The sequence below is a fragment of the Microbacterium terregens genome (assembly GCF_039534975.1).
GTDB classification, from domain to species: domain Bacteria; phylum Actinomycetota; class Actinomycetes; order Actinomycetales; family Microbacteriaceae; genus Microbacterium; species Microbacterium terregens.
This window is the reverse complement of sequence record NZ_BAAAWH010000001.1, coordinates 969,717-1,085,059: the sequence shown is the minus strand read 5'-3', so window position 1 is coordinate 1,085,059 and position 115,343 is coordinate 969,717. Positions and strand designations below refer to the sequence as shown.

Sequence of the window (115,343 nt, the reverse complement as noted above, 5' to 3'; positions counted from 1 at the left end):
GACGTCGTCGATCTGGACCACCGCCGGAGGCTCCGACTCACGTTTGCGTGGTATCCAAACTTGCCCACATTTTGCCCACACTTTCGCGAAAACGACCCCCAATCGACGTGATCGAGGAGCATCGACGAAGCACCGTGGGCCGCGGAATTACGCGTTTTTTGCTCGTTTTGGTCGGTCGTCGTTAACGCCCCGCTTCAGTTCGACTCCCGCCGTCGCGTCCACTTCCGAAGGGCCGCGATCCCAGTATTCACAGGGGATCGCGGATGCTGTTGCCCGGCCGTGTGCTGAAGATCCGTCGGTGAACATCGACGACGACCCGGTGAGGGTTGCATCCCGGTTCACCCCGTCTTGGACCGGCTTGCGGACGAACAAGGTCCGGCTTCCGCCGGCGACGTATGTTGGTGGGATGCGCGGCATTCCCATAGATGAACGTGACTCAGCGTGGGAACGCGACGACGCCCGATACCGCTTGTACATCTTTGAAGGTCCTGGCAACGCCGTGACCACGATCGACATCGTTGAGGCGACGGTGGAGCAGGCGTTGGAGTCCGCGCTGGCGATGTCCAATGGTGATGAGCACCTGTGGTCGCTCGCTCTCGTCGAAACCGACGCCCGAGGCCTGCGCGGACTGATCTGGTTGTCGGGCATGGACTACAACGACCCGCCCACCACACCATGGGAGTGGCAGCGGCGGCGGCAGATGCAGGACCGGTATCTCATTGCGAAGAGTCGGCGCGACGTGGCAACCGTCCTTCCGAACGGGTTGCGCCTCATCCGGGTGTTCCCTGAGTGGGTCAGCGGGTGGCCGTTGTGGGAGAACTTCACCGCCGAGTACCGGCTCACCGGGCCGAGCCTCGGATTGACACCCGAGCTCAGCGATGCACTGTTCAACTGGAATGAGGCGTGGCTGGCGCGACAAGAAGATGACCCGCTCCCCGCCGGATGGGAAGACGAGGGACATCGCCTCGTCGTCCGACTCCGCAGCGCGTTGGACGGAATCGCTGAGGTGCGTCCAGAGTTCCTCCGGTAACCCGGGGACGCCCCTCGATGGCTCTCGATCGATTCGTAGGAACGGCATGCGGGCTCGCCTGACCGCACACGAAGCGCTCATGCGGGATGACCCGGAAGAGTCTGATGACGCAGGACGTGGAGGTCATGCGTTCGAGCCCCGCCGAATACGGGGCGGTCGCGGCCACTTCCGAAAAGCCGTGATCCCCCGTGGAGTCAGCGGCCGGGATGGCCGTTCCCACCGCGTTGTCGCCCCTGTACCCTGAATCCCCGCAGGGGCAGCCGTTCGCGCGTGCTCCGCTTCCAGCGAGTGAGAAGGTTCACGATGGCAAAGACCACGAAGTCGGCAAGGGCGGCCGCAGCCGCGGTGGACGCAGCCGCCGCCGCCGCCAAGGATGCCAAACGACTGAGCAAGACGCTTCCGAAGAAGGATGCGAAGAAGCTGCGATCCGTGGCCGATGAGGCGAAGGAAGCCTCTCAGGCATCGAAGAAGAAGATCGCGCGTCATCCTCGCAAGGTCGAGAAGAAGGCCATCGCCGCGATCGACCGTGTCGAGAAAGCCGCGGGCAAGGCCGAACGAAGGCTGGCCGGAGCGAAGATGTCGGCAGGCAAGAAGGCCGGCGCGACGACGAAGACGGGCACCGAGAAGCCGAAGGGCACGGTGATCGCCCAGGACGAATCGCTGTACGCGGTCATCGAGACAAGCCCCCGTGAGCCCGCCGCCATGGACTCCCTCCCCGCGCCGACCACGAGCACGGGCGCAACGGAGGAGCTCTCTTCGCTGACTGTGCTGGAATTGCGCGGTCGTGCCCGTGACGCCGGACACGCCGGCTTCTCTCGGTACACCAAGGCGCAGCTGCTGGCGCTGCTGTCATCCTGATCCCGTCGATGCAGGAGTATCTCGATCGGTCGTCCGCGGCGCCCGCGCCGCGAACGCTGATCGACATCCTGCGCGAGACGAGCGCTCGGTATCCGCAGTCATCGGCGCTGGAGGACGCAGACGGCGCGCTGAGCTACGCCGAGCTCGTTGCTCTCGTGGGGCGAACAGCTGAGCGGTTGCACGCGCAGGGCGTGCGCCGCGGTGACCGCGTCGGCGTGCAGATGCCCTCCGGCGGCCGGCAGCTCTATGTGGCGATCCTCGCGATCATGACCGCGGGGGCGGCATACGTGCCGGTTGACGCCGATGACCCCTACGAGCGTGCGGAGCTGGTGTTCGGCGAGGCTGAGGTGCGGGGCATCATCCGTGGTTCCGGGGTCTTTCAGGCAGCTGATCCTCGAGCGGCACCCCGCGCTTCGAAGGACCTGTTCATCGGAGACGACCCCCATCCGAGTTCGCGCGCGATCCCCAGTGTTCTCCGGCCCACGGTGAACGACGACGCGTGGGTCATCTTCACCTCCGGGTCGACCGGCGTTCCCAAGGGGGTCGCCGTCACCCACCGGTCGGCCGCTGCTTTCGTCGACGCCGAAGCGCGTCTGTTCCTGCAGGCCGGACCGCTCGGGCCGGGTGATCGCGTCCTTGCCGGCCTGTCCGTGGCCTTCGATGCGTCCTGCGAGGAGATGTGGCTCGCGTGGAGGCACGGCGCATGTCTGGTTCCCGCCCCGCGCGCGCTCGTGCGATCAGGCGAGGATCTCGGTCCGTGGCTCGTCGGACACGGCATCACCGTGGTCTCGACCGTCCCCACGCTCGCCGCGCTCTGGCCCCAGGACGCGATCGAGAACGTCCGCCTGCTGATCTTCGGGGGCGAGGCGTGCCCGCCCGAACTGGTCACCCGCCTCGTCGCGGACGGTCGCGAGGTGTGGAACACCTACGGGCCCACCGAAGCGACCGTCGTCGCGTGCGCCGCCCTGCTGGACGGGCGGGGCCCGGTGCGGATCGGACTGCCGCTGGACGGCTGGGCGCTCGCGGTCGTCGATTCGACCGGCACTCCGGTTCAGGATGGCGAGGTGGGGGAACTCATCATCGGCGGCGTGGGCCTGGCGCGCTATCTCGACCCCGTGAAGGATGCCGAGAAGTACGCGGCGATGCCGAGCATCGGGTGGGACCGCGCGTATCGCTCCGGCGACCTGGTGCGCCTGGAGCGCGCCGGCCTGATCTTCCACGGCCGCGTCGATGACCAGGTCAAGGTCGGCGGCCGGCGCATCGAACTCGGCGAAGTCGAGTCCGCCCTGCAGGCTCTCGCGGCCGTCTCGGCGGCGACCGTGGTCGTTCAGCGGTCGGAAGGAGGCGTGCCCCTCCTGGTCGGCTACGTGGTTCCGGCCGACGGGTTCGACAGGCAGACCGCTCGTGCGGAGCTGGCGCACACGCTGCCTGCGCCGCTCATCCCCCTTCTGGCCGTGGTCGACGACCTGCCTGTCCGCACATCGGGCAAGGTGGACAAGGCCGCCCTGCCGTGGCCGTTGACGGACACCGATACCGCGGACTCGTCACTCTCGGGCACCACCGCGTGGCTGGCCGAGCAGTGGCTGGCGGTGCTCGGCATCCGTCCTGCAGATGAGGATGCCGACTTCTTCCAGCTCGGCGGAGGCTCACTCGCCGCGGCGCAGCTCGTCTCGCGCATCCGCACGCGGGCCCCCGAATTCACGATGACCGACGTTTACGACCTCCCGCGACTGCGGCGCATGGCGGACGCCGTCGAAGCGGAAGCGTCGGAGCTCGATGACGTGCCGAACACGTTCAGCGTCGCGCGTCCGACCCCGCGGATCATGCAGTGGGTGCAGACCCTGGCGAGCGTGCCGCTGTTCATCCTCGCCGGATTGCGGTGGACCGCGTGGCTGCTCACCGCGAGCTGGATCCTGCGGCTGTTCCCCGGGTTCGACTTCCTCCCCGCGGCACCGCTGTGGCTCATTCTGCTCGGGCTCATCCTGTTCGTCACCCCGTTCGGGCGCATGGCGATGTCTGCCGCGCTCGCCCGGCTGCTGCTGGGCGGAGTGAAGCCCGGCGACTATCCGCGGGGCGGTGGGGTGCATCTGCGACTGTGGCTGGCCGAGCAGGTCGCGCATCAGGTCGACCCGGTCGGGCTTGCCGGAGCCCCGTGGGTGAGCTACTACGCCCGCGCACTCGGCGCAAAGCTCGGCACGAATGTGGACCTGCACTCGCTGCCCCCGGTCACCGGCATGCTCGAGATATCCGAGGGTGCCGCGATCGAACCGGAGGTCGACCTGTCGGGCTATTGGATCGACGGCGACACCGTCCGGATCGGCGGCATCAGCATCGGCGCGGGCGCGACGATCGGCACCCGCAGCACGCTCGCACCGGGAACGAGGATCGGTCGCGGCGCTGAGATCGCCCCCGGCTCCGCCGTGTTCGGCCGGGTGCGCGCCGGTCAGCGTTGGGCCGGCTCCCCCGCTGTCCGGATCGGCGGAACCTCCAGCCCACTCGCCCCCGAGCGCCCGCCGGCACCCAAGCGCTGGCTGTGGGCGTACGGCGCCTCCTCCGCCGTGCTCGGGCTGCTTCCGTTCCTTGCGATCGCGGCCGGCGGCGCACTCCTGGCCTCGGGAATCCGAGGCCAGGAGTCGATCACGGATGCCGTTCCGCCTGCGCTGCTCTGGCTGGTCCCCTCGACGATCGTCGTGGGCGTGACGTTCGCCGCGTCGGTCGTCCTGCTCGTGCGCCTGCTGTCGATCGGTCTGGTCGAGGGAGTGCATCCGGTGCGCGGCCGGATCGCCTGGCAGGCGTGGACGACGGAGCGACTGCTCGACTCGGCACGGACGATCCTGTTCCCGATCTACTCGAGTCTGTTCACGCCGGTCTGGCTGCGCATGCTCGGCGCGGAGGTCGGACGCGATGTCGAGGCATCCACCGTCCTTCTCATTCCCTCGCTCACCACGATCGACGACGGCGCCTTCCTCGCCGACGACACGATGGTCGCCACGTACGAACTGAAGGGCGGTTGGATGCAGCTCGGACCAGCCCGGATCGGAAAACGCGCCTTTCTCGGTAACTCCGGAATGGCGGGCGCCGGTCACAGAGTCCCCCGCGATGGTCTGGTGGCGGTGCTGTCCGTGGCCCCGGAGAAGTCGAAGCCGGGCTCGTCCTGGCTCGGGTCGCCCGCCGTGCGGCTTCGGCGTGTTGTGAACGAGGCCGACCTCGAACGCACGTACCGGCCGCGCCGGTCCTTGCGGTTCGCCCGTGCGCTGTGGGAGATCTGCCGGGTGATCCCGGTGTTCATCACGTGCGCAATCGCGCTCGCGGTCTTGTTCGCGCTCGGGTGGATGATCCAGGCGTGGAGCCTCGCGGGCGCCATCCTCACATCCGGCGTCGTGCTCCTGGCGGCCGGAGCGATCGCGGCGCTGATCACGACAGCGGCGAAGTGGCTCTTCGTCGGTCCGATCCGCGCGGGCGAGCACCCGCTGTGGTCGAGCTTCGTCTGGAGGACGGAGGTGGCCGACACGTTCACCGAGATGGTCGCGGCGCCGTGGTTCGCGAACGCGGCCGCCGGGACTCCGGCGCTGGCGATGTGGCTGCGCTCGCTCGGCGCGAAAGTCGGTCGCGGCGTCTGGACCGACAGCTATTGGCTGCCCGAGCCCGACCTGGTCACGCTGGGCGACGGCGCAACGGTGAATCGAGGATGCGTGGTTCAGACGCATCTGTTCCATGATCGAGTGATGAGCATCGACACCGTCACCCTGGAAGCCGGCGCGACGCTCGGTCCGCACAGCGTGATCCTTCCCGCCGCACGCATCGGCGCGAACGCGACCGTCGGTCCCGCGTCGCTGGTCATGCGAGGTGAATCCGTTCCGGTCGGCAGCAGATGGAGCGGCAATCCGATCGGTCCCTGGCGTGCGGTGAAAGTGCGGGCGTACCAGGCTGCGGACGCATGAGGACCGACCCGTACATTCCGCAGAGCGGTGATCCCGGCATCCAGGTGGATCACTACGCGCTCACGTTGGACTACCGGGTCAGCACGAACCGCATGAGCGGAACCGCGGTGATCCGGGGCCGTGCGGTCAGTGCGACCAAGACCCTGTCCTTCGACCTGATCGGTCTCCGCGCGTCCAAAGTCACCGGGATCGGATCGCGCGTCGCCTCCTTTCGCCAGAGCGATCGGAAGCTCCGCATCACGCTCGCCGCGCCGCTGGCTGCCGGGGGCGGGTTCGAAGTCGCGGTCGCATACGCGGGCTCCCCGCGACCGCGCCGCTCTCGGTGGGGAACGATCGGCTGGGAGGAGCTCGAGGACGGGGTCATCGTCGCGTCGCAGCCCACGGGTGCGCCGAGCTGGTTTCCGTGCAACGACGTGCCCTCCGACAAGGCGACCTCGCATGTGTCGCTGACCGTCGAACAGCCGTACACGGTTGTCGCGAGCGGGCTGCGCACCGGGCGCAGTTCCCGCGGCGGAAAGACGACGTGGGTCTTCGAGCAGGCCGTCCCCACCCCGACCTATCTGATGACCGTGCACGTCGGACGCTGTGTCGAGGAGACGATTTCGCTGGGCGGAACCGTCGGGCGATTGTTCTTCCCCGCTCCGCTGGCCGCACGTGTTCATGCGGACTTCGCCGACCTGCCGCGCATGCTCGAGCTGTTCGTCGAGCTCTACGGCCCGTATCCCCTCGACGAGTACGCGGTCCTCGTCACCGCCGACGATTTGGAGATCCCCCTCGAGGCGCAGGGCATCGGCGTCTTCGGCGCGAACCACATCGACGGTTCGAGCTCGCTCGAGCGTCTGGTCGCGCACGAACTCGCACACCAGTGGTTCGGCAACAGCGTGGGCGTCTCGAAGTGGCGGGACATCTGGCTGAACGAGGGATTCGCCTGCTATTCCGAGTGGCTCTGGTCCGAGCATTCGGGCGGAGTCACGGCCCACCAGAAGGCGCTGACACACCACGCGCGTCTGGCGGCACTGGAGCAGGATCTCATCCTGAGCGATCCGGGTCCCGACCTCATGTTCGATGACCGTGTGTACAAGCGCGGCGCACTCACCCTCCACGCGCTGCGCCTCACCGTCGGCGATGCCCCGTTCTTCCGGCTCCTGAAGTCGTGGTGCCGGATGTACCGCGCGTCCACCGCGACCACGGCGGATTTCGTCGCGCTGGCCGAGGACGTCTGTCACGTGCCCGTCGCGCGCCTCATGCACGCGTGGCTCGACCTCGCGCCCCTCCCCGACCTTCCCCGGACCGACGCGCGGGGCGGGTTCAGGACGAGCGTCCCGCCGCCGGAATCATCGCTGCGCTGAGGACGAACCCACGGGGTCCGGCAACGACGGCGGCTTCGACGCTCTCGGCGCGGCCCGGGATCCAGACGGGGCGCGAGGCAGGCAGTCGACCGGTCCCGCTGACACCGACCCGGATTTCGGCGAGGTCGACCGCGAGGCCACGGCCGTCCGCCTTGAGGGCGGCTTCGAGGAGGGTCCACTCCGTCACGTCGGGGGCGGGAGCCGGTGCGAACAGCGCCCCGAGATCGTGCAGGCGCGCTCCCGCCCCGTCGCTCGGCTCTCGTTCGATGTCGACTCCGACCTCGGCGGCGTCGCTGTGCGGCGCCGCGGCCACCGCCACGACGCTGCCCGCGTAGCTGAGGCTCACGGCGATGGGGGCACTCTCCAACCGCGGCCGTGCGTGGTCCGCTCCGCATCGTTCGCACGTCGTGGTGAATCCCAGGTCGGCGACGTCGGTCATCTCGTCGATCAAGTGGAGGAGGAGCCAACGCCCACCAAGAAATCGCTGCGCCGCCGTGCCGCGCAATCGTTCGTAGCGGCGCATCTGTGGCGCGCCGAGCCGGTCGAGCACTCCGGGACAGGGCAGCACGCCCGCGGCCGTGTCCAGCCACACGATGCGTACCGGACCCGCGTCCGCTCGCCCCCCTGCCATTGCCCCACGATACGTGGGATCCGGGATGGCCACCCCCGTCGCGCCCGCGAGCCGGATGTCAGCTGCGGGCCGGCGGAACAGTCCTGCGCATCACGGTCTTGCTCTTGCCGATGTGACGCTCGAACGTGAATCCCGCCTTCTCGAACATGGCCCGCGTCCCGTTGTGCAGAAAAGACGACGACGTCCGCTTTCCCGGCGCGAGTTCGTTGGGGAACGAGACCACCTCGCCCCCGCCGGCCTGCGCGATCAGCTCGAGCGCGCCATCCAGAGCCTCGCGTGCCACCCCCGATCGCCGGTGGTCGCGGTCCACGAAGAAGCACGTGATGCGCCACGGCGCCGGATTGGTCTCGCCCGCGTCGTACTGCTTGCGATGGTAGATACCGGGCAGTTCGGCCGGACTGCCGTATTCGCACCACGCGATCGCGTCGTCACCGTCGAAGACCAATGCCGCATGCGCAACGCCCTCCGCCACGAGTCGCTGCTTGAACGTCGGCCCGTCGTACTCGCTCTTGACCGTCTGCTCGGTGTCCCCGTGGAAATACGAGCAGTAGCACCCGCCCCAGACCCCGTTGTGCTTCTGCGCGAGCGCCAGCCACGCCGGGAAGGTCTCGGGAGTGAGCGGCCTGATCACGTGCGCCGTCGCGACGCTCACATCGGCCATGGCAGACTCCTCCGATCAGTGCCACCAGTCTGCCCACTGGCTTGGAGTCTCGACAAGGCGTCGCCCGGCCACGCGTGCGGATGCCGTCGCCCAGGGAGCGGCGCAGACCAGGCGCGCTTCAGCCGAGGTCAGAGGGCGTGGTGCACCGGGTGGCGACGCTCCAGCGCTGAGCCCTCGACGTCCACATTGGGGATGACGCGGCTCAGCCATTTCGGCAGCCACCAGGCCGATTCGCCGAGCAGGTGCATGAGTGCCGGGATCAGCAGCATCCGCACGATGAACGCGTCGAACAGCACACCGAGGGCGAGACCCAGACCCATCGATTTGATGATCACCGACTCCGACGTGATGAAGCCGGAGAAGACCGCGATCATGATGAGCGCTGCGGCGACGACGACCGTGCGGCCGGCGCGGTAACCCTGCGCGACGGCAAGCCTCGCGGGTGCGCCGTGGGCCCATGCCTCCCGCATCCCGGTGGTCAGGAACAGCTGATAGTCCATGGCCAGGCCGAACAGGATGCCCACCAGGATCACCGGCAGGAAGCTCAGGATCGGGCCGGGGTTGTGCACGCCCAGCAGATCGCCGAGCCAGCCCCACTGGAAGACGGCGGTGATCGCACCATAGGTCGCCAGCAGCGACAGGACGAACCCGGCTGTGGCGATCAGCGGCACCAGCAGCGAGCGGAAGACCATGACCATGATGAGGAACGAGAGGCCGACCACGACGAGCAGGTAGAGCGGCAGCACGTCCGCGAGCCCCTCGGAGATGTCGATGTTGATGGCAGCCTGGCCCGCCACGCCGAGCGTGATGTCATCGGCGACGGGCGGCAATTCGCGAAGTTCCCGAACCAGCGTTTCGGTCGAGGTGCTGTTCGGGCCCTCGGCGGGGACGATCTGGAACGCGGCGAGGCTGTTGTCGTCTGAGACGGCGATCGGCGCGACGGCGACGACGTCATCCATGCCGGCCAGTTCGCGGGCGACCAGAAGCTGATCGTGAAGCACCTCATCGTCGTCGAGTCCCTCCGGAAGGGAGGCGGTGATCAGCAGGGGCCCGTTGACTCCGGCGCCGAACGAGTCCTCGGTGAGCGTGAACGCCTGGTAGGCGGTGGAGTCGGCGGACTCGGAGCCGCCGTCGGGGAGCCCGAGGCGCATCGACATCGCGGGCACCGCGACGACCAGCAGCGCGACGATCGCGACGATGACGGTGAGGATGGCGCGCAGCGTAGACATCGGCGCGATCGCGCGGCTGCGCACCCGCGGAGTCGCGGAATCGCTCATCGCGGCCGCGGTGGCCGCGCGAGCGCGGGCGCGCTTGCCGAGCACGCGACTCTTCGCGAGCCCGAGCAGCGCAGGCGTCAGCGAGACCGCGATCAGCACGGCGACGGCCACGCTGATGGCGCCTGCTGTTCCCATGAGCCCCAGGAACGGGATGCCGGTGATGTTGAGGGCGAGCAGCGCAACGATCACCGTCGTCCCGGCGAACACCACGGCATTGCCGGCGGTGCCGTTGGCCAGGCCGATGGATTCGACCACGTCGGCGCCCTGCAGGAGCTGCTTGCGGTGCCGGTAGAGCACGAAGAGCGAGTAGTCAATGCCGACGGCCAGGCCCAGCATCACACCGAGGATCGGCGTGACCGAGGCCATCTGCACGACGCCCGAGAACGCGAGCGTGGCCATGGCGCCGATGGCGACGCCGACCAGCGCCGTGATGATCGGGAACGCGGCCGCCAGCAGAGAGCCGAGCACGACGATCAGCACGACCGCCGCCAGGGCGACACCGATCACCTCCCCGACTCCGAGGATCTGAGGGACGCCCTGCGAGATGTCGCTGGAGAAGGCGACTCCGACGCCGTCGACCGGTTTCGCCTCGAAATGCTCGATGACCGCATCCTTCGAAGCCTGAGGCAGTTCAAGGCGCGGCTCGGTGAACTGGACGTTGACGATGGCGGTGGCGCCATCCTCGGACACCACCCGGATGCCGTCGGCGAACGAGATCAGCTCGGCGCCCTGTTCGAGCGTGGCTTCGTTCTCCTCGATCGTCGCCACACCGTCCGCGAGCGTCTGCTGCTGGGTGTCCAACTCAGTTCGCTGAGCGTCCAGGATCGCGCGCTGCGCGTCCAGCTCGGTCGTCGGGAAACCCGCGGCCTCAGCCTGCGCGCGCCCCTGATCCAGCTGCGTCTGCGCGGCATCCAGCTGGGCGGTCCCGGCATCCAGCTGAGCCTGCCCGGTCTCCGCCTGCGTGCGGGCGTCGGCGATCTTCGTGCGGCCGTCCTCGATCTGCTGACGCTGATCGGCCAGCTGCTGCTGCGTCACGAACGGGTCGATCACGTCGGCGACGTCGGGCAGATCGCGTCCCGATTCGGCGAGCGCGGTGATCTCGGCCTGCTGCTCGGCGCTGAGCGCCGAGCCGTCGGTGGTGTGGAAGACGACTGTTCCGGACGCACCGCTGAAGTCGGGCAGCTCGTCCTGGAGTTCGGCGATGACGTCGCCGGAGGCGGTGCCCGGGATGTCGAAGCTCGAGCTCAGTCCCTTGAATCCGATCAGGAATCCGCCGACCGTGATCCCGAGGATCACGACCCACGCGATGATGACCGCCCACGCGCGGCGTGCCGCGAACGTCCCCAACCGGTGCAGCAGCTCGGCCACGACTCTCCCTCAGCTCGGCGAGGGTGCACCCCGATGACGAGGAGCCCCTCGTCATCGACAAGCGTGGCTAAGATAACACGCACCGTCTCGTCTTATCTGAAGGGATGCCCGGCCGATGTCGTTGCCCCGAAGTGGACCTGTCCGCAGTGAACTCGCGCGGCTGGCGATCCTGCGCGCGACCGTCGCTCTGCTCACCGAACGCGGCTACGACCATCTGAGCATCGAGGGCATCGCGGCGCGTGCCGGAGTGGGCAAACAGACCATCTACCGATGGTGGCCGTCCAAGGGCGCTGTGATCGCCGAATGCCTGCTCGAGGGGATGCTGCTCACCGAACGGTTGCGTCCTCCGGACACCGGCGACATCCGCCAGGACCTGACCACCTGGCTCGACCGCGTCTTCGCACTGCTGGGCAGCGCCGAGGGTGAGGGCATGCTGCGTTCGCTGATCGCCGCAGCCGCCGAGCACGCCGAGGTCGGTCTCCGGTTGCGTGACAGCCTGTCGGGATCGGACTCGATCTCAGGCCGCCTGAAGCGGGCGGTCGGCACGGTGCCCAACCTTCCCGAAGGCGCTCCCGTCGACGAGGTCGCCGACGCCCTCATCGGCGCCGTGATACTGCGCGCGCTCAGTCGCACCGCCATCGAGCCCGGAGACGTGGACCGACTGCTCGAGGCCGTGCTCGGTCGCTGACGACACGCTCGGCGGCCGGCGCGGCAGCCCGTTGGCCGACCGTCACCCGAACCACTCGGCGTCGCTGTCGATCCAGTGGTGCGGAAGGCCGACCGCGGGCCGGGTGCGGCCGTCGCGGCGGTCGGCAGCCGTCGTCGGGTCGTAACTGAGCGTGACACCGCTCGCCCGGACCTCACCCGCATCGAAGGGGTCCGCGACGACGAACCTCATGGTGATCGTGGCCGGTGTGCCGGGGTCGGGGCCGGCCAGCGTACAGACACGGTCCACCAGAGCGCAGCCCGCGGGCGGGCCGACGGGGACGAGCCCTGCCGGCCAGTTCAGCTCCAGTCCCAGCGTCAAGGAACCCTCCGTGTACGCCGTGACCTCACCCGTGGGCTCGACCGCGGTGACGTCGATGGTCGCGGTCACGGTCTCGTCCTGCCCGGGATCCTCGTCCGAATCCAGCCTGACGTCGACATCGAACATGCGCTCGCTGACCAGCAGTCCTTCGGCGCCTCGAATCCACCGGTCCACCTCGTTGGCAGGCACATCCGTGAGGGAAGATCCCTCGACACTCAACGGGCCGACACCACGAGCATCGTGGGGGTCGAACCATACGTCGATCTGCCGTGTGGTGTTCCGCTCCTCGTCGGCGTCGGTACCGAAGTAGACGACGCAGTTCGTGTCCTCGCGTTCGTCGCAGACGTCGGTATCGAGGATCCCGGCGACGAACGCCGGCGGGACGATCTGAAAGGCCATGGTCACCTCCTGATCGGTCCCGTCGCCTCGCAGGGCGTGGTGGATGATCACCGTGGCATCGGGACCGCCGTCGGACGGCTCGAGATCGATCACCTCCATCCAGAACGGGTAGGGCGGGAGCGTGATGTCGGCCGCCGCCGCAGTGCCGAAATCTGCATCGGGCCCCGTCTCGAGCGTCGTCGCCTCGCCGCTTGCGAGGGTGACGAGCCGGTTCGCCCGGGCGGTCACCTCGCCCACGAATCCTGCCGGTGGTGTCGCGAAGGTGAGCTCGGCGTCACGGCGACCACCGGCGAGCTCGATGACGCATTCGTCGCCGGATCGCGGGCGGCCCTCCAGCACGAGATCGGTGTCGGGTTCGACCCAGGCCTCGCATTCGTCGTCGGCGAGCACGAGCCCCTCCGGCCACTCGACCTCCATGGCGAGCAGGGAGTTCGCGGGCGCTTCCTCGATCACAGGTTCGAGGCTGACCGCGACCGGGTCCCCGGCCCTGACCTCGTCGGTGGTGGCGACGACGACCATGCGCACGTCCGGCTCGGGCTGCGGCGTCTCACTCGTCGCGGAGGGTGTCGCCGAAGGCGTCGAGGCACTGCCGGGCACGCCGCCGAGTGCGACCGCACCGAGCCACACCACCAGCGCGACGACCGCCACTGCTCCCGCCGAGATCGCCGCCCCGAGCGCCCACCGGGCGAGGATGGGCAGTTGCGTGAAGGTACCGTCCAGCGAAATGGCCTGCCCCCCTTCCGGGGCGACGGTCACCACGAACGGATGCTGTGTCGGCTCGCCGCGCCACCGCAGTGACCTGGCGCGCACGCTGAGCTTGACGCTCTCGGTGCTGTGTGCGGGCAGGGCTGCGCGCGACTGGTCGACGAACAACGCGAGCTCCCCCGCCGAGACGGAGACTTCGGCATTCGTGTGCGCGTTGCCGGCGTTGGCGATCGTCACCTCCGCGACGCCGCTGCGGCGACCCTCGAGATCCGGGGGCGAGAGCATTGCGGACACATCACTGAACGACTGGACCATCGCGATGGCCTCGACGACCAGGAACGCGTCGGGCTGGCCGGCCGGGACGATGTGGAACCGCACGATCAGGTCGCCCAGCCGCCACCGGCCGGTGTCATCGAGCGTCAGCGTCGCCGCGGCCCTCACGGTCTCGCCCGGGCGCACGAGGATCGTGTCGGGTTCGATCACGACGTAGGCGGCCGCATCGTCGACCGCGGTCAGGTGGAAGGCCTCGACGTCAGCTCCGTCGTTGCGGACCGTCAGCGTGAGCACTTCCGGCTCGCCGGGCGTGACCGCGAGTGAGGCGGGCTCGATGTCGACCGTGGCCATCCTTCGACGCTACGCAACGACTCACGGACGGCGATCGGCCCTCCGACCCGCCATCGGGGCAGATGTCCTGCCCCTTGGGCCCCCTTGCACGGGGCAATCGCCGCTGCCGGTCAGCCCCCGATGATCACCGTGGGCGCGCCCGGTCCCGGCGCGATCGGTGCGCCGTGCATCGTGAGGTCGCCGACGCGAGCCGCAGGGAAGTTGCCGATCAGCACGGTCAGGCTGCCCTGGGCGATGCCGTTCGGCGCGGGCGACACGCACACGATGCCGCCGGGCGCGAGGTTCGCCACGGCCGCCGGCATCCCCCCGATCATCACCGTGGGCACTCCGGCGGCCGGCGTCACCGGCCCGCCGACGTGGGGCTTGACCCCGTCGACGAGTGCGCACAGCGCGACGTCTCCGACGCGAAGGGCAGGGCCGGTGGGCATGAGGTCACGCTACGCAGCGCCGTGACGCGAAACGAGCACGGAGGCGCGGCCGCCCGCGCACCCGCATGTGCCCGTTGAGAGCGCGTTGAGTGCGCGATGAGTGCGCTCGGGCAGACTCGCCGCATTCGCCGCCGGCGAGACCGGCGGCTCCCGTCGGCACCGGAGGATCCCATGACTCGAACCACCGTTCGCGTGTACGCGCGCGACCCCATCTCCGAAGCCGGCGTCTCGAGCGCCCTACGGCCGCGCCCGGAAGTGCGGGTCGTCACACCCGACGAGAGCGAGCCGCCCGACGTCGTGCTCGTCATCGTGGACGCCGTCGATGACGAGGCGCTGAACACGCTGCGATTCGTCCGACGCAATGGCGAGGCCCGGGTCATCCTGATCGCGTCTCACCTCGACGACCAAGACCTCGTGCGCGCCGTCGAATGCGGAGTCGTCGGCCTCATCAGACGGTCGGATGCGACGACCGATCACCTGCTTTCGGTGATCTCGTCCGCCGCAGTCGGCGAAGGCACCGTGCCGCCCGACCTGCTCGGACGCCTCCTCGACCAGGTCGGCCGTCTGCAGCGCACCGTGCTCGACCCCCGGGGGATCACGTTCACCGGCCTCGCCTCCCGCGAGATCGAGGTGTTGAAGCTCGTCGCCGAGGGCTGGGACACCGCCCAGATCGCGACCAAGCTCTCATACTCGGAGCGCACGGTGAAGAACGTGCTCCACGACGTGACGACGCGCCTGCAGTTGCGCAACCGCTCGCACGCGGTGGCGTACGCGATGCGCGAAGGTCTGATCTGAGCGGATGCCGCGGCTGACTGCCCGAGGAGGAATCCAGTGCTGCCCCCACGGGTGCCCCGCGCACGGGGCGCATTCGCTGCGCGGCATCCGACACTGAGGGCATGATCGGCGAGATCGACGACGCGATCCGCGCGCTCGTCAAGGCGTCGGACGGCATCGCCGCCGACATCGACGTCGCGCTCGATGCTCCGACGAAGGACTGGGCTGCCCGGCGCAACGCGCCCACCGTCGACCTGTTCCTCTACGACATCCGCGAGGACACGAAGCGACGCGAGTACGGCTTCTCGGAGCGACGCGACGATCGCGGCCTCGTCACGCAGCGCACGCCGGCGCCACGATACTTCAAGCTCTCGTACCTGGTCACGGCGTGGACGCAGCGCCCCGACGACGAGCACCGGCTGCTGGACGCGCTGCTGCGCTGCTTCCTGCGGTACGACGCCATCCCCGACGCCTTCGTCGTCGAGACCCTCGCCGCGACCGGTCTGCCGTGCTCGCTCAGTGTCGCCCAGCCCCCGCCCGAGGACCGCGCATTCGCGGATGTCTGGTCCTCGCTCGGAGGCGAGCTGAAGCCGTCGCTCGACCTGGTGATCACCGCGCCCGTCGCCCGGGGTTTCAGCTACCCGGTCGGTCCGCCCGTCACCGCGGGCGTGGAGGCGCAGTTCAGCGCGCCGGCCTTCGGCATCGACGAGAGCGCCGCGCACGCGGCATCCGCTCCGCCGTCGGGGAGCTGAGATGATCGACGACCCGAGCATCGCCCACCTGCTGGGCCGGGTCGGGGCGATCGAGGATCGCATCCGCCGGCTCGTGGCGGCGCGACGGGCGGTCGACCCGCAGCCCGACGATCCGTTCCGCGGGCTCTATCTCAGCGACGAGATGGTCGACCGGCTGCTGTCCGGCGTCCCCGGTGTGCCGGATTGGTCGGATGCCTCCGCCCGGCTCGCTGAGACCGAGCAGAACGCCGATCTGGCCGAGGCCGCCGGGCATTCCCTTCGCCTGCGTCGGCTGGCCACCGCATTCGCACTCAGCCCGATCGACGTGGACCTGCTCGTGATCGCACTGGCCGCCGACCTCGACCCGCGCTTCGAGCGGTTCTTCGGATACCTCAACGACGACGTGGGCCGTCGCCGGCCGTCGGTTGCCGTGGCCCTGGAGCTCTGCGGCGTGCCGCTCACCTCTGCAGCGGATCGGGCGCGCCTCATCTCCGGACCCCTGGTCTCGGGCGAGCTCGTCATCGTCGAGGACGAGGACCGCCCGCTGCCCGGTCGCGCGGTGCGGGTGCCCGACCGTGTCGTCGGGCACCTGCTCGGCGATGACACGCCGGATCGAGCGCTCGACGGCGTGCTGCGGGAACCGTCGACGGTGGAGTGGGGCGATGCGAGCCGGGTCGCGCAGGCGCTGGCCGCCGGCATCCGTCTCGTGTACCTGCGGGAGTCCGCGAGCGGGTCAGGGACGGCGGTGGCCGTTCGCGGCCTCCGTTCCCGAGGGCTCGGGGTCGTGCAGCTGGACCTTTCCCGGCTCGGCGGCGATCGTGACGCCTTCGCTCTCGCCCGGCTCGCGACCCGTGAGGCCCGCTTGCGGGGCTTCGGTCTGATCGCCGCGCCGGTCACGATCGAGATCGGCGCGGCCCTGGTCGAGACGCTGGCCGACTCGCCCCAGCCCACCGTGTTCATCGGCGACTCGACCTGGGATCCGCGATGGTGCCGCGAGCTGCCGGCGATGGCAGACGTCGAGCCGACCACGACGCAGGAGCGCTCTCAGCTGTGGCGCACCGCGCTCGGGCCTGCGGCCGACGGTCTGGATATCGCCGAGGCGACCGGCCCGTTCCGCCTGCGGCCCGAACAGGTGCAGCGCGCCGCGGCCACCGCGCGCACGCAGGCGACGCTCTCGAAGTCGGGCGTGGTGACCGCCGAGCATCTGGCGGCGGGCGCACGCGCCGAGAACGCATCGGCGCTCGACCGGCTCGCCCGCCGGGTGACGCCATCGGTCGGCTGGGACGACCTCGTACTGCCCGCCGGGCCGTTGAACGCGCTGCGCGAGATCGAACTGCGGGCCCGGCACCGCGAGCAGGTGCTCGGCGACTGGGACATGCGGCCGGGTGGCGGTCGCGGGCACGGCGTCGTCGCCCTGTTCGCCGGCGATTCCGGCACCGGCAAGACGATGTCGGCCGAGGTCGTGGCCGGCGGGCTGGGCCTGGACCTGTACGTCGTGGACCTCTCCACGGTCGTCGACAAGTACATCGGCGAAACCGAGAAGAACCTGGAGCGCATCTTCCAGGCGGCGGCGGGAACGAACGCCGTGCTCCTCTTCGACGAGGCTGACGCCGTGTTCGGAAAGCGGTCGGACGTGAAGGACTCGCACGACCGGTACGCGAACGTCGAGAGCGCCTACCTGCTGCAGCGCATGGAGACCTTCGACGGCCTCGCCGTCCTCGCGACGAACCTGCGGGCGAACATCGACGAGGCGTTCACGCGCCGACTCGATGTCATCGTCGACTTCCCGATGCCGGATGCCGCGCAACGTGCGCGCCTCTGGGACCGCAGCCTCGGCTCGCACGTGCGCCGTGCCGGCGACATCGACCTGCAGTTCCTCGGCCGGTCGTTCGAACTCGCAGGAGGCGGCATCCGCTCGGCCGCCGTGACCGCGGCGTACCTGGCCGCCGCCGATCGCGGCACGGTCCTCATGAAGCACTGCATCGTCGCCGTCCACCGCGAGTACCGCAAGCTCGGCCGGCTCGTCGTCGAGAGTGAGTTCGGTGCCTTCTGGCCCGAGGTGGTGGGCGGATGACCCGCGGTGTCGTGCGAATGACTCGGGGTGCCCGCTCGCGCAGGAGTCACTGCCCGAACGGGCAGATCGCCGCCGCGCCCCACCGGCCCGCGGTGCAATGGAGGAGGTCGATCATGGAGGTGCGCCATGCACGCACATGAGTGGGACGGCGCCGACGTCGAGAGCGGCCGCCGCAGCGCCGACAATGCCCGCGAGCAGGCCGTCGCGGTGCCCGGGCTCGCCGAGCGAAGACCCGACGTCCTCGGCAGCGCCGCGATGCTGCGCCTGCAGCGTGAGGCCGGCAACGGTGCGGTGAGCGACCTCGTCGAGGAGCAGCGTTCGCCGGTGCACGACGTCATCTCGTCAGGCGGGTCGCCGCTGGAACCGGGAGTGCGGACAGACATGGAATCGCGGCTCGGCCACGACTTCGGGGATGTGAAGGTGCACACGGATGCCGCGGCGCACGACTCCGCGAAGTCGGTCGGCGCGCACGCCTATACCGTCGGCAGCAACGTGGTCTTCCAGCGCGAGGCGTACGACCCGTCGTCGCAGGCCGGACGCACGACGCTCGCGCACGAGCTGACCCACGTCGTGCAGCAGCGCTCCGGTCCGGTCGACGGCACGCCGTCGGGTGGCGGCATAAGCGTGAGCGACCCCGGCGACAGGTTCGAACGCGCCGCGACCGACAATGCGGCCCGGGTCATGAGCGACCCGGCCCCGGTGCAGCGGCAGGACGAGCCGGAGGAAGAGGAACCCGTCCAGGGCATGTTCGTGCAGCGCCAGGGCGAAGAGGAAGAGGAGGAGGCGGCCGGCTGAGCCGCGACCGATCGTGGCACTGCGGCACGCCGAGCTGAGTCATCGCGGCGCGCGAGCGGCGATCACGCCAGAGCGCGTGGCAGCAGACGCCGCCCGGAACCCGGCCGCCCGAATGGTGCTCCACCTGCAGGCGACCGCCGGGAACGCGGCCGTTGCGACGCTGATCTCGTCCGCCGAGACCGCTCCGCGCGTGCAGCGCCTGAAGCGCGGCGTCATCCCGCCGCCGCCGGTTCCACCTCGGCCGCCGAACCCCGCGGCGCACCCGGGACTTCGCGCCGCCAAAGGGTCACTCCGATCGGCGACGCACGCGATGGCGAAGCATCCGCCGCCCGCTGCGAAAGCCGCGGAGGCGGCCAAGGCCGCGGCCCCGCCGGCCGGAGACCGTGACGCGCAGGCCAAAGAGGCCAAGGCGGCGGCCATGGGAGCCACGCCGCCGGGCGCATTCGACAAGGCCGGGTTCGTCGCCGCCGTGAAAGCAGCGATCGACCGCCAATCGCCCAAGACGCTGGAGGACGCCGACGAGTTCGGCAAGTCGGGCAAGTCGGACGCGATCGCGGCCGACGTGAAAGGCCGGGTCGCGCAGGGCAAGGACGGGGCGGCGAAGCCGATTGCGGAGGCATCCGCGAAGCCGCCCGACCCGTCGCGAGCGGTCGAGAAGGAAGTCGTCCCGATCCCGCCCGAGCCGCCGGTCGCCACACCGAAGATCGATGCGGGGCAGGCCGCGCCGGCACGCGCACCCCCCGAGCAGACCGATCTACGGAACGGCCCAGCGGAGACCGACCACAAGATGGCGGACGCGGGTGTCTCCGAAGCACAGCTCCGGAACTCGAATGAGCCGGAGTTCACAGGTGCGCTCACCGCGAAGCAGGAGGCCGAACAGCACTCGGCGACGGCGGCCGTCCCGGTCCGCGAACGCGAGGCGGCGACCATCGCGGCAGCGAAGCAGGGTGCGGGCTCTGCGGGAGCGCAGACCGCGACGGCGTTGCTCGGCGCGCGCAGCTCCGGCCAGGCCGGGGTCGCGGTGAAGCAGCAGCAGGCGCGCTCGAAGGACGAGCAGGAGCGCGCCGACGTCACCACGCACGTGACAGGGATCTTCGATGCGACGAAGAACGACGTCGATAACATCCTGAAGGGCATCGACCCGCAGGTCGACCAGGCGTTCACGGACGGCGAGGCCGCCGCGAAGAAGGCTTTCACTGACCAGCACACGGCCGAGATGAAGGCCTTCCGCGACAAGCGATACTCCTATGACATGATCGGCGCCGCCAAATGGGCCGCTGATCTTCTGCTCGGCCCGGAACCCGAGGTCAACCGGATCTTCCAGCGGGCGCGAGCGCGGTACGAATCCGAGATGACCAGGGTCATCAACACCATCGCCGACCTCGTGGGCCGCGAGCTCACCCGTGCGAAGGAGCGCGTCGCCAAGGGCCGGGCCGACATCGACACATACGTCAAGGGACTCAAGCCCGCGTTGCAGAAGGTCGGCGCGGATGCCGCGAAGGACGTCGGCGGTCGATTCGACGATCTCGTGGGCACGATCGATGAGAAGGGCCAGGCGCTGGCCGAAGACCTCGCGAACAAATATGTCGAGGCCCGCACCGCGGTCGACGACGAGATCACCAAGATGCAGGAGGAGAACAAGGGGCTCGTCGACAAGGCGAAGGACGCCGTCGGCGGCGCGATCGAGACGATCCTCAAGCTGAAGGACATGCTCCTGGGTGTGCTCGCCCGGGCTGCAGCGGCGGTCGAGAAGATCATCAAGGACCCGATCGCCTTCCTCGGCAACCTGGTCAACGCGGTCAAGGGCGGCATCGTGCAGTTCGGGAACAACATCCTGACGCACCTCAAGACCGGCCTCCAATCGTGGCTGTTCGGGGCGCTGTCGGACGCGGGCATCGAGTTGCCGGAGAAGTTCGACCTCAAGGGCGTCCTGAAGCTCGTGCTCTCGATCCTCGGCCTGACCTGGGAATCGATCCGCGCGAAGATCGCGGCGAAGCTTCCCCCGGGCGCGATCGAGTTCGTCGAGCAGGGATTCACCATCGTCCAGATCCTCATCAAGGAGGGTGTCGGCGGACTGTGGAAGGTCATCCTCGAGAAGGTCGGAGACATCAAGGAGATGGTGCTGACGCAGGTGAAGGAGATGGTCTCGATCGAGATCATCAAGGCGGGCATCGTGTGGCTGATCTCGCTGCTGAACCCGGCGTCAGCCTTCGTCAAGGCGTGCAAGATGATCTACGACGTCGTCATGTTCTTCGTCGAGAAGGCCGACCAGATCAAGGCGTTCGTCGACTCCATTCTCGACTCGGTCGAGTCGATCGCCGCGGGAGGCGTCGGCGCCGTCGCCGGCTACATCGAGAAGACCCTCGGCCGGATGGTGCCGGTGCTGATCGGCTTCCTCGCCTCGCTGCTCGGTCTCGGTGGCATCTCCGGGAAGATCAAGAAGATCCTCGAGACGATCCAGAAGCCCGTGAACAAGGCCATCGACTGGGTGATCGGCAAGGCGGTGGCGTTCGGCAAGAAGGCGCTCGCCCTCGGCAAGAAGCTCTGGAACAAGGCCAAGGAGAAGGGCAAGGCCGCCTTCGGAAAGCTGAAGAAGAAGCTCGGGATCAAGGAGAAGACCCCGGAGCAGATCGAGAAGGAGAAGCAGGCACGTCTGGACAAGGGCGTGGCGGCAGGCCTCAAGATCGTGGAGAGATTCGCGAAGCGCCCCCTGCTGAAGGCTGTCGTTGCTCCCCTGATGACCGCGGTACGGCTTCGCTACCGGATGACATCGCTCGAGCTGATCGTCCAGGACGGTGTCTGGGCAGTCTCGGGCGCGGTGAACCCCGCAAGAGTCGCCAAGTCGTCAGTCAAGCCCGGCGAGCAGGACAAGCACGTCGGCAAGGTCGCGCCGCACGGTTCCCAGCCCTCGCCACGACCACAGCTCTGGTCGGAGCATGTGATTCCGCGCGGCTACGTGAATGCCGTTCTGTCAGTCGGCGGCGTGTCGATTCTGTCGAAGGCGGAGTACGACAGCCTGCATACCGTCTTGACCTACCGGACAGCGCGCAGGGACAAGGACTTCGGCCCGAATCGCGACCTCAGCCTGATCAGCGGATTCTATGGCGGCGCCAAGGCGGTGAAGGCGGGAAAGGATACGGAGCGTGCCGAACTCTCCACCAAGAACATCGCAAACGCCAAGAAGGCTTTCTCGATGCTCTCGAACGGAGCGGTCAACCGGACCATCGACGCCGTCGCCAAGGATTGGAACGCCCACAAGTCATCGCGAGTCGACCCGGATGGGGCTCCCTATGCACTGAAGCCCGACGCTGGTGCGGTTTCGAGCGCCGCGGCGACGGAGCGCCAGGAGATCGAGGCGATCTTCGCCGCGCGTGGCATCTGAGTGCCGTCGCGAGCCGATGAGTGCCCGATCGCGCACTCACCGCTACCCACCCGCACGCACCGAAAGACTGCCGGCCGCGGCATCCACTCGCCGACCCTGGAGTGACACAAGCCAGCGAAGGAGTCCGGGATGCCCACCTACCTTTCACCCGGTGTGTACGTGCAGGAGATCGACGCCGCGACGCGGCCGATCGAGGGCGTCGGCACCGCGGTCGCCGCGTTCATCGGCTTCGCGCCGAGGGGGCCCGAGAACACACCCACGCTCGTGTCGAACTGGACCCAGTACGTCGACACGTTCGGGGGCCTGTACGAGGGCGCGTACCTCGCCTATGCGGTCTACGGCTACTTCCTGAACGGTGGCGGCAACTGCTATGTCGTGCGCATCGGAACGGCGGCGGCCTCCAGCGGCGGCAAGGCCGGGAAGCGCGAGCCGAAGCAGCTCGCGGCCGGCCCGCAAACCGCGCGGATCGGCGCCTACGAATTCGTCGCGAAGAATGCCTCCCCGAACGCCAAACCGATCAAGGTCGAGGTTGCCGACCCCGAGGGAGAGTCACCGGAAGAGGGCAGCTTCAAGGTCGTGGTGACCGCCGAGGGTCGCGCGCCCGAGGTGTACGACGCGGTGTCGGCCAAGCCCGACAGCCCGGCATTCCTCGTCACGAAGCTCGCCGAGTCGAAGCTCGTCACGGTCGAGGAGGTCGACCCGGCCTCCGCCGGCGTGCGGCTGCGCAACGGCACGTTCGACCTCGTCGTTCCCGAGCCCGAGGGGCAGCCCATTGTGCTCGACGACATCGGCGCGGCCGACTACATCGGCGACGCCGCCGATCGCACCGGGTTCAGCGGGCTCGAGCAGGTCGAAGAGGTGACGATGGTCGCCGTGCCCGACCTCATGGCCGCCTACGAGCAGGGATCCGTCGACCTCGAGACGGTCAAGGCCGTGCAGCTCGCCGTCATCGCGCACTGCGAGCTCATGGGCGACCGCATGGCCATCCTCGACCCGCCGCCGCAGCTCTCGGCGCAGGACGCGGTGAAGTGGCGGCGGATCGAGGCGGGATACGACTCGAAGTTCGCGGTGCTCTACTACCCATGGATCAAGGTGCTCGACCCCGTGTCGGGTTCGAACCGGTTCATCCCGCCGTCCGGCCACCTCGCCGGCGTGTGGGCGCGCAACGACAACGAGCGCGGAGTGCACAAGGCGCCGGCGAACGAGGTCGTGCGCGGGGCCGTCGAACTGCAGACGCAGCTGACGCGCACCGAGCAGGAGCTGCTCAACCCGATCGGCGTGAACGCCATCCGCAGCTTCCCCGGTCGGGGTGTGCGCGTGTGGGGCGCCCGCACGCTCTCCAGCGATCCGGCGTGGCGGTACGTCAACGTGCGCCGCCTGTTCAACTACCTCGAGAAGTCGATCTTGACGGCGACGCAGTTCGCGGTGTTCGAGCCCAACGACCCGGCGTTGTGGGGCAAGCTCACCCGATCCATCTCGGGCTTCCTGATCGGCGAATGGCGAAAGGGCGCGCTGTTCGGTCGGTCCGCCGACGAAGCGTTCTTCGTGAAGTGCGACGACGAGACGAACCCGGCCGATGTCATCGACGCGGGCCAGGTCATCTGTCAGATCGGCGTCGCGCCGGTGAAGCCCGCGGAGTTCGTGGTGTTCCAACTCTCGCAGTTCTCGGGCGGCACCAGCCTGGTCACCGAGTGACGACGATCGCAACCATTAGGAGCTTGACATGGCACTTGCAGATTCCTTCGATTCCTCACCCGCCTATGCCTTCAAGGTCACGATCGACGGCATCGAGATCCCGAAGGTCACCGAGGTGTCGGGCCTGAAGAACGAGGTCGACAAGATCGAGCTGAAGCAGCAGCTGGCCGACGGCAAGTACGTCGCCCGGCAGCTGATCGGCCGAGCCAAGACCGGAGAGTTCACGGTCACGCGCGGTCTCACCGATTCCAAGACGATCTCGGACTGGCTCAAGGTCGTGATGAAGGGCGACGTCGCCGGCGCCCGCAAGAACGCGTCCGTCGAGCTGCTCGACTACGAGGGCGGCACCCTCAAGAAGTACGAGTTCCGCAACTGCTGGGTGCGGGTCGTGGAGATCAATTCGCTCAAGGCCGGTGCGACCGAGCAGGCCACCGAGAAGTTCACGGTCTGCTTCGACGAGTCCGAGGTGACCTGATGCAGCGGGTGCTGGCGACGCGGTCGGGCGCACCCGAGTTCGAGAGCCCCTCCGGCGTGCCCGGTTCGGACGCATCCGTCACCGACGACGGGGCTATGCGCACCGAGTTCGCGTTCGAGTTGCCCCGCGGCTTCGTGAGCGCCGACGGCACGGTGCACCGCCGGGGCGTCATGCGGCTGGCAACCGCACGCGACGAGCTGCTCCCCCTCTACGACGCCCGCGTACAGGAGAATCCCGCGTTCACGACGGTCGTGCTGCTCGGCCGGGTGATCACTTCGCTCGGCTCACTGGGCACGATCGACGGTTCGGTGATCGAGAACATGTTCGCGTCGGATGTCGCGTTCCTGCAGGACTTCTACCGCCGGATCAACGCCGAGGGCCACACGCGCATCGCGGTGACGTGCCCGGAGTGCTCGCACCGGTTCACGGCCGATCTCGCGGGCGGTCGCCTGGGGGAATCATGACGTACTCGGCCGACCGCATCCATGAGGAGGTCGCGTACGTCGCCTACCACTTCCACTGGTCGCTGGACGACATCCTCGACATGGAGCACGCTCAGCGCCTGCGCTACGTGCACGAGATCGCAGCGATCAACACGCGGTTGAGCGAAGGCGGTTGAGGCGTGCGATGGCCGTGGCAGCGATCCGAGGAGCGGAAGACGGATGCCGCGCCGCACGATGCCGTGTCATCGGGCGCTGCGGCACCCGGCCCTGAGCGCGCTGTGCCGCCCGCGGGCTGGGCCTTCCTGCCACCGCTGCAACGGCAGATCTCGGATGCCGCACCGGCCACCCTGCGGCCGGCGTTCGTGGCCTCGCTGCCGACTCGGACCGTGCCGGCGTCGCTCGGAACGATGGGTCATCTCGTAGACGCGGCCGCACCGTCGGGCACGATCTCCGTCGACGGTCGGGCCCTCGCTGCTCCCGTGCAACGCGCGGTCAGCGCCGAGCTGAGCCTGCGGCATCCGCCCGCCCGAGCCTCGACGGCCGCAGCGCGGCAGACAGGCGCCGATACCGCGGGCGCCGGCCCGACGGCTCAGCGCGACGTGCCGGCGGTGACGGATGCCGCGGACACGGTGTCGCCCGTTCGGCCGGCCGATACCGGTGCCGCGCCGGGCGAGTCGGCGTCGCCGACCCCGGATGAGACCGGGGAGCCGCCGGAGATCCCGGTGGCGCCGGGTGCGACGACGGGCGACGGCATCTCGTCCGAGTCCGTGCCGTCTGTCCCGACGCTCGAACGCCGGACGCCGGCGCTCAGCCGCGCGGAGTCGACCGCTCAGGGGGTTCCGTCGCCCATCGGCGCGCGGCCTCCTGCCGCGTCCATCCAGCGTCGAGCTGCCGCGGAATCTCCTCCGTCCGCGGGACAACGGTCGGCCGCACCGGTCCAGCGGGCGGTATCCGTGGGACCGCCGGACGCCGGGCCGATCCAGCGTGGTGCCGACCTGGGCGCCCCACTCGCCTCCAACGCGGCCGGCGAACGGCCAGCGGCGACCCCGGTCCAGCGCCGACCCGGGCTCGGGGCACCCCTCGCGCCACCCCCGCCGCCGGCTCGCGAGTCGCGGATCGCCGAGCCCCTCGGCTCGGCTGCGCCGGGTGAAGGAACGCAGGAGAATCCGCGTGTTGAGCCTCCGGGAGAGTCCGAAACGCGAATTCTGCCCCGTTCTCGCACGGCAGGCGAGCCGGCGGGGACGGCCGACGCTCCGGTGCGCGTCGCCGACGCCCCGACGGGGACCGCCGACGTGCCGGTGAGCGCGGAGGCCCCGGTCATCCAGCGAGACCTGATCGCCGACCCGACGTTCGGCCCGGGCGATGTCGGACCCGATGCCCCGACGTCACCCGAGATCGCACCAAGCGCGTCCCTCGCGCCGGGTGCGGTGTTCGGCCGTCTCGGTGCCCACCCCGGGCAGCCGGCGAGCACCTTTCCGTTGCGCACCGTGCCGACCGTTGCCGCGCGAACGATCGACTCCGCGATCAGTTCCCGTCCGCTCGGCGCGGCGATCCAGACCGGCCGGGCCACCCGAGTTGTGGCGGCGCGCGTGATCGCCCCGGGGGTGTCCGTCAGCCACGCACCAGCCCCGGGCACAGAATCGGGAACCAGCACAGAATCGGCCGCGGAGTCCCCACCGGCACCGGCACCGGCACCCAGCCTGGGATCCGCAGCGCACGGTTCCATCATCGAGGCACGGCCGGTCGGCGCCGAACCCTCCGCGAGCCCGACGACGCCCCTTCCGGCACCGCGGCCCGCGCCGGTCCAGCGTGCCGTGAACGATGCCCGGACGATCGAGGCCCCCGCGCCGTCGGCATCACCGACCCCGACGGCCGCTTCCGCGCTCAGCCCACCCGCGGCACCGTGGGAGGCGACAACGGAACCAATTCCGGCGGCGGCGCCAGCGGTAGCGACGCGGGCAGGATGGACCGTGGCCCGCTCGACAGCCGCACCCCCGCCGACAGCATCGAAAGTCACCCGCCCGCCAGCCGCTGCACCCCCGACAGGGCGATCTTCCACGCTGGCGCCCGCGCCGGCGACGTCCACGGGAGCAGCCACGTGGGTGCCGGACTGGACGGAGACCCGTTCTGCGCCTTCGACCATCTCCGCACCCGCTTCCGTGCAGCGTGCGTTCGGCCTTCCGAGCTCACTGCCCTCACTGCCGTCACGACCGTCGGCGCCCGACCCGTCGTCCCTCGCCCCCTCCCCTCCCTCCATGCCATCGACGCCAGACCTGTCGTCGCTGGCGTCCCGCGTCCCCGATCTGCCGTCCACCGACGAGCTCCGGGCCCGCGCGGCCGACGCCCTGCCCGAGGCGGCCGACGCAGCGCGTTCGGCGTCCGACACGCTGACGCAGGCCGGGCGCGCCCTGTCCCCCGCTGCGGCCGGAGCCGCCGCCGCGCCGACCGAGAACGTCGAGCAGCTCGTGCGAAAGCTGTACGGCCCGCTCGTCCGCCGGATCAAGGCCGAGCTGCTGCTCGATCGCGAGCGTCGCGGCATCCGGATAGATGGAATCTAGAACCCGCTGAAAGGGGGCGCCCATGCTCACCGACACCGAGATCGCCGTCGGCGTGCACTACCTCGTGCACCTCGACGAGCAGGACCTCGGCGACTTCTCGAGCTGCGAGGGCCTCGGAGTCGAGGTTGTGCTCGAGTCGCGCGAGGAGGGCGGCAACAACGGGTTCGTCTGGCAGTTCCCGACGCGGCTGAAGTATCCGAACATCAAGCTCACCCGGCCGGTGAGCAAGCAGTCGGCCGACAAGATCGTGAACTGGGTGCTGGCCGCCGTCTCGGGGTTCTCGCGAGGCACGGGTCACATCGAGGCCAAGACCGCCGACGGCCAGACCGTCGCGACCTACGATCTCAACGACGTGATTCCCGTGCGCTGGACCGGACCGAGCCTGAACGCCGACTCGCCGAAGGTGCTCACCGAGACACTCGAGATCGCCCACAACGGCTTCGCGAACACCGGCTCGAAGTATTGAGGCGCCCCATGCCCATCACCAACACGGCCTCCGACACGAGCAGCCTCGTCCACGCCGCAATCGACGTGCACGAGCCGGGGCAGACTCCGGGAAAGGTCGGTGCGCTGCTCACCACGATCGAATTCCAGCTGAACCCGAAAGAGGTGACGATCGCGAAGTCGGCGAAGTGGGAGAGCAAGAACCAGAAGAAGGCGGCGTCGGCCCCACCCGCCACCTACCAGGGCCCCGACCCGCAGAAGATGAGCGTCGAGATGTACTTCGACGAGACGCGCCAGCGCGACGGCAGTGTCGTGAAGAACGTCGAAGCGCTGTTCGAGGCGTGCACTCCGACCAGCGCCTCGAAGGACGGGAACAAGCCGTCGGCGCCGTGGGTGAAGTTCAAGTGGGGAGTGCTGACGGGGTTCGTCGGCTACATCAAGAGCGTCTCGGCGAAGTACACGCTGTTCTCGCCCGACGGCAAGCCGCTTCGGGCAGTGTGCACGGTGGCGCTCGAGGAGCTCGCCAACGAACCCAAGAAGCAGAACCCGACGTCCGGCGGCCTCCAGCCGCGTCACGCGCACACCCTCCGCGAGGGCGACTCGCTGGCGGCCATCGCCTACCGCGAGTACGGCGATCCGTCCCACTGGCGCACGCTCGCAGAGGTCAACGGCATCGACGACCCGCTGCGCCTGCGTCCGGGCCACATCGTCCTCATTCCGACGCTCGAGGAGCTTTCGCAGACCGACGGTCGCGAGACCGTCCGGCGGGAGGTCGTCCGTGCCCGCCTCCACTGAGACCTACACGAGCCTGCTGCTCGTCTCCGTCGGTGGGAGCCCTCTACCGCCGGCCATTGCGAGCCTGCTCGAGCGGAGTCGGATCACGGATGCCGCGAACCTCCCCGACTCGTTCGAACTCGAGTTCGTCGACGCCGCCGGGATCGTGCTCGAGCAGGGCGGCTTCACGATCGGGGCACCGGTCACGCTTGCCGTCTCGCAGAACGGCGGCGACGGTCCGCAGAAGCTGCTCGACGCCGAGGTCACCGCCCTGGACCGCGAAGACGTCGGCGGTGAGCTGCGCACCCGGGTGCGCGGCCTCGACCCGTCGCACCGGCTCTTCCGTGGTCGACGCGTCGCTGCCTACGTCGACATGTCCACCGCCGACATCGTGCAGAAGGTGGCGCAGCGCGCGGGCGTCAAGGTCGGCTCGGTCAGCGGGCCGGCCACGATCATGCCGCACACGACGCAGGACAACATCAGCGACTGGGTGTTCCTGAAACGACTCGCGGATGCCGCGGGGTGCGTGTTCTCGGTCATCGACAAGCAGCTGCAGTTCGGCCCGCCCACGAGCGCGTCGACGGCAGGATCGGGGGCGGCGAACGCGAACGACGACCCGGTCGTCGTCGAGCATGGACGTAACACGACCTACCTGCATGCCACCATCACCAGCGCCGAGCAGGTCTCGGAGGTCGAGGTGCGGGGATGGGATGTCGGCGCGAAGAGCAAGGTCGTCTCCACCGCGCCGGCCAAGACCAAGACGACCGAGCTGCCGACGATCGACCCGGCGAAGGTCGCCGACGTGTTCTCGAGTCCCCGCTACGTCAGCGGGGACGGCGTCGGGGCGCAGCAGCCGCAGGACAAGCTCGCCCAGGCGATCGCCGCGCGCATCGCCGGCGGCTTCGCCGAGGTGGAGGCCCAGATCCTCGGCAACCCGCGCATCCGCTCGGGTGTCGCCGTGCGGCTTCGCGGATTCGGCGTGCCGTTCGACGGCCGCTACACGGTCACCGAGTCCCGGCACGAGTTCAGCTCCGAGCAGGGGTACACCACGACGCTCACCATCAGTGACGCCTCCGACCGGTCGCTGCTCGGAGTGGGCTCCGGTCCCGAGCTCGCGGCGGCGGGGCACACCGTTCCCGGCGTCGTCAGCGCGCTCGTCAGCGACATCTCCGGCAGCGACACCCAGCACGACGGGCGGGTGCGACTGACGTTCCCGTCCCTCTCCGACGACTACGTGAGCGGCTGGGCGCGCGTCGCGCAGTCCGGCGCGGGTGCGGAACGGGGAGCGGTCGTGTTGCCCGAGGTCGGGGACGAGGTGCTCGTCGCCTTCGAAACCGGACGATTCGATCGACCGGTCGTCCTGGCCGGCCTCTACAACGGCAAGGACCTGCCGCAGGGCGGCTGGGCCTCTTTCATCGAATCGGGCAGCGTGGTGCGGCGCAGCGTCACCTCGCGCGCGGGCATGGTGGTGGAGTTCCTCGAGAAGCCGGGCGAGGAGTCGATCCGCATCTCCACGAACGAGGGTGCGCAGCACGTCACCCTCACGCAGACCGCGGAGAAGGGCATCCAGATCATCTCCGAGGGATCGGTCTCGGTGGTGGCCAAGCGCGACGCGACGGTCACCGTCGACGGCGACGCCACGGTGACCGCCCGCCAGGGCGCCATCTCGCTCGCCGCCACGAAGATCGCCCTCGACGCGTCGTCGGAACTCGCCATCTCTGCCCCGCAGGTGAAGGTCGACGGGTCGGCCACCCTCGACCTGTCCGGCGCCGTGGTCGCGGTGAAGGCGACGGGATCCGCCGAACTCTCGGCGTCGGGCGTCACCGTTGTCAAGGGCAGCATCGTCAAGATCAACTGAGGGAGCATCGGATGTCGCAGGAGTTCGTCGGACGAGGCTGGTCGTTCCCCGTGCACGCCGACGCGGCCGGGCGCATCGCGCTCTCGTCGGACGCGCACGAGATCGAGGAGAGCATCCGGCTCATCCTCGCCACGGCACCCGGCGAACGGCCCATGCGACCGGAGTTCGGATGCGCCGTACACGACTACGTCTTCGCGCCCGCCGACGCCCGGACGGCGGGGGCGATCGGCGACGCCGTCCGCGTCGCCCTCGCGTTCTGGGAACCGCGCATCGACGTCACCGGGGTCACCGTGACATTCGACCGGACCGACGAGGGCGTGCTGCTCATCGACATCGGCTACAGCATCCGAGGTTCGAACGACCCGCGCAACCTCGTCTTCCCCTTCTATGTGATCCCGGACCGGACATCGGAGCGACTGCCATGACCCTCGACGTGCCGCACCTCGACGACCGCCGCTTCCAGGACCTCGTCGATGACGCCAAGCGCCTCGTCGCCGCGCGATGCCCGGAGTGGTCGGATCACAATGTCTCCGACCCCGGGGTGACGCTCATCGAGACGTTCGCGTTCATGACCGATGAGTTGCTGTACCGGCTGAATCGGGTGCCCGACAAGCTGTACATCGCCTTCCTCGATCTCATCGGCACGACGCTGTTCCCGCCGACGGCCGCGCGAGCCGATCTGGTCTTCTGGCTCGCCGCCCCGAGGGATGACGCGGTGATCGTGCCGGAGCACACCGAGGTCGGCACGCCGCGCACCGAGCAGACCGAGTCCACCGTGTTCCAGACGACCGCGGAGCTCACCATCCCGCCCCGCACGCTCGTCCACATCGGCAACCGGTCGGGCGAGAAGGCCGCGATGCGTGGCGCGCGACTGGGCGCCGACACGTTCGACGCGTTCGCGAACCCGCCGAGGGTGGGCGACGAATTCCTGCTCGGACTGGACGAGGCGGCACCCGGGATCGCGATCGGCATCCAGCTGGACTGTGCGGTGCGCGGCGTCGGCGTCGATCCGCTCGATCCGCCCACGGTCTGGGAGTCCTGGAACGGGACCGGCTGGTCGCGCTGCGACCTGGTCTCGGACCACACCGGCGGGCTCAACCAGCCCGGCGAGGTCGTCGTGATCGTGCCACGCGACCACGTCGCATCCGTCATCGCAGAAGAGCGGGGCGGATGGCTGCGGTGCCGGATCGTCGAACGCGAGGAAGGCGTGCCGAGGTACAAGTCGCCGCCGCTCGTGCGAGGTGCATCGGCCGCGACGGTCGGAGGAGTCGTGTCGGCCATGCACGCGCGGACGATCGACGACGAGATCCTCGGGCTTTCGGAGGGCGTGCCGGGGCAGTCGTTCCAGCTGCAGGAACGACCCGTCGTCGACGACGGCGAACCGTTCGTCGTCGAGGTCGGCACGGGCGGCGGATGGGACGACTGGGTGGAGATCGACTCGTTCGCCGGTTCCGAGCAGAACGGCCGGAACGTGATGGTCGATCGGGCGCGAGCGACCGTGATCTTCCCCCCGGCGGTCCGGGAACCCGATGGAACCCTTCGGACCTACGGTGCCACGCCGCCGAAAGGCGTGCCGCTGCGCGTGCCGCGGTATCGGGTCGGCGGCGGACGCAGCGGCAACGTCGCTGCCGGATCGCTCTCGGTGCTGCGGTCGACGGTGCCGTTCGTGCGTGGCGCCGAGAACCGCGCGGCGGCGCACGACGGCACCGATGGCGAGACCGTCGACGAGGCCAAGGTGCGCGGGCCGCTCGCGCTGCGCACGCGCGACCGCGCCGTCACGCTCGAGGACTACGAGCAGCTCGCCAAGCGCGCCGCGCCCGGGGTCGCTCGCACCCACGCCGTCGCCGAACCCGGCACGCTCGGCGTCCGCCTGCTCGTCGTGCCCACCGCCGCTGTCGGAGCCGACGGCCGCATCGAGTACGCGGACCTCATGCCCGGCACCGAACTCCTGGGCGCCATCGCCGACGAGCTCGAACCGCGGCGGCTCGCGGGCACGCGGCTGCTGATCGAGCGGCCCGACTACCACGGCGTCACCGTGGTCGCGAAGCTCGTCGCGCATCCGAGGGTGGCCGTCGATCGGCTCCGGACCGATGCCCTCGCGGCGCTCTACCGGCACTTCGACCCGATCCGGGGCGGATCGTCCGGAACCGGGTGGCCGTTCGGCAGGCCGGTGCTCGCGGGCGAGGTGTACTCGGTGCTGCAGGCGCTGCCAGGCACCGAGCTCGTCGACGAGGTGCTCCTCTTTCCGGCCGACCCCGCCACCGGCAAGCGCGGCGAGCCCGCACAGCGGATCGAGATCGGAGCGGACGCCCTGGTGTTCAGCTTCGAGCATCGCGTCCGCGTGACGGCGGGAACCTGACATGCGCGGCATCGTCTCGCGGCTCGGGAGCCCCGCCCCGATGATCACCCGCCTGCCCGCGATCCTGCAGGAGGACGAGTTCCTGAACCGGGCGCTGCCCGCGTTCGACGACGCCATCGCACCGGTCTTCGCCACGCTCGACAACCTCGAGGCGTACGTCCGCCCCGAGTATGCGCCCCTCGACTTCCTCGAGTGGCTCGGTGGATGGGTCGATGTCGCCGTCGACGAGGAGTGGACCGAAGCGCAGCGGCGACGCATCGTCGCGGATGCCGCGAGGCTGCACCGCCGGGTGGGAACGGTCGACGGCATCCGCGATACGTTGCAGCTGGCCGCCGGCCCCGCGGCCACCGTGGAGATCGCGGAGTCCGGCGGCACCTCGTGGTCGACCGAACCCGGTGCGTCGTTGCCCGGGTCGGACGAGGCGGTGGTCGTCATCACGATCACCGTGCCCGACGGCGACCCCGCGGATCTCGCGCGCCGGTTCGAACGTGTGGCGGCGAGCGTCGTGCCCGCGTACCTGCCGACGCACCTGTCGGTCTTGGTGACCGCAGGCGGTGCCTGATCGTCTCGCGGCGCTATTCCACCCCGAGCGCGACGCGCATGCTGCGGTACCCCTCCTCGGTCCGGGCCGCGGCGACGACGTCCCCCGATCTGCGGTGCACCAGAAGGAGCGTGCGCCAGGACTCGTCGAGCCATGGGTCGATCTCGACCGCCCGGCTTGCGGCGGCGACCGCGGCGCGCGCGTCGCCGAGGCGCAGCTCGAGGTGGGCCAGCGAGGACGCGGCCTCCGCGGCGCGCACGCGGTAGCGCTCGCGCGCGCCCGTCACCCATTCGGCCGGCCCGTCCTCCGGGAGCACGTCCCCCGCATAGCGGGCGAGCGCGCTGCGCAGGCCGTTCGCTGCGGCGCCGGAGTCGCGCCGCAGCTTGGCGGCGGCCGCCTCGGCGAGCCGGTCGTCGAAGTCGGCGAGGTCGCAGTCGTGACGATCGGCGATGCCGAGGCGGTATGCCTCGCCCACGCGTTCGACGAGGGATGCCGGTGCACCGACGACCTCGGAGGGAAGCGACCGCCGCAGGCTCGAGACGCTGACGTGCAGAGCATGGACGGCTGAGTCGATCCCGAGGTCGCCCCACAGGATGTCGGCGATCAGCTCGCGGTGCACGGGTGCGCCGGCGTTGAGGGCGAGCATGCGCAGCAGGGCCCGCGCCTGAGGGCGCACGACACGCAGATCGATCTCTGCCCCGTCGGCGCAGAGGCGGAATCCGCCGAAGCAGCTGACCGTGATGTGCGGATACCGCGGCTCCGCGTCGGCGGCTGTCGCCCCTGTCGGGTCACTCGCCCGACCACCACGGGCGAACAGCGCGGGAAGCCGCGGCAGTCCCACTTCCCGTGCGCACCGCCGGGCAGAGGCAGTGAGAGCCTGCACGGCGGTGGGGGGCCCCACATGGGCTCGGGCGGCGTCCAGGAACGCGCGGGTTCCGTCCACGCCGGTGGCGATCGACGCGGTTTCGGCGTCGACGATCTGGCGGTGCGCATCGGCGGTGCCGGATGCCGCGGCCAGGAGCGCCCCCGCCGCACGCGACCACGCCGCGACATCCGCGAGGCCGAGTCTCTCGAGCCGGTCGGCGAGCGCGTTCGCCTGCGGGGCTGTCGCCCGCCCTCGCCGCACCCTGATCACGAACTGCAGCCCCGCGGTGACGGCAGCGCCTGTGGCGTCACCGCGCGCCTCGCACTCGGCCACGACCTCGGGGGCGGACCGCTCGGGCAGATCGGATGCCGCGGCCACGGCGCCGCGCACGACGCGTGCCTGCGGGTGGTGTCCGAGTGCGAGGCATTCGCGCTCGAGGGCGGCGAGTGCATCGAGCGTCGTCTCGCGCGGTGCGATCTGCTCGCGGATCATCAGCAGCGCGAGACGCGCCATCGGATGCCGCTCGTGTTCGGCGGGCGTGCGCAGCGCGAGCTGCAGCAGCGGAACGGCCCCGACCACATCGCCGCGACGCAGTCGCGTCATCGCGTCGTCGAATGCCGCGGGCCGGGGTCCTGCCGGCACCGTGATCGGCGGCGGCGAGGGGAGTGCGATCTCGGTGTCCAGCCCGGCGCGCGCCCGCAGGTGTCTGCGCAGAATCGGAGGCAGCACCCGGGTTCCGAGTTCTCGCACGTGCATGACCGCTCCGCCGTCGACGGCGTCGAGAAGCTCCGTCGCGGATTCCGCCCCCAGCAACCGGGCGCACGTGCCGAACTCCAGCGTGGGCAGGGCACTGGTGAGCTCGAGCGACCGCACGATCTGAGGCGGAAGTGCGCGCAGCGCCCGCTCGAGACGAAGCGCCGCGAAATCGCCGTGCAAGGCGGTGGCGACCGCGGTTTCCAGCGCCTCAGCTTCGATGAATCGCGACCGGATCGCGAGATCGTGCACCGGCCCGGCCCAGCCGCACGTCTCGGACACCACCTGTGATGCGGACTCGAGCGGCAGGGCATGGCCGCCGACGGCCCGGAAGGCGTCGGCCACCTCGTCGACGCGCAGCACGAGGTCGGGGGCGGTGACCAGATCGGGTTCGCTCTCGCAGGCGATGGTGAACTCGCCGCCGAGCGGAAGTCGCGAGGCGAGCACGAGATGGTGTTCGGGGTCGCAGCGCGCCGTCATCCGGGCGAGGGCCGACTCGCCGCGCGTGCCGGCCACGACGTGGACGTCGTCGATCGCGAGCGTCGTGATGGCGTCTGAGGTCTCGAAGCCGGCCATCGCCTTCTCCGTCGCGGCCTCGAGTTCGGAAGGATCCCGACCCGACCGGCCGAGGTGGATCATCACGGCACGGCGACGGGACTGGGTCAGCCGGCGCAGGAGAGTCGACTTGCCCGCGCCGCTCGGCGCCACGATGAACACGCAGGGTTGCTGCAGACGACGCTCCAGACGCGCCGGCAGCTGGTCCCCCCCGCCATCCTGCTCCAGTCCCGCAACCCCCGCGTGACGCACTGTCGACCCCCTGCGCTGACGATGCCGTCGGTTCGGGTTCCGATGGAGCACAATCTAGCCCTCTCGGATCGCCGCGTATACGGGACGGCGCGCGCCTCGGACCCGGCGGGTTCCCGTGCCCGCACCGCGATCCGCGTACGCGCGTGGAGGGAAGGCAGCGATCGGTGCCCGTTGAGGCAGCGGGCTGGAAGCCCGTGCGCACGGCTCCGTACGATCAGCAGTAATCGTGAGGGAACGATGTCGATGTCCCGACCGAAGGGACGAGGATGGCCGAACGCATCTGCGGAGTGTGCGGCACCAGGAACGACGCCGACGCGCGCTTCTGCAAGAACTGTGACAACTACCTCGGCTGGGATGTCGGCGCCTCCACGCTCGACGGCGAGGCCCTCACCGGTACCGTCCCGACGGTCGTGGGGATGGTCCCGGCAGAGCCCGCCCCGACCCCGACGACGGCGGCGGACGCGACGAGCACTGGTCCGGCCGCGGCATCCGATCCCGTCGGCGTTCCCCCCATCCCCGCCGTTCCCGCGGCCGTCGCGGCCGCGCAACCCACGCAGGCCGCGCACGGTTCGCCGACGGTCGCGGTCGCGAACTCCGACGCGGTGGTGACCGCGGGTGCTCCCGCCGAAGTCGAGTTCACGATCGAGAACACTCTGACCATCGTCGACGGTTACGTTCTCGAGGCCGTCGACCCGCCGTCCTGGCTCGTGCTCGCGCACCCTGACGTGCACCTCATGCCGGGCGAGGTGCGCAGCGTCGCGCTCTCGCTCGGGTTGCGGAATGACACCATGGTGGTCGCGCAGCGGGTTCCGCTCACCGTGGTGGTCCGGTCGATGGAGGATGCCGAACGCAACGCCACCGTCAGCGTCATCGTGACGGTTCCGCCGCACGGACCACGTCCCACGCTCGAGGCGCGGCCGACGCTCATCCGGCTCGATGACGCGGACTCCGGCCACTTCTCGGTCCGGCTCGACAACCGGACGGCGAACTACCCGCAGACCGTCGGGATGAGCGGCGGCGACCCCGAAGGTGTCGTGACGTTCGCGTTCACCCCCGAGGTGGTGGAGGTGCCGGCGGGTGCGATGGTCGAGGTCGCTGTGGCGTTCACGGCGCCGCAGCCGGCACCCGGCCAGCAGCTGAACCGCCAACTCACCGTGGCGGCGACCAACGACGAGGGGGCGATCACGACCATCCTCACGCTCGTGCAGAGCACCGCGGCAGCCCCGGTCGATGCGCCCGTCCGCGTGCAGGTGCAACCCAGCAGCATCCGTCTCGTCGACTCGGCCGAGGCCGACTTCGAGGTGCACGTCGACAACCGTGGCGGGCACTCGGACGTCACGGTCGCCCTGTCGGGCACCGACCCTGAGCAACGGCTCTCGTTCGCGTTCGTGCCGGCCCGGTTCGTCGCGGTGCCGGGGCATGTCACTCGAGCACACGGGCGGCTGCGCGCGCATCTGCCGCCGCGCGGCACCAGCACGACGCATCCCTTCACCGTCATCGCGTCGGACGGAACGTCGGACATCGAAGCGTCGGCGTCGCTCGAGATCACCGCGTCCGCCGCGGCGATGGCGACCGCGGAGGTGCGCGCGCAGCCCGAGAAGCTGGACATCGGCACGCACGGCGATGGCGAGTTCTCCATCCAGGTCGACAACCGCCGCGGCTCCGAGCCGCTGAACGTGGTGTTCGCGGGACGGTCCGACGATGGGCTGGTGCGCGCCAGGTTCAGCCCGCCGAACCTCGTCATCGCACCCGGTACCGTCGGTCACGCTCGCATGTCGGTGTCGAGCCCGCATCCGCCGCCGCGCCAGGTCGGTGTCCGCCAGCTCGAGATCCTGGTCTCGGACGGAACGCAGAGCCTCACCGCGAGCGCGGAACTCACGCAGACCGGTCCGGATCGTCGGCGTCCCGCCGGCAGGTGGCTGGCTCTCATCGGTGCATTGCTGGTGCTGGTCGGTGCGCTCGCGATCCCGTGGTTCCAGGATGTCCCGGTCGATCTCAACGTCGGAGCGTTGCCTCAGAACGTGATCACCGCCCTCGATGCCGGCCTGCCACCGTTCACGGCAGCGGTCGCCGTCGCCGAAGCACCGCTGCGGATCCTCCTCGCGGTGCTGGCCGTGGCGATGCTGTTCGGGTTGACGGGCAAGGGTGGACTCATTCGCAAGGCCGCGATCCTCGTCGTGCTGCTCACCGTCGCGTACGTGGTGTCAGTGGCCGTGGTGATCTCGACGTTCCCGCCGCTGTCGTTCGGCATCCCGATCATCGTGGTCGGCGCGGTGCTCGGCTATGTCGGAGGGATCCTCGCCCGCCCCGCCGGCTGAGACCCGCCGCTCCGGCACGCCGCGGGCAGCATCGGTTCGCCACCTCCCGCGCGCCCACAACGGCAGCCGAAACCGTTGACCAACCGCCTCGGTCTGCAATACCGTGCGTGCGGAAGGCCACGTTCGCACGACCCGAGGACGAACGAGAGCAAGGAGACCGTCATGGGCCGACCGGTCGTCCGGACCTCGGCCGGGGAGGCATCCAGCACTCCGGCACGGTTCGCGGCTCTGGCCGTCCCGAATTATCGTCGCTTCATCGGCGGGCAGGGCATCAGCCTCATCGGCTCATGGACAGAGACGGTCGCCCAGGGCGTTCTGGTGCTGAGCATGACCGGATCGGCGTTCGATCTCGGACTGGTCGCGGCGCTCCGGTACCTTCCCGTCCTGCTCTTGGGCCCTTACGCCGGCGTCATCGTCGATCGGCACGATCGCCGGCGCACGCTGCTCGTGACGCAGACGTCGCTGGCCTTTCTCGCTCTCGCGTTCGGGATCGTCATCCTCACCGGCCACCAGACGCTGATGCTGGCGATGATCGTCGCCGTGGTGTTCGGTCTGCTGACCGCGGTCGACAACCCGGCCCGGATGGCGCTCATCCCCGAGCTCGTCGGCCGTGAGGCTCTGCACAGCGCCGTCACGCTGAACAGCATCCTCGCCAATGTCGGGCGAGGGGTCGGGCCGCTCGTCGCCGCGGCGCTCATCGGAACGGTGGGGATCGGCTGGTGCTTCGTCGCGAACGCGGCGAGTTTCGGACTCGTCATCGCACTGCTGCTGTCGATGAGGGTCGCCCAGATCCACTCCGAAGGCCGCATACCTCGACAGTCCGGCCAGCTGCGCGCCGCTCTGCACGTGGTCCGCGGCAACCGCCAGCTGCTCGGGCCGCTCGCGATGATGGCGATCGTCGGCACCTTCGCCTACGAGTACGAAGTCAGCCTGCCGGTCTTCGGCGAGCACTCGCTGTCCGGCGGGCCGGACGAATACGCCTGGCTGACCGCGGGGTTCGGAGCCGGTTCCATCGCCGCCGGGATCATCCTCCTGTTCTGGCCGCAGACGGGTCTCACGCGGATGATCGTCCTCACCATCGCCTACGCGATCGCCCTCGCCGTCACCGCCGCCGCCCCCTCCACCGCTTTCGCGAACATCACGATCGTCTTCGTGGGGGCCTGCAGCATCGGCTTCCTGACCACCGGCAACTCCACGGTGCAGCTGTTCGCGCCCTCGGGAATGCGTGGACGCGTCACGTCCCTGTGGACCACCGCGTTCATCGGCACGACGCCCATCGGCGCGGTGATCATCGGCGGGATCGGCCAAGCCTGGGGCGGAAGAGCAGCCGTCGCCGTCGCCGCCGTCGCCTGCCTCACCGCCGCCGGCGTCGGAGTGCTCATCCGAGCGCGAGCGCCTGAGCCCGCGCCGGACCCCGCGGCTGCAGGCCCGACTCACCTCTCCTGAATGCTGCTCCCGCTCAGCGCGTGTCGCCCTTGTCGCGGGCGTCCGCGACACGGGGCTCGCCCCGACGGCGCACCATACGGTCGATCAAGGCGGCCAGCCATGCGCCGCCGATCCCGAAGACGATCACCATCGCGTCGCTGACCAGGGTGTACGCACCCGAGGTCGCTGAAGCATCCACCAGGATGCGGCTGACGATCGGGGGGATGACGGCCAGGAGCAGCACGATGAACGCAACGGGATGCCGCCCCCGCACCAGCAGCCAACCACCCAGTGCCACCACCAGCGTGATCAGACCCTGATTGACGACGAAGGTCCAGAACGCGACCGGGTGATCGATGTTGCCGATTCCCCGCTCGATGCCGATCGTCGCCCACAGCAGCAGCACGACGCAGGCGAGGGTCACCGCACCGAGCCGCCGCGCGCCGCTGGCCGGCATCAGCACGAACGCGGTGATGTAGATGCCGAGGATCAGGACGAACTCCGCGAAGTCCACAGCCGGCACATCGGTGCCCAGGGCACCGGCGTAGTTGGCCGCTTGGATGAAGGCGCTGAAGTCGGTGGCGATGTTCAGGAACCCGGCGAACAGGACGCCGACCAGTGCCGCGCCGTACCGGGCGTTCCGATCGAAACGCAGCTCGGGAATCATGGGTCGACACTACTGGGGCGCGGCGGTCGGCCTTCACCGGCGTCGATAGACTGACTCCCGAATTGCGCCCAGGGGGATGGTTGTGGACGAGAGCGAACAGGCGGACGGGCGCGACGACCGTCCGCGCGACACGGCACGGCGCGACTTCCTCCGACGCGCCGGCATCGGCGCCGCCGGGATCGCGATCGGAGGCTCCGCCGGCGCCGCGATGACGGCAGCGGCGACCGCGCATCCGCCGGAATTCGATCCGCTGCCCAAGCGCACCGCGCCCGGGTTCGATCACGTCGTCGTCGTCATGTTCGAGAACCGCAGCTTCGACAACATGCTGGGGTGGCTCTACTCCGCCGACGAGAAGTCGCAGGACCAGTTCAACGGGCTCGCCCAGGGCAGCTATTCCAATCCCGGACCGGGCGGTGAAGCGGTTCCGGCATACGTCTATGACGGCTCGACCGACACGGTCATGCAGTCGCCTCAGCCGGACCCGGGCGAGACCTACCCGCACGTGAACACGCAGCTGTTCGGAATCGTCGATCCGCAGACCAACGAGGACATCCGCGCTCATGGCCTGCAGCCGCCGTTCAATACGCCCCCGGTGGGAGTGACGCCGGATATGTCGGGCTTCGTGAAGGACTTCGCGATCAACTTCCAGCGCGACAAGGGACGAGCCCCCACGGCCGACGAGTACCGCGTGGCGATGGGTTCCTTCAGCCCGGCGATGATGCCGGTGCTGTCCACGCTCGCCCGGGAGTTCGCGGTGTACGACGCCTGGCACGCGGCCGTGCCGTCGCAGACGTTCTGCAACCGCCTCTTCTTCCACGCCTCCACATCGCACGGCTACGTCACCAACCACGGCGGCGACAGCTACTACAAGTGGATCGACGGCCCTCCGGCACCGACCATCTTCAATCGACTCGAGGATGCCGGCATCCCCTGGCGCATCTATTACGACGGCTCGCAGCTGGTGTCGCTGACCGGGCTGCTGCATTCCCCTGTGCTGCGCCCCTATTGGAAGACGCATTTCCGCGAGATGGGTCAGTTCGTCGAGGACGCCAAGAACGGGGATCTGCCCGCCTACAGCTTCATCGAGCCGCGCATGGTGTTCAATCACAACGACATGCACCCGCCGTGGGGCGCGAAGGTGCACGAGGACGTCGTGGATGTCGACGGCGACAAGATCCCGGTCTACAACAGCGCCCTCTCCGACGTGCGCGCGGGAGACAAGCTCGTGCAGGACATCTACGACGCGATCCGCACGAGCAAGTCGGCGAAGGGATCGAACGCGATGAACACCGCACTCGTGATCACCTTCGACGAGCACGGCGGGACGTTCGACCACGTGTCGCCGCCGACCGCCTCGCCGCCCGACCGCTCGGGCCCCGGCGAGATGGGCTTCACCTTCGACCGCCTGGGCGTGCGGGTGCCGACGATCGTGGTGAGCGCGTACACGGCCGCGAACACGGTCATCCACGACGAGATGCACCACGGTTCGGTCATCAATACGCTCTGCCGCCAGCACGGGCTCGCCCCGCTGACGCTGCGGGACCAGAGCGCGAACCCGATCTTCAACTCCGTCAACCTCACCGAGCCCCGCCAGCCGTACACATGGCCGCAACCGCAGGCGCTGTACGCGGGAAGAAATCCCGAGGAGGACGACGCGACTGCCGCAGCGACCAAGCACAAGCACCGGCCGCTCACCGCCCCGGCGCAGGGCCTGACCGGGCTGCTGCTGGCCCGCTACAACCCCGGCAGCAAGGCACCCGAGACGTATGCCGAGGCGTATGACGCGGTCGTCCGCTTCGGCAAGGGTTTGTTCGGGACGTACGACGACCCGAAGTGAGCCGATCCGGTGGTCGGGTGGCTCAGCGCCGGAAGAACTCCACCCCGAGGTCGGCGTGATCCACGAAGACGCCGTCGACCCCGGCATCCCTGATCACGGCCCACTCCCCCTCGTAGTCGCCGAAAGCCGCCGCGCCGCCGCGCCCGCGGTACTGCCCCACCAGGAACGCATTCTCCGGACGGCATGTCCACGTGAAGACCCGCAGCCCCCGTGCGTGAGCGTCCGCGACGACCGCTGAGGGGCCGCTGACCCGGCCGAGCTTGTCGGGGGCGAGGATCATCCGCTTGTCGACGCTGATCCCGTCCACGGTTCCGGCCAGGCGGTCCAGGCCGGCCGGGCGTGCCGTCTCCTTGTACGTCGGTGCGGCTCTGCCCAATGCGGCGACGAGGTCGAAGGGACGCCCTGCCGCCTCGAGCAGGTAGATGTACGTGCCTCGAATGCCGCGTTCCCGCAGCTGCTGCAGCACCGTCGACTCGAAGGCCTCGATCGTGAGCGGCAGCTCGCCCTGCGCCCAGCCGGCGTCGGTGAGCTCCGCTTCGACGAGCCCGGAAAGCTCCCATCCCAGCGCGTCGATGTAGGTGGCGTGCTTGATCTCCAGGACCACCCCGATCTCGCGACCCTGTTCCAGCGACGCGGCGCGCACCAGGTCCAGAACATCTCGCAGGCGCAGGACCGGCTGCTGGTCGTCGAAGGATGCGCTGGATGGCCGCAAGTGCGGCAGCCTCTCCCGGCAGCGGAGTGTTGCGATCTCGTCCCAGGTGAGGTCCTCGGTGAACCAGCCGGTCAGTTCCGCCCCGTCCACCGTCTTGGTCGTGCGACGGTCGGCGAACTCGGGCCGGTCGGCGATATCCGTGGTGCCGGATATCTCGTTCTCGTGACGTACGACCAGTACGCCGTCCTTCGAGACGACGATGTCGGGCTCGACCGCGTCCACGCCCATGGCCAGCGCGAGGTCGTAGGACGAGCGCGAATGCTCCGGCCGGTACCCGGGCGCACCGCGATGGCCGATGACGAGTGGATGGGTGCGGGGCACCGATTCAGGCTACCCGCGCTCGTTCCGGGAGGCCTTCAAAGCCCTCTCACAGCACGAATCCGCGAGCGATCGCCTGGCGTCCGTTATCGTGGGCTCACAGCACAATGCTGTCAACCCTTTTTTACCTTGGAGTGTGAGAGCAGTGGCCCTCAACAACCCCGCATTCGACAACCCGGCGTTCCAGGACGCCCGGGCCGGCAAGAAGTACCCGAGCAACACACCGCCGCCCCCGTTCGGTACGCAGACGCAGGTGGCTTCCGCCCAGCACGCGGGTGTGGACGCTGCGACGAACGCACAGCTCGAGGGCGCGTTCGCCGGTCCCTCGGCGGGTGCGATCGAGACCGACCGCATGACCGTCGAAGACACGGTGTGGAAGACCGTCGGACTCTTCGCGATCCTCGTGGTCACCGCCGTCGGCGGCTGGGTCTGGACCATGGCTCCGGTCACCGCCCAGAACCCGAGCCCCACCATCGTGCCGTGGATCGTCGGCCTGCTCGGCGGCTTCGCGCTGTCGCTCGCGGTCATCTTCACCTCGCGCAAGAAGGTGCGTCCCGGCCTGATCTTCGCCTACGCGGCCTTCGAGGGACTCTTCGTCGGCGGCATCTCGGCGTTCTTCGAGTTCATCTGGCCCGGCATCGTCTTCCAGGCCACGCTGGCGACGCTGGTGGTCGTCGGTGTGACCCTCGCCCTGTTCGCCAGCGGCAAGATCCGTGCCTCCAAGAAGGCCACCAAGGTCTTCATGATCGCGATGATCGGCTACCTGGTCTTCTCGCTGATCAACATCGGCCTCATGATCTTCAACGTGCCGATCGCCGGCGGCGCGTTCGGCGTGCTGAGCCAGGAGATCTTCGGCATCCCGCTCGGCGTGATCATCGGCATCCTGGTCGTCATCATGGCGGCGTACTCGCTCGTTCTGGACTTCGACTCGATCCAGCGGGGCGTCCGCAATGGCGCTCCCCGCCAGTTCGCGTGGCTCGGCGCGTTCGGCATCATGGTCACCGTCGTCTGGCTCTACATCGAGATCCTGCGTATCCTCGCGATCCTGCGCGGCTCGAACTAGACACGAGCCGGGTCAATGCGCGCAGCGCGTTGACGCGGCTGCGTGTCTAGATCGAGTAGCGAGCACCTTCGAAGCGAGGGCCGTCCGAAAGGGCGGCCCTCGTTCGTTGTGCGGCGCACCGGCGGCGTCGGTCTCGATGACTCTGGATCGCCGCTATCGTGACGTTATGATCGCGCCGCGCGCGCTCGCCGCACCGTCGACGTCCGACGCGCCCGCCCCTCTTGCAGCGGATGCGTCACCCTCGCATGCCCGGAAACGCCGGCGACGGCATCCGCTCGCTCTGCTCGGCGCGGCACTCATCGTGGGCAGCGCGCTTCTGGCCGGTGGACTGCCGGCCCCAGCCGCCGTCGCGAGCGACCTGCTCGACCGTCCGGCCAGTGCGATCGCCGACAAACTGGATGAGACCGATTGCCCCGTCGACGTGCCGGCGGAGCACGCCCGGCGGGTCACGTGCGGCTTCCTCACCGTGCCCGAGAGCCGTGCGCCGGGAAGCGACCCCGCCAAGACCCTGCAGCTGCCGGTCGCGGTCATCGCCAGTCGATCCGATGACCCCGAGAAGGACCCGCTCGTCTTCCCCACGGCCGGCGGCCCGGGCGCGGGCAGCCTCGGCGTCCTGTGGTACTTCCTCGACTACGCCGACTGGGCCTCGGAGGACCGCGACATCATCGTCGTCGAGCAGCGCGGGGACGCCCTGGCCGAACCCACCTTGAATTGCCCCGAGCTGGATACCTCGCACTTCCTGATCGACGGAGTCGGCGTGACCGGCGAGGAGGAGGCCGCGCTCCACCTTGCACAGCTGCAGAAGTGCCGCGATCGCCTGCTCGAGGAGGGGTCGAATCTTGCGGCGTACACCAGTGCCGAGAGCGCCGTCGACCTGGCCGACCTGCGCACCGCACTCGGGTACGACGAATGGAATCTGTACGGCCTGTCGTACGGCTCGCGGCTCGCGCTGACCGTCATGCGCGACCGGCCCGAGGGGTTGCGCGCGGTGATCCTGGATGGCGTCGTCCCTCCGCAGGTGCGAGAGCACGAGCAGGTCTCGGCGGGGTTCCTCACCGCCCTGGATACTCTGTACGCCGACTGCGCGGCCGATGCGGACTGCACCCGGCTGTACCCCGACATCGAGGCGTCGCTGTCGAGCGTGCTCGACCGCGCTCAGGAGTCCCCCCTCACCGTCACGGTCAAGAGCCCCGAAGACCGGTCGCCCGTCCGACTCACGGTCGACGACACCGACCTCGTGGGCGGTCTGTTCAACGCGTTCTACGATGCGGACCTGGTGCGCATCCTCCCCTTCCTCATCGACCGCCTGGCACAGGGCGACACCGAGGCCGCGGCGCCGCTGGCCCAGCAGAACCTCGACTACGGCGACCGGTTCACCGAGGGCCTGCGGCTGTCGATCGACTGCGCCGAAGAGTCGCCGTTCAACGACGACGCGGCGATCGTCGCGGCACGCGAGGCGGATCCGATCCTGTCGCACTTCACCCTGTTCGACAGTTTCCGCGAGGACTGTGCGGTGTGGGCTGTTCCACCGCTGTCCCCCCTCGAGACCGAGCCGGTGGTCAGTGCCGTTCCCGCGCTGCTCACCAACGGGGCGTACGACCCGATCACGCCGCGCGCGTGGAGCGAAGCCGCAGCGGCGACGCTTTCCGCGCACTATCTGTACGAATTCCCCGGTATGGGTCACGGCGCGGTCTGGGCGAACTGGTTCGATGACTGCGCCGCCACGATCGCGCAGCAGTTCCTGGACGATCCGTCCGTCGAACCGGACGCCTCCTGCGTCTCGGGCATGAAGCCCCCGGACTTCCTCACCGCCACGGACATCCACGCCACATCGGCCATCTACCGATTCGACTCGGACGTCATCCAGGACCGCGATCCGGTGGCGATCGGCATCGGGGCGGCATCCGTCCTGGTCTTCCTGGCGACCCTGGTCTACGCCGCGGTATACGGCCTGTTCTGGCTGCGTCGCCGCCGAGGTGACGCGCCGGGTGGCGCGGTGCTGGCGGCCGCGGCATCCGCCGGTCTGAATCTCGTCTACGTCGGCGGACTCGCGCTCGTGCTGCTGAACACCGAGCCGATCCTCCTCGCGTTCGGACTGCCGGCGGGCGTCTGGCCGCTGCTGCTGGCACCGTTCGCGGCGATCTGCGCGACCGTGCTGCTGGTCGTGCTGCTCGTCCTCGCGTGGGTGCGCCGCGACGGCAGCCTGTTTCATCGCGTGGTGCTGTCGATCTCAGCCGCGGCATCCGTCGTCTTCGCGGTGTGGCTCATGGTCCGCGGGCTGTTGCTGCTCTGAGCCAGGGGTCGGTTGTTCTGCTCAGAGCGGAACCACTCGGCCGCGGCATCCACGGCGCTCTATCGTGAGCCCATGGCCGAGATCATCCCGATGCCGAAGCGCCCCACGCGGGAGCCGGAGCCGCTGTGGCGCGACGCGCTCGGCGAGCAGCTGCGGCGCATCCGCCACGACCGGGGCGAACGCCTCGCCGACACGGCCGAACGCGCGGGTGTCTCGCCGCAATACCTGTCCGAGATGGAGCGCGGACTGAAGGAACCCTCCAGCGAGATGATCGCCGCTGTGGCGGGCGCGCTCGAGGTGACCCTCGTGGATCTCACGGCTGCGGTGGTCGACGAACTCCGCGACCGCCGCGCGACCGGCCCCGCGGCCGTCGGCGTGCACACCGGGCTGGTCCTGGTCGCCTGAGACCTCCTCCCGTTCGGGGCGCCCGCGCCATCGATCGTCGCGGCGATGGGCGTAGCGCGCCGCAACCCCGAGGGCACAAGGTCTGGTCGCGGCATCCGCTCGTCGCTAGCGTGGGCCTGGTGAGCCCCGCGCGCAAAGAGCAGATGATCGATGTGGACGGGCGCGAGGTGCGCGTCTCCAGCCCCGACAAGGTCGTCTTCCCGCAGCCGGGGCTGACCAAGCTCGACGTCGTGAAGTACTACCTCTCGGTCGCGCCCGGAGCGCTGCGCGGAGCCGGCGGCCGCCCGATGGTGCTCAAGCGCTTCGTCAAGGGCATCGACCAGGAGGCCTTCTTCCAGAAGCGCGTGCCCGAGAACCACCCGGACTTCATCGACACCGCCACCCTGCACTACGCGCGGGGAACCTCAGCGGAGGAGGCGGTGATCCGGGATGCCGCGGGCCTGGCCTGGGTCATCAACCTCGGCTGCCTCGATCTGAACCCGCACCCTGTCCGCGCCGAGGACCTCGATCATCCCGATGAGCTGCGCGTGGACCTGGACCCGATGCCGGGCGTGGACTGGTCGCAGATCGTCGATGTGGCGATGGTCGCCCGCGAGGTCCTGGACGACTGCGGACTCGTCGGATGGCCGAAGACCTCCGGCTCGCGGGGGCTGCACATCCTGGTGCGGATCGCGCCGCAGTGGGACTTCCGTGACGTGAGGCTGGCGGCCGAGACACTGGCTCGCGAGGTCGAGAACCGGGCGCCCGGTCTCGCGACGGCGCGGTGGTGGAAGGAGGAACGCGGCGAGAGCGTGTTCGTGGACTTCAACCAGAACGCGAAGGATCGCACCGTGGCATCCGCCTACTCGATCCGGCCGCTCCCGGACGCGCGCGTGTCGACCCCGCTCGACTGGGACGAGGTGCGCGTGCGCCGGCCCGAGGAGTTCACCGTCCTCACCGTGCCGCAGCGTTTCGCCGAGACCGGCGACCCGCACGAGGGCATCGACGATGCGGTGGGTTCGCTGGAGGCGCTGCTCGCGCTGGCGAAGGAACTGGGTCCGGCTGGACCCCCGCCTCCCGAGGCTCCGCGCGGCGGCGGCGGCTCAGGCCGGCGTGCCTCGACCATGCCGCTGATCGAGATCGCACGCACCAGGACCAAGCCCGAGGCGCTCGACGCGCTCGAGCAGTGGAGTGCGCAGCATCCGGAGGTCGCGGCGATGCTGCACCCCGCCGACACGCTCGTGGACGGCATGCGCGGTTCGAGCTCGCTCTGGTACCGCGTGCGGATCAACCTGCAGCACGTGCCCGAGGACTCCCGGCCCGCGCAGGGCGAGCTGCTCGCGGACTACGACCCTCCCCACGGCCCCTCCACGCATCGCTGACGCGCTGCGCGGAGCCTCCGGCCGCGTGGGCCCAGGACGGGCTAGACCTGGCCGGGCAGGTCGTCGTAGAACTGGCCGTGATAGCCGAGCAGCACCGGGTGCGGCAACTGCGCGCGGGCGATCTCGGTGAAGGACGCGGCATCCAGCACGAGCAGGAAGGACGTCCCCTGCGCCGCATCCAGGACCACCGACAGCACCACGCCGTCGTCCTCGTCGACGCGGCCGGGTCGGCCGACGAACACGCCCTCACCGGGGTAGCAGCTCTGCTCGTACCAGGTCGCGGTGGTACGCGACTCCACGTCGATCTTCACCAGCTGGTCGTAGAAACCGCGGTCGCCGCGCACGCTCACGCCGTAGACGTAGCGCAGCCGGGGGCTGGTGTTGCGGCGCGCATAGTCGATGTTCGGCAGCTCGATGCCGGTCGGCGACAGCACCTCGGCGTGCAGGCGGCGGTTCGGCCCGGTCAGCGGGATGCGCAGCCGACGCAGTGTGCCCACTGGGATCTGCACGTCGGGTTCGGAGAGCCGGTGCAGATAGAACGATTCGATCACCGAGGCGTCGTCGTACGCGACCAGATCCACCACGACCGAGCCGTCCTCGTCGTCGTAGGCGTTGACGTGGTGGAAGGCGAAGAACGGATCGGCTGTCACGGAGCGCACGTGCTTGCCGCTCAGCCGATCGAACACATGGATGCGGGTGCCTCGCGCCGGCTTCCACCGGAAGTTCTCGATGTACGGGCGCAGCCACAGCAGCAGTGAGATCGGGTTGACGACGAGGGGGAACTCCACGAGCAGGAGATAGCGCTCCGACATCCCGAACGAGTGGATGTACGACGGTTCGCGCACGGCGCGCGTGGCGATCGTCTTGCCCTCGAGCAAGACGGGATCGGTGGTGTCGACGCGACGGAACACGTAGTTGCTGACCGCGCCGTACCGCGTGACGAGATTGATCGCCTCGTGGCGCTCCTCGTCGAGGTGCGGGTGGACGGTGGTCATCCGGCCGAAGTTCGAGGTGTCCCAGCCGGTCACACCGACCGTGCGCAGGGTCTCGGGGTCGAACTCCACCTGGATCGGCGTCTCGGCGAGGGCGAGGTAGTGCTCCGCCACGCGCGCGATGTTGACCTTCGCACTGTCGGTGGCCTGCGGGTCGAAGACGGCCATCGCCCGCGCGAACATCGATCGGCAGGGATCCGTGGCGAATTCGGGAAAGGCGATGCGTCCCTCGTCGCGCGCGATGCGGTACGACTCGGTCTCGAGGAAGCGGTTGGCGTACGAAACCCGGCCGTCGAGGATCGTGAAGCGGTGCAGCATCGCCAGGCCGTCGAACCAGTGGCGATAGCGCTGCGCGCCCACCTGGAAGGTGCCCGGGCCGTTGCGGAGCAACGAGCCGGTCAGCCAGTCCGGCAGCCGCCCCTGGACCGGGACGTCGTCGAGGGCGACCTCGGGGCTCTCGCCGAAGCCGTGGATCGCGTACGGCGCGGACGTGCTCATCGGTGCGCCCGAGCGGTGGGGCGCCTCGATCGACCGGCGGGCCGGTGTCCGATCAGGTCGGCGGCGATCTTTCCCGACGCCAGCACGGCGGGGATGCCGGCGCCTGGGTGGGTGCCGGCGCCGACCAGATACAGACCCTCCACCTGCGGCGAGCGGTTGTGGGGCCGGAACCACCCGGACTGGAACAGGGTCGGCTGCAGCGAGAACGCCGCCCCGCGCGGCGTGTTCAGCACATCGCGGAAGTGCTCCGGGCCGATCGCGTGCTCGACGACCAGATGACCGGCCAGCCCCGGAAGGTACTGCTCGTCCAGCGCGCCGACCACGAGGTCGCGGACCCGCCGTGCCGCGGCATCCGAGATCTCTTCCCCGACGTCCAGCGGTGGAGCGGCCACCAGCACGTACATCGCCTCGCACCCCTCCGGCGCCACGGACGGGTCGGTGCGCGTCGGCAGGTGCACGTAGAGGAACAGGTCGTCCGCGGTGAGCGGCTCGCGGCGCGTGCCGCGGCGGTGGGAGCGTGCGAAGACCCGACCGAGCACCCGGCGCGAGTCGCCGGACAGCATCAGGTTGTGGTGGGCCAGCGGAGTGTCCGGCCACGTGCGGTCCGCGCCGAGGTAGAGCACGTGCAGCGACATGCTCGGTCGTGCGGTCCGCAGCCGCAGCCCCGCGAGTCCGCTCGCCGGACCGAGGAGACGATCGTAGGTGTAGCCCGGGTCGGCGTTGGAGACGACGACATCGGCATCGCGCTCCGTGCCGTCCTCGAGTCGCACGCCCACCGCGCGACCGGAGCGCACCAGGATCCGCTCGACCGCGACTCCGCACTCGATCCGCCCGCCGAGCCGCTGCAGCAGCGCCCCGAGCGCATCGACGATCGCCGCCGTCCCGCCGACGGCGTAGTGCACTCCCCAGCGGCGCTCGAACTCGACGATGAGGGAGTACAGGGCGGGTGTACGCGCCGGGTGGCCGCCGATCAGCAGCGGGTGGAAGGCGAGGGCCCGGCGCAGGAACGGATCTCGGATGCAGCCGTCGACGAGACGCTGCACGCCGAGCGCCGCACGGTGCCGCAGCAGGAAGGGCAGCATCCGCATCATCACGTGCAGCTGCATCATCGGCCGTTCGGTGTACGGGTAGAAGGCGTCGAAGATCCGGCTCACGCGCCCCCGGAGCCGGGTGTAGCCGCGCTCGTCGGCGGGGCTGCGTTCCGCGACCTCCTGCTGCATCCGCACGGGATCGGCATGGAAGTCGAAGTGCGTGCCGTCCCGGTCGAACGCCCGGTAGAACGGGTCTAGCGGCACCAGCTGCACGTGATCCTCGAGACGCTCCCCCGCGAGCGCGAACAGCTCCTCGAACATGAAGGGCGCCGTGATGACCGTCGGACCACCGTCGAAGCGGAACCCGTCGAGTTCGTAGAGATACGCCCGCCCGCCGATGCGATCCTGCTTCTCGAGCACGGTCGTCTCGTGCCCTGCCGCAGCGAGCCGAATCGCCGCGGCCAGGCCACCGAACCCGCTGCCGATGACGATCGCTCGCATGTGGTCACGATAATCGACCGCTGTGGGCACAAGGGCCGGATCCTCCCGAATCCGTCCGGCGTGAGTGCCTACGCGGCGCGCTCGGCGAGCACCCGGTCGACGATCCCGTACGCGACCGCCTCGGCGGCGGTGAAGACGCGGTCGCGGTCGGTGTCGGTGCGCAGCTTCGCGGCATCCTGTCCGGTGTGCCGGGCGAGGATCGCCTCGACGTCGCCGCGGACGCGCACCAGCTCGTCCGCCTGCAGGATCAGGTCCGGGATCGCGCCGCGCCCCTGCCCGGCAGGCTGGTGCAGCACGACCCGCGCGTGCGGCAGCACCGCGCGCTTTCCCGCCGCTCCGGCGGCGAGCATGACCGCGCCGACCCCGATCGCCTGGCCGACGCAGGTCGTCGCGATGTCGGGCCGCACGTGCTGCATGGTGTCGTAGATCGCAAGCATCGCGCTCGGGTCGCCTCCCTCGGAATTGATGTACAGCTGGATGTCGCGGTCGGGGTTGTCGGCATCCAGATGCAGCAACTGCGCGATGAGCGCGTTGGCCACGCCGGCGTCGATCGCGGTGCCGAGATAGACGACGCGCTCGGTGAGCAGGTGCGAGTACACGTCCATGATGCGATCGCCGCGCGGATGCTGTGACACCACGTTCGGGATCGTGTACCCGCTCATGCCGCCACCTCCGCGGCGCCGAGCCCGAGGCCCGCGGGCCTGCGCCGCCGCGGGACGACCTGCGCGAAGTCAGTGACGACGCCGTCGATGAACCCGTACTCCTGGGCCTGTGACGCGGTGTACCAGCGGTCGTGCAGGGAGTCCTCGAAGATGCGCGGAACGGGCTGGCCCGTGTCCTCGGCGATCAGCCCGAGCACCGTGTCGCGTGTGTGTCGCAGGTCGTCGGCCTGCACCTCGACCTCCACCGTGGAGCCGCCGATGCCCGCCGAGCCCTGATGCATCAGGATCCGCGCGTGCGGCAGCGCCCGTCGCTTGCCCTTCGTGCCGGCCGACAGCAGGAACTGCCCGGCGCTGCACGCAAGGCCCAGCGCGAGGGTCGAGACGTCGTTCGGGATCAGCCGCATGACGTCGCGGATCGCGAGCATCGCGGGCACCGACCCGCCCGGGGAGTGGATCCACAGGGCGATGTCGGATGCCGCATCCTCGGCCGCGAGAGCGAGAAGCTGCGTCGCGATCAGGGTGCCGTTGTCATCGTCGAGCGGGCCGTCGAGCACGAGCACGCGCTGCTGGAAAAGCTCGCGTCGCGCCTCGGCCCCGAACTGAGGTGTCTTCGCTTCATCTGTCATGTCCCCAGAGTGCGCCGCCACCTTCGACCGCGCACCGCTTTCCGCCTCCGGCGGATCCGCCGTCAGCGGGGGCGGGGGCGGGGCCGGCGCTTCGTCGCGCGCGCGGTTCGCGGCCGCGATGCAGTCCGCGGCGCGCGATGCGGTTCGCGGCGCGTCCTTCAGCGCGGGCCGCGAGACGAAGCGCGGGCCGCGGCATCCACTCGTTCGCCGCGCACCTGTTTCGGCATCCACCCGTTCACTTGTCCTGGATGTACGTCAAACCTGTCGCTTCGCGTACATCCACGACCACTGAACCGGTGGTCGACGGGCCGCGAGACGAAGCGCGCGCAGCGAGACGAAGCACGGGCCGCGAGACGAACCGCGCGGCGCGCGCCCTCGCGGCCCGCGATGCGGCTCGCGGCACGTCCTTCAGCGCGGGCCGCGAGACGAAGCACCGGCCGCGACGAACCGCGCAGCCGCACCCGCACCGCACCCGCTCGGCGCGCCGCCGTGGACGGATCCGCCGCCCGTGGTCGCGCCGCGCGGCGCGGTCTCGCGGCCCGCGCGATGCGCGCCCTCGCGGCCCGCGATGCGGCTCGCGGCACGTCCTTCAGCGCGGGCCGCGAGACGAAGCGCGGGCCGCGACGAACCGCGCAGCCACACCCGCACCGCACCCGCTCGGCGCGCCGCCGTGGACGGATCCGCCGCCCGTGGTCGCGCCGCGCGGCGCGGTCTCGCGGCCCGCGCGATGCGCGCCCTCGCGGCCCGCGATGCGGCTCGCGGCACGTCCTTCAGCGCGGGCCGCGAGACGAAGCACCGGCCGCGACGAACCGCGCAGCCGCACCCGCGGGCCGCGAGACGAAGAACGGGCCACGACGCCCGCTCAGCCGGCGACCCGCCGCGATGGGCGGGCCAGCACGTCCTCGACGGCCTGGGCGAGCGCCGCCATCGCGTGGGCGGGCTGGACGCTGCGGCCGGCAGCGACGGCTTCGGCGGTCAGCCGGGCCCGCAGCTCCACATCGGTGACGACCTCGGCCAGCGTGGCGGCAAGGGCGTCCTCGTCGGCGTCGGGCACCAGCATCCCCCCGCCCTGCGCGAGCAGATCGCGCGGACCGTACCGCACGTCGTACGCGACCACCGGGCAGCCGTGCACGAGGGCCTCGGCGATGGACAGCCCCTGCCCTTCGAAGGCGGACGTCGACAGGAACACGGACGCCTCATCCAGGGCGCGCCCCGGATCGTCGGTGAGACCGCGCAGCACCACGTGCGCGTCCAGGCCCAGCTCATCGATCAGCTCCTGCAGCCGATCGCGTTCGGGACCGTCGCCGTAGATGTCCAGGGTCGCGTCGGGGACAACGCGACGCACTGCCGCAAGCGCGCGGATCGCGGAGTCGATCCGCTTGCCGGGTGCGAGCCGGTTCAGCATGAGAATGCGGCCGGGCACCCGATCGGCCAGGGGGGTGACGGATGCCGCGGGCGGAACCGCATTCGGAACGACCACGTGCACGGGCGAGACGCCGAACCGGTCTTGCACGTCGTCACGCTGCGTGGCCGTCGGCCAGAGCACCGCGTCGAAGCGCTCGGCGAGGCCGAACCACCGGGACCAGAGGGCGTTCAGCGGCGCATCGGGGGTGAAGGGGGGCTCGAGGTGGATCGTGTGGATCGCGTGGACGAGCCGCAGCGCGGGATCCTCCCAGCCGGCCAGCAGCTCGCCGAGCTGCCGCGACTCGCAGAGCACGACGACCGGCCGGTCGGCGCGACCGGCGCGCAGTCCCGCCACGACGTCATCGAGCCATGCCCGGTAGAGCGCGCCGAATCCGTTCACCACGCCAGCGACCTCGCCGCGGCCGTCGTACACGGCGATAGGGGCTGTCGTGACGTGCCAGTCGGGGTCGCCGTTGATCACGGGGAGTCCGACGACCGGGCGGCCGGCAGCATCCAGGATGACGCGGTACGTCAGTGCCGGGTCGGGCGCACCCGGGTGGGCCGCGCGGCGCAGCCACGGTGCCGCTCCCCCGCGCGCATCGGCGGCCTCGTCGAACAGGTTCCGCATGCGGGCGGGATCGACGACCAGATCGCGGCCGGCGAAGGCCGCACGGTGCTGCGCGTGTTCGGCGGGCGTGCCGGGGTCCAGTGTCAGCAGCAGAGGTCCGCGTCCGTCGTGGACGCCCGCCGCGGCCATCTGCCGCGCGCGTGCCAGCGCGGCCAGCGCGTAACCGCCGTCGCGGTCGGGGATGAGCCGGCTGGAGAGGATGAGGTACTCGGCATCCGGGAAGTCAGTCACGTACCCATCCTGCCGCGCCCCGCCCGTCGAGTGCACGACTTGGCGCCGAACGCACGGCTCCGCGGCGCGGGCAACCCGTGCAGCCGGCGTGAACCCGTGCACTCGGCGTCGACCCGATCAGCCGGCGTGAACCCGTGCACTCGGCGTCGACCCGATCAGCCGGCGCGAACCCGTGCACTCGGCGTCGACCCGGTCACCTCCGCGCGGTCACTCCCACTCGATGGTCCCCGGGGGTTTGCTCGTGACGTCGAGCACGACCCGGTTGACGTCGCGGACCTCGTTGGTGATGCGGTTGGAGATGCGCGCGAGCACGTCGTAGGGCAGCCGGGTCCAGTCCGCGGTCATCGCGTCCTCGGACGAGACCGGACGCAGCACGATCGGGTGCCCGTAGGTGCGACCGTCGCCCTGCACACCGACCGAGCGGACGTCGGCGAGCAGCACGACCGGGCACTGCCAGATCTCGGAGTCCAGACCGGCGCGGGTCAGCTCCTCGCGGGCGATCGCGTCGGCGTCACGCAGAATCTCGAGGCGGTCAGCGGTGACCTCACCGACGATCCGGATGCCGAGGCCGGGGCCCGGAAACGGCTGGCGTCCGACGATCACCTCGGGCAGGCCGAGCTCGCGGCCGATCGCCCGGACCTCATCCTTGAACAGCGCCCGCAGCGGCTCGACGAGCTCGAACTGCAGGTCTTCGGGCAGACCGCCCACGTTGTGGTGGGACTTGATGTTCGCGGTGCCCGTGCCGCCGCCGGACTCCACGACGTCCGGGTACAGCGTCCCCTGCACGAGGAAGCGGATCGGCTCGCCGTCCGCGGCGGCTTCGGCGAGCAACGACTTCTCGGCGGCCTCGAACGAGCGGATGAACTCGCGGCCGATGATCTTGCGCTTCTGTTCCGGATCGCTCACACCGGCGAGCGCGTTCAAGAACTGCTCGCGCGCGTCGATCGTCACCAGGCGCACTCCGGTGGAGGCGACGTAGTCGTTCTCGACCTGTTCGCGCTCGTTCTTTCGCAGCAGGCCGTGATCGACGAAGATGCACACCAGCTGGTCGCCGACCGCTTCGTGCACCAGCGCCGCGGCGACGGCGGAGTCCACCCCGCCGGAGAGACCGCAGATCACACGCCCGGTACCGACCTGCTCGCGGATCCGCGCGACCTGCTCGGCGATGACGTTGCCGCTGTTCCAGTCGGCCGCGAGCCCGGCCGCCTTGTGCAGGAAGTTCTCGATGACCTGCTGTCCGTGGTCGGAGTGCTTGACCTCCGGATGCCACTGCACGCCGTACATGCGCCGCTCGTCGCTGCCGAACGCGGCGACCGGGGTCGCCGACGTGGACGCCAGAACGGAGAATCCAGCCGGCGCCTTCGAGACCTGATCGCCGTGGCTCATCCACACGTTCTGCGCGGCCGGCTGCCCCGACAACAGCACGCCGCCGTCGCCGGTGAGCGCGGCATCCGTCGCCCCGTATTCGCGCAGCCCGGTGTTGGCGACCTCGCCGCCGAGCGCCTGGGCCATCACCTGGAATCCGTAGCAGATGCCGAGCGTCGGGACGCCGAGGTCGAAGACCCCGGAATCCAGCGCCGGGGCACCCGGCTCGTACACCGAGGACGGGCCGCCGGAGAGGATGATCCCGACCGGGTTCTTCGCCGCGATCTCGGCCGCGGTGGCGGTGTGCGGCACGATCTCGCTGTACACGCCGGCCTCCCGGACGCGGCGGGCGATGAGCTGGGCGTACTGCGCGCCGAAGTCGACGACCAGGACGGGGCGCTGCTCGGTCTCGATATCTGTGGTCATCGGGTACCTTCCGTGGCACGCTCGGTGGTGGCTGCGGCACGATCGGATGCGGCAGCCGCTTCGGCGGCTTCGCGATCCGCAAGATACGTGCGCACTTCGCGGGCGACGCGCGCCTCCATGAAGAAGGACAGCAGCGGGACGATGCCGCCCAGAGCGAGCACGATGAAGCGCAGGAACGGCCACCGCATCAGGCTCCAGATCCGGAAGCACGCGAACAGGTAGAGGACGTAGAACCAGCCGTGCGCGACGAGGATGCCCAGCGAGATGTTGAAACCGTCGCCGACCGACGTCAGTTCGCAGTCGTTCGTCATCGGCGCGAACAACGACCACCATTCGCACCCCGGGCCGACGATGACCGGTGCGAACCAGAGGATGCCGCCCGACCCGCCGGCGAACAGCTCGAGGTGCAGCGGGGAGTACTTGAGGACCATCTCGGTGCACAGGAGCAGCAGTCCGATGCCGGTGATGATCGAGCACACCTGGTAGAACTTCAGCGCCCCGCGGATAGCCGGGAATGAGGCGAGTTTGGGGGCGCGGGCCATGTCCTCAGTCTACCCGTGGGTGCGCGGCGGCTTCTTTCGTCAGGATGCCGCGGCCGCGGCATCCTCGAGGTCTTCGAGTTCCTTCTCCCAGGCGTCGCGCGCGAGGCGGTACCAGAGGTAGAACGCGAATCCGGCGAAGACCGCCCACTCGGCGGCGTAGAAGATGTTCAGCCAGTTGACGTCCGAGCCCTCTGCGGGCGCGGGAGACGAGATCGCCTCGAGCCCGCCCTGCGGCACTTCCGCCGCCACGTACTGCCGGTAGACGCTGAGGCCGTCGGCGTCGTGCCAGCGCGACAGGAGCGCGGCGGGAGACATCCGGGTCAGCGTGAACGGGTCGGCGCCGGTCGGCGGCAGCGCGGTGCCCTCGTCGGAGATGAGGCGTCCCGTGATCGCGAGCGCGGTCTCCGCGGCCTCCGGCGCCGCGGCATCCTCGTTCAGCCGTTCGACGGCGGCCTCGGCCTCGGCCTCGGTCGCGGCCCAGCCGAGCGCGACGGCGACCGACACGGGCACCGCCGGGTCGCCGGCCACGCGGAACTGACCGGTGACCCAGTACCCCTCGACGCCGTCGTTGAAGCGGGACGCGACGATGATGAAGTCCCCCGGAACCCAGGTGCCGGTCACCGTCACGCGCTGGCCGACGCGCGGTTCGGACAGGTACTGTCCCGGCTCCACCACCTCGGCGATCGGACGCACCTCCTCGGTCGCGCCCGGCGGGGTCGGATCGATGTCGATCGCGCGGCCGAGCTGCCACTGCCCGAGCCAGGCGAACACGCCGGCAACGACCAGGCACAGGGCCAGCAGGGCGATCCACCGCGGCCGCAGCAGGACTTCGCGCAGCGTCGGCGGAAAGACCTCCGGCACGTCGGGTGCCGCAGTCGCGCCGCCATCCGGGCTGGTCGGCAGGTCGGGAGTCGTCATCCCGCGCTGTACGGGGCGACGACGACCTCGACCCGCTGGAACTCCTTGAGATCGGAGTATCCGGTCGTCGCCATCGACTTGCGCAGCGCGCCGATCAGGTTCGCCGTGCCGTCGGCAACCGGCGCCGGACCGTACAGCACCGACTCGAGGGTGGTGACCTGGTCCACGCGCACGCGTCGGCCCCGCGGCAGCTTCGAGTGAACTGCTTCCGGACCCCAGTGGTACCCGCGGCCGGGGGCATCGGTGGCGCGTGAGAGCGCGACGCCGAGCATGACGGCATCCGCCCCCATGGCCAGCGCCTTCACGATGTCGCCCGAGGTGCCCACGCCGCCGTCGGCGATGACGTGCACGTACCGTCCGCCGGACTCGTCGAGGTAGTCGCGGCGCGCGCCGGCGACGTCCGAGACGGCCGTGGCCATCGGGGCGTGGATGCCGAGGGTGGCGCGCGTGGTGGAGGTCGCTCCGCCGCCGAATCCGACGAGCACGCCGGCGGCCCCGGTGCGCATGAGGTGCAGCGCGGCGGTGTAGGTGGACGCCCCGCCGACGATGACGGGCACGTCGAGGTCGTAGATGAACTTCTTGAGGTTCAGCGGCGTCTCGACGCTGGAGACGTGCTCGGCCGAGACCGTCGTGCCGCGGATGACGAACAGATCGACGCCGGCCGCGACGACCGTCTCGTACAGCTGCTGCGTGCGCTGCGGCGTGAGGGAGCCCGCGACGGTGACGCCGCCCGCGCGGATCTCCGCGAGGCGGTCGCGCACCAGCTCGGGCTTGATCGGCTCGGAGTACAGCTCCTGCATGCGCTGGGTGGCATCGACGTCTTCGAGCGCGGCGATCTCGGCGAGATACGGCTCGGGGTCGTCGTAGCGGGTCCACAGGCCCTCGAGGTCGAGGACGCCGAGTCCGCCGAGCTTGCCGAGCATGATCGCCGTGGTCGGGCTCACGACGGAGTCCATCGGGGCGGCCAGAACCGGGATGTCGAACTGGAACGCGTCGATGGACCAGGCCGTCGAGACGTCCTCCGGGTTGCGCGTCCGGCGGGACGGAACGACCGCGATGTCGTCGAACGTATAGGCGCGACGCGCGCGCTTCGCGCGACCGATCTCGATCTCCATGCTCACGGGATCAGCCTACCCGGGCCAGTTCGGGCGACGGTGGCAGGGGCGGGTTCCGGCGGCGCAGGCTCGCGGCATCCGTCAGTTCGCCTGCACGCCTGCGGACACCCCTCGGCTCGCCTGTACCCCCGCCGCTCGCCTGTACCCCCCCCCCCGCTCGCCTGTACCCCCGCTCGCCTGTACCCCCGCCGCTCGCCTTTACCCCCGCCGCTCGCCTTTGCCCCGCCGCTCGCCTGTCACAACACGCCGACCTGACCGGCAGAACACGACAGGCGAGCCCGTCCCCTCCGCACACCCTTCCGCTCGCCTGTCACGACACGCCGCTTGCCCGCGCACTGTGCGACAGCGGAAGACGTGCGAGTTTGGACCCGCACCCGCGCCTGCGAAGATCGAGGCATGAGTGAACGTGTGCCCTTCGTCGTGATCGGAGGCGGCGTGATGGGGCTCTCGACCGCCTGGGCGCTGACCCGCCGCGGCGAGCGACCGCTCGTCCTCGAGCAGTTCGCCCGCGGCCACACGCACGGCGCGTCCCATGGCGCCACCCGCAACTTCAACAACGCGTACGCCGACGAGCATTACCTCGACCTGCTCGCGCTGGCCCGCGAGGGGTGGGATGCGCTCGGCACCCCCGGCGGTGAGCCCCTGCTGCGGCTGCACGGACTGGTGTCGCACGGCGGCGGCGCTGCCCTCGGCGGGACGGGTGCCGGGCTGGCCGCGATCCACCGACAGCTCCGCGCGCGCGGCATCCCGGCCGACCTGCTCGACGGCGCGGAGGCGTCCCGCCGCTGGCCGGGCATGAGGTTCGAGGACACGGTCCTGTTCTCGCCGGATGCCGGTGTCGCCCGCGCGTCCGCGGCTCTCGAGGAGCTCGAGCGGCGCATCGCGGCGGCGGGCGGCGAGGTCCGCTGGGCGACCCCCGTGGTGCGGTTCGAGGAGGACGCCGACGGCGTCACGGTCCACACCGCCGCCGGCACGGTCCGCGCCGACACCGTGATCGTCACGGTCGGGGCATGGTCCGACCGGATGCTGGACACCATCCCCCTCCCCGACCTGCGTGTCACAGAGGAGAGCCCGGCACACTTCGCGCCCCGCGATCCGACGGAACGATGGCCGTCCTTCAACCACTTCGTGCCGCCGGGCTCGTGGCCGGCCAACGTCTACGGCATGCCCACGCCGGGTGAGGGGGTCAAGGTCGGCTTCCACACCGTCGGCGATGTGGTCGACCCCGACGCCCGGCCGTTCCGGACCGATAAGCACGCGGAGGTGCTGGCCGAGTACGTGCGGGAATGGATGCCGGGGCTGGATCCCGAGACCGCAGCGCCGATCAGCTGCACGTACACCTCCACGCCCGACGAGGCGTTCGTGCTCGACCGCGTGGGGCGGATCGTCGTCGGCGCCGGGTTCTCGGGGCAGGGGTTCAAGTTCGCGCCGGGAGTCGGCGCGGTGCTCGCGGGACTAGCCCTCGACTCCGACGCTCGCGCCGCGCAGGCGTTCCGCCTGCGCTGAGTCACGCCGCCCCTCTCACGCTCCGCTGTCCCCCACACGCTCCGCTGTCACAACGCGCCGAGCGCACCAACAGAACGCGACAGGCGAGCCCCCACCCCTCCGCGCGGCCCCTCACGCTCCGCTCGGCCCTCTCACGCTCCACTGTCACAACACGCCGAGCGCGCCAGCAGAACGCGACAGGCGAGCCCGCACCCCTCCGCACGGCCCCTCCGCTCCGCTCGGCCCGCTCACGCTCCGCTGTCACAACACGCCGAGCGCACCCACAGAACGCGACAGGCGAGCCCGCACCCCTCCGCACGCCCTCACGCTCACCTGTCACAACACGCCGAGCGCACTGCAGATTGCGACAGGGGAACCAACAGCCCGACGCGAAGCAACACCCCGACCCGAACCAACAGCCCGACCCGAACCAACACCCCGACCCGAACCAACAGCCCGACCCGAACCAACACCCCGACCCGAACCGACGGCCCGACGCGACCGCCCAGCCCGACGCGCCGACCTACCCCTACGCGGCCGAGTAACGACCCGACGCGATGGCCCGCGCGCGGGCTTTGGCGGCCTCGGCCTCGCGGTTCTTCGGCGGAGACACCGCGACGAGGTCCTCCAGCAGGTGCGCGGTGATGTGCGCGATCTCGTGCACGGCGCGGTCGAAGGCCTCCTGGTTGGCCTTGGACGGCTTCGTCGTGCCCGCGATCTTGCGGACATATTGCAGAGCGGCCGCATGCACCTCGTCCGAGGTCGCCGCGGGCTCGAAGTTGTGAAGAGTGTGGATGTTGCGGCACATGCCGTACACGGTACGCCGGGAGCGGCATCCGGCGCGAGAGTGCGATCAGTCCCCGCGGCCGCGCAGCGCCTTGGTCAGCAGACCGTCGAAGAGGAAGAGCGTGAAGGCGATCGAGCCGATCCACGGCGCAAGCACGACGACCCCGCCCGCGATCACGAGCGCGCTCAGCGCGCCGCGACCGTATGCCCGCGCATCCGTCTCGCTCAGGTCGGGCAGCATCGTGTCGCGGTGGCGCACCGCCCACATCCACTGCAGCCAGCCGAACAGGATCGCGAAGAAGAAGGTGATCGGCATGAACAGCCGCCCCGCGAGGAACCCGGAGAAATCCGTGGTCAGGCTGGTCGCGAACGGCACCAGGACGATGAACAGCAGCCGCGCGTTGTTGAACCAGACCAGCGTCGCATCCACGCGCGCGATGTGCTCGAACTGCTGCACATGCGTCATCCACAGCAGGCACAGCAGCACGAAGCTCAGCCCGAAGTTGACGAACAGCTGCCACATGCCGCCGAGTTCCGCCCACAGCTCGGCGTCGGTCGTCACCGCGCCCAGCGTGTGCGTGGTCAGATCCAGAACCAGCAGCGTCGCCGCGATCGCGAAGACCCCGTCCGTGAACGCCTCGAGGCGACTCGTCGACTGCGTGGCCGCCGGGTGCCGTCGAGTCCGGATCATTGGCCCAGCGTAGGGGAACGGATGCCGCGACGTGCGCACCCGTCGCACCCCTCTGCCGTCGCGCGGGAGGCTGCGCCGAGCTCCTGCAGGGCGGGTGTCACGCCGCCGAAGCGGCGCGCTCGTCGGCGCGCTCCTGGGCAGCGCTCTCGTCGGCGGCGCGCTGGTTCGCGATCGCCTCCTCGTCCGCGGCGTCCGGCGCGGCGGGCTCGCCGAGGCTCATCATGAGCCGGTTCGCCCATGCGAAGAACGCGGCGGCCTCCACGACGTCCTGCACGTCGGCGGACGAGAGCCCCACCTCGCGCAGGCGCACGATGTGGTGCGCGGCGAACCGGGGCGGGGATGCGGTCAGCGCCGTCGCGGCATCAACGATCGCGCGCCAGCGCTCATCCAGCTCGGTCTCGACGCCCTCCTCGAGCAGGCGGATGACATCGGCCTCGCGCTTGGTGAAGGTGGCGGTGAACCGCGCGTGCACACTCGCGCACAGCTCGCAGCCGTTGTACCGCGACGCCACCGTGGCGGCGAGCTCGCGCTCGCCGCGCGCCAGCCCCGGGCGTCCGAGGAAGATGGCGCGGTCGAGGTCCGTGCGGGTCGACAAGGCCGCGGGATGCCAGGCGAGCAGGCGGAAGTAGGGCGAGTCGGGCCACACGCTGGATTCGTAGGCCTCGATCTGCGCGGGGGTCCCGGTGTCGGGGCCGACCGGTGTGATCCAGGCGTGCCAGGCGCGCTCGGCGATCGTGAAGCGGGTGCTCATGCGTTCTCCTCCGCGAGCGCCAGCTCCTCCTGCACGCGCAGGGCGTGCGCGACGCGCACCTGGTAGCTGACGAATCCGACGATCTGGCTGATCACGATGACTTCGGCGGCGCTCCAGCCGGACGCCGTCAGCGCGGTCAGATCGTCGCGGGTCGAGGCGGCGGGACGCGCCACGAGAAGATCCACGTGACGCAGCGCGGCGCGAACGCGACGGGGGGCACGAACGCCCACCGCGCCATCGGGACCATCGGTGACCAGCGCGGCGGCGTCGGCATGAGCGGTGCGGTCGAGGTACCACTCGGTGGCGGCTGCGTCGCGGTCGATCCATGCGGCGCGGGCTGCGACGAGGTGGCGCAGGTCGGCGTCGACGCCGGGCACCGGATCGTCGGCGCCGATCACGAACAGCGCGTCGTATGCGGCCTGCGCGGCCTCGCGCACGGCGGGCCGATGCGCGCGCGGCGCGTCGGAGTCGGTCTCGGCGATCTCGCGGATGACATCGGTCACGTGACGGGGTTCCCTTCCGGGGGCAGGTGGGTGTGCGCTCCGGATGCCGCGGCATCCGTGATCGATTCGGCCAGCCGCACCGGATCCTCGTCCTCGAGCGCGCGACCGAGGTAGGCCTCGCGGACACCGGGATGGGCGAGCAGCGTCTGGGCAGAGCCGGCGATGGCGATGTGGCCAGTGCGCAGCACGTAGCCCCGGTCGGCCACCTGCAGGGCGAGCTCGGCGTTCTGCTCGACCATGAACACGCTCACTCCCCAGTCCGTGCGCATCGAGCCGATGAATTCCAGCACCCGCTCGACCACGATCGGCGCGAGGCCCATGGTGGGCTCGTCCATGCAGATCAGGCGCGGGCGGCTCATCAGGGCCCGGCCGAACGCCAGCATCTGCTGCTCGCCGCCGGACATGGTGCCCGCCGCCTGCTTGCGCCGCTCGGCCAGCCGGGGGAAGAACGCGTACACCTCGGCGAGCGTGCGGCTCTTGGCTCGTCCCGGGCGGACGTAGGCGCCGGTGAGCAGGTTGTCCTCCACGGTCATCGCGCCGAACACGCGGCGCGCCTCGGGCACCGAGGCCAGGCCGGCGGCGATGCGGCGGGGCGTGCTCCAGCGCGTGATGTCCTCGCCGGCGAAATGCACGGTGCCGCGCACCGGACGCACGAGGCCGAGCGCCGTCTTCATCGTCGTCGACTTGCCCGAGGCGTTGCCGCCGAGCAGCGAGACCACCTCGCCGGCGTCGAGGGTCAGCGACACGTCGACCAGCGCGGGGCTCGCCCCGTAGTCGACGCTCACGTCGCGGAATTCCAGCAGCGGCTCGGTCATTCGCTTCCCGCTTCCGCGAACGCCTTGCCGAGGTAGGCCTCGATGACCCGGGGGTCGCGACGCACTTCATCGGGCGTGCCGTGGGCGATGACGCGTCCCTCGTCCAGGACCAGCACCCGGTCGCTGAGCCGGAACACCAGGTCGAGCTTGTGCTCGACCAGCAGCACGGTCTGACCTCGCCGTTTCAGCTCCTGCAGCTGCTGCAGCACCTCGCCGGTCTCGGTCTGGTTCATGCCGGCGGTCGGCTCGTCCAGGACCAGCACGCGGGGTCCTGAAACCAGCGCGCGCGCGATCTCGGTGCGACGCCGGTTGGCGTAGGACAGCGAGTAGGCGTAGTCCTCGACGCGGGGCGCCAGCCGCGTGCCGAATCGATCCAGCTCGGCCACGACGTGGGCGCGATCCACCGCGTCCTGACGCCGCCGCGCACGCGAGGGGAACAGGGCGCCGAAGGTCTCCGCCAGCAGCGGGATCCAGCGGATCCCCACGATGTGGCGCAGGCGGGGCAGCGGGCGTCCCACGCGCTGGACGGGTTCCAGCCCCACCAGCACGTTCTCGGCGATCGTGAGGTTGCCGATCACGCGGCCGTTCTGGAACGTGCGCGTCAGGCCCATCTCCGCGATCCGGTACGCCTTGCGCCCCGAGATCCGCTCGCCGTCGAGCACGACGGTGCCGGCGTCGGCGGGCAGGGTGCCGCAGATCATGTTCAGCGTGGTGGTCTTGCCGCTGCCGTTGGGCCCCACGATGGAGAGCACTTCGCCCGCGTGCAGCTGGAAGGACACATCGTCCACGACGGTCAGCCCGCCGAATCGCTTGGACAGTCCGGAGACCTCGAGCAGAGCGGCATCCGTCACGGCACGACCTCCGCTTCGCGGGACGCGCGTCGGGCGCGGCGTCCGATGACCCGTTCGGAGCGCGCCCAGATGCCCTGCGGTCGCAGCAGGATCAGCAGCAGCAGCACGACGCCGTAGAAGAGCAGTCGCCAGTCGGCCAGCGGCCGGAACAGCTCGGGGATGCCGACCAGGATGACGGCGCCGACGATGGCGCCCATCGGGGCGCGCAGGCCCCCGAGGATCGCGATGGTCACCGCGAGGACCGACAGGGCGATCCCGAACTGCGAGGGCTCGATGAACGTCACCTGCGCGGCGTACAGCGCCCCGGCGAAGCCGGCGAGCACGGAGCCGAGCCCGAAGGCGAGGGATTTGTACGCAGCGGGATGGATGCCGCTTGCCGCCGCGGCGACCTCGTCCTCGCGCACCGCGGCCCACGTGCGACCCAGGTGCGACGAGCCGAGTCGCGAGACGACCAGCAGCGCCAGGACCAGGATCGCGAACGTCAGCAGGTACATGCCGGTCGCGGAGTTCACCGAGAATCCGAACAGCGTGGGGCGGGGGATGCCGAAGATCCCGCGTGCGCCGTTGGTGATGCCGCCGAGGTTCAGCGCCAGCGCCGCGATGAACGCTCCCGTGGCCAGCGTGGCCATCGACACGTAGTGTCCGCGCAGGCGCCAGGTGGGTGCGGTGATGAGGACGCTGAAGATCGCGGCCACCAGTCCGGCCGCCACGAAGCTTGCCCAGAAATCCCAGCCCGCCTGGGTCACCAGGAGGGCTGAGGTGTAGGCCCCGATCGCGAGCGCCCCGGCCTGACCCAGGACGATCTGGCCGGCGAAGCCGCCGGCCAGGGTGACCGAGAGCGCGAAGAGCGCGTAGATCCACACCAGCGCTCCGGTGCGCAGCAGATAGTCCCCCGCGATCAGCGGAACCAGCGCACCGGCACCGATGAGCGCGACGGCGACCCACCGGTTCAGCCGCACCGGCTTGCCGGCGCCGAAGAACGTGCCGGTCATCGGCTCGCTCGCGGTGCTCGAGCGTTTGCCGAGGATGCCGTTGGGCCGGATCCACAGCACCAGGATGAGCGCGCCGAACGTGATGAGCTGGCGGACCGAATCACCCCAGAGTGCCACGCCGAACGCCTCGGCCACTCCCAGCACGAGGCCGCCCACGATGGCACCGGGCAGCGACCCGAGTCCGCCGATCGTGGCGGCCGCGAACGCCTGGATGCCGGCGGTGAAGCCCATCGACGGCGACACGTTCGAGAAGTACATGCCCACCAGCACGCCCGCGACCCCGCCCAGCGCGGAGGCGACGACGAAGGAGACGGCTTGGATGCGCGCGACGGGGATGCCCATCTGCGCGGCGGCCTCGGCATCCTGCGATGTCGCACGGATCGCGCGGCCGACCCTGGTCTTGGCCAGCACGATCGCCAGGACGGTGACGCACACGACGGCGACGCCGATGATCACGATCGCGATCGTGCCGAAGCGGAAACCGAACAGCTCGAGGTTGCTGCGTTCGAGCAGCGGGGGAAAGCGGCGGGTCTCGGCGCCGAATACGCGCTGCGAGGTGTTGTCGATGATGATGCCGGCCGCGAACGTGGCCAGCAGCACGGCGATGCCCGGCGCCGCGCGCAGCGGCCGGACGGCGACCAGGTAGATCACGAAGCCGAGCACGCTGGTGAAGACGATCACGCCCAGCAGTACGGCCCACAGCTGCCAGCCGAGCACCGAGGCGAAGAACCAGCCGAGCATGCCGCCGGCGGCGAAGACCGATCCCTGCGCGAAGTTGACGATGTTGGATACGCCGAAGATCAGCGAGACGCCGACAGCCAGCAAGGCGTATGTCGAGCCCCCGACGATGCCGGCGAGAAGGATGTCCATTCGAATCGATTATCTCAGCACGCCGGTGCGGGACGCGCGGATGCTTCCGCGCACCGGCATGCGGAGCGTCAGTCGCGCAGCTCGAACGCGCCGTCGCGGATCACGAGGGCGTACTGGTCGGCATCCACGACGCGGCGGTTCTCGGCGAACGTGATCGGACCGTAGAGGATCGTGTCGAAGTCGCTGCCCTCGGCCAGCGCGTCGCGCAGGCTCTCGCGGGTCAGCTCGCCCGCCTCGGAAGCCTGCTCGGCGGCCTGTGCGACCACGGTGAGAGCGTCGTAGGCGCGGATCGCGTAGTCGGAGGGCGTCTCGACGTCGTACGCAGCGGCGAAGTCGGCGATGAAGGCCTGCACGTTCTCGTCGGGGTTGGTCGGCGTGAAGTAGCTGAGGGTCTCGACACCCTCGGCGGCCTCGGCGGCCAGCTCGATGAACTGCTGGTTGTAGATCGAGCTGATGCCTACGATCGGCACGTCGATGCCCAGCTCGCGCGCCTGCGCCGTGATCAGGGCGCCGTCGGCGGCGTAGGAGATCAGCACGATCACCTCGGGGTCGGTGGCCTGGGCGGCCAGCAGCAGCGGGCGGAAGTCGGTGCTCTCCGGGTTGTAGCCGGTGGCGTAGACCTCCTCGAGGTCGGCGTCCTCCGCGCCCTCGGCGAAGAAGCCGTGCGTGTTCAGGCCCCAATCGGTGTCGTGGTAGAAGACGGCGGCCTTGTCGCCCTGCTCGGCGGCGAACTCGGCCAGACGCGGGGCCTCGTACTCCTGCGACACCCAGGTCGCGAAGATGTAGTCGCCCGGGTCGGTCACGGTCGATGCCGACGCGGAGAAGGCGAACTGAGGCAGGCCCGCGGCCTGGTAGATCGGGCTGCCGGCGGCCGTGGCGGGCGTGCCGAAGTCGCCGAGCACGGACAGGATCGAGGAGTCGTCGACGAACTTCTGCGCGACCGAGGCGGCCTGGGCGGGGTCGGCCTGGGTGTCTTCGTAGACCAGCTCGATCTCGCGGCCGTCGACGCCCCCGTCCGCGTTGATCTGCGCGAGCGCGAGCTCGAAGCCCTGCTCGAAGTACTCGCCGTACTGCGCCTGGTCGCCGGTCTGCGGCAGCGCGACACCGAACCGCACCGGCTCTGCGGTGGCGTCATCGGCCGTGTCCGCGCTGCCGGGGTTGGACGCGCACGCCGAAAGTGCGAGGGCGATCGCGGCGGCGCCGGCGATCGCGGCGACGGGGCGGGACAAGCGCATGAGAACTCCTGGAGGGTTCGGGGTCCGCAGCCTCGGGTGGTGCGGCGCACTCTGACGCTACGGAGGAGCGCTCCCGCGCCCGAATCGGGCGAAACAGTGCGTCACAGTAGTCCTGAAAAGACGAACGGATGCCGCGATTCGCGGCGTCGCCGCACCGACTGGGATGATCGAGCAGGACGACGGGACCGGAGGAGGCAGATGGCAGTGTCGGACGCGCGCATCGCGGTCATCGGAGCCGGCGTCCGGGGCACGGTGCTGGTGGAGCGGCTCCTCGCCAACGCACCCGCACTCCTGGACGCACCGTTGCGCATCGAGGTCTTCGACCCGTATCCGCCCGGATCGGGGCGGATCTGGCGGGCGGGGCAGCGCCCCGAGCTGATCATGAACACCGTCGCGGCACAGTCCACGGTGTTCTCCGATGAGACCGTCCGGGTCGCCGGCCCGGTCCAGCCGGGGCCCACACTGGCTCAGTGGTGCGAGCTCGTCAGCCGCGATCCGGCAGTGGCCGACCTGCCGGACGACGTCCGCGCAGAGGCCGCCCGCACCGTCGACGGCACCTGTCCCAGCAGGCTGCTGTACGGGCACTACCTGCGCTGGTGCTTCACCGCCATCGTCGGCGCCGCGCCCCCGAGCATCACCGTGCACGTCACCGCGGAACGAGTGGTCGACCTGCACCCTGCCGGTACCGGGTTCCGGGTCCGCACCGATGCCGGCGACCGCGGTGAGGTCGACGCCGTGATCCTCGCGGCCGGATGGCTGGCCCGCGACGACGGCCCGCGGCATCCGCGGATCGTCGCGCCGGACAACCCGATCGACCAGGACCTGTCCGCCATCGGCGCGGGCGACACGATCGCGGTGCGCGGTCTGGGTATGGGCTTCTTCGACACGGTGAGCCTGCTCACCGAGGGGCGGGGTGGCCTCTTCGCCGAACGCGGCGACGGAACGCTGGACTACCGGCCGAGCGGCCGCGAACCGCGCATCCTGGCCGGGTCCGGCCGGGGGGTGCCCTACCGGGCGAAGCCGGTGTTCGACGGCGTCCCGACCTTTCCCGCGCAGCGCGTGCTGCGTGCCGCGCTGCCCGGGCTGATCGCGCGCCGCCCGGTCGATTTCACCGTCGACGTGCTGCCGCTGATCGAGCGCGACGCACTGCGGGACGCGTACGAGACGCTCGCCCGCGTGCGACCGCAGGCGGTTCGGGATGCCGCGGCCCTCCTGGCCGGATTCGTGTCCGGCGCGGAGCCGATCCCCGCGCTGGTGGCCGCGCACGTTCCGGATCCCGCCGATCGCATCGACCTCGCGACGGCGGCCGACCCCCTGCGCGCGTCCGCGCGGGACGCCGGCATCGACGCGGTGATCGCCGACGTGGTCGCCCGTGACGCGGCCGAGGCCGTCGCGGGCCTGGACAGCCCGCTGAAGGCCGGACTGCACTCCTATCAGGCCGCCCGCAGCGCGCTCATCGACCTGGTCGCGTTCGGCGGCCTCACTCCGGACTCGTATCCCGCGTACCGTCGCTTCCTCGCCACGGCCGCATCGTTCGGCAGCGGTCCCCCGCTGCTGCGCCCGCGGCAGCTGCTCGCGCTGCACCGCGCCGGCATCGTGACCTTCCTCGGCCCCGGCATGCGCGTCGACGCGGGCGATGATGCCGTGCGCGTCGCCGGTGACCGGCATCCCCCGGTCGAGGTCTCCGCGCTGGTCGAGGCCTGGCTGCCCCCGCAGACGGTCGAGCGCACCGCCGATCCGCTGCTGAGCGCGCTGCTCACCCGCGCCCTGGCACGCCCGTGGCGGCACGCCGACGGCGCCGCCTCGGACGCCGTCGACATCCGCGCGAGCGATGGCGCCCTGATCGCCGCGGACGGCTCGGTCGTCGCCGGGCTCCACTCGATCGGCGTGCCCCACGAGGACGCCCGCGTGTACACGCTGATCGCGCCGGTCCCCGGAACGAACTCCCCCGTGCTGCGCGAGGCGGATGCCGCGGCCGGGGCCGCCCTGCGGCACGTCGCCGCGCGGACCGAGCCGTTCGCTCATGAGGAGCTGGTCAGCCCCGAGGGTCTGACCCGGGGCTCGGGCCCTCAGTACTGACCACAGCCTCAGGAACCGACCGCGCTACCTCTTGTAGTTCGGCGCTTCGACCACGATCTGCACGTCGTGCGGGTGGGACTCCTTCAGCCCCGCCGCCGTGATGCGGACGAACTTGCCCTTCATCTTGAGCTCTTCGATCGTGCGCGCGCCGACGTAGAACATCGACTGGCGCAGCCCGCCGACGAGCTGGTAGGCGACCGCGGCGACGGGGCCGCGATACGCGACCTGCCCCTCGATCCCCTCCGGGATCAGCTTGTCGTCACTGGGCACGTCGGCCTGGAAGTACCGGTCCTTCGAGTACGAGGTCTTCTTGCCGCGGGTCTGCAGCGCCCCGAGCGAACCCATCCCCCGGTACTGCTTGAACTGCTTGCCGCCCTGGAAGACGATCTCGCCCGGCGACTCGTCGGTGCCCGCCAGCAGCGAGCCGAGCATGACGGTGTCGGCGCCCGCGACGAGCGCCTTCGCGATGTCGCCCGAGTACTGCAGCCCCCCGTCGGCGATGACAGGGATGCCCGCTTCGCGGGCGGCGAGCGATGCCTCGTAGACGGCGGTGACCTGGGGCACGCCCACACCCGCGACGATGCGCGTGGTGCAGATGGAGCCCGGTCCGACGCCGACCTTCACGGCGTCCACGCCCGCATCGATGAGCGCCTGCGCGCCCTCGCGCGTGGCGACGTTGCCGCCGATGACGTCGATGTGCTCGAACGACGGGTCCGCCTTCAGCCTGCGGACGATGTCGATCACGCCGGCGGACTGCCCGTTGGCGGTGTCCACGACGAGGACGTCGACCCCGGCATCGCGCAGGGCCTCGGCGCGCTGCCACGCGTCGCCGAAGAACCCGATGGCAGCGCCGACGCGGAGCCGGCCGTGCTCGTCCTTGGTGGCGAGCGGGTACTTCTCGCTCTTGTCGAAGTCCTTCACGGTGATCAGGCCGGCGAGCTTGCCGTCGTCGTCGATTAGCGGCAGCTTCTCGACGCGGTGCTTGGCGAAGATGGCGATGACGTCGTTCGCGCCGATGCCGACCGGCGCGGTCACCAGGCCGTCGGTGGTCATCACGTCCTTGACCAGGGTGGTGGTGCGCTCGAAGCCCGACACGAAACGCATGTCGCGGTTCGTCACGATGCCCACGAGCCGACCGTCCTCGTTCACCACGGGAAGCCCCGAGATGCGGAACTGCGCGCACAGGGCTTCGACCTCGTCGATGGTCGCGTCCGGAGTCGTCGTGATCGGGTTCGAGATCATCCCCGACTCGCTGCGCTTCACACGGTCCACCTGCGAGGCCTGCTCTTCGATCGACAGGTTGCGATGAAGGATGCCGAGGCCTCCCTCACGCGCGACGGCGATGGCCATCCGCGCTTCGGTGACCGTGTCCATCGCGCTCGAGACGAGCGGCGTCGCAACCGTGATCCGGCGTGTGACGCGGGACGAGGTGTCGGCCTCGCTCGGGATGACATCGGTGTGTCCGGGCAGAAGCAGGACGTCGTCGTAGGTCAATCCCACGAAACCGAAGGGGTCGGGCTGCTCCATGCGTTGCTCTTCCTGCGCCGCTCGGCGCGAAATAGGACGTCGACGGCCAGATTGCGGGAGGCGTACTCCCCATACGATTCTAAAGCGTCGGCGAGGGGGATTTGTTCCCCGCCGGATGCCGGGGTACATGCGCGGGCGCGGCGCCGGGAGTGTCGCGATCCGAATAGTTGTCCACAGCGAGTTGTAGGTGAAACAAGACCGACACATTACGCTCGTACCGTCGTCGTCACGGCTGATGCGACCCGTAGCGTCGAGCCGTGTGACAGCCGGACTGGAGGTTACGTGGGTTCCACGACTACGCTCGCGGGGCGTACGCTGAAATGGCTCATCATCGCCATCGGCACGCTCCTCGCAGCCACGCTGCTCGTACTGCAGGCACCTGGTGCTGCTCATGCCGACGCACCCGACGAGCCCGGCGGTGACCAGGAGAAGACCTCCTTCTACTTCGCCGGCACGATCACCAACAAGGACGAGCCCCTCCCGGACGTCCGCGTATCCGTGGAGGGCAACGGCTTCGAGGCCGAGACGCTCACCGGTGCCGACGGCCGCTGGCGCCTCTATGTGCCCGAGAAGGACACGTACTCCCTTGAAGTGGACGAGTCGACGCTGCCCGAGGGTGTCATCGTCGAGGACAACCCGAGGGATGTCGAGTTCGGCCTCACCGGCTCCGCGATCGTCAACATCTTCCTGAGCCCGGGCGAGCGCACGCAGACGAGCTTCCTCGACCAGGTGCTCGACCGCCTCGCGAACGGCTTGAACTTCGGTCTGCTGCTCGCCCTCGCCGCCATCGGTGTCTCGCTGATCTTCGGCACCACGGGCCTGACGAACTTCGCCCACGCCGAGATGATCACCTACGGCGCGGTCATCGCCCTCGTCTTCGGGGTCTGGCTCGCGTGGCCGATGTGGATCGTGATCCCGGTCGTGATCCTGCTGGGCGGGGTTCTGGGCTGGGGGCTCGATGCGGGGCTCTGGCAGCCGCTGCGCCGAAAAGGCCTCGGCCTGGTGCAGCTCATGATCGTGAGCATCGGACTCTCGCTGGCCGGCCGCTACGTCTTCCAGTTCTTCATCGGCGGCAGCACCTACCAGCTCCCCGGCGCGGGCGGCGCCCGCGACATCCACATCGGTCCGATCTCGCTGTCTCTGCTCGATGTGATCTCGATGGGCATCAGCATCGTCCTCCTGGCCGCGGTCGCGTTCTGGCTGCTGCGCACCCGCATCGGCAAGGCGACACGCGCGATCTCGGACAACCCCGGCCTGGCCGCGGCATCCGGGATCAACGTCGACCGGGTCATCCGGATCGTGTGGATCCTCTCGGCCGCGCTCGCCGCCATCGCGGGTGTGCTGTGGGCCTACTTCCGCCCGGGCATCAAGTGGGACATGGGCACCCAGGTGCTTCTGCTCGTCTTCGCCGCTGTGACCCTGGGCGGTCTCGGCACGGCATTCGGCGCCCTCTTGGGCTCGATCATCGTCGGCATCCTGGTCGAGATTTCGACCCTCTGGATTCCGCCCGACATGAAATACGTCGGCGCTCTTGCGGTGCTGATCATCATCCTGCTCGTCAGACCTCAGGGCATCCTGGGTCGCAAAGAGAGACTCGGTTAGGGGGCGACATGGACTGGGGACAGATCTTCAACAACACGGCCTACTGGGTATTCAGCCCGGAGACCATTGCCTACGCCCTCGCGGCAGTCGGACTCGCAGTGCAGTTCGGTTATGGCGGACTGCTGAACTTCGGTATGGCGGGCTTCATGGCGCTCGGCGCCTACGGCTACGCGATCTCGATTCTGAGCTTCGGCCTGCCCTGGTGGGCCGGCATCCTCGTCGGCTGCCTCGCAGCCGTCGCGTTCGCCTTCATCCTCGGCATACCGACCCTGCGGCTGAGAGCCGACTATCTGGCCATCGTGACGATCGCGGCGGCCGAGATCGTGCGCCTGTTCCTGACCACGCAGCTGTTCGACGAGTGGACGAATTCCGCCGACGGGCTCAGCGGGTATCACGCCGGCTTCCGCGCGGCGAACCCGTTCCCACCCGGGACCTACGGCTTCGGCCCATGGCAGTGGACCGAAGCCCAGCTCTGGGTGCGCGTGTTCGGTGCGCTCCTGCTCGCGATCGCCGTCTACATCGTCTGGGCGATCATGCGCAGCCCGTGGGGCCGCGTGCTCAAGGGCATCCGTGAAGACGAGGACGCGGTGCGCTCGCTCGGCAAGAACGTGTTCGCCTACAAGATGCAGGCGCTCATCATCGGTGGTGTCTTCGGTGCCCTCGGCGGCGTGGTCTTCGCGCTCCCATCGGCGGTGGTCCCTGCCACGTACACCACCTCCATCACGTTCTTCATCTGGACGATCCTGTTGCTCGGCGGTGCCGCGACCGTGTTCGGACCGGTGCTGGGCGCGGTGATCTTCTGGGTGATCATGGGATTCCTCGGCAACGTGCTGCCAGCCCTGGCTAACTCCGGCGTCCTGCCGCTGTCGTCGGTGCAAGCCGGAACGCTGCGCTTCATCCTGGTCGGCGTCGCCCTGATGCTGATCGTGATCTTCCGTCCACAGGGCATCCTCGGAAACAAGAGGGAGCTGACCTTTGTCAAATAACGGCATTGCAGGCAACGGCACTGCAGATAACGGCACTGCGCGCACCGGCGTCCCGAGCGACGGCGAGGCTGTCGAGGTCACGCCGACGGGCAGCATCCGCCGTCCCAAGGCTGCGGGTCTGGCCAAGGGCGAGAACGTCCCCGGCGTCGCGAAGGTCGACCCGATCCTGATCGCCGACCACATCACGCGCCGCTTCGGCGGCCTGCTGGCCGTCGACGTCGATCACGTCGAGATCCCGCGCGGCGTCATCACCGCGCTGATCGGCCCCAACGGCGCGGGCAAGACGACGCTGTTCAACCTCCTGTGCGGGTTCGACAAGCCGAACTCGGGTACCTGGAGCTACGACGGCAAGAACCTGTCCGGCATCCCGTCGTTCAAAGTCGCGCGCATGGGCCAGGTCCGCACGTTCCAGCTGACCAAGGCCCTTTCGCTGCTCACGGTGCTCGAGAACATGAAACTCGGCGCGACGCGCCAGAAGGGCGAGAATCTGTTCACGAGCCTGATCCCCGCGATCTGGCGCAAGCAGGACAACACGATCGAAGAGAAGGCGCGCGGGCTGCTCGCCCGGTTCAAGCTCGACGCGAAGGCCGAGGACTACGCGGCGAGCCTGTCCGGCGGGCAGCGCAAGCTGCTCGAGATGGCGCGGGCGCTCATGAGCGACCCGAACCTGGTGCTGCTGGACGAGCCCATGGCCGGCGTCAACCCGGCACTGACCGAGTCGCTGCTGGACCACATCCTGGACCTGAAGGACCTCGGCATGACCGTGCTGTTCGTCGAGCACGACATGCACATGGTGCGCCACATCGCCGACTGGGTGATCGTGATGGCCGAGGGCCGCATCGTCGCCGAGGGTCCGCCCGAGACGGTCATGCACGACCAGGCCGTCATCGACGCCTACCTCGGCAGCCACCAGGACGTCGACCTCGGCGTCGTGACGGGGCGGGTCGAGGGTGAACTCGGCGCGTCGGGTGAAGAGCTGCTCGACGAGATCAAGGAAGCAGAAGAGGCCTCGATTGCCGAGGCCGAGGAGGAGAACCGATGATGGCATCGACGAGCACCGGCTCCACCGGCGCATCGGCGCAGGCCGAAGGAAAGACCGACCGGATGGTCGTCGAACTCAAGGACGTCGTCGCCGGATACCTCCCCGGCGTGAACATCCTCAACGGCGCGAACCTGATCGCCCGCAAGGGCGAGCTGATCGGCATCATCGGCCCGAACGGCGCCGGCAAGTCGACCCTGCTGAAGGCCATCTTCGGCATGGTGAAGGTGCGTGAGGGGACGATCACCGTCAACGGCGAGAGCGTCATCGGTCTCAAATCCGACAAGCTCGTGCAGCGCGGTGTCGGTTTCGTGCCGCAGACGAACAACGTCTTCCCCTCGCTGACGATCGAGGAGAACCTGCAGATGGGTCTCTTCCAGGCGCCGAAGACCTATAGCGAACGTCTGGAGTTCGTGACCGGCATCTTCGCCGAGCTGGGCAAGCGGCTCAAGCAGCGCGCGGGCTCGCTCTCCGGCGGTGAGCGGCAGATGGTCGCAATGTCACGCGCGCTGATGATGGATCCCGCCGTGCTCCTGCTCGACGAGCCGTCGGCCGGGTTGTCGCCCGTGCGCCAGGACGACGCCTTCATCCGCGTCTCCGACATCAACAAGGCGGGTGTCACGACGATCATGGTCGAGCAGAACGCCCGCCGCTGCCTGCAGATCTGCGACCGCGGCTACGTCCTGGACCAGGGCCGCGATGCCTACGAAGGCAGTGGCCGCGACCTGCTGAACGACCCCAAGGTCATCGGCCTGTACCTGGGCACGCTCGGCTCCGACGGGGTCTAGCCCGCATCACATCGGTCGGACGAGAAGCGGATGCCGCGGCATCCGCTTCTCGCATTTCCGCACGCACCCGCAGGAGGGCCGGGGAGGCCCGGAAGACACGCGAAGGGCCCCGGATCGCTCCGGGGCCCTCGCTGCGTGCGGCTGGATCAGCCGATGCGCTCGAACAGGTTGTCGGCACCGAACTGGAAGATGCCGACGGTCGCCTCGGTCGGGTCGCCGTTCTCATCGAACGTGACCGGACCCGACTTGCCGTCGTAGTCCGCGACGCCACCACCGAGGATGATGTCGACGCACTCCGCGTAGGTGGTGCACTTCTCGCCGTCACCGCTACCGCCGGAGACCTCCTGCAGCTTGGCGGCGACGTCGGCGGGCTCGGTCGAGCCTGCCGCGAGGGACGCCAGTGCGAGCAGGATGACAGCGTCGTACGACTCGTTGGCGTACGAGAAGTCGGTCAGCTTCTCGTTGCCCTCGGCGACCCACCAGTCGCTGACGGCGGTCTGGAACTCCTCGTCGGCCTCGATGGGGCCGGCGGGCGTGGTGCCCTTGGCGCCTTCCATGCTGGCGGCGGCCGGCCACTTCGCGTCCGAACCGAAGTTCTTCAGGTTGCCGTCCACGAGGTACAGCTGGTCGGCGGGGTAGCCCGCGGCCAGAAGTGCCGGACCGATCGTGTAGATCTCGTCGAAGGTGATGAGCAGGATCGCGTCGGGGTTGGACGCCAGCAGCGCGCTGATCTGCGCGTCGAAGGTCGTGTCACCCGTGTTGTAGGACTGCTCCTCGACGATCGTGCCGCCGGTGCCGGTGAAGACCTCCTGGAACACGTCGTTCAGACCGGTGCCGTAGGAGTCGTTCTGGTACAGGACCGCGACGTTGCTGTGGCCGTCCTCGGCGAGCAGGTTGCCGAGCACCTCGCCCTGCAGCGTGTCGGACGGAGCGGTGCGCCAGTACAGGCCGTTGTCGTCCCACGACGTGAAGTCCAGCGACGTGTTGGCTGGCGAGAAGGTGATGATGCCCGCGGCGACGGCGTCGTCGAGGAAGAGCTTCGTCACACCCGATGATGCAGCGCCGATGGCTGCGGTGACGCCTTCGGAGATCAGCGTCTGGATCGTGGTGGCGTAGGCCTTGTTGTCCGTGTCACCCGAGTCGCCCCAGACGATGTCGTCGATCGTGACGCCGGAGGTATCGGCGTAATCGTTGACTTCCTGCGCAGCAAGGCCGACGCCGGCCTCCTCGGGCGGGCCGAGGAAGGAGAGGCTGCCGGTCTGAGGCAGGATCGTCCCGATCTTGAGGGCGAGGTCCTCTGTCGGCGCGGCGGGCTCCGAGGGCTCGGCAGTGCCGCCGCCACCGGCACAGCCGGCGAGGACGAGGGCGCTGGCGCCGGCGATGGCGATTCCGCCGATCACCGTCCGCACGCGCGAGCGGGAGGCAGTGCCTCGGGAAAAGACGCTCATGTTGCTCCTTGCTGTGGTTGAACGCGGATCCGACTCGGGCGCCGATCCAGTTCCCCTAAACCTAACGGCGGACGTGTCTCGCCAATGTTGCCGTTCGTTAACGATCTGTAACGGACTCTCGCCGCTCCCACCCCCGTTTCGCAGGCGTCTTTACCGCGAGACTGGATAGGCGCTCGCGGGTTGGAATACCCGGGAGAGGTATAGGGTTGCTCCAGGACCACTACCCCCTGGGGGTATCACGACGGAGAGGGCGAGCGAGATGGCAATGACGAACGAGTATCGGGTGACCGGCATGACCTGCGCACACTGCGAGTCCGCGGTGCGCGGCGAGGTCTCCCAGCTCGAGGGCGTGGAGCAGATCGACGTGAGCGCGGCCGACGGCCGGCTCGTCATCGTCTCGGCCGGCCCCCTCGACGACGCCGCCGTTCTGGCCGCCGTCGATGAGGCAGGCTACGAGGCCGCCCGCATCTGATGGATGCCGCTGCCGTGGCCGCCGGTGACGGCCAGGTGCCCGCGCAGCCGCACTCGCGCGTCGAGCTCGAGATCGGCGGCATGACCTGCGCCTCGTGCGCGAACCGCATCGAGAAGAAGCTCAACCGACTCGAGGGCGTCTCGGCGAGCGTCAACTACGCGACCGAGAAGGCCGTCGTCTCCGCCCCTGCCGGCATGGCCGCCGACGTGCTGATCGCCGAAGTCGAGAAGACGGGGTATACCGCCGCGCTCCCCCAGCCCGCGGCATCCACCATCGATCCTCCGGAGGATCGCGAGCTGACCTCGCTGCGCCAGCGCCTCATCGGCGCGGTCGTGTTGTCGGTTCCGGTGATCGCTCTGGCGATGATCCCGGCGCTGCAGTTCACCTACTGGCAGTGGCTTTCGCTGGCGCTGGCCGCACCGGTCGTCGTCTGGGCCGCGTGGCCGTTCCACCGCGCCGCGTGGATCAACCTGCGCCATGGCGCCGCGACGATGGACACGCTGATCTCTATCGGCGTCTCGGCCGCGTTCCTGTGGTCGCTGTATGCGCTCTTCCTCGGCGACGCCGGCATGCCCGGCATGACCCACCCCTTCGAGTGGACGGTGCAGCGCAGCGACGGCGCGGGCAACATCTATCTCGAAGTCGCCGCGGGCGTCACGATGTTCGTCCTCGCCGGGCGGTACTTCGAGGTGCGTTCCAAGCGTCGCGCCGGCGCCGCGCTCCGCGCGCTGCTCGAGCTCGGCGCGAAGGATGTCGCCGTCGTCCGCGACGGCGTCGAGGGCCGCATTCCGATCTCGGCGCTGCGGGTCGGCGACCAGTTCGTGGTGCGGCCGGGCGAGAAGATCGCCACGGACGGCGTGGTCGCCTCGGGAACATCCGCCGTCGACGCCTCGATGGTGACGGGCGAATCGGTGCCGGTCGAGGTGGGCGTGGGCGATGACGTCGTCGGCGCCACGGTCAACGCCGGCGGCCGCCTGCTCGTCCGGGCGACGCGCGTCGGCAACGACACGCAGCTGGCGCAGATGGCACGGCTCGTCGAAGAGGCGCAGTCCGGCAAGGCCGACGTACAGCGGCTGGCCGATCGCATCTCGGGCGTTTTCGTACCCGTCGTCCTGGTCATCTCGCTCGGAACCCTCGGCGCCTGGGTGCTGCTGGGCAACCCGGCCTCCGCCGCGGTGACCGCCGCGGTGGCGGTCCTGATCATCGCCTGCCCCTGCGCGCTCGGGCTGGCAACGCCGACCGCGCTGCTGGTCGGCACCGGGCGGGGCGCCCAGCTCGGCATCCTGATCAAGGGACCTGAAGTGCTCGAGTCCACCCGCACCGTCGACACGATCGTGCTCGACAAGACCGGCACCGTCACCACCGGCCGCATGACGCTGGTCGACGTGGTGACCGCGGCGGGGACGGACCGCGCCGAGCTGCTGCGGCTCGCCGGCGCACTGGAGGATTCTTCGGAGCACCCGATCGGTCGCGCCATCGCCCTCGCCGCGACACGGGAGATCGGCGCGCTGCCCGACGTGGAGTCGTTCCAGGCGACCGCCGGCGTCGGCGTCTCGGGCGTCGTCGAGTCCCACGCGGTCGTCGTCGGTCGCGAGTCGCTGCTGGCCGACTGGGCGATCCACCCGGATGCCGACCTCGTCGCCGCGAAGGACCGCGCCGAGGCCGAAGGGTCCTCCGCGGTCCTCGTGGCGTGGGACGGCCGGGCCCGCGGGGTACTCGTCGTGGCCGACCGGGTGAAGGCGACCAGCCGCGAGGCCGTCGCGCAGTTCCGGCAGCTCGGCCTGCACCCCGTGCTGCTGACCGGCGACAACGAGACCGTGGCCCGGCGCATCGCCGCCGAGGTGGGCATCGACCGCGTCATCGCCGGCGTACTGCCCCACGAGAAGGTCTCGGTCGTGCGCGAACTGCAGGCCGAAGGCCGGGTCGTCGCGATGGTCGGCGACGGTGTCAACGACGCCGCAGCCCTCGCGCAGGCCGACCTCGGCCTTGCGATGGGCACGGGCACGGATGCCGCCATCGAAGCATCGGACATCACCCTGGTCCGCGGCGATCTGCGCAGCGCAGGGGATGCGATCCGGCTGTCGCGTCGCACCTTCGGCACCATCCGCGTGAACCTGTTCTGGGCCTTCGCCTACAACGTCGCGGCGATCCCGCTGGCGGCGCTGGGGCTGCTCAACCCGATGATCGCCGGAGCGGCGATGGCGTTCTCGAGCGTCTTCGTCGTCGGCAACAGCCTGCGGCTGCGCAGGTTCCGGAGCCTGTCGACGGGCACTCCCGATCGCGCGCGGGCCGGCTCGCGCACGGGATCGTCGCAGGAGCCCGCTGTGAATTCCGATGCGAAGGAGCTGTCATGACGGACACGCACACCCACCACGGGTACATCACCGACAAAGAGAAGTACCTCAACCGCATGCGCCGCATCGAGGGGCAGGCCCGCGGCATCCATAAAATGGTTGAGGACGAGAAGTACTGCATCGACATCCTGACGCAGATCAGCGCGCTGACCAGTGCGCTCGAGGCCGTCGCGATCGGTCTGCTCGATGATCACCTGCGTCATTGCGTCGTCGATGCGGCACGCCTGGGCGGCGACGAGGCCGACGCCAAGATCTCGGAAGCGACGGCCGCGATCGCGCGGCTGGTGCGCTAAGCCGCGGGCCGCGCGGCGCGCGGGCTCGTGCGGCCCGTGTTCGCTGTCGGGGCCGGGTTCGCTCGCGGCCCGGGTTCGCGCTCGCGGCCCGGGTTCACTCTCGCGGGCCGTGTTCGCTCTCGAGGCCCGGGTTCGCACTCCGGGCCCATGTTCATGCACACGCCGCGAGGCGAAACGCGGGCCGCGTTCGCGATTCGCGGGCCGCGACAGCGCGGGCTCGAGCACGGCGCAGCCGCGGCCGCGGCGCCTGCCCTCTCGCGGCCAGGGTTCGCACTCGTGGCCCATGTTCATGCACACGCCGCGAGGCGGAACGCTGGCCGCGAGACGCGTTCCCGTTGCGCGGGCCGCCATACGCGTGCTCTCGCGCGGCGCGTGGGCTGCCGCGGCGCCTGCTCTCTCGCGGCCCGGGTTCGCACTCGGGGCCCATGTTCATGCACACGCCGCGAGGCGGAACGCGGGCCGCGAGACGCGTTCGCGTTGCGCGCGCCGCGTTCACGTACGCGGGCTCACTCGGGGCGCGTGTTCGTTCTCGCGGCCCGTGTTCATGCACACGCCGCGAGGCGGAACGCAGGCCGCGAGACGCGTCCGCGATGCGCGGGCCGCGAAACGCGTTGCGCAGCGCGCTACGCGGGCCGCGCCGCGCGTCAGGTGAGCTCGCCGACGTCCGAGACGCCGCGCCCGCGGCGCGCGAACACCAGCGAGTCGACCGTGAGCACGACCAGCGCGAACCACACCAGCCCGAACCCGATCCAGCGCTCGAGCGGCATCGGCTCGCCCAGCAGCCACGCGCCGATGATGAACTGCAGGATGGGCGCCGCGAACTGCAGCAGCCCGATCACGGTCAGCGGCACGCGGCGCGCGCCGGCGGCGAAGAGCAGCAGCGGGATGGCGGTGACCACCCCGACCAGGCACAGCAGCACCGCGTGCCACGGTCCGGCGGCACCCATCGTCAGTCCCGTGGTGGAGCCGACCACGATGAGGATCACGCTCGCCACCGGAACGAGCCAGACCGTCTCGAGCGTCAGGCCGCTGACGGCGTCGACGGAGGGACCGAGGCGCTTCTTGACGAGGCCGTAGATGCCGAACGAGAACGCCAGCGTCAGTGCGACCCAGGGGAACGCGCCGTACCCCACGACGATCACACCGACCGCGATCGCGGCCAGGGCGAGGGCGATCCACTGCGTGAGGCGCAGGCGCTCGCGCAGCACCAGCACCCCGAGCACCACCGTCACGATCGGATTGATGAAGTAGCCCAGGCTCGTCTCGATGACGTGCCCGGTCAGCGCGGCGATGATGAAGACCTGCCAGTTGACGTAGATCAGCGCTCCGGCCAGAGCGGTCCACAGCAGCAGGCGCGGCTGCCGAACGATCGCCGCGAGTCGCCCCCAGCCGCGCAGAACAGTCAGCAGGATCGCGCAGAACGCGAGCGACAGCAGGATGCGCCACGCGACCAGTTCCCACGGGCCCGTGGGGGCCAGCAGCAGGAAGTACAGCGGCAAGAAGCCCCACAGCAGGTAGGCCGTGAAGGCGTAGATGCCGCCGAGCGAGCGCTCGCGCGCGGCATCCAGCGGTGGGGCGTCCTGGGCGGATGCGGGCTGGTCGGGTTCGGGTGAACCGGATGCCGCGCCGGGCGCGGAAGAGAGATCACGGGTCACTCACCCAGCGTACGGGTGCTGCGCAGTGCGGGGACCGCGGAGCAACCACCGGCGAGTGAAGCCCGGGCACGCGAAAGGTCCGGATGCCGAGGCATCCGGACCTTTCAGACCTGCGGGTGTTAGCGGACGACGACCGCAAGGACGTCGCGCGCCGACAGAACGAGGAACTCGTCTGCACCGAACTTGACCTCGGTGCCGCCGTACTTGCTGTAGAGCACGAGATCGCCCACGGCGACGTCGAGCGGAACGCGGTTGCCGTTGTCGTCGATGCGACCGGGTCCGACCGCTACGACCTCGCCCTCCTGGGGCTTCTCCTTAGCGGTGTCCGGGATGACCAGACCGCTCGCCGTGGTCTGCTCGGCCTCGACCTGGCGGATGGCGATGCGATCCTCGAGCGGCTTGATGGAAACCGACACGGGTGTACCTCTGCTTTCCTTGAAACTCAAGACTTGTTAGCACCCTCGAGGTGAGAGTGCTAAGTCTCAGTCTAGGCAAGCACTGGCACTCATGCAACGTGAGTGCCAATGAGGACGTAACACGGATGCGCCGGGGGCGCCCCGTGCAGACGCCGCTTGTGTCATGCTGGGCCGTGACGCTCCAGAATCTGAGGGGGTTGGTGGGCGTCATGCGAGAGTCATCGGTCTCATGTATCAGGGGCCGCGAATTGTGCTCATCGCTTCAGAAGTACGAAGCGGAAACAATTCGTGGCAATTCGACATACAGAGCCCCACGACTCTCGCTTACGGGCCCCAGCGGTGGTAGACATATCTGGGGGAAGTCGCACGTCTAGTTCTTGGGGGAACGAGACATGACAGAGGTGTCATATTTTCTGGCAGTCGATGTGGGGACGAGCCGGATAGCAGCAGCTACCGCGCGCGTCGCGGCAGACGGCAGCATCGTCACAGCGCCGTTTGCGCTGGGCCGCAAGAGCGACAGCGTCGCCACGGTCGTGTTCGTCGGAGACGACGGGGAACTGTCTTTCGGCGATGCCGCTGAACGGCGCGGAGTCACGCAGCCCGAGCGGCTGATCCGCGAGTTCAAGCGCAGCATCGGCGATGAGGTTCCGATCGTCGTCGGCGACCGTTCTCTACCGGCCGAGCAGCTGTATGCGCAGACGGTCGCGTCGATCGTCGCGCTGGTCACCGAGCGCGAGGGTCGCCGGCCCGAGGCGGTCTCACTGACGCACCCCACCGCGTGGGGCGGCCACCGGATCGAGCTGATCCGGTCGGCACTGCACCGCGAGGGCGTCGGCGAGGTGGAGCTCATCACCGAGCCCGAGGCTGCGGCACGCCACTACGAGGCATCACGCGCCCTGGAGATGGGCGAGACCCTCGCGGTCTACGACCTCGGCGGCGGCACCTTCGACTCCGTCATCCTCCGCAAGGAGATCGACGGCTCCTTCGCGCTCATCGGCGAGCCCGTCGGCATCGACAACCTCGGCGGCGTGGACTTCGACGACGCCGTGATGCGCCACGTCGTCGGCGCTGCGGGTCTGGATGTCGGATCCCTCGACATGAGCGACCCCGCCATGCGCCTCTCGCTCTCTCAGCTGCGTCGAGAGTCCGTCGATGCCAAGGAAGCGCTGTCCTTCGACTCCGAGGCGACCGTCCCGGTCGTCGTTCCTCCGACTCACACCAGCGTGCGCCTCACTCGGTCCGAATTCGAGGACATGATCAGCGGATCGCTGGACACGACGATGGACGCACTCGACGACGCGCTCGACTCCGCCGGACTGGAGCCCGAAGCCCTCGAGTCGATTCTTCTCATCGGCGGCTCGTCCCGCATCCCGTTCGTCGCTCAGCGTCTTTCCGAGAGGTTCGACCGGCCCATCGCCATCGACGCCGATCCCAAGGCGGCCATCGCTCTCGGCGCGGCCCGCACGGCGCTCATCCGCCTCAACGACAAGCATCTCGCCCTCGCCGGCGGCACGGCGCTGGCGCTCATCGCCGACAGCGCGGCCGGATCCGAGCTCGCCCTGCTCGACGCGGATGCCGCGGCCGCAGCGGATGGTGCACCGAACTTCGTCTCGCCGGTGAGCAAGGCACGCAAGTCCTCGCCGTTCGTTCTCGGCGGCGCCGCCCTGACGATCGCGGCCGCGATCGTCTTCGCGAGCACGATGACCGCGGGTTCCGGCACCGCCGACCGGTCGCCGTCCCCGACGACATCGACAGCGGCGCCGGAAACGCCGGCGATCGCCGAGCCGGTCGTGCCGGCGGCACCGGTCGTCGAAGCGGCACCGGTGATCAACGACGACGCGCCCCGGCAGTCCACCGGCTCCAACCCCAACCCGCGTCGCAGCGCGACGCCGGTTGCGCCGCCCGCCACGCAGACCACGGCCAAGCCGACGACTCCGCAGAGCGCCACCTCGCAGGCCCCGGCGGCGCCGAAGCCCACAACGAGTACCGGTGGAGGCACCGAAACCGGTGGAGGCACCGAAACCGGTGGAGGCACCGAAACCGGTGGAGGTACCGAAACCGGTGGAGGCACCGAAGGCGGAGGCACCGAAACCGGTGGAGGCACCGAAACCGGTGGAGGAACCGAAACCGGTGGAGGCACCGAAACCGGTGGAGGAACCGAAACCGGTGGAGGCACCGAAACCGGTGGAGGCACCGAAGGCGGAGGCACCGAAGGTGGAGGCACCGAAGGTGGTGGAGGCACCGAAACCGGTGGAGGTACCGAAACCGGTGGAGGTACCGAAACCGGTGGAGGCACCGAAGGCGGGGGCGGCGAAGGAGAAGGCGGCGACGTCGGAGATACCTCCACCCCAGCACCCACCGGGAGTCCCAGCCCCGACATCCCCGCCTGATCCGTGACGATGTCAACCGTTCAGTCTGAGCAGAACGCGCTGGCGGATGCCGAGGCCCTCTTCATCTGGGAGCGCCAGGCACGGCCGGTGATGGAGTCGATCGCCACTGCGGGCGACAGTCCCGCGCGGGCGGTCGTGGTGGGCAACGCCGGCTCCGGCAAATCGACGATGCTGCGCGAGCTGCACCGTCTCCTGGCCGACCGCGATGCCGCCCCGCTCCTGTGGGGCGATTCGGTGGACGTCTCGCGAGTACCCGCCTCGCAGGCGCTGCTGGTCGATGATCTGCACCTGCTCGACTCCCCGCGGATCGCTTCGATCCGGGCGCGCGCCGAAGACCCCGATGCGGCATTGGTCGTCACGAGTCGTCCCTGGCCGCGCGTGGACGCGCTGACCAGCATTTCGCGGAGCCTCGAGCGAAGCCGCCCCGCCATCGTGCTCGGTCACGTCTCGCGCTCGGACGTGCTGACCTACCTCCGCGCCGCGGACCAGGTCATCGCGGGTTCGTGTGTCGACGACATCCTGCAGTTCACCGGCGGTGTCTCGTGGCTGGTGTCTGAGGCACTGGCGCTGCACGACGCGCGAGACTGCGCCGATGACAGCGGCCACCGGGCGGTCATGCGCGCGGTGGAGGATCGCATCGCACACCGGCTGGACACGATCTCCGTGGAACTCCGCCTCGAGATCGAAGCCCTCTGCGTCTCCCCCGCCGGGCACGATCGCCTGCACGCCGAGCGAGACGACATCATCGCGCAGGGGTACGCCGAGGGTCTGCTGATGCGCAACGGTCAGCCGGTGCCGCTCGTCCGCGCGGCGGTCCGCTCCACCATTCCCGTGACGCGGCTCATCGACCTCAGCGCCAATGTCGCCGACGGGCTCGCGCTTTCGGCGGCCGCGGGCGATTCGAGCTACCGCGACTGGGTCGGCGGCATCCAGGATCCCGCCATCGGCGCGGCCCTCATGGAACACGCCGATCGCGCGCTGGACAGCGATCCGGGCCGCGCGTTCGAGCTCTACGTCGGCGCGCTGGACTGCGGACTGAACCCGACCGCCCTCATCGGGCGGCAGGCCCAGGCGGCATGGGCATCGGGAAACGCCGACCTCGCCGCCTCACTCCTGGACAGCGTTCCATCGTCCGGTCCGATCCCGGACAGCGACCGCGTCGCCGACACGTCGGCGGCGATCTGGTCCATGCGCGGCATGATGCGCATGAGCGACACCGTCTACCGCTCGCTCGTCCCGGTCGGCACCGAGACCCGCGCACGCGCCACGATCGCCGCCTTCGGTGTGGGGCGGATGCCGGAGGCCGTAGATTCCGCGCAGGCACCGGGTCTGCCCTCGACCCTCCGTGTGGCGCTGGAGCTGCTGGATCGCGGTCTGCGCGCATCGATGACCGCGGACAGCACGGAGTCGGCGATCGCCGACCTGGTTCGCGCGTCCGAGATGTACACCTCCGCTGCGACATCGGCGCCGATCCCCGAACTCCCCGCCGTGATCGCCGCCATCGTCGCGATGAACGTCGGCGACCTCGACGTCGCGCACGATGTCATCGAGAACGCGATCCGGGGGGAACAGGGCGGCGCGTGGGCTCGTACCCGCCTGCTTCTGTGGCGCTCGTGGATCGCCGTGCAGAAAGCCCGGCCGGGCGAGGCACGCAGCGCCCTGACACACGCCCTCGAAGCGTCCTCGACGCGCTCGGCCCGCGACACGCTGCTCGCCCAGGCGATCCGCGTCGCGATCGCGCGTCGATACGAGGATTCCGCGTCCCTGGAGGCTGCCTGGAGCGCCGCACGCGACAGCATCCTGCACACCGAGGTCGACCTGTACCTGCTGCTGCCCTTGGCCGAACTGGTCACCGCGGCAGCGCGCGTGGACGACCCGGGGCGACTGCGGCCCCACTTCGTGAGCGGGCTCGGCATCGTCGAACAGCTCGGCTCTCCGCCGGTCTGGACCACGCACCTGCACTGGGCCGGCATCCAGCACGGCATCCTGCTCAACCTTCCCGATGCGCTCGAGCCGCACGCGCGCGCCCTGGTGACCGCGACCGCACACAGCCCCATCGCCGCCGTCATGGCGCAGGCCGGGCGGGTGTGGACGGCGACGCTGGCCGGATCGGTGGATGCCGACGCCGTCGAGGCGGCCGCCCACGGCCTCGCCTCGGCCGGGCTCGGCTGGGACGGCGCACGGCTGGCAGGGCACGGCGCGAACCGGACCTCAGACCGCCGCATCTCTGCGCGACTGCTCTCGTGCGCCCGGGAACTGCACCCTCAGGAGGTCACCCGCAAGGTCGCCCGCGCCGACGACGACGCGAAGTCCGCCGCGCCGGCCGGCCCCTCCGGGTTCACGCTGAGCGAGCGCGAACGCGACGTCGCGCGGCTCGTGCTGCAGGGCAAGACGTACGCCGAGATCGGCGAGACCATCTTCATCTCACCGCGCACGGCGGAACACCACATCGCCCACATCCGGCGGCGCCTCGGCGCGTCGTCGCGGTCCGATCTGATCGCAAAACTGCGTGTGGTCGTGGATCAGGATGCGGGAACCGGGGAGCGAGCCCCTATCGGGCAGGGGCAGGACGCGTGAACCCCGTAACAGACCCCCACCGCATCGGGGCAACCCCCGATGCCACGAAAGGCAATTTCAAGAACAATATGAATAGCTTTAACAGACATCTAGGAGTCGAGTCATGAGTACACCAGTAGCGACCATCGCGGATGCGTTGATCGAATTCATTCTGAGCCTGCTGCGTGACCCGTCGGCGGTGGAAGAATTCGACGCGAACCCCACGGGGATGTTGGCGAGCAATGGCCTGAGCGACGTGTGCGCGGACGACGTCAGGGCCGTTGCCCCCGTGGTCATCGATCGTCCCGACGTGCACCCCACGCCGCCGCCGCCGCCCAAGCCGTACCCGAACGATGTCATCAAAGAGATCAAGAGCATCACGAACAACTTCGTGACCATCGACAACCGGGCGACCATCGTCGACCAGTCCGTCAACCAGAACATCTGGACCGAGGGCGGCGACGTCACGCAGATCTTCGACAACGAGGCCATCGTCGCCTCAGGCGACCAGGCGGTCGCGGCCGGTGACGACGCCCTCGTCGATAACTCGGACACGGACGTCGAGATCGGCGACGTGTCGATCGGCAACGAGACGACCGACGTGGATATCGACGGTTCGTTCAACGACGCGTCCACCGAGACCGATGAGTCCGTCGATCTCGATGCCGACGAGTCGTTCAACGACGGCTCGACCAACACGAACGTGGACGTCGAGGTCGAAGACTCCTTCAACGATTACACCGAGACCGCAGTGGAGACCGACGTGGAGGTCGAGTTCGAAACTGAGGAGACGCTGTAAACTCAGACCCGTGTCTGACGAGCAGAAATCACTTCCGAATCCGCGCGTCCCTGCTGTTCCGGGGCGCGCGGTTTCGCCTGCCCCCGCTCCGCAAGGACGGCCAGAATCCCCTCGACGCGAGGCGCCGGCGCGCCCGCCGCTCGCTAGCACGAACGCCCCGCCCGTCGTCGCGAAGGTCACCCCGCCCGCGTCGGTGCGCTTCGCCCAGCTGTTCTGGATTCTCAGTTTCGCGGTCGGCGCGTTCGCGGTCGTCTACTTCTTCATCATCCGCGAGAAGCAGCTGCCCCTGATCGGTGACGTCGTTCGCGGGGTCACCGAGGGTCGCAGTGACGAGACCTACACGACGGCTGCCGACATCATCTTCTGGTCGGTCTTCGGAACGATGCTGGCGATCCTGCTGATCCAGATCACTCTGATGGTGTCGTTCATGGGACGACGTCCGCGCGTGCGGTGGTGGCAGATGGGCACGGTGCTGCTGCAAGCAGTGGTCGTGCTGCTATCGCTGGAGCTTGTGGCTTCCGGGAGCGACGGAGAATTCCTGCGCCAACTGCTCATCATCCAGCTCGGCCTCGCGCTGCTCGGGCTGCTCGTCAGCACTCTGCCCGCCGCCATCGCCTGGTCCGCTCGGGGCGTCGACGTGCGTCGCGGCCCCTCCGGAGAAGCCGGCAGTCCCGAGCTCTGAGGCCATCTCCTCGAGGCTGCGGATGACGACGCGGCATACCTCGGTGGTGGCCCGCTCGGTGAGCGGGGACTGCGCGAGGGTGCGCCAGTGGATGAGCTGGTGATCGATGAGCTGTCGCAGGACGACCGGGGCGGCGCCCTCGTCCGCGCCGAGCCGCGCGGTGATGGGAGTCCCCTTGCCTCCGACGATCCGCTCGGCGAGCACCGCATCGTCCTTCGACAGCGGCAACTCTGCCGCGCGCATGCGCGCCAGGAGCGAGAGCTCTCGGAGAGTGTGGGCGGTCGCGTAGATGCGCTCGATGCCGTCCACCAGGCTCTGGGTCCCCGCGCGGGGCTTCTCGCGGACGAGCTTCTCCAGTCCATCCAGCACACCGCGCACTTTGAGCGCGTCCGCTCGGGTCCGGAACTGATTTCGAACGACCTGGTTGAGCTCGTTCAGGCCGCTCTGCTGGACCAGCCGCTCGGCGAGCTGAGAAGAGTCCGACGCGCCGCCACGGACCAGTGTCGTTGCCAGCCGCACCCCGAACATTCCGAAGCGCTCCAGGAGATCACGACGCGCTTCCTCGCTGAGAGTCGTGACATCGCTGGCGCGCACGAAGCGGTCGGCCGAGATCAGCAATCGATCCCGCGACGGCTTGTCGAGGGCGGCGAGCTCGCGGAATGCGGCGAATTCCTTCTCGCGGAGCGTGCGCGCTCCCTCTGCCAGCAGACCCGCCACGGGCGTGACGCCGAGCGCGAGAGAGCCGAGATCGCCGTCGCGTTCATACCGGCGCGCCACCCTGCCCGCTGACAGGAGGGAGTCGATGCGACCCGAACCGACCTCGTCCGCCCGGGAAAGCACCCCGACGGCGTTCACGGTCTGCGAAACGCCGGCGGCGGTGTCGCGGAAGGCCTCGAGGAACTTCACGTCCGACGCGTGCAGGTGGCGGAGCAGATACACGATCGCGTCCGCCGACGACGGGGACTCATCTGGTGTCAGGAACGTCGTCGAACGCGCGGAGGTCTCCTGAGAGAGCGAGGCGATGCCGGGCGTGTCGATGAGGATCACTGACTGCAGGCCCGCTGACGGCCACCCGACGTCGATGAACTTGACGTCCTCGGCGGGGATCCCATCGAGGGTGAGCACGAGCTTGCCGCCCTCGCGCTTGACCGGCATGCGGCGCGGCTCGCCCTCGCGAGGATGCAGGGTCACGTACGGCGTCGCCGAGTACCGGTACCAGGTGACGACGCGCGTGCACTCACCGGCGTCGGTGGGGGCGATCTGCTCGCCCAGCATGGCGTTCAGAAGCGTCGACTTGCCTGCCTTGACCATTCCCGCCAGCGCCAGGCGCAGTGGCTCGCGAAGACGCCGGTCCAGGTCCTGCAGGGTGCCGGTCGCCGCGGGATCGTCCTCGTAGACAGCGAAAGCGGACTGGATGAGATCGCTCGCCTCGTCGCGCACCGTTGTGCTCACCGGCTGATTGCCTCCTTGCGGATCGGCGGAAGCACCGGGATCTCCGAGCGCAGCGCTTCCAGCTGCTTGACCTGCGTCCGCAGCTGTGTCATCCGCTGATCCGTGTCGGCCGCGAAGGTGCCCGCAGCCTGCTTGGCGGCCAGGACCGACTCCGAGAGCGAGCGGTGGAACTCGTCCGCGATGCCTCCGAAATGGTCCCGCGCGGAGCGCTGGACGAGGCGAAGCCGGTCCTTGAGCTGCTTGCTGACCTGGAAGGTCACCTCGTCGATGTAGCGACGGACGAGGTTCTTGGCTTCGAACTGCCGGCGCGAGAGGCGGGATCCCATGTCCTCACGGTACGCCCGCCGCCCCACCAGGATGCCGGCGAGCAGAGAAAGCGGGTTGATCAGACTCAGCCCGATGAGGCCTGTGGCCAGGCCCACCATCAACACACCGCCGTACGAACCGCGCACGCCGATGTAGATCTTCTCGCCCGCGCCCATCTGGCCGCCGTTGAGCTTCGCGATGCCTTCGACGGGATCCAGGACTCCCTCGGTGTTGCCGACTTCGATGAGTGGCAGATCGTTGCCGCCCTCGGCGAACAGCTCGGCGACCTCTTCGGAGAGCCACCGTGAGCGCTCGTCCGTCCAGACGAACGTCTCGGAGACGGCGGCAGCGACGCGCTGGTCGAGCCATTCGGTGATCTGGTCCCATATCGGACCGGGATCCCCCTCGTCGATGGACTTCTCCGCTTCGCGCTGCACCTTGCGCAGGCGGTCACGCAGATCGTGCTCCATGTCGGAGATCAGGTCCGCCACGCCGTCGCTCAGCGTGACCTGCCAGCGCGACGAGCGGCCGCGGAACTCGTCCGCCCGCGCCTTCGCGTCCTCGAGTTCCGCGATCATCCGCGGGGTGTCTTCGGGATGCTCGAGCGCGTTCAGTTCGGAGCGCAGCGACATCGTGAGCTGATCGACGACCGAGGCGAGATCGTGCACGGCGGCGCGCTCGTGGATCACCTCGGCGCGTTCGAGGACCTCGCGGCGGAGGTGGGCGACGAGCGCCGGGAACCCGGACTCGTCGTTGAGTTCGCGGTCCTGCAGCTCTGCTGCCATCATCCTGAGGTCGCTCGAGACCGTGAACATCGGCACTTCGCCGACATTCCCCAGGTGCGAGCGATCGATGCGCTCGATCTGTCGCCAGTCGGGGTAGAGGTCGGTTTTCGCCAGGACCGCAGCGACGTTGGGCGAGACGCGCATCGCGTGCTTGAGGAATTGGATCTCCGGCTCGGTGTACTCCTGCGAGGCATCCGAGACGAGCAGCACGGCGTGCGCCGATGAGAGGGCAGCCAGCGTGGTCAGCGAGTTCGACGAGTCAAGGCCGCCGACGCCGGGCGAATCGACGATCCGCAGGCCGCCCTTGAGGATCTCGCGCGGCAGCAGGACTTCAGCGGAGATGATCTTGCGCTCGTTGCTCGGGTTGCCCTTTTCGGAGACGAGATCACTCAGGTCCTCGAGTGCGACTTCCTGCCGTTCGATATTGCCGGGCGCGCCGCTCTCGTGGTGGACCAGAATGGCGGCGGAGGCCGTCTCGGCGTAGCCGACCGAGGTGGGAACGCTCGTCGCCACGTCATCGTCGACCGGGCATGCCGGCGCGTTGACCAGCGCGTTGATGAGCTTGCTCTTGCCCTTCTTGAACTCGCCGACCACGATGACACGTACGTTCGGATCGCGCAGTCGCTCCTGCGTCTGATCCATACGTGCCGCGAGGTCTTCGCGTCCTGAGGACGCCGCCAGTTTGCCGACGTTTCCGATGACCCGGACCAGCGCTTCGATCTTGGTCGTCTGCGGCTGCTGCTGAACGGCTGCGCCGTTCTTCTTCTGTGCGGCGGCTGCATTCTTCTGCGCGGCCGCAACGTGCCGCTTCGCCGGTGCGCCATTCGTCGGCGCAGCCGAAGTGTTCTGCGGTGAGGCGGCGTCGTTCCCCTTGTCGGCCGCGCGCTGAACTTCTTTGCTCTCTGCCAAAACCAGCCCCCGTTGGTCGTCCCCCGTACCGTACAACGCTACGCCATCGGGCGATACCGCAGTCCGGTCGAGGGGAAATGCTTGATGATGAATACGCGGTCAAACGCCGCTTGCCCGGCCACCCCTGAGGGTGGCCGGGCAAGTCGGTGTGTCGGTTTCTTCGACCCGATTTCGCTTAGAAGTCGAGGTTCTCGCCACCGGTGGCAGCGCTGCCGGGGCTGAAGAAGTTGCCGCTGTTCTCCCACTCGAGCTCGGTGTCGATGTCGACCTCCGAAGACCACTCGTCGTTGAACGAGTCCTCGACCTCGACGTCAACGTCGTAGTTGTCCGAGAAGTCCTTGAACGAGTCGTTGATCAGCGTGTTCGTGGAGGCGTCGGTGTTGACCGAGTTGTCCTGGAAGGAGTCGCTGATCGACGTGGTGTTCCACTCGTTGCCGATCCACACGTCGCCGACCTCGATGTTCGTGACCGAGTTGTCGACGTTCGCGTCGTCACCGGCGGCGACAGCCTGGTCGCCCGATGCCGTCTGTGCCTCATTCTCGAAGCCCTGGATCACGTTGCCGCTGGCGAAGCCGCCACCGGTGTCGATGTTCTGGTTGACGGACTGGTCGACGATGGTGCTGCGGTTGTCGAGCGCCAACGTGAAGTCGCCACCGCCGAGGCCCGCGCCGCCCAGGCCACCCAGGTTGAAGTCACCGAAGCCGGTGTTGTACTGGCGGATGCCAGCCGATACCGAGTTGTCGTTGAGGATCTGGGTGTTGAACGAGTTGGTGTAGCTCTCCGAGTTGTCGGAGTTGTTGGCGATGCCGTTCACCGAGTTGTCAACCGAGTTGTCGGTCTCGGAGTTGTCGGAGTTGTTGGCGATGCCGTTCACCGAGGCGTCGGTGTTGACCGAGTTGTCCGAGTTGTCGGAGTTGTCGGAGTTGTCGGAGTTGTCGGAGTTGTCCGAGTTGTCCGAGTTGTCGTTACCCGAGAGGTTGCCCGAGAAGTTCCCGTTGGCCTCGTTGCCCGAGTCAGCGACCGCCGTGGCGATGTTGGTCGAGTTGTTCGTGTTGTCCGTGTTGTCGGTGTTGTGCGACAGAACGTCGTTACCGATGTTGTTGTCGTCGTTGCCGACCACGTTGTCGTCGTTACCGATGTTGTTGTCGTCGTTGCCGACCACGTTGTCGTCGTTACCGATGTTGTTGTCGTCGTTGCCCACGACGTTGTCGTTGACCTCGACCGAGTCGTCGATGTTGGTCTGGAGTCCCAGAACGTTGACGTTATCGTCAGCAGCCATGATTTTTTCCTTTGTTCGAAAGTTGCCCGGCGGCGTATTAGTTAGAGTTTGGGCTTTCCGACGGCCCGCCACATCGGGGATGCCCCCCGCGCCTGAGACCCACCCCCCTGGGGATTCGGGAGGGGGGTGGGTGTTCGAGTAGGGGTACCGGCATCCACCCCCGAACCCCCGTCCGGATCCCGCGCCGTGCCGCGACCCCGCACGAACGTAGGCTTGCCGGGTGGATCTCACCGAGTTGACGGCACTGCTCACCCCCGAGGGGCTGCGGCTGCTGGACTCCACCGACGCCGTCGATTCCACCGAAGACGTCGCCCGCACGGTGTCGAGGCTGCGCAAGGCGGGGCACTCCCCCGAACTGGTCTCCGCCGTCGTCGGCCAGGCGCGGCTGCGCGTGCGGGCTCGCGCGAAGTTCGGCGACTTCGCCGATCGGATGCTGTTCACCCGGGCGGGTCTGGAGCAGGCCACCCGTCTCGCGGTCGCGGCCGGGCATGCCGGCAGGTTCCGCGCGGCCGGCATCACCACTGTCGCGGACCTGGGCTGCGGGATCGGCGGCGACGCTCTCGGCTTCGCCGCGCTCGGCCTGCGGGTCGACGCGGTCGAAGCCGACGAGGTGACCGCCGCGATCGCCGCGTACAACCTCGCCCCGTTCGGGGATGCCGTCACCGTCCGCCACGGCACGGCCGAGGCACTGGCACCGGGGGACGCGGCATCCGATGTCGGCGTGTGGCTGGATCCCGCCCGCCGCACGTCGGGGCACTCCGAGACCGCGCGCGTGCGCCCCGAGGACTACTCCCCCGCGCTGGACTGGGCGTTCGAGCTGGCAGCGCGGCTCCCGACCGGGATCAAGCTGGGCCCGGGCCTGGACCGCGGGATGATCCCCGACGGCGTCGAAGCGCAGTGGGTCAGCGCGGACGGATCCACGGTCGAGCTCGTGCTGTGGTCCGGCATCCTCGCTCGTGAGGGCGTGCGCCGCGCCGCTCTCGTGCTGCGCGGCGACGCGGCGTGGGAGCTGACCTCGGCGACGGATGCCGCGGACGAACCCGTCCGGCCGCTCGGCGCCTTCGTGCACGAGCCGGACGGCTCGGTGATCCGCGCGCGTCTGATCGGCGACGTCGCGCGGGCGCTGGATGCCGGCATGCTGTCGGATCAGATCGCCTACCTGACCTCGGACGCGGCGCTGACCAGTCCGTTCGTCGCGAGCTTCCGCGTGCGCGAGGTGCTGCCGACCGAGGTGCGGGCGCTGTCCCGCGCGCTGCGCGATCGCGGGATCGGGCGGCTCGAGATCAAGAAGCGCGGCGTCGACATCGACCCGGCCGCCTGCCGCAAGCAGCTGAAGCTCCGCGGCGACGGGTCGGCGACCCTCATCCTGACGCGGGTCGGATCCAAGCGGATCGCGATCCTCGCGGACCGGGTGGTCGAGTAGCTTCAACCGGTTTGTGCGGCGGGGGCTGTGGGATGGCGGCGTCAGCCGGGTCGGAGGCGTCCGCCCAATAGTCCGGCGTCAGCAGGCGGCCGCCCAATAGACGCGCGTCAGCCCGCGTCAGCCAAGTCGCCGTGTCAGCCGCGTACCGCGTCAAGCGCGTCAGCCGAAGAGGCGCGTCGGCTGGCGTCAGCCGCGTCAGCCGTCAGCCGAAGAGGCCCAGGCGCGTCGCGGCGAAGAACAGCCAGCCCGCGCTGTACACCACCGAGACGACGCCGAGCATGAGGGCCCAGACCGCCACCGCCCGGCTCTCGAGCGGACGCCGCAGGGCGATGATCGCCGTCACGATCGCGGCCAGGCCGAGCGGAAAGCCCCAGCCGACGAACATCGACACGATGAGCGCGATGACCGCGAACACCATCGCCCACGCCGCCATGCCGCGCGACGGTGCCGCCGGCTCGGCAACGGCCCACTGCACCGGAGCATCGAGATCCGGCGCGGTCACGATCGGTGCGACGCCGACCGGTGCGGTGGGCCAGCGCTCGAAGCCACCGCGGTGCATGCCGGGAAGCGCCGACTCCGCCTCGACGCGCGCCACGTCCGGCGAGGGGGGCTCGACGGCCGCGGGCGTCAGTGCGGGGCGGGATGCCGCGGGGTCGAGCGCCGGGTGAGCGGCGGCGGGTTCGAGCGCTGCGTGGGCGGCGGCGGGGTCCAGTGCCGGGTGAGCGGCGGCGGTCTGCGGGGTCGTAGACGGTGTCGGGGGGAGCGGTGTCGCGGGCAGCGGTGCCGGGGGCAGCGGTGTCGGGGGCAGCGGTGGAGCCGCGCGCAGGAGCGGCGGCGGGGGCTGCGCTGCCTCGGCGGCACGAGTGCCGGGCGCGACGGGAGGATCGGCGATGCCGGAACCCTCCTCGGGACGCGCTCTCGCTTCCCGTCCGGCCCGTCGCAGCGGCCGCCTCGGCGGGGGACTCGGCTCGACACCGGAATCCGCGGCGGCCGCACCCACGCCGGCGTCCCGCGGACTCGCGGTCGCGGCATCCGGAGCCTGGTCGTCCCGTGCGTCGCTCATGCGGCCTCCTCAGCGACCTGGATCTCGGTGACCGGCAGGGTCGAATCCGCGCCGAAACCCCAGGCAGAGGGCTCGTTGCCGGCCATGATCAGCTGTGCGGCGAGGGCCGCGATCATCGCGCCGTTGTCGGTGCAGAGCGACAGGGGCGGGATGCGCAGGGCGACGCCCGCGGCATCCGCTCGTTCGGTCGCGACCTCGCGCAGCCGGCGGTTCGCGATGACGCCGCCGCCCAGCAGCAGACGCGGAACACCGTGGTCGGCGCACGCGGCGAGGGCTTTGGTGACGAGCACGTCGACGACGGCCTCGCGGAAGGATGCCGCGACGTCCGCGATCGGGATCGGCTCGCCGAGCGCCTCGCGCTGTTCGGTCCAGCGGGCGACAGCGGTCTTGAGCCCCGAGAACGAGAAGTCGTAGCGGTGCGTGGCCATGTCGCTCGCCCGCGACAGGCCGCGCGGGAACGGGATGGCGCGCGGGTCACCCGACGAAGCGGCCCGATCGATCTCCGGCCCGCCGGGGTACGGCAGTCCGAGCAGCCGCGCGATCTTGTCGAACGCTTCGCCGGCGGCATCGTCCATGGTCTCGCCGAGCAGCTCGACGTCCGAGGTGAGGTCGCGCACGAGCAGGAGCGAAGTGTGCCCGCCGCTGACCAGCAGTGCCACCGTGGGGTATTCGAGCGCCGGGGCGTCGGCGTCGAGGATGTCGGCGGCGATGTGCCCGACCAGGTGGTTGACCGCGTACAGCGGCTTGCCGAGCGAGACGGCGAGCGCCTTCGCGGCGCCGATGCCGACCATCAGGGCTCCGGCGAGGCCGGGGCCGGAGGTCACCGCGATCGCGTCCAGATCGTTGAGGGACACGGATGCCTCGGCCAGGGCCGCCTCGATCGAGGGGGTGAGCGCCTCCAGGTGGGCGCGCGCGGCGACCTCGGGGACGACGCCGCCGTAGCGCGCGTGCTCGTCCATGCTGGAGGCGATCGTGTTGCTCAGCAGCGTGCGGCCGCGCACGATGCCGATGCCGGTCTCGTCGCAGCTGGTCTCGATGCCCAGGACGAGGGGTTCGACGCGGTTCATCGTCAAAAGTCGGGGATCGATCACGTGCACACCTCCGGATCCGACGTATTGCGTGCGATCCATCCCGCGATATTGACGCGCATGACGAGTGCATCGACGTCGTCGGGCTGGTAATACCGCGGCCGGCGCCCCACCTCGGCGAAGCCCTCCGACACGTACAGCGCCTGTGCGACGGGGTTGTCGGCGCGTACCTCGAGGAACACGTCCCGCATCCCGCGGCGCGCGGCCTCGTCCAGCAGTGCGGTCAGCAGCGTTCGCCCGCGGCCCTTGCCGCGGAATCCTTCGGCCAGCGCGATCGTCTGGATGTCGGCATCCGTCGCGCCGCCGACCGCGCGCAGCCCGCCGTATCCGATGACCCGGCCCGCCTCCTCGACCACGACGTACCAGCCGTGCGGCGACGCGAGCTCCTCGCGCATCATCGCCTCCGACCAGGCGTCGCTCGGAAACGACGCACGCTCCAGCGCCATGATCGCGTCCAGGTCGTCCAGTGTCGCCGCGCGCATCGTCATGCCGTGACCCGCTTCGGTCCGTGCGGCATCGTGACGTCGGGCGAGCGCAGATAGAGGGGCTCGGTCGAGGTGCCGACGCGTGCCGCGGCCACCGCGCGGCCCGCCACGATCGCGATCATCGCGGCGGATACCGCTGCCGCATCGCGGCGCTCCGCGCCCAGCTCGACCAGCCGCCCGTCCAGATCCCCGCGCGGGATCAGCGCGGGCTCGGTGGCGCGCACCGGGAGCCCATCGTCGTCGATCCCCTCGTACACGGTGAACGCGAACTCGCGGCGGCGCGCGTCGGTGACGACGGCGAACCGGGGGACCTCGGTATCGCTGAGGGCGCCGGCCAGGTAGATCTCCAGCGCGACGGCGTCGTGACTGACGACGGGCACGACCGGGATGCCGCGCCCCAGAGCGAAAGCCCGCGCGGCCGCGATCCCGACCCGCAAGCCCGTGAAGGGACCCGGGCCCATGCCGGCGGCGACGTGCGTGAGCGCCTCGGCGGAGGATTCGGGTGAGACGGATGCCGCAGCCAGCGTCGATTGCAGCATCCCGCCGATGACCTCGGCGTGGCCGAGCGGGTTCTCACTGGAACTCTCCGCGAGAACCACCCCGTCGTCTTCGGCCACCGCGACGGCGGTGCCGACGGAGGTGTCGATGGCGAGGATCACGTTTCCAGGGTAGTCGGCGAGCGGCGGGGGGCTCAGCGCCCGGGATCGGGCGGCGCAGCGCGGGCGGCGCGACACCGCACCACGCGCGGCGCGCGGCCGGGCTCATCGACCGGGCGATCAGGCCGGCGCCGCGGGCGGCGTGGGGCGATCGGGCCCCCGACCGCGGCCGGCGAGTAAGGGGGCTCAGCGCCCGGGATCGGGCGGCGGCGCTACGCCCTGCGCGACACCGTCACGACCCGCGGCGCGTCGGCGTCGAGCTCTTGCGCCGCGCGAGACGGGTCGCCGCACATCGTGTCGGCTCCGCGGCCGCCGAGCTCGCGTTCGAGTTCGATCTCCCACCACTCGTCCCGTAGGCCGTCGACCATGCCGCCGCCCCACTCAACGATGACGACCGATCGGTCCACGTCGATGTCGAGGTCGTCCAGCTCGAGGGCCGAACCGAGCCGGTAGGCGTCCACGTGGACGAGCGGCGCCCCTCCGACCAGCGACGGATGCGTCCGCGCGATCACGAACGTCGGGCTCTGCACCGGTCCACGCACGCCCAACCCGGCGGCGATCCCGCGCGTCAGGGTCGTCTTGCCCGCCCCGAGCGCGCCGGTCAGAACGACCAGATCCCCGGGCGACAGCATCCGGCCGATGCGTTCGCCGAACGCCTCCATGTCGTCAGGACTGGCGATCTCGTACCGCCCGACGAGCGGATCCAGCCCGCTCATGCCGACACCTGCCGGCGAGCGACGCGCGGCCCGATGCGCGTGACGATCTCGTAGTTGATCGTGCCGGCGGCCTCGGCCCAGTCGTCGGCGGCGGGGGCGCCGAGCGTGGGGTCGCCGAAGAGGATCGCCTCGTCCCCGACCGCCACCTCGGCATCGCCGACGTCGACGACGAACTGGTCCATCGCGATGCGTCCGGCGACGCGGAACCGCGTGCCGCCGATCGCGACCGGACCGACCCCTGACGCCTGCCGCGGAACGCCGTCCGCGTAGCCGAGCGGCACCAGCGCGAGAGTCGTCTCGCGGTCGGTGCGGTAGTCGTACCCGTACGAGACGCCCTGCCCGGCGGGCACGCGTCGTACCGCGGCGACGGGGGCGCGCAGGGTCATGGCGGGGCGCAGGCCGAGTTCGGCCGAGGACCGCCCCGCGAACGGCGACAGCCCGTAGAGCCCGATCCCGATGCGCACGCAGCCGAGCCGCGCCTCGGGCAGCGCGATCGCGGCGTGCGTCGCGGCGATGTGGTGCAGCGGTGGGGCGAGCCCCGCGGATGCCGCGATCCCCACCCCCTCCTGAAACAGCCGCAGCGCCGCCCGGTCGTCGTCGGCCGAGGCATTGGAGAGGTGACTGAACAGCCCGATCACGCGCAGCTTGCCGATGCGCTCGAGGCGCGCCGCCTCGGCGAAGAGAACACGGAAGTCCTCGGGCGCGATCCCGTTGCGCCCCAGCCCGGTCTCCAGTTTGAGGTGCACCCCGACGGCACGATCAGCGGATGCCGCGGCCGCCGCCTGCAGCAGCTGCGCGAAGTTCGATACGCCCAGCTCGACACCGGCGGATGCCGCCTCGACGAACGAGGTGCCCGGGGCGTGCAGCCACGCGAGGATCGGGGCCATGATGCCGCCGCGGCGGAGTGCGAGCGCCTCGCCGATGTCGGCCACGCCCAGGCGGCTGGCACCGCCCTCGAGTGCGGCGACCGCGGAACGCACGGCCCCGTGACCGTAGCCGTCGGCTTTGACGACGGCGATGATCTCGGAATCCGTGAGCCGCCGCAGGTGCCGGACGTTCGCCGTGATCGCACCGACGTCGATCGTCGCCTCGCGCAGCACGCCGGCGGGCAGGCGGGTCATGCGGGCGTCTCCGTGTCGTAGCGCGCGGCCCGGGTGTCGGGCTGCGCGGGTCGCGTGTCGGGCTGCGCGGGCGGTCGCGGGTCGGCGTGCGCGGGTCGCGGGTCCGCGTGCGCGGGTCGCGAGTCGGCGTGCGCGGGTCGCGGGTCGGCGTGCGCGGCGGGCGGCCCGTGCTGCGCGTCTCGCGGCCCGGGTTCCGCGTCGTGGCCCGCGTTTGTGAGCGGGCCGCGAGACGAATCGCCTGCCGCGACAGCGTTGGCCCCGGCATCCGGACCCGCGACCGGCGTTGCGGCGACCGCTTCGTCGGTGCCGGGTCGGGCGTCGCGCGGCCCGTCGTGCGCGGGTCGCGGCCCGGGTTCGGCGTCGCGGCCCGCGTTTGAGGACGGGCCGCGAGACGAATCGGATGCCGCGACAGCGCTGGCCACGGCATCCGGACCAGCGACACCACCCGCGCCCGCATCCGGCGTCCGCGTCGCGTGCGCGGCTCGCGGCCCCGGTTCGGCATCGTGGCCCGCGTTTGTGAGCGGGTCGCGAGACGAATCGCCCGCCGCGACAGCAGAGGCCACAACGCCACTCGAATCGGATGCCGCGGCAGCGCTGGCCGCGGCATCCGGACCAGCGACACCACCGGCGCCCGCATCCGACGTCCGCGCCGCGTCCGCGGCTCGCGGCCCGGGTTCGGCGTCGTGGCCCGCGTTTGAGGACGGGCCGCGAGACGAATCACCTGCCGCGACAGCAGAGACCACAACGCCACTCGAATCGGGTGCCGCGGCAGCGCTGGCCTCGGCATACGGACCCGCCGCAGCGCGAGCTGCCACAGGAGGGTTCGCCGCGCTGGGGGCCGCGGCATCACCCGAGGATTCCGCGACGACGAACGCGGTCGCGAAGCCGGCATCGTGCGACATCGACAGGTGCAGCCCGGTGATGCCGCGCGCGGCGATGACCGCGGCGGTCGAGCCGGTCAGGGTGAACCAGGGCCGACCGGAGGCCTCCGGCGTGATCTCGATCTCGGTCCAGTGGACGCCGTCCGAACCGCCGAGGGCCTTGATGAGCGCCTCCTTCGCGGCGTAGCGCGCGGCAAGCGAGCGTGGGGAGCGCGTCTGCTCCGCGGGCGAGAAGAGGCGGTCCAGCAGGCGCGGCGTGCGCTCCACCGTCCGCTCGAACCGGGCGATGTCGACGAGGTCGACGCCGATCCCGACGATCACGGTCGACGTCTTTTCAGCACCCCGCCACTTTAGCCCGCGGCATCGCGCCACCGCCGTCCGCCACGGACACCCCGTACCGCCGTCCGCCGCGGCATCCATCTACCGGCCGTCCGCCACGGACACCCCGTACCGCCGTAGCCCGCGGACACCCGCCACCGCCGTCCGCCGCGGGCACCCGGTCTCCCAGGCCGCAACGGGCGGCGAGACCCGAGCCCCTACTCGACCGTGACGGACTTCGCCAGGTTGCGGGGCTGATCCACGTCCAGTCCCTTCGCCGTGGCCAGGCCCATCGCGAAGATGTGCAGCGGCACGACGGCCAGCAGCGGCTCGAAGAGCGGTCCGGCGATCGGGATGCGCAGCACCTCGTCGGCGTGCGGCAGCACGGCAGCGTCGCCCTCTTCGGCGATCGCGATCACGCGGGCGCCGCGCGCACGGATCTCCTCGATGTTCGAGACGACCTTCTTGTGCAGTTCGGCGGACGCGCGGGGCGACGGCACGATGACGAACACCGGCTGGCCGGCCTCGATGAGCGCGATCGGCCCGTGCTTGAGCTCGCCCGCGGCGAAGCCCTCGGCGTGGATGTAGGCGAGCTCCTTGAGCTTGAGCGCACCCTCCATCGCGATCGGGTAGCCGACGTGGCGGCCGAGGAACAGCACGGAGCGGGTGTCGGCCATCCAGTGCGCGAGCTGCTCGATGCGCTCCTGCTCCTCCGCCAGGATGCGGCGGATCTTGTCGGGGATCGCCTCGAGCTCGGCGACGTAACCGGCAGCGGCCTCGGCATCGACCGTGCCGCGGATGCGTCCGAGGTGCAGCCCGAACAGATAGAGGGCGGTGATCTGCGCGACGAACGCCTTGGTCGAGGCGACCGCGACCTCGGGTCCGGCGTGCGTGTAGACGATCGCGTCCGACTCGCGGGGAATGGTCGCACCCTGCGTGTTGCAGATCGACAGCGTCTTGGCGCCGTGCTCGCGGGCGTACTTGACGGCCATCAGCGTGTCCATCGTCTCGCCGGACTGGCTGATCGAGACGACCAGGGTGTCCGGGCCGATCACCGGATTGCGGTAGCGGAACTCGTGCGCGAGCTCGACGTCCACCGGGACGCGCGCCCACTGCTCGATCGCGTACTTGCCCACCGCACCGGCGTAGGCGGCGGTCCCGCAGGCGACGACGATGATGCGCTGGATGCCGGCGAACAGGTCGTCCATCCCATCCAGCTCCGGGATGACCACCTGGCCGCCGCGGGTGCGTCCGAGGACCGTCTTGAGCACGGCTTCGGGCTCTTCGCTGATCTCCTTGGCCATGAAGCTGGTCCAGCCGCCCTTGTCTGCGGCCGAAGCATCCCACAGCACTTCGAACGGCTCGACCTCGACCGCGTTGCCGAAGAAGTCGGTGACCGAGACGCCCTCGGGTGTGATCGCGACGATCTGGTCCTGCCCGATGGCGAGCGCGTTGCGGGTGTGCTCGACGAACGCGGCGACATCGGAGCCGAGGAAGTTCTCGCCCTCACCGAGTCCGATCACCAGCGGGGAGTTGCGGCGGGCGCCCACGACGAGACCGGGGTGGTCCTCGTGCATCGCGAGCAGCGTGAATGCGCCCTCGAGGCGGCTGACGACGGCGCGGAACGCGGCGACGAGGTCTCCGCCGGCGGCCTGATACTCGCGACCGAGCAGCACGGCCGCGGCCTCGGTGTCGGTCTGGCTGCGGAACTCGAACCCTTCGGCGACCAGCTCGGCCTTGATCTCGGAGAAGTTCTCGATGATCCCGTTGTGGATGACGGCGAGCTTGTCGTTGTCGGCCAGGTGCGGGTGCGCGTTGGTGTCGGTGGGTCCGCCGTGGGTCGCCCACCGGGTGTGGCCGATGCCGGTGCGCCCGTCCGCGAGCGGGTGCTCGCCGAGGTCGTCGCGCAGCACCTTGAGCTTGCCGGCGCGCTTGCGCATCCCGAGCCCGCCGTCGCCGTCGATGACCGCGACACCGGCGGAGTCATAGCCCCGGTACTCGAGCCGCGCGAGTCCGGCGAGAAGGATGGCCTGGCTGTCGCGAGGGCCCACGTATCCGACGATTCCACACATGCGCCCAATCCTACGGTCGCGCGGTGCGTGCATCCTGAGCAGCGGCCCAGGACACGGATGCCGCGCCCAGGACACGAATGCCGCGCCCGGGACACGAATGCCGCGCCCAGGACACGGATGCCGCGCCCAGGACACGAATGCCGCACCCAGGACACGAATGCCGCGCCCAGGACACGGATGCCGCGCCCGAACCACCGAACACGCCAAGCCAGCCGCGCAAGCCGGGTCCGGCCGGTCGCACCACCGGGGTCCGGGCGGCAGAAGGCGCAGGCCCCCTCGGCCGGTCCGTGAGGAACGAAACTGCGAGGGGGCCCACTTCCCCCGAAAAGCCTGCCCGAAGCGGCATCGCTGGGGAGCGAACCGCGGTACTGCTGGGGACAGTCGGGGAAGCACGAACGGAGGCGTTTTGAGCATATCGGGCTGAACGCGCGGTCCGTTGACCCGATTTTCCGGCGCGCCCACGGGAAAAAACCCGCCGGAAGAACAATTCGCGCAAAAAGTCCGTGTCCCCCATTTGGTGGACACGGATTCCGGTGTAGTGTGTCTTGCGCTGGCAGACTTATGCCTCTGGGGAAGCTTCGATCTGGCTCTTTCTGTCGACCTTTCGCGAGTGATCTGGGGAGACCTCGCGGACCCTGACCCTGTGCGTGGCCAACCCGAATGGGCACTAGGCACAGGGTCGGGTGCTGTCCGGGGTCTGCGATTCCACCGGCGTCAGGGTCGGCGTGTGCACGAGCACCGGCGCCGGCACAGGCGAGGAAGCCCGGGTCTGCGTGAAACGGAACTGGACGCTCTCGGTCTGGCCGGGCGAGATGTTCACTCGCACCGCGGTGGACGGGTGCCCGTCCGCGACGACGTCGACCGAGGGGAGTCGCCCCTCTTCACCCGTGGCTCCCCCGAACACCGAGCCGACAGGAGCCGCGACGGTCACGGTCGTGCCGATGTCGCCGGCGCCCGTTCCCCACAGGCCACCGCCGGTCATGCTCATCGGGTAGGCCGCCACCGCCGCCGCGTCGGCCGTGTGCGACAGCGTGACCGTCACGACGGACTCTCCCGCACACGAATTCTCCGCACTCAACGCGACGCCGAGGTGCGAGTCCATCTTTCCGCCGGTGGCGTCGTTGAGAAAGACGCCGTAGGCCGAGGGACCGGCCGCGTCAAGGCGGGCCAGCGGCCCGCCCACCGCCGTTGCGGCCAGGACCCGCTGTTCGGCGGACACCGCGCTCCAGACCGACACGCGTCCAGCCGCGACAGGGTCGGCGAGGGCCGCCGCCCAGACCACCGGATCCACGCGCGCGACCAGTGCGGCGACGACGGATGCCGTGACCTCACGCTGCAACGCGGTCTGCGCATCGGAGTCCAGGTGCAGATACGGGTCCACCAGCAGGCGCTGCACGAGTCCGTCCGCGTCCAGAGTGGACCCGTCGGTCAGCGCGACCGGTCCGGTCGCGGCGATCAGCGCCTTCACGACGAGCGGATCGACGGCGATGATCGCGTCGGGCGTCGTGCCCTGGCTTCGTTCCCACCACGCCAGCGCGAGCTGGGCCGAGAGCGCGAAGTCGGCCGGCATCGTGGCGTTCTGCACGAAGCGCCCGACGACGTCGCCGTACAGCGCGACCGTCGCGGCAGGCAGCGGCACGATCGGCGCCGCGAGGTGCTCGAACTGCGACGAATCCACCTGCCGCACCAGCGTGAACTCTCCGTCCTCGGCCCGGATCTCGGCGAAAGTGCCGGTGATCCCACCCCCGGTGCGCAGCTCCGCAGAGTTCTGCAGCATCACCAGGATCGTGCGGGGCCCGTCCGCCCCCGCAAGACCCGGCAGCACGGCGGCAGCATCGGCGAGCCCGTCTGTAGCGGAGGCGAGCGCGTCGATGACCGGCGTCAGCTCGGTCACACCCCGGGCCAGGGGCGCGAGCAGCCGGTCGGTCTGGATCGCGTTCAGCGTGTCGCGTGCCGTCGCGAGCGCCGACGCCGCCGCCGCGAGCGGCTTCTCCTGGGCGCGCAGCGATCCCACGTCGAGCGCGGCCGGCTCCATCGCCAGCAGCGTCTGAGCGGGTTCGGCCACTGCGTCCGCGACCGAGGACAGTTGTTCGGACACGGCCCGCAGCGCCTCGAGATTCGGGCCCAGCCCGGGCACGACCTCGACCGCGCGCCAGATCGGTGTCGAGGACAGCTCGGCGGCGCGGTCGGCGTGCGCACCGATGTCGATCAGCAGCTCACCGATGCGCTCGGAGTCCCGGGCGGATGCCGCGGCCTGCGCCTCGGCGACCATCGGCGCCAGCGCTGTGAGCTCTTGCGACGCCTGCCAGGCGCGCAGGCCCACCCAGCCGGTCGCGACGACCGCGAGGGCGAGGACGCCGCCGCCGACCCCCCACAGGACGCGGCGGCGGCGTCGCCGCACGGCGACGGAAGACACGACCGATCAGTGCGGCCGACGCGAGCGCAGGCGCAGCAGGGCGAAGACCGACCCGAGGGCGATGAGCGCCCCACCGGCGAGTCCGACGACGGGCGTCAGCCCGCTGGTTCCGGTCACGGCGAGAGCGCCGACCGTACTGGCCGGCGCGGCGCCGCAGGCGGGAAGCGTGATCGGGTACGCCAGCGCCGGCACGGACGCCGGCTGCACCTGGATCGTCGCGTTCACGGTGGTGGCCGCGGTGCCCCCGCCCGCGACCCGGCGCAGCTCGGCGCCGGCGGCAGCGGGCAACCGCATGCTGCCTGCGACAGACCCGTCGGTCAGCGGCCCGAGTGTCACGGGCACGGAACGCCCGGGAACATCGATCACGAGCGTCGCCACACCCGTCGAGGCCGCCACGTCGTCCGGATCGGTGATCGTGACGGTGTACGCCAGCCAGAGCTCGGCGTTGCGGCACTCGCCGGTCACTACCGAGCCGGCCAGCGTCGCCCCCGACGGATCCACCGGAGTGTAGTTGTCGGCCGAATCAGCATGAGCTGCCGTCGGTGCCGCGATGAGCGCGGCGGCGACCAGCAGCGTCCCCCATGTACGCATGCGCAATGCCTCCCCAGAAGGCGTTATCGAATCCCGCTCCCCGGCGGGATTCGGCGAGCTCTCAACTCCCCAGCGGAGTGCTCGCGATTCGCATCATAGCCCCTGGACCCCGTGCGAAGGAACAGGGCGGATGCCGCGGCCGCGGATTCGGCATCCGGAACCGTCCCGAGCCGCACGCCCAGGCGCCCGAGATCCGCGGAACGACGCCCGACACGCCGCCCGTGAGAAAAAAGTCGGGACAGATCGCCGGTCTTGGGGCTATGCTTCGAACCGCACATCCGACATCGCAAGATGCCGAGAGTGCACTGCCGAGGGGTCGGCAGTGTAGGACCTCCCGATCTGGGGTCGGGCACGAGGTCTTCTCTTCGATGTGCGCGCGGGTATGGGGCCCGCATCTGGGGAAACACTGGGGAATGTACGTCATGGGGAGACGTCAATTGGCGTACCCGTGCACCGTTGGAGGTGCGCGGTTGCGCATTTTCGATGATGCACGGGTACGTCATCAGCCTGTTCGCGCGCGCCGATTCGGGGCGCGCAGATGACCACCGTCCGGGTCGGTGCCGCACCGTGGATAACGCCTGTCCCGGAGCTGCCGGTTCGCCCGAAAGCGCCGTCCGACCGCGTCGGTCCGGACGCCGCACTCACCCGCTCGCCGGCGGTTCAAGCCGCAGCCAGGCAGGTCACGCCGGCTCTCGAACGTCGCCGCCTCGAAGAGCGCCGCTACCGCTGGCGCTTGATCGCGACCGATACCGCGGTGATCGTCGCCGTCACCGCGGGCGCCGCGCTCCTGCAGCTGATCGCCACAGGTCCGCAGGTGCTCATCGAGGACCCGTGGGTCATCTGCCGGCTGCCGCTGGCGGCCGCTGTCGCGTGGACGGTGATGCTGTGGGCCTTCCAGACCCGCTCGGCCCGGGTCACCGGCGCGGGGAGCACCGAGTACAAACTCGTCGCCCACGCCACCGGCCTTGCCTTCGGAGTGCTTGCGATGGCGTTCATCGTGCTCCAGTGGCAGGGGCTTCGTTATCAGCTCATTCTCGCCCTGCCCGTGGGTCTGCTCGCCCTGCTGATCGCCCGCCGCGGCTGGCGGCGCTGGCTGATCGCGCAGCGACGGGGCGGCAACTACGTGTCCCGGGCTCTCGTGGTCGGCCGGCGCGCCGACATCGAGCACGTCATCTCCACGCTCGAGCGCGACGACCAGCGCGGCTACCAGGTCGTGGGAACCGCGCTGGATGAGGTGCCCGTCGGATCCGACGTGATCGTTCCGACCGGGGTCTACCCGGTGGTGGGTACGCCTGAGACCGTCGCCGAGGCAGCGCGCCAGGTCGGCGCCGACACGATCATCGTGGCGAGCCAGTTGGCGGACGCCGAGTACACGCGGCGCCTCAGCTGGCAGCTGGAGGGGACCGCCGCCGATCTGGTGCTCTCCAGCAGGCTCACCGATGTCGCGGGGCCGCGGATCTCGTTGCGCCAGGTGGAGGGGCTCCCCCTGGTGCAGGTGCGGATCCCTTCGTTCGAGGGAGCGCAGCACGCGTACAAGCGCGCTCTCGACATCCTCGTCGCCGGCGTCGCTCTGGTGCCGATCGCGCTGATCACTCCGCTGATCGCCCTGCTGGTGACGCTGGACTCCCCCGGCCGCGTGTTCTTCCGGCAGCGGCGGGTCGGCTTGAACGGCCAGGAGTTCGACATCCTCAAGTTCCGGACGATGCGCGCGTCGGCCGAGCAGGAGCTGTCCGCTCTGCTCGCGGACAACGAGGGTGCGGGTCCCCTGTTCAAGCTGCACCATGACCCGCGCGTGACGCGCGTCGGTGCGGTGCTGCGCCGTTTGTCGCTGGACGAGCTTCCGCAGTTCTGGAACGTCCTGCGCGGCGACATGAGCGTCGTCGGTCCGCGCCCGCCGCTGCCCAGCGAGGTGGGCGGGTACGACGGTCCCGTCTTCCGCCGCCTGTACATCAAACCGGGCATCACGGGCCTCTGGCAGATCAGCGGCAGGAGCGATCTGTCCTGGGAGCAGAGCGTCCGCCTCGATCTGCACTACGTCGAGAACTGGTCGGTCATGACGGATCTGATGATCATCTGGCGCACCGCCCGGGTGATGGTCCGTCCTCGGGGCGCGTACTGATGCCATGACTGCGCGCACCCATCCTCTGACTCCGGCACCACCATCGCGCACATCCCCATCACACCGAGACCGGATCCACGGCTGCGAACCCCCGATCCCCGGCCGGCCCGCTCGCTTCGGCGCTCAGGCGCCGGCTGCCGCGGCCGTGGGTCCCTCGGGTCGAGCACACCTCTGCGTCCGTTCCCGCTCCCGAGAAGAAGGATGAGCATGTTCCAGAACACCCGAGGCGGTTCGTCCACGCGGCGCCCGCACGTCCTGATCATCGTCCAGAACCTTCCTGTCCCGCTGGATCGACGGGTGTGGCTGGAGTGTCAGGCTCTCGTTTCCCGGGGCTATCGGGTCAGCGTGATCTGCCCGAAGGGTCCCGGTGACGCGGCTCGCGAGCACCTCGATGGCGTCGACATCTACAAGTACGCCCCGGCGCCCGAAGCCGAGGGGCTGGGCGGATTCGCGTGGGAGTTCGCCTACAGCTGGGTGCGCACCGCGTGGCTCAGCCTGCGGGTGCGCCGGGCGGGCCGCTTCGACGTGATCCAGGCCTGCAACCCGCCGGACACGTATTGGCTCCTCGCCCTGCTGTGGCGCGTGGCCGGCGTCCGGTTCGTGTTCGACCACCACGATCTGAACCCCGAGCTGTTCCGGTCCCGCTTCGGAGAGCCCCGCGGCCGCCTCAAGAAGCTGGAGTACCGGGCGCTGCTGTGGCTCGAGCGCCGCTCGTTCCGCGCGGCCGACCACATCATCTCGACGAACGAGTCCTACAAGGCGATCGCCGTCCGTCGCGGCGGTCGGGACGCGTCCGAGGTCACCGTGGTGCGCAGCGGACCGGATACGCAGCAGATGCGCCCCATCTACCCCGAGAACCCGCGCGCCGCGGACGGCATCAACCTCGTCTACGTCGGGATCATGGGTCCGCAGGACGGCGTCGACCAGGCGCTGCACGTCGTGGATGAGCTCGTGCACCGTCGCGGACGCCATAACGTCACCGCGACCCTGCTCGGCTTCGGGGACTGCCTCGAGGACCTCAAGGCAGAGGCGCGGGCGCTGCGGCTGCACGATCACGTGACCTTCACCGGCCGCGTGGACCGCGTGCAGATGGCGGAGTACCTCAGCCGCGGCGACATCGGGCTCTGCCCGGACCTGAAGACGCCGCTGAACGACGTCTCGACGATGAACAAGACGATGGAGTACATGGCTTACGCGCTGCCGTCGGTCGCGTTCGACCTCGTCGAGACGCAGGTCTCGGGAGCCGACACCGTGCTCTACGCCCCGTCCGGCGACGTCGCCGCGTTCGCCGACCAGGTCGAGCGACTGATCGACGACCGCGACCTGCGCGTGCACCTCGGACGCGCGGCCCGGCTCCGCGCCACACAGCTGATGGACTGGCGCCCTCAGGCCGAGGCGTACGTCGGCGTCTACGACACGATCACCGGACACCATCTGGACGCGCCCGCCGTTCCCGAGACATTCGAGGACCCGATCTTCGACGCGCAGGGGCGCCGCTTCGTCGAGCTCGAGGACGCGGCCGCGTTCGATGCCTACCTTCTGGCTCGGGATGCCGAGCGGGCTGCGCCCGTGCAGCCGGTGGCGCCCGTCCCGGCGACGGCCCGTGTCAGCGCCCTGGCTCGGGCAGAGGGCGCGTTCTGACTCATGTCCGGGGCAGACGCGCGCACGACGGCAGGCACCGCCGCCTCGGCGCCCACGCGACCGACGTTCGTGATCGCCGCGCACAACGAGGAGCGCATCATCGGCGCCTGTCTGAACGCGCTCCTCCGGCAGGACGTCTGCGGCGATCAGATCATCGTCGTCGCGAACGGCTGCCGCGATCGGACCGCAGAGGTCGCACAGAGCTACGGCGTCACGGTGATCGACCGTCCGGCACCCGGCAAGGCCGGCGCGCTGAACGCGGGCGATGCGGTGGCGTCGTCGTACCCCCGCGTCTACCTCGACGCCGACATCGTCCCGCCGGACGACGCGATCGCGAGGCTCGTGGCCGCGCTCGACCGGACGCCCCAGGCTCTCGCCGTCGTCCCGCGACGGCGCCTGAACACCGCGGGGCGGCCGTGGCCGGTGCGGGCCTACTTCTCCATCAACGAACGCCTGCCCGCGTTCCGCGACGGCCTGTTCGGGCGCGGGATGATCGTGGTCTCCGAGGCCGGCCGCTCGCGTTTCGGCGCGTTCCCGGCCCTGGTCGCGGACGATCTCTTCCTCGACTCCCAATTCGAACCGGCGGAGAAGGCGGAGGTGAGCGAGGTCGCCGTGCTCGTCGAGGCACCGTACAAGACGCGGGATCTGATGAACCGTCTCGTCCGGGTCAGGCGCGGCAACGCCGAGATGCGCGCCGCGGCGGCGACCGGGCAGATCGCACTCGCAGTGCGCCCCACCGATCGCTGGGCGTGGCTGCGCGTCGCTCTGCCGCATCCGCGGCTCTGGCCCGGCGCGGTGGCGTACTTCTCGATCACGATGGTCGCCGCGCGGCGGGCCCGGCAGACGGCGAGCGCCGGCGCGGGCTGGGGGCAGGACACCAGCACGCGCGAACGTGCTCCTGCGCTGGCGCACGGAATCAGTCCGTGATCAAGAACATCTGCTTCCACGGCATCGGTGTGTGCACCCGCGAACGCGAAGAGGGCGAGTCACAGTACTGGGTGCGCGAGACCCACTTCCTGCGGATGCTGGACGAGATCGCGACACACACGAACGTCCGGCTCAGTTTCGACGACGGAAACATCTCGGATGCCGCGGTCGCACTCCCCGCCATGGAGGACCGCGGCCTGACCGGCACGTTCTTCGCGCTCGCCGGGCGGCTCGACGACCCGGCGAGTCTGTCGCCGGGCGACCTGCGGATCCTGCGCACCGCGGGCATGCAGGTCGGCAACCACGGCTGGTCGCACATCTCGTGGCGCGGCATGTCCGACGAGGTGGCGGCACGCGAGCTGGTCGAGGCGCGGGCAGCGCTCGGCGAAGCGAGCCGGGGACCGGTCGACGAGGCCGCGCTGCCCCTGGGTCAGTACGACCGCAGGGTCATCAACCAGCTCAAACTCAGCGGGTACGCCGGCGTGTACAGCAGTGACCGGTTCCCGGCGCGGCCGAACTCGTGGTTCCAGGCCCGCTACAGCGTCACCGCCGAAGACACGCGCGAGTCGATCCGCGCCCTGATTCTGCGCCGCCCGGGCCTCAGCGACGCGCAGAGCGTGCTCAAGAGCGCGATCAAACGGTGGCGCTAGCGGCAGCGGACGCTCACCACTCCAGCAGCGTCAGCTCGCTGTAGAGGTAGTCGATCCGCTCGGCCGGAACGGCCGTGCCCCGGAACATCTTCACCCGGGGCGACGAGAGGGACCGGCCGGGGTTCGGGGCGAAGCCTAGGATCCTCGGCTCGGCCAAGGTCGCCGCCAGTCCGTGCCGCAGCAGCAGGCGCGACGCCACCGCCGGCCACGCCGCGCGCAGCAGCGAGCGGCTTCCGCCGACGTACAACGGTGTGGCGAAGACGGGCAGTCGCTTGCGGCGGTCTCGGCGGAAGACCAGGTACGCGTGTTCGTTCGCGGCGGTGACCACGAGGTGCCGCGCGGCGGCGGCATGGCGATGATCGCGGTAGACCGCGGCATCCTCTCCTGTGAGGGCCGCCGCGATGACGGCCGGATCCTCCGAGACGTGAACGCCGCGACGGGGCGGGCTCGGCAGGTTGGCGGTCAGCCTCGTCGACGTGTCGAGTCGCACGAATCCGAGCCGTTCGTTCAGGGCGATGACATTGCCGCTCGGCGAGAAGTCCGTGAACACGTCGTCCTTCTGCCCCAGGAGTGCGCGCAGCAGCCGCAGGCTGTGGCTGCGATAGTCCTCCCGCACGCAGAACGCCGCAAGATTGCAGAAGCGCAGCGTCCGCCCGTCGACCTCGCGTTCGGAGGAGACCGCGACGTACACCCCGACGATCCGATCTTCGGCCACCAGTTGGAAGCCGCTGTTCGGCGCTGTCGAGGCCCACGGGGGCGCCAGCAGCCGTTTCCATGCCGCCACCGGCACGCGACGGTTCAGCTGCTCGCGCAGGAACAGGGCGACCGCGTCGAAGTCCGCCTCGATGATGGGGCGCAGCTGGACCGATGCGCTCGCCATCAGGGCGCCGGATCCTCGAGCACGGCCATCGTGTGGGATGCCGCGGTCCGTCGCCTGCGCAGCACGAAGAGCCACGCGATCCCCGCGCCGATCGCCGCGCCGGCCACGTTCGCCAGCACGTCACGCAGACTGGGCTGGCGCGACGGGATGACGAACTGCGCGAGCTCGGCACCGGCCGACAGCAGGAGTGCGAGCACCACGCCCTGCCACGGATGAGGGAACAGCAGCGTCAGAAGCAGACCGAGGGGCACGAACAGCACCACGTTGGCGGCGAACTCGATCCACCCCGAGCCGAACCAGCTGAGCTGAAGATCATGGCGCACCCATTCCGAGAAGGCGTCCAGCGCCCCGGTCACCGAGAACGGCGCGAGCAGAATCGCCGCGGCCAGCGCCGCATACGCCGCGAGGGATACGAGCACGAAGAGGCGGAACGGACCGGGACTTCGAGCCATCGTCACGCCCTCCGTGATGGGTCTCCGGGGGCGTCGGATCGCGCGAACCGGGATCACCGAACACTACCGAAGGCCGGAAAAACTCCGTGAATCTTCTCTCATACCGGGCTGGATTCCAAGGCTGGTGGGGAATACTCCCAATGTCCGACGGAAACCCCCCGTATCGAAACCCCCCTGGATTGTCATGCCTCGTAATGTTCTACGTCCTCGTACGCCCCTGCCCAATCGGCTGAAGCTGGGGATCGCCGCTGTGGCGACCCTGGCTCTCGCCTTCACCGGTGCGGCGGTCGCGCCGGCCCTGGCCGCTCCCGCCACGACAGGCATCTTCGCCGACGACCTCAAACCGAGCTCCGGCGCCGACCGCGACAGAGCCGCCGTCGAACTGGGCGTGCGGTTCTCGCCGGACAAGTCCGGTTCGGTCACCGCCCTGCAGTATTACCAGGGCAGTGGCGCGAAGAACGTCACCACCGCCACACTGTGGTCGGCACAGGGCAGCGTGCTGGCAACCGTGAAGTTCAAGGCCAGCACGACACCGGGGTGGCGCACCATCCCGCTGACCAAGCCGGTCGCACTGACCGGCGGCACCTCCTATGTGGTGTCGTACCAGGCGCCGAACGGCGGCTACCCCTCCATCAGCCGCGATCTCTCGTCGGCCAAGAACCAGAACGGCTTCACGCTGAAGGCCGGTGCCGGCGTCTACCGCTACGGCGCCACGCGCGCGGTGCCGACCTCGACGTTCGCCGGGTCGAACTATCTGGTGGATGTCGTCTACCAGGCCTCCGGCACCACGACGACGCCCGCACCCACGGCCACACCGACGCCGACCGCGACGCCGAAGCCGACCGCGACGCCCACGCCCACGGCGACACCGACGCCGACTCCGACGGCCACTCCGACGCCGACTCCGCCGCCGACGACCACGCCGACACCCCCGGCCTCCGGCGGGTTCGTCGCCCTCGGCCGCTCGTTCCCCAGCTCTGCAACGACCGGGGTCCCCGCCGGGGTCGCTCTGACGGCCTACACCGGTCCCTGCACGATTCAGACCGCCGGGTACGTCATCGACGCCAAGCAGGTCAACTGCTCGCTGCGGATCCTGGCGAAGGATGTCGTGATCAAGAACTCGAAGATCAACGGCTCGGTGTACGCCGACTACAACAACAACGTCGGTTCGTTCACCATCACCGACAGCGAGGTCTTCGCGGGCAACTATGCCGGAACCGGCATCGGGGATGCGTTCTTCACCGCTCTGCGCGTCGAGGTGACCGGCGGAACCCGCTCGATCAACTGCTACGCCAACTGCACGGTGCAGGACTCGTACGTCCACGGCCAGCTGCATGACACGTCCGGCGTCAACCACGAGTCGGGCATCCGCGTCAACACGAACAGCAACCTGATCCACAACACCATCGCGTGCGACGCTCCGGACTTCGCTCCGGATGCCGGCTGCTCCGCCGCGATCACCGGATACCCGGACTTCGATCCGATGCAGAACAACCGGATCGACAACAACCTGATCATCGCGGGATCGGGCGGGTACTGCACGTACGGCGGATCCACCGCGGGCAAGCCGTACTCCGGCCAGACGCGGGACATCCGTTTCACCAACAACGTGTGGCAGCGCGGCACCGAGATGGGTGCAGGCGGCCGCGGGTACGTGTGCGGATACTGGGGACCGGTGACGTCCTTCGACATCAACGCACCCGGTGCGGTCTGGACGAACAACCTGTTCGATGACGGCACGGCGGTCGCTCCGGCGAACTGACCCGAGTCCGTTCTGGGTGGTGCCCCTGCGCAGTGCAGGGGTACCACCCATCAGTGTCTGACCGCCTGCCGATCGGCTCGATCGGAGGCACCCGCGGGTCGAGGTCGGGTGATCATCCCCCGCTCGACCTCGCGGCGCCGACGACGCCGCTCGAGCACCAGGACCACGGTGATGGTCGCGCCCACGCCCAGCGCCAGGGTCATTCCGAGGGCGCGCGGACGGCTGCCTCCGACGTGATTGATCACGGTCGTCTCCGGCGCAGCGAGCGAGGTGATCTCGTTGAAGACGTCGACGCCCCTCTCCTGCTGCAACGCAGCCAGCT

General features: G+C 69.9%; 91 protein-coding genes and 1 pseudogene (1 of these 92 only partly in view). 46 read left to right on the top strand and 46 right to left on the bottom strand.

Translation table 11 applies throughout. The features are described 5' to 3' along the window. The first annotated feature begins 499 nt into the window (after window positions 1–499). The 4 genes from ABD655_RS04865 to ABD655_RS04850 all read left to right on the top strand — a co-directional run bounded on the left by ABD655_RS04865 (window position 500) and on the right by ABD655_RS04850 (window position 7,178). Window positions 500–1,030, top strand: a complete 531-nt coding sequence (locus ABD655_RS04865) for a hypothetical protein (protein ID WP_344712042.1) — start codon at window positions 500–502, stop codon at window positions 1,028–1,030. Window positions 1,031–1,333: 303 nt separating this feature from the next. Next, window positions 1,334–1,888: a hypothetical protein gene (locus ABD655_RS04860; protein ID WP_344712040.1), complete on the top strand. Its 555-nt coding sequence runs from the start codon at window positions 1,334–1,336 to the stop codon at window positions 1,886–1,888. 8 nt (window positions 1,889–1,896) lie between these two features. Then, a complete protein-coding gene (locus ABD655_RS04855) occupies window positions 1,897–5,829 on the top strand; it encodes a Pls/PosA family non-ribosomal peptide synthetase (RefSeq protein WP_344712038.1) in 3,933 nt (1,310 codons plus the stop codon). After that, the gene (locus tag ABD655_RS04850; protein WP_344712036.1) at window positions 5,826–7,178 is read left to right on the top strand and encodes a M1 family metallopeptidase; all 1,353 of its coding nucleotides are present in this window, start codon (window positions 5,826–5,828) and stop codon (window positions 7,176–7,178) included. The genes ABD655_RS04855 and ABD655_RS04850 overlap by 4 nt, the downstream gene beginning before the upstream one ends. On the opposite strand, the gene ABD655_RS04845 is transcribed toward ABD655_RS04850, so the two are convergent. The 3 genes from ABD655_RS04845 to ABD655_RS04835 all read right to left on the bottom strand — a co-directional run bounded on the left by ABD655_RS04845 (window position 7,138) and on the right by ABD655_RS04835 (window position 11,115). Next, entirely contained in the window at window positions 7,138–7,809 is a 672-nt protein-coding gene (locus tag ABD655_RS04845; protein ID WP_344712034.1) for a hypothetical protein, read from the bottom strand. The genes ABD655_RS04850 and ABD655_RS04845 overlap by 41 nt on opposite strands. 58 nt (window positions 7,810–7,867) lie before the next feature. Then, window positions 7,868–8,470, bottom strand: coding sequence for a GNAT family N-acetyltransferase (locus tag ABD655_RS04840; RefSeq protein ID WP_344712033.1), 603 nt, complete (start codon window positions 8,468–8,470; stop codon window positions 7,868–7,870). A 128-nt stretch (window positions 8,471–8,598) separates the two neighbouring features. Beyond that, the gene (locus ABD655_RS04835) at window positions 8,599–11,115 is read right to left on the bottom strand and encodes an MMPL family transporter (protein WP_344712031.1); all 2,517 of its coding nucleotides are present in this window, start codon (window positions 11,113–11,115) and stop codon (window positions 8,599–8,601) included. A gap of 115 nt (window positions 11,116–11,230) precedes the next feature. On the opposite strand from ABD655_RS04835, the gene ABD655_RS04830 reads away from it, so the two are divergent. Further along, entirely contained in the window at window positions 11,231–11,803 is a 573-nt protein-coding gene (locus ABD655_RS04830; protein ID WP_344712028.1) for a TetR/AcrR family transcriptional regulator, read from the top strand. Window positions 11,804–11,845: 42 nt separating this feature from the next. On the opposite strand, the gene ABD655_RS04825 is transcribed toward ABD655_RS04830, so the two are convergent. Both ABD655_RS04825 and ABD655_RS04820 read right to left on the bottom strand, forming a co-directional pair. Next, a complete protein-coding gene (locus ABD655_RS04825; protein WP_344712026.1) occupies window positions 11,846–13,870 on the bottom strand; it encodes a COG1470 family protein in 2,025 nt (674 codons plus the stop codon). A 110-nt stretch (window positions 13,871–13,980) separates the two neighbouring features. After that, entirely contained in the window at window positions 13,981–14,298 is a 318-nt protein-coding gene (locus ABD655_RS04820; RefSeq protein WP_344712023.1) for a PAAR domain-containing protein, read from the bottom strand. A 171-nt stretch (window positions 14,299–14,469) separates the two neighbouring features. Between ABD655_RS04820 and ABD655_RS04815 the strand changes: the two genes are divergently transcribed. The 9 genes from ABD655_RS04815 to ABD655_RS04775 all read left to right on the top strand — a co-directional run bounded on the left by ABD655_RS04815 (window position 14,470) and on the right by ABD655_RS04775 (window position 24,843). After that, complete coding sequence (locus ABD655_RS04815) at window positions 14,470–15,093, top strand: response regulator transcription factor (protein ID WP_344712022.1); 624 nt, start codon at window positions 14,470–14,472, stop codon at window positions 15,091–15,093. 101 nt (window positions 15,094–15,194) lie between these two features. Continuing rightward, window positions 15,195–15,824, top strand: a complete 630-nt coding sequence (locus ABD655_RS04810) for a Pvc16 family protein (RefSeq protein WP_344712020.1) — start codon at window positions 15,195–15,197, stop codon at window positions 15,822–15,824. Between the two features lies 1 nt (window position 15,825). Further along, window positions 15,826–17,877, top strand: coding sequence for an ATP-binding protein (locus tag ABD655_RS04805; protein ID WP_344712019.1), 2,052 nt, complete (start codon window positions 15,826–15,828; stop codon window positions 17,875–17,877). A gap of 126 nt (window positions 17,878–18,003) precedes the next feature. After that, window positions 18,004–18,672, top strand: coding sequence for an eCIS core domain-containing protein (locus ABD655_RS04800; protein ID WP_344712017.1), 669 nt, complete (start codon window positions 18,004–18,006; stop codon window positions 18,670–18,672). 76 nt (window positions 18,673–18,748) lie between these two features. Further along, window positions 18,749–22,054 (top strand): phage tail protein, encoded by a 3,306-nt coding sequence (locus ABD655_RS04795; protein ID WP_344712016.1) that lies wholly within the window; start codon window positions 18,749–18,751, stop codon window positions 22,052–22,054. 129 nt (window positions 22,055–22,183) lie between these two features. After that, entirely contained in the window at window positions 22,184–23,749 is a 1,566-nt protein-coding gene (locus ABD655_RS04790) for a phage tail sheath family protein (RefSeq protein ID WP_344712014.1), read from the top strand. Window positions 23,750–23,777: 28 nt separating this feature from the next. Next, entirely contained in the window at window positions 23,778–24,224 is a 447-nt protein-coding gene (locus tag ABD655_RS04785; protein WP_019180829.1) for a phage tail protein, read from the top strand. Further along, window positions 24,224–24,688, top strand: coding sequence for a hypothetical protein (locus ABD655_RS04780; RefSeq protein WP_344712011.1), 465 nt, complete (start codon window positions 24,224–24,226; stop codon window positions 24,686–24,688). Before ABD655_RS04785 ends, ABD655_RS04780 begins: the two co-directional genes overlap by 1 nt. After that, the gene (locus tag ABD655_RS04775; protein ID WP_344712009.1) at window positions 24,685–24,843 is read left to right on the top strand and encodes a DUF6760 family protein; all 159 of its coding nucleotides are present in this window, start codon (window positions 24,685–24,687) and stop codon (window positions 24,841–24,843) included. Before ABD655_RS04780 ends, ABD655_RS04775 begins: the two co-directional genes overlap by 4 nt. A gap of 413 nt (window positions 24,844–25,256) precedes the next feature. Here ABD655_RS04775 and ABD655_RS04770 read toward each other — a convergent pair whose 3' ends face one another. Next, window positions 25,257–25,421, bottom strand: coding sequence for a hypothetical protein (locus ABD655_RS04770; protein WP_344712007.1), 165 nt, complete (start codon window positions 25,419–25,421; stop codon window positions 25,257–25,259). A gap of 1,501 nt (window positions 25,422–26,922) precedes the next feature. Here ABD655_RS04770 and ABD655_RS04765 point away from each other — a divergent pair. Genes ABD655_RS04765 through ABD655_RS04735 form a run of 7 tightly spaced genes read left to right on the top strand, consistent with a single transcriptional unit; the run spans window position 26,923 to window position 33,222 of the window. After that, window positions 26,923–27,225, top strand: coding sequence for a hypothetical protein (locus ABD655_RS04765; protein WP_344712005.1), 303 nt, complete (start codon window positions 26,923–26,925; stop codon window positions 27,223–27,225). Window positions 27,226–27,247: 22 nt separating this feature from the next. Beyond that, window positions 27,248–27,691, top strand: coding sequence for a phage tail protein (locus tag ABD655_RS04760; RefSeq protein ID WP_344712003.1), 444 nt, complete (start codon window positions 27,248–27,250; stop codon window positions 27,689–27,691). An 8-nt stretch (window positions 27,692–27,699) separates the two neighbouring features. Further along, a complete protein-coding gene (locus ABD655_RS04755; RefSeq protein ID WP_344712002.1) occupies window positions 27,700–28,464 on the top strand; it encodes a CIS tube protein in 765 nt (254 codons plus the stop codon). Continuing rightward, window positions 28,448–30,301, top strand: coding sequence for a VgrG-related protein (locus tag ABD655_RS04750; RefSeq protein ID WP_344712000.1), 1,854 nt, complete (start codon window positions 28,448–28,450; stop codon window positions 30,299–30,301). The genes ABD655_RS04755 and ABD655_RS04750 overlap by 17 nt, the downstream gene beginning before the upstream one ends. 11 nt (window positions 30,302–30,312) lie before the next feature. Continuing rightward, window positions 30,313–30,726, top strand: a complete 414-nt coding sequence (locus ABD655_RS04745) for a GPW/gp25 family protein (protein WP_344711999.1) — start codon at window positions 30,313–30,315, stop codon at window positions 30,724–30,726. Then, window positions 30,723–32,660, top strand: coding sequence for a putative baseplate assembly protein (locus tag ABD655_RS04740; RefSeq protein ID WP_344711998.1), 1,938 nt, complete (start codon window positions 30,723–30,725; stop codon window positions 32,658–32,660). Before ABD655_RS04745 ends, ABD655_RS04740 begins: the two co-directional genes overlap by 4 nt. Window position 32,661: 1 nt before the next feature. Continuing rightward, entirely contained in the window at window positions 32,662–33,222 is a 561-nt protein-coding gene (locus ABD655_RS04735) for a phage tail protein (RefSeq protein WP_344711997.1), read from the top strand. A 13-nt stretch (window positions 33,223–33,235) separates the two neighbouring features. Here the strand turns inward: ABD655_RS04735 and ABD655_RS04730 are convergent, their stop codons facing one another. Next, window positions 33,236–35,536 (bottom strand): ATP-binding protein, encoded by a 2,301-nt coding sequence (locus tag ABD655_RS04730; RefSeq protein WP_344711994.1) that lies wholly within the window; start codon window positions 35,534–35,536, stop codon window positions 33,236–33,238. A gap of 356 nt (window positions 35,537–35,892) precedes the next feature. Between ABD655_RS04730 and ABD655_RS04725 the strand changes: the two genes are divergently transcribed. Together ABD655_RS04725 and ABD655_RS04720 are read left to right on the top strand one after the other, a co-directional pair. After that, window positions 35,893–37,944: a zinc ribbon domain-containing protein gene (locus ABD655_RS04725; RefSeq protein WP_344711992.1), complete on the top strand. Its 2,052-nt coding sequence runs from the start codon at window positions 35,893–35,895 to the stop codon at window positions 37,942–37,944. Window positions 37,945–38,106: 162 nt separating this feature from the next. Then, window positions 38,107–39,390, top strand: coding sequence for an MFS transporter (locus ABD655_RS04720; protein WP_344711990.1), 1,284 nt, complete (start codon window positions 38,107–38,109; stop codon window positions 39,388–39,390). Between the two features lie 13 nt (window positions 39,391–39,403). Here the strand turns inward: ABD655_RS04720 and ABD655_RS04715 are convergent, their stop codons facing one another. Further along, window positions 39,404–40,036, bottom strand: a complete 633-nt coding sequence (locus ABD655_RS04715; RefSeq protein WP_344711989.1) for a hypothetical protein — start codon at window positions 40,034–40,036, stop codon at window positions 39,404–39,406. An 82-nt stretch (window positions 40,037–40,118) separates the two neighbouring features. Between ABD655_RS04715 and ABD655_RS04710 the strand changes: the two genes are divergently transcribed. Beyond that, entirely contained in the window at window positions 40,119–41,873 is a 1,755-nt protein-coding gene (locus ABD655_RS04710) for an alkaline phosphatase family protein (protein ID WP_344711987.1), read from the top strand. Window positions 41,874–41,895: 22 nt separating this feature from the next. On the opposite strand, the gene ABD655_RS04705 is transcribed toward ABD655_RS04710, so the two are convergent. Next, entirely contained in the window at window positions 41,896–42,906 is a 1,011-nt protein-coding gene (locus tag ABD655_RS04705) for a glycerophosphodiester phosphodiesterase family protein (protein ID WP_344711984.1), read from the bottom strand. 142 nt (window positions 42,907–43,048) lie between these two features. On the opposite strand from ABD655_RS04705, the gene ABD655_RS04700 reads away from it, so the two are divergent. The 4 genes from ABD655_RS04700 to ligD all read left to right on the top strand — a co-directional run bounded on the left by ABD655_RS04700 (window position 43,049) and on the right by ligD (window position 48,025). Further along, window positions 43,049–43,966, top strand: a complete 918-nt coding sequence (locus ABD655_RS04700; protein ID WP_344715679.1) for a Bax inhibitor-1/YccA family protein — start codon at window positions 43,049–43,051, stop codon at window positions 43,964–43,966. Between the two features lie 166 nt (window positions 43,967–44,132). Then, on the top strand, window positions 44,133–46,259 hold the full coding sequence (locus ABD655_RS04695) for an alpha/beta hydrolase (protein WP_344711983.1): 2,127 nt from the start codon (window positions 44,133–44,135) through the stop codon (window positions 46,257–46,259). A 72-nt stretch (window positions 46,260–46,331) separates the two neighbouring features. Continuing rightward, window positions 46,332–46,664: a helix-turn-helix domain-containing protein gene (locus ABD655_RS04690; protein WP_344711982.1), complete on the top strand. Its 333-nt coding sequence runs from the start codon at window positions 46,332–46,334 to the stop codon at window positions 46,662–46,664. A 143-nt stretch (window positions 46,665–46,807) separates the two neighbouring features. Beyond that, window positions 46,808–48,025: a non-homologous end-joining DNA ligase gene (gene ligD / locus ABD655_RS04685; protein ID WP_378721508.1), complete on the top strand. Its 1,218-nt coding sequence runs from the start codon at window positions 46,808–46,810 to the stop codon at window positions 48,023–48,025. A 41-nt stretch (window positions 48,026–48,066) separates the two neighbouring features. Here ligD and ABD655_RS04680 read toward each other — a convergent pair whose 3' ends face one another. The 9 genes from ABD655_RS04680 to ABD655_RS04640 all read right to left on the bottom strand — a co-directional run bounded on the left by ABD655_RS04680 (window position 48,067) and on the right by ABD655_RS04640 (window position 58,964). Next, on the bottom strand, window positions 48,067–49,515 hold the full coding sequence (locus ABD655_RS04680; protein WP_344711979.1) for a carotenoid oxygenase family protein: 1,449 nt from the start codon (window positions 49,513–49,515) through the stop codon (window positions 48,067–48,069). Beyond that, a complete protein-coding gene (crtI, locus tag ABD655_RS04675; protein ID WP_344711978.1) occupies window positions 49,512–51,047 on the bottom strand; it encodes a phytoene desaturase family protein in 1,536 nt (511 codons plus the stop codon). The genes ABD655_RS04680 and crtI overlap by 4 nt, the downstream gene beginning before the upstream one ends. Before the next feature lie 68 nt (window positions 51,048–51,115). Then, window positions 51,116–51,709, bottom strand: coding sequence for a ClpP family protease (locus tag ABD655_RS04670; protein WP_344711977.1), 594 nt, complete (start codon window positions 51,707–51,709; stop codon window positions 51,116–51,118). Then, window positions 51,706–52,335: a ClpP family protease gene (locus ABD655_RS04665; protein ID WP_344711976.1), complete on the bottom strand. Its 630-nt coding sequence runs from the start codon at window positions 52,333–52,335 to the stop codon at window positions 51,706–51,708. The genes ABD655_RS04670 and ABD655_RS04665 overlap by 4 nt, the downstream gene beginning before the upstream one ends. A gap of 862 nt (window positions 52,336–53,197) precedes the next feature. Then, a complete protein-coding gene (locus ABD655_RS04660) occupies window positions 53,198–54,598 on the bottom strand; it encodes a glycosyltransferase (RefSeq protein ID WP_344711974.1) in 1,401 nt (466 codons plus the stop codon). Window positions 54,599–54,805: 207 nt separating this feature from the next. Then, window positions 54,806–56,389 carry a glutamine-hydrolyzing GMP synthase gene (gene guaA / locus ABD655_RS04655; RefSeq protein ID WP_344711972.1) on the bottom strand — a complete coding sequence of 528 codons (1,584 nt, stop codon included), beginning with the start codon at window positions 56,387–56,389 and terminating at the stop codon, window positions 54,806–54,808. Continuing rightward, window positions 56,386–56,931, bottom strand: a complete 546-nt coding sequence (locus ABD655_RS04650; RefSeq protein ID WP_344711970.1) for a DUF3817 domain-containing protein — start codon at window positions 56,929–56,931, stop codon at window positions 56,386–56,388. Before ABD655_RS04650 ends, guaA begins: the two co-directional genes overlap by 4 nt. Window positions 56,932–56,970: 39 nt before the next feature. Next, complete coding sequence (locus tag ABD655_RS04645; protein WP_344711969.1) at window positions 56,971–57,849, bottom strand: SURF1 family protein; 879 nt, start codon at window positions 57,847–57,849, stop codon at window positions 56,971–56,973. Continuing rightward, entirely contained in the window at window positions 57,846–58,964 is a 1,119-nt protein-coding gene (locus ABD655_RS04640) for a GuaB3 family IMP dehydrogenase-related protein (protein ID WP_344715677.1), read from the bottom strand. Before ABD655_RS04640 ends, ABD655_RS04645 begins: the two co-directional genes overlap by 4 nt. A gap of 396 nt (window positions 58,965–59,360) precedes the next feature. Here ABD655_RS04640 and ABD655_RS04635 point away from each other — a divergent pair, with 396 nt between their 5' ends. After that, the gene (locus ABD655_RS04635) at window positions 59,361–60,470 is read left to right on the top strand and encodes an FAD-dependent oxidoreductase (RefSeq protein ID WP_344711967.1); all 1,110 of its coding nucleotides are present in this window, start codon (window positions 59,361–59,363) and stop codon (window positions 60,468–60,470) included. Between the two features lie 508 nt (window positions 60,471–60,978). Here the strand turns inward: ABD655_RS04635 and ABD655_RS04630 are convergent. From ABD655_RS04630 to ABD655_RS04595, 8 genes are all read right to left on the bottom strand, one after another. Then, on the bottom strand, window positions 60,979–61,257 hold the full coding sequence (locus ABD655_RS04630; protein WP_344711965.1) for a DUF2277 domain-containing protein: 279 nt from the start codon (window positions 61,255–61,257) through the stop codon (window positions 60,979–60,981). A 45-nt stretch (window positions 61,258–61,302) separates the two neighbouring features. After that, the gene (locus ABD655_RS04625; RefSeq protein ID WP_344711963.1) at window positions 61,303–61,926 is read right to left on the bottom strand and encodes a TMEM175 family protein; all 624 of its coding nucleotides are present in this window, start codon (window positions 61,924–61,926) and stop codon (window positions 61,303–61,305) included. Between the two features lie 97 nt (window positions 61,927–62,023). Beyond that, window positions 62,024–62,677, bottom strand: coding sequence for a peroxidase-related enzyme (locus ABD655_RS04620; RefSeq protein WP_344711961.1), 654 nt, complete (start codon window positions 62,675–62,677; stop codon window positions 62,024–62,026). Next, window positions 62,674–63,180: a hypothetical protein gene (locus ABD655_RS04615; protein WP_344711959.1), complete on the bottom strand. Its 507-nt coding sequence runs from the start codon at window positions 63,178–63,180 to the stop codon at window positions 62,674–62,676. Before ABD655_RS04615 ends, ABD655_RS04620 begins: the two co-directional genes overlap by 4 nt. Beyond that, window positions 63,177–63,995 carry an ABC transporter ATP-binding protein gene (locus tag ABD655_RS04610; RefSeq protein WP_344711957.1) on the bottom strand — a complete coding sequence of 273 codons (819 nt, stop codon included), beginning with the start codon at window positions 63,993–63,995 and terminating at the stop codon, window positions 63,177–63,179. The genes ABD655_RS04615 and ABD655_RS04610 overlap by 4 nt, the downstream gene beginning before the upstream one ends. After that, window positions 63,992–64,846, bottom strand: a complete 855-nt coding sequence (locus ABD655_RS04605) for an ABC transporter ATP-binding protein (protein ID WP_344711955.1) — start codon at window positions 64,844–64,846, stop codon at window positions 63,992–63,994. The genes ABD655_RS04610 and ABD655_RS04605 overlap by 4 nt, the downstream gene beginning before the upstream one ends. After that, window positions 64,843–66,708: an ABC transporter permease gene (locus ABD655_RS04600; protein ID WP_344711953.1), complete on the bottom strand. Its 1,866-nt coding sequence runs from the start codon at window positions 66,706–66,708 to the stop codon at window positions 64,843–64,845. Before ABD655_RS04600 ends, ABD655_RS04605 begins: the two co-directional genes overlap by 4 nt. 68 nt (window positions 66,709–66,776) lie before the next feature. Continuing rightward, a complete protein-coding gene (locus tag ABD655_RS04595) occupies window positions 66,777–67,943 on the bottom strand; it encodes an ABC transporter substrate-binding protein (protein ID WP_344711951.1) in 1,167 nt (388 codons plus the stop codon). Window positions 67,944–68,141: 198 nt separating this feature from the next. Between ABD655_RS04595 and ABD655_RS04590 the strand changes: the two genes are divergently transcribed. Next, window positions 68,142–70,022, top strand: coding sequence for an FAD/NAD(P)-binding protein (locus tag ABD655_RS04590; protein ID WP_344711949.1), 1,881 nt, complete (start codon window positions 68,142–68,144; stop codon window positions 70,020–70,022). 24 nt (window positions 70,023–70,046) lie between these two features. On the opposite strand, the gene guaB is transcribed toward ABD655_RS04590, so the two are convergent. Continuing rightward, window positions 70,047–71,549, bottom strand: a complete 1,503-nt coding sequence (gene guaB / locus ABD655_RS04585; RefSeq protein ID WP_344711947.1) for an IMP dehydrogenase — start codon at window positions 71,547–71,549, stop codon at window positions 70,047–70,049. 282 nt (window positions 71,550–71,831) lie between these two features. Here guaB and ABD655_RS04580 point away from each other — a divergent pair, with 282 nt between their 5' ends. The 4 genes from ABD655_RS04580 to ABD655_RS04565 all read left to right on the top strand — a co-directional run bounded on the left by ABD655_RS04580 (window position 71,832) and on the right by ABD655_RS04565 (window position 75,964). Further along, window positions 71,832–73,151 carry a branched-chain amino acid ABC transporter permease gene (locus ABD655_RS04580; RefSeq protein ID WP_344711945.1) on the top strand — a complete coding sequence of 440 codons (1,320 nt, stop codon included), beginning with the start codon at window positions 71,832–71,834 and terminating at the stop codon, window positions 73,149–73,151. Window positions 73,152–73,159: 8 nt separating this feature from the next. Further along, a complete protein-coding gene (locus ABD655_RS04575; protein WP_344711943.1) occupies window positions 73,160–74,137 on the top strand; it encodes a branched-chain amino acid ABC transporter permease in 978 nt (325 codons plus the stop codon). Between the two features lie 94 nt (window positions 74,138–74,231). Beyond that, the gene (locus tag ABD655_RS04570; protein ID WP_344715675.1) at window positions 74,232–75,179 is read left to right on the top strand and encodes an ABC transporter ATP-binding protein; all 948 of its coding nucleotides are present in this window, start codon (window positions 74,232–74,234) and stop codon (window positions 75,177–75,179) included. A 62-nt stretch (window positions 75,180–75,241) separates the two neighbouring features. Then, window positions 75,242–75,964, top strand: coding sequence for an ABC transporter ATP-binding protein (locus ABD655_RS04565; RefSeq protein ID WP_344715673.1), 723 nt, complete (start codon window positions 75,242–75,244; stop codon window positions 75,962–75,964). A 146-nt stretch (window positions 75,965–76,110) separates the two neighbouring features. On the opposite strand, the gene ABD655_RS04560 is transcribed toward ABD655_RS04565, so the two are convergent. Then, the gene (locus ABD655_RS04560) at window positions 76,111–77,412 is read right to left on the bottom strand and encodes an ABC transporter substrate-binding protein (RefSeq protein WP_344711941.1); all 1,302 of its coding nucleotides are present in this window, start codon (window positions 77,410–77,412) and stop codon (window positions 76,111–76,113) included. A 259-nt stretch (window positions 77,413–77,671) separates the two neighbouring features. Here ABD655_RS04560 and ABD655_RS04555 point away from each other — a divergent pair, with 259 nt between their 5' ends. The 3 genes from ABD655_RS04555 to ABD655_RS04545 are packed head-to-tail and all read left to right on the top strand — an operon-like array spanning window position 77,672 to window position 80,531. Continuing rightward, window positions 77,672–77,884 carry a heavy-metal-associated domain-containing protein gene (locus tag ABD655_RS04555; protein WP_344711939.1) on the top strand — a complete coding sequence of 71 codons (213 nt, stop codon included), beginning with the start codon at window positions 77,672–77,674 and terminating at the stop codon, window positions 77,882–77,884. Next, the gene (locus ABD655_RS04550) at window positions 77,884–80,238 is read left to right on the top strand and encodes a heavy metal translocating P-type ATPase (protein ID WP_344711938.1); all 2,355 of its coding nucleotides are present in this window, start codon (window positions 77,884–77,886) and stop codon (window positions 80,236–80,238) included. The genes ABD655_RS04555 and ABD655_RS04550 overlap by 1 nt, the downstream gene beginning before the upstream one ends. Further along, window positions 80,235–80,531: a metal-sensitive transcriptional regulator gene (locus ABD655_RS04545; protein WP_344711936.1), complete on the top strand. Its 297-nt coding sequence runs from the start codon at window positions 80,235–80,237 to the stop codon at window positions 80,529–80,531. The genes ABD655_RS04550 and ABD655_RS04545 overlap by 4 nt, the downstream gene beginning before the upstream one ends. Before the next feature lie 644 nt (window positions 80,532–81,175). Here the strand turns inward: ABD655_RS04545 and rarD are convergent. Both rarD and groES read right to left on the bottom strand, forming a co-directional pair. Then, on the bottom strand, window positions 81,176–82,099 hold the full coding sequence (rarD, locus tag ABD655_RS04540) for an EamA family transporter RarD (RefSeq protein ID WP_344715672.1): 924 nt from the start codon (window positions 82,097–82,099) through the stop codon (window positions 81,176–81,178). Between the two features lie 206 nt (window positions 82,100–82,305). Then, window positions 82,306–82,602: a co-chaperone GroES gene (gene groES, locus ABD655_RS04535; RefSeq protein WP_344711935.1), complete on the bottom strand. Its 297-nt coding sequence runs from the start codon at window positions 82,600–82,602 to the stop codon at window positions 82,306–82,308. Window positions 82,603–82,994: 392 nt separating this feature from the next. Here groES and ABD655_RS04530 point away from each other — a divergent pair, with 392 nt between their 5' ends. The 3 genes from ABD655_RS04530 to ABD655_RS04520 all read left to right on the top strand — a co-directional run bounded on the left by ABD655_RS04530 (window position 82,995) and on the right by ABD655_RS04520 (window position 88,347). Continuing rightward, window positions 82,995–84,992, top strand: a complete 1,998-nt coding sequence (locus ABD655_RS04530; RefSeq protein ID WP_344711933.1) for an Hsp70 family protein — start codon at window positions 82,995–82,997, stop codon at window positions 84,990–84,992. Window positions 84,993–85,001: 9 nt separating this feature from the next. After that, a complete protein-coding gene (locus ABD655_RS04525) occupies window positions 85,002–87,569 on the top strand; it encodes a helix-turn-helix transcriptional regulator (RefSeq protein ID WP_344711931.1) in 2,568 nt (855 codons plus the stop codon). 103 nt (window positions 87,570–87,672) lie between these two features. Further along, a complete protein-coding gene (locus tag ABD655_RS04520; protein WP_344711929.1) occupies window positions 87,673–88,347 on the top strand; it encodes an IniB N-terminal domain-containing protein in 675 nt (224 codons plus the stop codon). Between the two features lie 496 nt (window positions 88,348–88,843). On the opposite strand, the gene ABD655_RS04515 is transcribed toward ABD655_RS04520, so the two are convergent. The 3 genes from ABD655_RS04515 to ABD655_RS04505 form a co-directional block, all read right to left on the bottom strand. Next, window positions 88,844–90,481 (bottom strand): dynamin family protein, encoded by a 1,638-nt coding sequence (locus ABD655_RS04515; protein ID WP_344711927.1) that lies wholly within the window; start codon window positions 90,479–90,481, stop codon window positions 88,844–88,846. Beyond that, window positions 90,478–92,481 (bottom strand): dynamin family protein, encoded by a 2,004-nt coding sequence (locus tag ABD655_RS04510; RefSeq protein ID WP_344711925.1) that lies wholly within the window; start codon window positions 92,479–92,481, stop codon window positions 90,478–90,480. Before ABD655_RS04510 ends, ABD655_RS04515 begins: the two co-directional genes overlap by 4 nt. Before the next feature lie 175 nt (window positions 92,482–92,656). After that, window positions 92,657–93,760, bottom strand: a complete 1,104-nt coding sequence (locus tag ABD655_RS04505) for a hypothetical protein (protein WP_344711924.1) — start codon at window positions 93,758–93,760, stop codon at window positions 92,657–92,659. A gap of 220 nt (window positions 93,761–93,980) precedes the next feature. Between ABD655_RS04505 and ABD655_RS04500 the strand changes: the two genes are divergently transcribed. Next, on the top strand, window positions 93,981–95,183 hold the full coding sequence (locus tag ABD655_RS04500; RefSeq protein ID WP_344711922.1) for a class I SAM-dependent methyltransferase: 1,203 nt from the start codon (window positions 93,981–93,983) through the stop codon (window positions 95,181–95,183). 202 nt (window positions 95,184–95,385) lie between these two features. Here ABD655_RS04500 and ABD655_RS04495 read toward each other — a convergent pair whose 3' ends face one another. The 10 genes and pseudogenes from ABD655_RS04495 to ABD655_RS04450 form a co-directional block, all read right to left on the bottom strand. Beyond that, window positions 95,386–96,246: a hypothetical protein gene (locus ABD655_RS04495; RefSeq protein ID WP_344711920.1), complete on the bottom strand. Its 861-nt coding sequence runs from the start codon at window positions 96,244–96,246 to the stop codon at window positions 95,386–95,388. Further along, entirely contained in the window at window positions 96,243–97,313 is a 1,071-nt protein-coding gene (tsaD, locus tag ABD655_RS04490) for a tRNA (adenosine(37)-N6)-threonylcarbamoyltransferase complex transferase subunit TsaD (RefSeq protein WP_344715670.1), read from the bottom strand. The genes ABD655_RS04495 and tsaD overlap by 4 nt, the downstream gene beginning before the upstream one ends. A 20-nt stretch (window positions 97,314–97,333) precedes the next feature. Further along, window positions 97,334–97,822, bottom strand: coding sequence for a ribosomal protein S18-alanine N-acetyltransferase (gene rimI / locus ABD655_RS04485; protein ID WP_344711919.1), 489 nt, complete (start codon window positions 97,820–97,822; stop codon window positions 97,334–97,336). Further along, on the bottom strand, window positions 97,819–98,478 hold the full coding sequence (gene tsaB, locus ABD655_RS04480; RefSeq protein ID WP_344711917.1) for a tRNA (adenosine(37)-N6)-threonylcarbamoyltransferase complex dimerization subunit type 1 TsaB: 660 nt from the start codon (window positions 98,476–98,478) through the stop codon (window positions 97,819–97,821). The genes rimI and tsaB overlap by 4 nt, the downstream gene beginning before the upstream one ends. Window positions 98,479–98,687: 209 nt before the next feature. Further along, the gene (gene tsaE / locus ABD655_RS04475) at window positions 98,688–99,191 is read right to left on the bottom strand and encodes a tRNA (adenosine(37)-N6)-threonylcarbamoyltransferase complex ATPase subunit type 1 TsaE (RefSeq protein WP_344711915.1); all 504 of its coding nucleotides are present in this window, start codon (window positions 99,189–99,191) and stop codon (window positions 98,688–98,690) included. After that, the gene (alr, locus tag ABD655_RS04470; protein ID WP_344711913.1) at window positions 99,188–100,312 is read right to left on the bottom strand and encodes an alanine racemase; all 1,125 of its coding nucleotides are present in this window, start codon (window positions 100,310–100,312) and stop codon (window positions 99,188–99,190) included. Before alr ends, tsaE begins: the two co-directional genes overlap by 4 nt. A gap of 842 nt (window positions 100,313–101,154) precedes the next feature. After that, a pseudogene (locus ABD655_RS04465) lies at window positions 101,155–101,514 on the bottom strand (holo-ACP synthase); the annotation flags it as partial. Between the two features lie 215 nt (window positions 101,515–101,729). After that, window positions 101,730–103,583, bottom strand: coding sequence for a glutamine--fructose-6-phosphate transaminase (isomerizing) (gene glmS, locus ABD655_RS04460; RefSeq protein ID WP_344711911.1), 1,854 nt, complete (start codon window positions 103,581–103,583; stop codon window positions 101,730–101,732). 667 nt (window positions 103,584–104,250) lie between these two features. Continuing rightward, entirely contained in the window at window positions 104,251–105,999 is a 1,749-nt protein-coding gene (locus tag ABD655_RS04455; protein WP_344711909.1) for a DUF4012 domain-containing protein, read from the bottom strand. 6 nt (window positions 106,000–106,005) lie between these two features. Continuing rightward, window positions 106,006–106,590 carry a hypothetical protein gene (locus tag ABD655_RS04450; RefSeq protein ID WP_344711907.1) on the bottom strand — a complete coding sequence of 195 codons (585 nt, stop codon included), beginning with the start codon at window positions 106,588–106,590 and terminating at the stop codon, window positions 106,006–106,008. A gap of 538 nt (window positions 106,591–107,128) precedes the next feature. On the opposite strand from ABD655_RS04450, the gene ABD655_RS04445 reads away from it, so the two are divergent. From ABD655_RS04445 to ABD655_RS04430, 4 genes are all read left to right on the top strand, one after another. Next, complete coding sequence (locus tag ABD655_RS04445; RefSeq protein WP_344711905.1) at window positions 107,129–108,709, top strand: sugar transferase; 1,581 nt, start codon at window positions 107,129–107,131, stop codon at window positions 108,707–108,709. Window positions 108,710–108,916: 207 nt separating this feature from the next. Continuing rightward, entirely contained in the window at window positions 108,917–110,350 is a 1,434-nt protein-coding gene (locus ABD655_RS04440) for a glycosyltransferase family 4 protein (protein ID WP_344711903.1), read from the top strand. Window positions 110,351–110,353: 3 nt separating this feature from the next. Further along, window positions 110,354–111,277 (top strand): glycosyltransferase family 2 protein, encoded by a 924-nt coding sequence (locus ABD655_RS04435; protein WP_344711902.1) that lies wholly within the window; start codon window positions 110,354–110,356, stop codon window positions 111,275–111,277. Beyond that, window positions 111,274–111,927, top strand: coding sequence for a polysaccharide deacetylase family protein (locus ABD655_RS04430; protein WP_344711900.1), 654 nt, complete (start codon window positions 111,274–111,276; stop codon window positions 111,925–111,927). The genes ABD655_RS04435 and ABD655_RS04430 overlap by 4 nt, the downstream gene beginning before the upstream one ends. Before the next feature lie 13 nt (window positions 111,928–111,940). Here ABD655_RS04430 and ABD655_RS04425 read toward each other — a convergent pair whose 3' ends face one another. Both ABD655_RS04425 and ABD655_RS04420 read right to left on the bottom strand, forming a co-directional pair. Next, entirely contained in the window at window positions 111,941–112,807 is an 867-nt protein-coding gene (locus ABD655_RS04425; protein WP_344711898.1) for a GNAT family N-acetyltransferase, read from the bottom strand. Beyond that, window positions 112,807–113,259 (bottom strand): VanZ family protein, encoded by a 453-nt coding sequence (locus ABD655_RS04420; RefSeq protein ID WP_344711896.1) that lies wholly within the window; start codon window positions 113,257–113,259, stop codon window positions 112,807–112,809. The genes ABD655_RS04425 and ABD655_RS04420 overlap by 1 nt, the downstream gene beginning before the upstream one ends. A 250-nt stretch (window positions 113,260–113,509) precedes the next feature. On the opposite strand from ABD655_RS04420, the gene ABD655_RS04415 reads away from it, so the two are divergent. After that, window positions 113,510–115,021, top strand: a complete 1,512-nt coding sequence (locus ABD655_RS04415) for a DUF4082 domain-containing protein (protein WP_344711894.1) — start codon at window positions 113,510–113,512, stop codon at window positions 115,019–115,021. A gap of 50 nt (window positions 115,022–115,071) precedes the next feature. Here the strand turns inward: ABD655_RS04415 and ABD655_RS04410 are convergent, their stop codons facing one another. Then, a protein-coding gene (locus ABD655_RS04410) for a hypothetical protein (protein ID WP_344711892.1) crosses the window boundary here: on the bottom strand, window positions 115,072–115,343 show its 3' portion. 439 nt of this gene lie beyond the right edge of the window; the window shows 272 of its 711 coding nt (coding positions 440–711); its start codon lies off the right edge, out of view; its stop codon occupies window positions 115,072–115,074.

Bases quoted from the DNA above. Each gene is read 5' to 3' on its own strand.
- ABD655_RS04860 (WP_344712040.1), top strand. From the start codon at position 1,334: ATGGCAAAGACCACGAAGTCGGCAAGGGCGGCCGCAGCCGCGGTGGAC.
- ABD655_RS04855 (WP_344712038.1), top strand. From the start codon at position 1,897: ATGCAGGAGTATCTCGATCGGTCGTCCGCGGCGCCCGCGCCGCGAACG.
- ABD655_RS04850 (WP_344712036.1), top strand. From the start codon at position 5,826: ATGAGGACCGACCCGTACATTCCGCAGAGCGGTGATCCCGGCATCCAG.
- ABD655_RS04845 (WP_344712034.1), bottom strand. From the start codon at position 7,809: ATGGCAGGGGGGCGAGCGGACGCGGGTCCGGTACGCATCGTGTGGCTG.
- ABD655_RS04840 (WP_344712033.1), bottom strand. From the start codon at position 8,470: ATGGCCGATGTGAGCGTCGCGACGGCGCACGTGATCAGGCCGCTCACT.
- ABD655_RS04830 (WP_344712028.1), top strand. From the start codon at position 11,231: ATGTCGTTGCCCCGAAGTGGACCTGTCCGCAGTGAACTCGCGCGGCTG.
- ABD655_RS04825 (WP_344712026.1), bottom strand. From the start codon at position 13,870: ATGGCCACGGTCGACATCGAGCCCGCCTCACTCGCGGTCACGCCCGGC.
- ABD655_RS04820 (WP_344712023.1), bottom strand. From the start codon at position 14,298: ATGCCCACCGGCCCTGCCCTTCGCGTCGGAGACGTCGCGCTGTGCGCA.
- ABD655_RS04815 (WP_344712022.1), top strand. From the start codon at position 14,470: ATGACTCGAACCACCGTTCGCGTGTACGCGCGCGACCCCATCTCCGAA.
- ABD655_RS04810 (WP_344712020.1), top strand. From the start codon at position 15,195: ATGATCGGCGAGATCGACGACGCGATCCGCGCGCTCGTCAAGGCGTCG.
- ABD655_RS04805 (WP_344712019.1), top strand. From the start codon at position 15,826: ATGATCGACGACCCGAGCATCGCCCACCTGCTGGGCCGGGTCGGGGCG.
- ABD655_RS04800 (WP_344712017.1), top strand. From the start codon at position 18,004: ATGCACGCACATGAGTGGGACGGCGCCGACGTCGAGAGCGGCCGCCGC.
- ABD655_RS04790 (WP_344712014.1), top strand. From the start codon at position 22,184: ATGCCCACCTACCTTTCACCCGGTGTGTACGTGCAGGAGATCGACGCC.
- ABD655_RS04785 (WP_019180829.1), top strand. From the start codon at position 23,778: ATGGCACTTGCAGATTCCTTCGATTCCTCACCCGCCTATGCCTTCAAG.
- ABD655_RS04780 (WP_344712011.1), top strand. From the start codon at position 24,224: ATGCAGCGGGTGCTGGCGACGCGGTCGGGCGCACCCGAGTTCGAGAGC.
- ABD655_RS04775 (WP_344712009.1), top strand. From the start codon at position 24,685: ATGACGTACTCGGCCGACCGCATCCATGAGGAGGTCGCGTACGTCGCC.
- ABD655_RS04770 (WP_344712007.1), bottom strand. From the start codon at position 25,421: ATGCCGTCGCCCGTCGTCGCACCCGGCGCCACCGGGATCTCCGGCGGC.
- ABD655_RS04765 (WP_344712005.1), top strand. From the start codon at position 26,923: ATGCCATCGACGCCAGACCTGTCGTCGCTGGCGTCCCGCGTCCCCGAT.
- ABD655_RS04760 (WP_344712003.1), top strand. From the start codon at position 27,248: ATGCTCACCGACACCGAGATCGCCGTCGGCGTGCACTACCTCGTGCAC.
- ABD655_RS04755 (WP_344712002.1), top strand. From the start codon at position 27,700: ATGCCCATCACCAACACGGCCTCCGACACGAGCAGCCTCGTCCACGCC.
- ABD655_RS04745 (WP_344711999.1), top strand. From the start codon at position 30,313: ATGTCGCAGGAGTTCGTCGGACGAGGCTGGTCGTTCCCCGTGCACGCC.
- ABD655_RS04740 (WP_344711998.1), top strand. From the start codon at position 30,723: ATGACCCTCGACGTGCCGCACCTCGACGACCGCCGCTTCCAGGACCTC.
- ABD655_RS04735 (WP_344711997.1), top strand. From the start codon at position 32,662: ATGCGCGGCATCGTCTCGCGGCTCGGGAGCCCCGCCCCGATGATCACC.
- ABD655_RS04725 (WP_344711992.1), top strand. From the start codon at position 35,893: ATGGCCGAACGCATCTGCGGAGTGTGCGGCACCAGGAACGACGCCGAC.
- ABD655_RS04720 (WP_344711990.1), top strand. From the start codon at position 38,107: ATGGGCCGACCGGTCGTCCGGACCTCGGCCGGGGAGGCATCCAGCACT.
- ABD655_RS04715 (WP_344711989.1), bottom strand. From the start codon at position 40,036: ATGATTCCCGAGCTGCGTTTCGATCGGAACGCCCGGTACGGCGCGGCA.
- ABD655_RS04695 (WP_344711983.1), top strand. From the start codon at position 44,133: ATGATCGCGCCGCGCGCGCTCGCCGCACCGTCGACGTCCGACGCGCCC.
- ABD655_RS04690 (WP_344711982.1), top strand. From the start codon at position 46,332: ATGGCCGAGATCATCCCGATGCCGAAGCGCCCCACGCGGGAGCCGGAG.
- ligD (WP_378721508.1), top strand. From the start codon at position 46,808: ATGATCGATGTGGACGGGCGCGAGGTGCGCGTCTCCAGCCCCGACAAG.
- ABD655_RS04680 (WP_344711979.1), bottom strand. From the start codon at position 49,515: ATGAGCACGTCCGCGCCGTACGCGATCCACGGCTTCGGCGAGAGCCCC.
- crtI (WP_344711978.1), bottom strand. From the start codon at position 51,047: ATGCGAGCGATCGTCATCGGCAGCGGGTTCGGTGGCCTGGCCGCGGCG.
- ABD655_RS04670 (WP_344711977.1), bottom strand. From the start codon at position 51,709: ATGAGCGGGTACACGATCCCGAACGTGGTGTCACAGCATCCGCGCGGC.
- ABD655_RS04665 (WP_344711976.1), bottom strand. From the start codon at position 52,335: ATGACAGATGAAGCGAAGACACCTCAGTTCGGGGCCGAGGCGCGACGC.
- guaA (WP_344711972.1), bottom strand. From the start codon at position 56,389: ATGACCACAGATATCGAGACCGAGCAGCGCCCCGTCCTGGTCGTCGAC.
- ABD655_RS04650 (WP_344711970.1), bottom strand. From the start codon at position 56,931: ATGGCCCGCGCCCCCAAACTCGCCTCATTCCCGGCTATCCGCGGGGCG.
- ABD655_RS04645 (WP_344711969.1), bottom strand. From the start codon at position 57,849: ATGACGACTCCCGACCTGCCGACCAGCCCGGATGGCGGCGCGACTGCG.
- ABD655_RS04640 (WP_344715677.1), bottom strand. From the start codon at position 58,964: ATGGAGATCGAGATCGGTCGCGCGAAGCGCGCGCGTCGCGCCTATACG.
- ABD655_RS04635 (WP_344711967.1), top strand. From the start codon at position 59,361: ATGAGTGAACGTGTGCCCTTCGTCGTGATCGGAGGCGGCGTGATGGGG.
- ABD655_RS04630 (WP_344711965.1), bottom strand. From the start codon at position 61,257: ATGTGCCGCAACATCCACACTCTTCACAACTTCGAGCCCGCGGCGACC.
- ABD655_RS04625 (WP_344711963.1), bottom strand. From the start codon at position 61,926: ATGATCCGGACTCGACGGCACCCGGCGGCCACGCAGTCGACGAGTCGC.
- ABD655_RS04620 (WP_344711961.1), bottom strand. From the start codon at position 62,677: ATGAGCACCCGCTTCACGATCGCCGAGCGCGCCTGGCACGCCTGGATC.
- ABD655_RS04610 (WP_344711957.1), bottom strand. From the start codon at position 63,995: ATGACCGAGCCGCTGCTGGAATTCCGCGACGTGAGCGTCGACTACGGG.
- ABD655_RS04600 (WP_344711953.1), bottom strand. From the start codon at position 66,708: ATGGACATCCTTCTCGCCGGCATCGTCGGGGGCTCGACATACGCCTTG.
- ABD655_RS04595 (WP_344711951.1), bottom strand. From the start codon at position 67,943: ATGCGCTTGTCCCGCCCCGTCGCCGCGATCGCCGGCGCCGCCGCGATC.
- ABD655_RS04590 (WP_344711949.1), top strand. From the start codon at position 68,142: ATGGCAGTGTCGGACGCGCGCATCGCGGTCATCGGAGCCGGCGTCCGG.
- guaB (WP_344711947.1), bottom strand. From the start codon at position 71,549: ATGGAGCAGCCCGACCCCTTCGGTTTCGTGGGATTGACCTACGACGAC.
- ABD655_RS04575 (WP_344711943.1), top strand. From the start codon at position 73,160: ATGGACTGGGGACAGATCTTCAACAACACGGCCTACTGGGTATTCAGC.
- ABD655_RS04565 (WP_344715673.1), top strand. From the start codon at position 75,242: ATGGTCGTCGAACTCAAGGACGTCGTCGCCGGATACCTCCCCGGCGTG.
- ABD655_RS04560 (WP_344711941.1), bottom strand. From the start codon at position 77,412: ATGAGCGTCTTTTCCCGAGGCACTGCCTCCCGCTCGCGCGTGCGGACG.
- ABD655_RS04555 (WP_344711939.1), top strand. From the start codon at position 77,672: ATGGCAATGACGAACGAGTATCGGGTGACCGGCATGACCTGCGCACAC.
- ABD655_RS04550 (WP_344711938.1), top strand. From the start codon at position 77,884: ATGGATGCCGCTGCCGTGGCCGCCGGTGACGGCCAGGTGCCCGCGCAG.
- ABD655_RS04545 (WP_344711936.1), top strand. From the start codon at position 80,235: ATGACGGACACGCACACCCACCACGGGTACATCACCGACAAAGAGAAG.
- ABD655_RS04530 (WP_344711933.1), top strand. From the start codon at position 82,995: ATGACAGAGGTGTCATATTTTCTGGCAGTCGATGTGGGGACGAGCCGG.
- ABD655_RS04525 (WP_344711931.1), top strand. From the start codon at position 85,002: ATGTCAACCGTTCAGTCTGAGCAGAACGCGCTGGCGGATGCCGAGGCC.
- ABD655_RS04520 (WP_344711929.1), top strand. From the start codon at position 87,673: ATGAGTACACCAGTAGCGACCATCGCGGATGCGTTGATCGAATTCATT.
- ABD655_RS04505 (WP_344711924.1), bottom strand. From the start codon at position 93,760: ATGGCTGCTGACGATAACGTCAACGTTCTGGGACTCCAGACCAACATC.
- ABD655_RS04495 (WP_344711920.1), bottom strand. From the start codon at position 96,246: ATGAGCGACGCACGGGACGACCAGGCTCCGGATGCCGCGACCGCGAGT.
- tsaD (WP_344715670.1), bottom strand. From the start codon at position 97,313: ATGAACCGCGTCGAACCCCTCGTCCTGGGCATCGAGACCAGCTGCGAC.
- rimI (WP_344711919.1), bottom strand. From the start codon at position 97,822: ATGACGATGCGCGCGGCGACACTGGACGACCTGGACGCGATCATGGCG.
- tsaE (WP_344711915.1), bottom strand. From the start codon at position 99,191: ATGAGCGGGCTGGATCCGCTCGTCGGGCGGTACGAGATCGCCAGTCCT.
- alr (WP_344711913.1), bottom strand. From the start codon at position 100,312: ATGACCCGCCTGCCCGCCGGCGTGCTGCGCGAGGCGACGATCGACGTC.
- glmS (WP_344711911.1), bottom strand. From the start codon at position 103,583: ATGTGTGGAATCGTCGGATACGTGGGCCCTCGCGACAGCCAGGCCATC.
- ABD655_RS04450 (WP_344711907.1), bottom strand. From the start codon at position 106,590: ATGCGTACATGGGGGACGCTGCTGGTCGCCGCCGCGCTCATCGCGGCA.
- ABD655_RS04445 (WP_344711905.1), top strand. From the start codon at position 107,129: ATGACCACCGTCCGGGTCGGTGCCGCACCGTGGATAACGCCTGTCCCG.
- ABD655_RS04440 (WP_344711903.1), top strand. From the start codon at position 108,917: ATGTTCCAGAACACCCGAGGCGGTTCGTCCACGCGGCGCCCGCACGTC.
- ABD655_RS04435 (WP_344711902.1), top strand. From the start codon at position 110,354: ATGTCCGGGGCAGACGCGCGCACGACGGCAGGCACCGCCGCCTCGGCG.
- ABD655_RS04425 (WP_344711898.1), bottom strand. From the start codon at position 112,807: ATGGCGAGCGCATCGGTCCAGCTGCGCCCCATCATCGAGGCGGACTTC.
- ABD655_RS04420 (WP_344711896.1), bottom strand. From the start codon at position 113,259: ATGGCTCGAAGTCCCGGTCCGTTCCGCCTCTTCGTGCTCGTATCCCTC.